Origin of the sequence: Acidovorax sp. SRB_14 (genome assembly GCF_012932145.1) — a bacterium.
GTDB lineage: Bacteria > Pseudomonadota > Gammaproteobacteria > Burkholderiales > Burkholderiaceae_C > Simplicispira.
In genome coordinates, this window is sequence record NZ_MWOK01000006.1 from 55,997 (window position 1) to 166,370 (window position 110,374).

108 protein-coding genes and 1 pseudogene (2 of these 109 cut by a window edge) are annotated in these 110,374 nt (G+C 68.3%); 57 read left to right on the top strand and 52 right to left on the bottom strand.

The features are described 5' to 3' along the window. On the top strand, positions 1–262 hold the final stretch of the coding sequence (egtB, locus tag B2J86_RS06580) for an ergothioneine biosynthesis protein EgtB (RefSeq protein ID WP_173025085.1). The gene continues 971 nt to the left of window position 1, outside the view; the window shows 262 of its 1,233 coding nt (coding positions 972–1,233); its start codon lies off the left edge, out of view; its stop codon occupies positions 260–262. A 70-nt stretch (positions 263–332) separates the two neighbouring features. Then, entirely contained in the window at positions 333–788 is a 456-nt protein-coding gene (locus B2J86_RS06585; protein ID WP_169168612.1) for a MaoC family dehydratase, read from the top strand. 24 nt (positions 789–812) lie between these two features. Here B2J86_RS06585 and B2J86_RS06590 read toward each other — a convergent pair whose 3' ends face one another. The 3 genes from B2J86_RS06590 to B2J86_RS06600 form a co-directional block, all read right to left on the bottom strand. Next, a complete protein-coding gene (locus B2J86_RS06590) occupies positions 813–1,136 on the bottom strand; it encodes a DUF4148 domain-containing protein (protein ID WP_169168611.1) in 324 nt (107 codons plus the stop codon). Positions 1,137–1,491: 355 nt separating this feature from the next. Continuing rightward, the gene (locus B2J86_RS06595) at positions 1,492–1,977 is read right to left on the bottom strand and encodes a tRNA (cytidine(34)-2'-O)-methyltransferase (RefSeq protein WP_169168610.1); all 486 of its coding nucleotides are present in this window, start codon (positions 1,975–1,977) and stop codon (positions 1,492–1,494) included. 55 nt (positions 1,978–2,032) lie between these two features. After that, a complete protein-coding gene (locus B2J86_RS06600; RefSeq protein ID WP_169168609.1) occupies positions 2,033–2,758 on the bottom strand; it encodes a phosphoribosyltransferase family protein in 726 nt (241 codons plus the stop codon). A 63-nt stretch (positions 2,759–2,821) separates the two neighbouring features. Between B2J86_RS06600 and B2J86_RS06605 the strand changes: the two genes are divergently transcribed. The 7 genes from B2J86_RS06605 (at position 2,822) to B2J86_RS06630 (ending at position 8,849) form a co-directional block, all read left to right on the top strand. Continuing rightward, entirely contained in the window at positions 2,822–3,721 is a 900-nt protein-coding gene (locus B2J86_RS06605) for a class I SAM-dependent methyltransferase (protein ID WP_169168608.1), read from the top strand. 391 nt (positions 3,722–4,112) lie between these two features. Further along, positions 4,113–5,282 carry a cytochrome c oxidase subunit II gene (gene coxB, locus B2J86_RS06610; RefSeq protein WP_169168607.1) on the top strand — a complete coding sequence of 390 codons (1,170 nt, stop codon included), beginning with the start codon at positions 4,113–4,115 and terminating at the stop codon, positions 5,280–5,282. A 30-nt stretch (positions 5,283–5,312) separates the two neighbouring features. Next, on the top strand, positions 5,313–6,944 hold the full coding sequence (ctaD, locus tag B2J86_RS06615; protein WP_173025014.1) for a cytochrome c oxidase subunit I: 1,632 nt from the start codon (positions 5,313–5,315) through the stop codon (positions 6,942–6,944). Between the two features lie 11 nt (positions 6,945–6,955). Next, positions 6,956–7,066, top strand: coding sequence for a cytochrome oxidase small assembly protein (locus B2J86_RS17990; RefSeq protein ID WP_216842313.1), 111 nt, complete (start codon positions 6,956–6,958; stop codon positions 7,064–7,066). A gap of 9 nt (positions 7,067–7,075) precedes the next feature. Continuing rightward, entirely contained in the window at positions 7,076–7,696 is a 621-nt protein-coding gene (locus B2J86_RS06620; protein ID WP_169168605.1) for a cytochrome c oxidase assembly protein, read from the top strand. Beyond that, positions 7,693–7,914, top strand: coding sequence for a DUF2970 domain-containing protein (locus B2J86_RS06625; protein WP_169168604.1), 222 nt, complete (start codon positions 7,693–7,695; stop codon positions 7,912–7,914). The genes B2J86_RS06620 and B2J86_RS06625 overlap by 4 nt, the downstream gene beginning before the upstream one ends. A 53-nt stretch (positions 7,915–7,967) precedes the next feature. Further along, a complete protein-coding gene (locus B2J86_RS06630) occupies positions 7,968–8,849 on the top strand; it encodes a cytochrome c oxidase subunit 3 (protein WP_169168603.1) in 882 nt (293 codons plus the stop codon). An 81-nt stretch (positions 8,850–8,930) separates the two neighbouring features. Here the strand turns inward: B2J86_RS06630 and B2J86_RS06635 are convergent, their stop codons facing one another. Continuing rightward, on the bottom strand, positions 8,931–9,155 hold the full coding sequence (locus tag B2J86_RS06635; protein WP_173025015.1) for a twin transmembrane helix small protein: 225 nt from the start codon (positions 9,153–9,155) through the stop codon (positions 8,931–8,933). 45 nt (positions 9,156–9,200) lie between these two features. Between B2J86_RS06635 and B2J86_RS06640 the strand changes: the two genes are divergently transcribed. Genes B2J86_RS06640 through B2J86_RS06660 form a run of 5 tightly spaced genes read left to right on the top strand, consistent with a single transcriptional unit; the run spans position 9,201 to position 13,378 of the window. Further along, positions 9,201–9,935, top strand: coding sequence for an SURF1 family protein (locus B2J86_RS06640; RefSeq protein ID WP_173025016.1), 735 nt, complete (start codon positions 9,201–9,203; stop codon positions 9,933–9,935). Then, a complete protein-coding gene (locus B2J86_RS06645) occupies positions 9,883–10,620 on the top strand; it encodes a hypothetical protein (protein ID WP_173025017.1) in 738 nt (245 codons plus the stop codon). The genes B2J86_RS06640 and B2J86_RS06645 overlap by 53 nt, the downstream gene beginning before the upstream one ends. Further along, positions 10,620–11,867, top strand: coding sequence for a heme A synthase (locus tag B2J86_RS06650; RefSeq protein WP_169168599.1), 1,248 nt, complete (start codon positions 10,620–10,622; stop codon positions 11,865–11,867). Before B2J86_RS06645 ends, B2J86_RS06650 begins: the two co-directional genes overlap by 1 nt. Further along, the gene (cyoE, locus tag B2J86_RS06655) at positions 11,864–12,760 is read left to right on the top strand and encodes a heme o synthase (RefSeq protein WP_169168598.1); all 897 of its coding nucleotides are present in this window, start codon (positions 11,864–11,866) and stop codon (positions 12,758–12,760) included. The genes B2J86_RS06650 and cyoE overlap by 4 nt, the downstream gene beginning before the upstream one ends. A 6-nt stretch (positions 12,761–12,766) precedes the next feature. After that, on the top strand, positions 12,767–13,378 hold the full coding sequence (locus B2J86_RS06660; RefSeq protein ID WP_169168597.1) for an SCO family protein: 612 nt from the start codon (positions 12,767–12,769) through the stop codon (positions 13,376–13,378). 57 nt (positions 13,379–13,435) lie between these two features. Here the strand turns inward: B2J86_RS06660 and B2J86_RS06665 are convergent, their stop codons facing one another. Next, positions 13,436–14,425: a tripartite tricarboxylate transporter substrate binding protein gene (locus B2J86_RS06665; RefSeq protein WP_173025018.1), complete on the bottom strand. Its 990-nt coding sequence runs from the start codon at positions 14,423–14,425 to the stop codon at positions 13,436–13,438. A gap of 123 nt (positions 14,426–14,548) precedes the next feature. After that, positions 14,549–15,484, bottom strand: coding sequence for an RNA polymerase sigma factor RpoH (gene rpoH, locus B2J86_RS06670; protein ID WP_169168595.1), 936 nt, complete (start codon positions 15,482–15,484; stop codon positions 14,549–14,551). 475 nt (positions 15,485–15,959) lie between these two features. On the opposite strand from rpoH, the gene B2J86_RS06680 reads away from it, so the two are divergent. After that, complete coding sequence (locus B2J86_RS06680; RefSeq protein WP_173024995.1) at positions 15,960–16,223, top strand: hypothetical protein; 264 nt, start codon at positions 15,960–15,962, stop codon at positions 16,221–16,223. A gap of 331 nt (positions 16,224–16,554) precedes the next feature. On the opposite strand, the gene B2J86_RS06685 is transcribed toward B2J86_RS06680, so the two are convergent. Genes B2J86_RS06685 through B2J86_RS06730 form a run of 10 tightly spaced genes read right to left on the bottom strand, consistent with a single transcriptional unit; the run spans position 16,555 to position 25,666 of the window. Continuing rightward, positions 16,555–18,030: a deoxyribodipyrimidine photo-lyase gene (locus tag B2J86_RS06685; RefSeq protein WP_173025020.1), complete on the bottom strand. Its 1,476-nt coding sequence runs from the start codon at positions 18,028–18,030 to the stop codon at positions 16,555–16,557. Between the two features lie 38 nt (positions 18,031–18,068). Next, positions 18,069–18,536 carry a nuclear transport factor 2 family protein gene (locus B2J86_RS06690; RefSeq protein ID WP_173025021.1) on the bottom strand — a complete coding sequence of 156 codons (468 nt, stop codon included), beginning with the start codon at positions 18,534–18,536 and terminating at the stop codon, positions 18,069–18,071. A gap of 2 nt (positions 18,537–18,538) precedes the next feature. Beyond that, positions 18,539–19,321 carry an SDR family oxidoreductase gene (locus B2J86_RS06695; protein ID WP_169168592.1) on the bottom strand — a complete coding sequence of 261 codons (783 nt, stop codon included), beginning with the start codon at positions 19,319–19,321 and terminating at the stop codon, positions 18,539–18,541. 2 nt (positions 19,322–19,323) lie between these two features. Further along, on the bottom strand, positions 19,324–19,872 hold the full coding sequence (locus B2J86_RS06700; RefSeq protein WP_169168591.1) for a DUF3833 domain-containing protein: 549 nt from the start codon (positions 19,870–19,872) through the stop codon (positions 19,324–19,326). Positions 19,873–19,880: 8 nt separating this feature from the next. Next, positions 19,881–21,170 carry an MFS transporter gene (locus B2J86_RS06705; RefSeq protein ID WP_173025022.1) on the bottom strand — a complete coding sequence of 430 codons (1,290 nt, stop codon included), beginning with the start codon at positions 21,168–21,170 and terminating at the stop codon, positions 19,881–19,883. Next, the gene (locus tag B2J86_RS06710) at positions 21,167–21,715 is read right to left on the bottom strand and encodes a chalcone isomerase family protein (RefSeq protein ID WP_169635977.1); all 549 of its coding nucleotides are present in this window, start codon (positions 21,713–21,715) and stop codon (positions 21,167–21,169) included. Before B2J86_RS06710 ends, B2J86_RS06705 begins: the two co-directional genes overlap by 4 nt. A gap of 20 nt (positions 21,716–21,735) precedes the next feature. Further along, positions 21,736–22,968 (bottom strand): cyclopropane-fatty-acyl-phospholipid synthase family protein, encoded by a 1,233-nt coding sequence (locus B2J86_RS06715; RefSeq protein ID WP_173025023.1) that lies wholly within the window; start codon positions 22,966–22,968, stop codon positions 21,736–21,738. Positions 22,969–22,992: 24 nt separating this feature from the next. After that, positions 22,993–23,787, bottom strand: a complete 795-nt coding sequence (locus tag B2J86_RS06720; RefSeq protein WP_173025024.1) for a DUF1365 domain-containing protein — start codon at positions 23,785–23,787, stop codon at positions 22,993–22,995. Beyond that, the gene (locus B2J86_RS06725; protein WP_173025025.1) at positions 23,784–25,088 is read right to left on the bottom strand and encodes an NAD(P)/FAD-dependent oxidoreductase; all 1,305 of its coding nucleotides are present in this window, start codon (positions 25,086–25,088) and stop codon (positions 23,784–23,786) included. The genes B2J86_RS06720 and B2J86_RS06725 overlap by 4 nt, the downstream gene beginning before the upstream one ends. After that, positions 25,085–25,666, bottom strand: coding sequence for a glutathione peroxidase (locus tag B2J86_RS06730; RefSeq protein ID WP_254067988.1), 582 nt, complete (start codon positions 25,664–25,666; stop codon positions 25,085–25,087). The genes B2J86_RS06725 and B2J86_RS06730 overlap by 4 nt, the downstream gene beginning before the upstream one ends. 173 nt (positions 25,667–25,839) lie before the next feature. On the opposite strand from B2J86_RS06730, the gene B2J86_RS06735 reads away from it, so the two are divergent. Both B2J86_RS06735 and cutA read left to right on the top strand, forming a co-directional pair. Then, positions 25,840–26,778, top strand: coding sequence for a MerR family transcriptional regulator (locus B2J86_RS06735; protein ID WP_173025027.1), 939 nt, complete (start codon positions 25,840–25,842; stop codon positions 26,776–26,778). A gap of 153 nt (positions 26,779–26,931) precedes the next feature. After that, positions 26,932–27,273, top strand: coding sequence for a divalent-cation tolerance protein CutA (gene cutA, locus B2J86_RS06740; RefSeq protein WP_169168583.1), 342 nt, complete (start codon positions 26,932–26,934; stop codon positions 27,271–27,273). 27 nt (positions 27,274–27,300) lie between these two features. Here cutA and B2J86_RS06745 read toward each other — a convergent pair whose 3' ends face one another. Next, positions 27,301–29,967, bottom strand: a complete 2,667-nt coding sequence (locus B2J86_RS06745) for an EAL domain-containing protein (RefSeq protein ID WP_173025086.1) — start codon at positions 29,965–29,967, stop codon at positions 27,301–27,303. Between the two features lie 119 nt (positions 29,968–30,086). After that, positions 30,087–31,292 (bottom strand): signal recognition particle-docking protein FtsY, encoded by a 1,206-nt coding sequence (gene ftsY / locus B2J86_RS06750; protein WP_173025028.1) that lies wholly within the window; start codon positions 31,290–31,292, stop codon positions 30,087–30,089. A gap of 28 nt (positions 31,293–31,320) precedes the next feature. Here ftsY and B2J86_RS06755 point away from each other — a divergent pair, with 28 nt between their 5' ends. The 4 genes from B2J86_RS06755 to coaD all read left to right on the top strand — a co-directional run bounded on the left by B2J86_RS06755 (position 31,321) and on the right by coaD (position 35,457). Further along, positions 31,321–32,757: a pitrilysin family protein gene (locus B2J86_RS06755; RefSeq protein WP_169169649.1), complete on the top strand. Its 1,437-nt coding sequence runs from the start codon at positions 31,321–31,323 to the stop codon at positions 32,755–32,757. An 18-nt stretch (positions 32,758–32,775) separates the two neighbouring features. Then, the gene (locus B2J86_RS06760) at positions 32,776–34,125 is read left to right on the top strand and encodes a pitrilysin family protein (protein WP_169169650.1); all 1,350 of its coding nucleotides are present in this window, start codon (positions 32,776–32,778) and stop codon (positions 34,123–34,125) included. Continuing rightward, positions 34,122–34,793: a 16S rRNA (guanine(966)-N(2))-methyltransferase RsmD gene (gene rsmD, locus B2J86_RS06765; protein WP_173025029.1), complete on the top strand. Its 672-nt coding sequence runs from the start codon at positions 34,122–34,124 to the stop codon at positions 34,791–34,793. Before B2J86_RS06760 ends, rsmD begins: the two co-directional genes overlap by 4 nt. Before the next feature lie 169 nt (positions 34,794–34,962). After that, complete coding sequence (gene coaD / locus B2J86_RS06770; protein WP_169169652.1) at positions 34,963–35,457, top strand: pantetheine-phosphate adenylyltransferase; 495 nt, start codon at positions 34,963–34,965, stop codon at positions 35,455–35,457. A 141-nt stretch (positions 35,458–35,598) separates the two neighbouring features. Here the strand turns inward: coaD and B2J86_RS06775 are convergent, their stop codons facing one another. The 5 genes from B2J86_RS06775 to B2J86_RS06795 form a co-directional block, all read right to left on the bottom strand. Next, positions 35,599–35,913 carry a BON domain-containing protein gene (locus B2J86_RS06775; protein ID WP_169169653.1) on the bottom strand — a complete coding sequence of 105 codons (315 nt, stop codon included), beginning with the start codon at positions 35,911–35,913 and terminating at the stop codon, positions 35,599–35,601. Between the two features lie 107 nt (positions 35,914–36,020). Next, positions 36,021–36,572 carry a bacterioferritin gene (locus B2J86_RS06780; protein ID WP_169169654.1) on the bottom strand — a complete coding sequence of 184 codons (552 nt, stop codon included), beginning with the start codon at positions 36,570–36,572 and terminating at the stop codon, positions 36,021–36,023. A 55-nt stretch (positions 36,573–36,627) separates the two neighbouring features. Next, on the bottom strand, positions 36,628–37,062 hold the full coding sequence (locus B2J86_RS06785; protein WP_206041913.1) for a hypothetical protein: 435 nt from the start codon (positions 37,060–37,062) through the stop codon (positions 36,628–36,630). A gap of 52 nt (positions 37,063–37,114) precedes the next feature. Continuing rightward, on the bottom strand, positions 37,115–37,279 hold the full coding sequence (locus B2J86_RS06790; RefSeq protein WP_169169655.1) for a DUF1328 domain-containing protein: 165 nt from the start codon (positions 37,277–37,279) through the stop codon (positions 37,115–37,117). 193 nt (positions 37,280–37,472) lie between these two features. Then, on the bottom strand, positions 37,473–38,834 hold the full coding sequence (locus B2J86_RS06795; RefSeq protein WP_169169656.1) for a CHASE3 domain-containing protein: 1,362 nt from the start codon (positions 38,832–38,834) through the stop codon (positions 37,473–37,475). Between the two features lie 138 nt (positions 38,835–38,972). Between B2J86_RS06795 and B2J86_RS06800 the strand changes: the two genes are divergently transcribed. Continuing rightward, positions 38,973–39,605, top strand: a complete 633-nt coding sequence (locus B2J86_RS06800) for a response regulator transcription factor (RefSeq protein ID WP_169169657.1) — start codon at positions 38,973–38,975, stop codon at positions 39,603–39,605. Between the two features lie 85 nt (positions 39,606–39,690). Here B2J86_RS06800 and B2J86_RS06805 read toward each other — a convergent pair whose 3' ends face one another. From B2J86_RS06805 to gpmA, 4 genes are all read right to left on the bottom strand, one after another. Continuing rightward, entirely contained in the window at positions 39,691–40,077 is a 387-nt protein-coding gene (locus B2J86_RS06805) for a response regulator (RefSeq protein WP_173025030.1), read from the bottom strand. Between the two features lie 111 nt (positions 40,078–40,188). Next, on the bottom strand, positions 40,189–40,941 hold the full coding sequence (locus B2J86_RS06810; protein WP_169169659.1) for a HesA/MoeB/ThiF family protein: 753 nt from the start codon (positions 40,939–40,941) through the stop codon (positions 40,189–40,191). 123 nt (positions 40,942–41,064) lie between these two features. Next, positions 41,065–42,504, bottom strand: coding sequence for a S41 family peptidase (locus B2J86_RS06815; RefSeq protein ID WP_169634722.1), 1,440 nt, complete (start codon positions 42,502–42,504; stop codon positions 41,065–41,067). Positions 42,505–42,631: 127 nt separating this feature from the next. Continuing rightward, entirely contained in the window at positions 42,632–43,375 is a 744-nt protein-coding gene (gene gpmA, locus B2J86_RS06820) for a 2,3-diphosphoglycerate-dependent phosphoglycerate mutase (RefSeq protein ID WP_173025031.1), read from the bottom strand. A 71-nt stretch (positions 43,376–43,446) separates the two neighbouring features. Here gpmA and B2J86_RS06825 point away from each other — a divergent pair, with 71 nt between their 5' ends. The 4 genes from B2J86_RS06825 to B2J86_RS06840 all read left to right on the top strand — a co-directional run bounded on the left by B2J86_RS06825 (position 43,447) and on the right by B2J86_RS06840 (position 45,786). Beyond that, on the top strand, positions 43,447–43,854 hold the full coding sequence (locus tag B2J86_RS06825; protein WP_169169662.1) for a rhodanese-like domain-containing protein: 408 nt from the start codon (positions 43,447–43,449) through the stop codon (positions 43,852–43,854). A 36-nt stretch (positions 43,855–43,890) separates the two neighbouring features. Then, complete coding sequence (gene grxC / locus B2J86_RS06830; RefSeq protein WP_169634724.1) at positions 43,891–44,151, top strand: glutaredoxin 3; 261 nt, start codon at positions 43,891–43,893, stop codon at positions 44,149–44,151. Between the two features lie 116 nt (positions 44,152–44,267). Next, positions 44,268–44,726, top strand: coding sequence for a protein-export chaperone SecB (gene secB, locus B2J86_RS06835; RefSeq protein ID WP_169169664.1), 459 nt, complete (start codon positions 44,268–44,270; stop codon positions 44,724–44,726). A gap of 52 nt (positions 44,727–44,778) precedes the next feature. Continuing rightward, positions 44,779–45,786, top strand: a complete 1,008-nt coding sequence (locus B2J86_RS06840; protein WP_173025032.1) for an NAD(P)H-dependent glycerol-3-phosphate dehydrogenase — start codon at positions 44,779–44,781, stop codon at positions 45,784–45,786. Positions 45,787–45,819: 33 nt separating this feature from the next. Here the strand turns inward: B2J86_RS06840 and B2J86_RS06845 are convergent, their stop codons facing one another. Continuing rightward, positions 45,820–47,151, bottom strand: coding sequence for an MFS transporter (locus tag B2J86_RS06845; RefSeq protein ID WP_169169666.1), 1,332 nt, complete (start codon positions 47,149–47,151; stop codon positions 45,820–45,822). A gap of 156 nt (positions 47,152–47,307) precedes the next feature. Between B2J86_RS06845 and cyoA the strand changes: the two genes are divergently transcribed. From cyoA to B2J86_RS06890, 9 genes are all read left to right on the top strand, one after another. Next, positions 47,308–48,378 (top strand): ubiquinol oxidase subunit II, encoded by a 1,071-nt coding sequence (gene cyoA / locus B2J86_RS06850; protein WP_169169681.1) that lies wholly within the window; start codon positions 47,308–47,310, stop codon positions 48,376–48,378. A 72-nt stretch (positions 48,379–48,450) separates the two neighbouring features. Continuing rightward, positions 48,451–50,454 (top strand): cytochrome o ubiquinol oxidase subunit I, encoded by a 2,004-nt coding sequence (gene cyoB, locus B2J86_RS06855; RefSeq protein WP_173025033.1) that lies wholly within the window; start codon positions 48,451–48,453, stop codon positions 50,452–50,454. Beyond that, positions 50,447–51,088: a cytochrome o ubiquinol oxidase subunit III gene (gene cyoC, locus B2J86_RS06860; RefSeq protein WP_173025034.1), complete on the top strand. Its 642-nt coding sequence runs from the start codon at positions 50,447–50,449 to the stop codon at positions 51,086–51,088. The genes cyoB and cyoC overlap by 8 nt, the downstream gene beginning before the upstream one ends. Then, a complete protein-coding gene (cyoD, locus tag B2J86_RS06865) occupies positions 51,085–51,483 on the top strand; it encodes a cytochrome o ubiquinol oxidase subunit IV (protein ID WP_169169669.1) in 399 nt (132 codons plus the stop codon). Before cyoC ends, cyoD begins: the two co-directional genes overlap by 4 nt. A 2-nt stretch (positions 51,484–51,485) precedes the next feature. After that, positions 51,486–52,295, top strand: a complete 810-nt coding sequence (locus tag B2J86_RS06870) for an SURF1 family protein (RefSeq protein WP_371736234.1) — start codon at positions 51,486–51,488, stop codon at positions 52,293–52,295. 10 nt (positions 52,296–52,305) lie between these two features. Further along, positions 52,306–53,652 (top strand): ATP-binding protein, encoded by a 1,347-nt coding sequence (locus tag B2J86_RS06875; protein WP_173025035.1) that lies wholly within the window; start codon positions 52,306–52,308, stop codon positions 53,650–53,652. Next, positions 53,642–54,178 carry a response regulator transcription factor gene (locus tag B2J86_RS06880; protein ID WP_169169672.1) on the top strand — a complete coding sequence of 179 codons (537 nt, stop codon included), beginning with the start codon at positions 53,642–53,644 and terminating at the stop codon, positions 54,176–54,178. Before B2J86_RS06875 ends, B2J86_RS06880 begins: the two co-directional genes overlap by 11 nt. A gap of 287 nt (positions 54,179–54,465) precedes the next feature. Next, positions 54,466–54,909, top strand: coding sequence for a KGG domain-containing protein (locus tag B2J86_RS06885; RefSeq protein WP_169169682.1), 444 nt, complete (start codon positions 54,466–54,468; stop codon positions 54,907–54,909). 120 nt (positions 54,910–55,029) lie between these two features. Next, positions 55,030–55,476: a cysteine hydrolase family protein gene (locus tag B2J86_RS06890; protein WP_173025036.1), complete on the top strand. Its 447-nt coding sequence runs from the start codon at positions 55,030–55,032 to the stop codon at positions 55,474–55,476. 146 nt (positions 55,477–55,622) lie between these two features. Here B2J86_RS06890 and B2J86_RS18095 read toward each other — a convergent pair. Further along, a pseudogene (locus tag B2J86_RS18095) lies at positions 55,623–55,946 on the bottom strand (plasmid stabilization protein); the annotation flags it as partial. A 178-nt stretch (positions 55,947–56,124) separates the two neighbouring features. Between B2J86_RS18095 and B2J86_RS06895 the strand changes: the two are divergent. Beyond that, entirely contained in the window at positions 56,125–57,243 is a 1,119-nt protein-coding gene (locus tag B2J86_RS06895; protein WP_169169674.1) for a hypothetical protein, read from the top strand. Positions 57,244–57,581: 338 nt separating this feature from the next. Here B2J86_RS06895 and rpoN read toward each other — a convergent pair whose 3' ends face one another. Next, positions 57,582–59,099: an RNA polymerase factor sigma-54 gene (gene rpoN / locus B2J86_RS06900; protein ID WP_169169675.1), complete on the bottom strand. Its 1,518-nt coding sequence runs from the start codon at positions 59,097–59,099 to the stop codon at positions 57,582–57,584. A 681-nt stretch (positions 59,100–59,780) separates the two neighbouring features. On the opposite strand from rpoN, the gene B2J86_RS06905 reads away from it, so the two are divergent. From B2J86_RS06905 to B2J86_RS06915, 3 genes are all read left to right on the top strand, one after another. After that, positions 59,781–62,846: an ATP-binding protein gene (locus B2J86_RS06905; RefSeq protein WP_254067989.1), complete on the top strand. Its 3,066-nt coding sequence runs from the start codon at positions 59,781–59,783 to the stop codon at positions 62,844–62,846. A 349-nt stretch (positions 62,847–63,195) separates the two neighbouring features. After that, positions 63,196–63,714, top strand: a complete 519-nt coding sequence (locus tag B2J86_RS06910; protein WP_173025037.1) for a DUF892 family protein — start codon at positions 63,196–63,198, stop codon at positions 63,712–63,714. 305 nt (positions 63,715–64,019) lie between these two features. Then, the gene (locus B2J86_RS06915) at positions 64,020–65,417 is read left to right on the top strand and encodes a sigma-54 dependent transcriptional regulator (RefSeq protein ID WP_173025038.1); all 1,398 of its coding nucleotides are present in this window, start codon (positions 64,020–64,022) and stop codon (positions 65,415–65,417) included. Positions 65,418–65,446: 29 nt separating this feature from the next. Here B2J86_RS06915 and B2J86_RS06920 read toward each other — a convergent pair whose 3' ends face one another. Further along, positions 65,447–66,175, bottom strand: coding sequence for a DUF4142 domain-containing protein (locus B2J86_RS06920; protein WP_169634730.1), 729 nt, complete (start codon positions 66,173–66,175; stop codon positions 65,447–65,449). 151 nt (positions 66,176–66,326) lie between these two features. Here B2J86_RS06920 and B2J86_RS06925 point away from each other — a divergent pair, with 151 nt between their 5' ends. Then, positions 66,327–67,370: an SDR family oxidoreductase gene (locus B2J86_RS06925; protein ID WP_173025039.1), complete on the top strand. Its 1,044-nt coding sequence runs from the start codon at positions 66,327–66,329 to the stop codon at positions 67,368–67,370. Positions 67,371–67,421: 51 nt separating this feature from the next. On the opposite strand, the gene B2J86_RS06930 is transcribed toward B2J86_RS06925, so the two are convergent. The 3 genes from B2J86_RS06930 to panB all read right to left on the bottom strand — a co-directional run bounded on the left by B2J86_RS06930 (position 67,422) and on the right by panB (position 69,924). Then, on the bottom strand, positions 67,422–68,051 hold the full coding sequence (locus B2J86_RS06930) for a pseudouridine synthase (protein WP_173025040.1): 630 nt from the start codon (positions 68,049–68,051) through the stop codon (positions 67,422–67,424). Positions 68,052–68,072: 21 nt separating this feature from the next. Then, positions 68,073–68,930 carry a pantoate--beta-alanine ligase gene (panC, locus tag B2J86_RS06935; protein ID WP_173025041.1) on the bottom strand — a complete coding sequence of 286 codons (858 nt, stop codon included), beginning with the start codon at positions 68,928–68,930 and terminating at the stop codon, positions 68,073–68,075. Positions 68,931–69,027: 97 nt separating this feature from the next. After that, a complete protein-coding gene (panB, locus tag B2J86_RS06940; protein WP_173025042.1) occupies positions 69,028–69,924 on the bottom strand; it encodes a 3-methyl-2-oxobutanoate hydroxymethyltransferase in 897 nt (298 codons plus the stop codon). 96 nt (positions 69,925–70,020) lie between these two features. On the opposite strand from panB, the gene nadC reads away from it, so the two are divergent. The 3 genes from nadC (at position 70,021) to B2J86_RS06955 (ending at position 73,833) form a co-directional block, all read left to right on the top strand. After that, positions 70,021–70,854 (top strand): carboxylating nicotinate-nucleotide diphosphorylase, encoded by an 834-nt coding sequence (gene nadC / locus B2J86_RS06945; protein ID WP_254067990.1) that lies wholly within the window; start codon positions 70,021–70,023, stop codon positions 70,852–70,854. Beyond that, positions 70,851–71,966, top strand: coding sequence for a quinolinate synthase NadA (nadA, locus tag B2J86_RS06950; RefSeq protein ID WP_173025044.1), 1,116 nt, complete (start codon positions 70,851–70,853; stop codon positions 71,964–71,966). The genes nadC and nadA overlap by 4 nt, the downstream gene beginning before the upstream one ends. A gap of 82 nt (positions 71,967–72,048) precedes the next feature. Continuing rightward, positions 72,049–73,833, top strand: coding sequence for a chorismate-binding protein (locus tag B2J86_RS06955; protein ID WP_173025045.1), 1,785 nt, complete (start codon positions 72,049–72,051; stop codon positions 73,831–73,833). A 232-nt stretch (positions 73,834–74,065) separates the two neighbouring features. On the opposite strand, the gene B2J86_RS06960 is transcribed toward B2J86_RS06955, so the two are convergent. Both B2J86_RS06960 and B2J86_RS06965 read right to left on the bottom strand, forming a co-directional pair. Continuing rightward, entirely contained in the window at positions 74,066–75,556 is a 1,491-nt protein-coding gene (locus B2J86_RS06960) for an ATP-binding protein (RefSeq protein ID WP_371736239.1), read from the bottom strand. Beyond that, entirely contained in the window at positions 75,553–76,278 is a 726-nt protein-coding gene (locus tag B2J86_RS06965; RefSeq protein ID WP_169168860.1) for a response regulator transcription factor, read from the bottom strand. The genes B2J86_RS06960 and B2J86_RS06965 overlap by 4 nt, the downstream gene beginning before the upstream one ends. A gap of 98 nt (positions 76,279–76,376) precedes the next feature. Between B2J86_RS06965 and B2J86_RS06970 the strand changes: the two genes are divergently transcribed. From B2J86_RS06970 to B2J86_RS06990, 5 genes are all read left to right on the top strand, one after another. Then, positions 76,377–77,024: a cytochrome b/b6 domain-containing protein gene (locus tag B2J86_RS06970; protein WP_169168861.1), complete on the top strand. Its 648-nt coding sequence runs from the start codon at positions 76,377–76,379 to the stop codon at positions 77,022–77,024. Next, positions 77,024–77,815 (top strand): molybdopterin-dependent oxidoreductase, encoded by a 792-nt coding sequence (locus B2J86_RS06975; RefSeq protein WP_169168862.1) that lies wholly within the window; start codon positions 77,024–77,026, stop codon positions 77,813–77,815. Before B2J86_RS06970 ends, B2J86_RS06975 begins: the two co-directional genes overlap by 1 nt. 101 nt (positions 77,816–77,916) lie before the next feature. After that, on the top strand, positions 77,917–78,183 hold the full coding sequence (locus tag B2J86_RS06980) for a pentapeptide MXKDX repeat protein (RefSeq protein WP_173025046.1): 267 nt from the start codon (positions 77,917–77,919) through the stop codon (positions 78,181–78,183). A gap of 94 nt (positions 78,184–78,277) precedes the next feature. Continuing rightward, entirely contained in the window at positions 78,278–78,979 is a 702-nt protein-coding gene (msrA, locus tag B2J86_RS06985) for a peptide-methionine (S)-S-oxide reductase MsrA (protein ID WP_173025047.1), read from the top strand. 413 nt (positions 78,980–79,392) lie between these two features. Continuing rightward, positions 79,393–80,445 (top strand): porin, encoded by a 1,053-nt coding sequence (locus tag B2J86_RS06990; RefSeq protein WP_173025048.1) that lies wholly within the window; start codon positions 79,393–79,395, stop codon positions 80,443–80,445. A gap of 284 nt (positions 80,446–80,729) precedes the next feature. Here B2J86_RS06990 and B2J86_RS06995 read toward each other — a convergent pair whose 3' ends face one another. Continuing rightward, on the bottom strand, positions 80,730–81,044 hold the full coding sequence (locus B2J86_RS06995; protein ID WP_173025049.1) for a hypothetical protein: 315 nt from the start codon (positions 81,042–81,044) through the stop codon (positions 80,730–80,732). 32 nt (positions 81,045–81,076) lie between these two features. Here B2J86_RS06995 and B2J86_RS18100 point away from each other — a divergent pair, with 32 nt between their 5' ends. From B2J86_RS18100 to B2J86_RS07005, 3 genes are all read left to right on the top strand, one after another. Beyond that, positions 81,077–81,394 (top strand): DUF1016 N-terminal domain-containing protein, encoded by a 318-nt coding sequence (locus B2J86_RS18100; protein WP_206041920.1) that lies wholly within the window; start codon positions 81,077–81,079, stop codon positions 81,392–81,394. Between the two features lie 61 nt (positions 81,395–81,455). Then, entirely contained in the window at positions 81,456–82,187 is a 732-nt protein-coding gene (locus B2J86_RS07000) for a YhcG family protein (protein ID WP_371736241.1), read from the top strand. After that, positions 82,184–83,698 (top strand): class I SAM-dependent DNA methyltransferase, encoded by a 1,515-nt coding sequence (locus B2J86_RS07005; protein ID WP_173025050.1) that lies wholly within the window; start codon positions 82,184–82,186, stop codon positions 83,696–83,698. Before B2J86_RS07000 ends, B2J86_RS07005 begins: the two co-directional genes overlap by 4 nt. 13 nt (positions 83,699–83,711) lie before the next feature. Here B2J86_RS07005 and B2J86_RS07010 read toward each other — a convergent pair whose 3' ends face one another. The 5 genes from B2J86_RS07010 to B2J86_RS07030 all read right to left on the bottom strand — a co-directional run bounded on the left by B2J86_RS07010 (position 83,712) and on the right by B2J86_RS07030 (position 87,629). Next, complete coding sequence (locus tag B2J86_RS07010) at positions 83,712–84,356, bottom strand: tRNA-uridine aminocarboxypropyltransferase (protein WP_371736248.1); 645 nt, start codon at positions 84,354–84,356, stop codon at positions 83,712–83,714. Between the two features lie 84 nt (positions 84,357–84,440). After that, the gene (locus B2J86_RS07015; RefSeq protein WP_173025052.1) at positions 84,441–84,800 is read right to left on the bottom strand and encodes a 5-carboxymethyl-2-hydroxymuconate Delta-isomerase; all 360 of its coding nucleotides are present in this window, start codon (positions 84,798–84,800) and stop codon (positions 84,441–84,443) included. A gap of 36 nt (positions 84,801–84,836) precedes the next feature. Further along, positions 84,837–86,414, bottom strand: a complete 1,578-nt coding sequence (gene nadB / locus B2J86_RS07020; RefSeq protein WP_173025053.1) for an L-aspartate oxidase — start codon at positions 86,412–86,414, stop codon at positions 84,837–84,839. A gap of 80 nt (positions 86,415–86,494) precedes the next feature. Then, positions 86,495–87,352: a ScpA family protein gene (locus B2J86_RS07025; protein WP_206041923.1), complete on the bottom strand. Its 858-nt coding sequence runs from the start codon at positions 87,350–87,352 to the stop codon at positions 86,495–86,497. Between the two features lie 61 nt (positions 87,353–87,413). Continuing rightward, positions 87,414–87,629: a DUF3460 family protein gene (locus B2J86_RS07030; RefSeq protein ID WP_169168871.1), complete on the bottom strand. Its 216-nt coding sequence runs from the start codon at positions 87,627–87,629 to the stop codon at positions 87,414–87,416. Positions 87,630–87,672: 43 nt separating this feature from the next. Here B2J86_RS07030 and B2J86_RS07035 point away from each other — a divergent pair, with 43 nt between their 5' ends. Continuing rightward, a complete protein-coding gene (locus tag B2J86_RS07035) occupies positions 87,673–88,185 on the top strand; it encodes an outer membrane protein assembly factor BamE (RefSeq protein WP_173025054.1) in 513 nt (170 codons plus the stop codon). A 3-nt stretch (positions 88,186–88,188) separates the two neighbouring features. Here the strand turns inward: B2J86_RS07035 and B2J86_RS07040 are convergent, their stop codons facing one another. From B2J86_RS07040 to B2J86_RS07055, 4 genes are all read right to left on the bottom strand, one after another. Further along, positions 88,189–89,922 carry a thiamine pyrophosphate-binding protein gene (locus tag B2J86_RS07040; RefSeq protein WP_173025055.1) on the bottom strand — a complete coding sequence of 578 codons (1,734 nt, stop codon included), beginning with the start codon at positions 89,920–89,922 and terminating at the stop codon, positions 88,189–88,191. A 14-nt stretch (positions 89,923–89,936) separates the two neighbouring features. Beyond that, positions 89,937–91,562 carry an FAD-binding dehydrogenase gene (locus tag B2J86_RS07045; RefSeq protein WP_173025056.1) on the bottom strand — a complete coding sequence of 542 codons (1,626 nt, stop codon included), beginning with the start codon at positions 91,560–91,562 and terminating at the stop codon, positions 89,937–89,939. 279 nt (positions 91,563–91,841) lie between these two features. Next, positions 91,842–93,926 carry a methionine--tRNA ligase gene (metG, locus tag B2J86_RS07050; protein ID WP_173025057.1) on the bottom strand — a complete coding sequence of 695 codons (2,085 nt, stop codon included), beginning with the start codon at positions 93,924–93,926 and terminating at the stop codon, positions 91,842–91,844. 129 nt (positions 93,927–94,055) lie between these two features. Next, positions 94,056–94,622: a restriction endonuclease gene (locus B2J86_RS07055; protein ID WP_173025090.1), complete on the bottom strand. Its 567-nt coding sequence runs from the start codon at positions 94,620–94,622 to the stop codon at positions 94,056–94,058. Positions 94,623–94,755: 133 nt separating this feature from the next. Between B2J86_RS07055 and apbC the strand changes: the two genes are divergently transcribed. The 5 genes from apbC to B2J86_RS07080 all read left to right on the top strand — a co-directional run bounded on the left by apbC (position 94,756) and on the right by B2J86_RS07080 (position 102,953). Further along, positions 94,756–95,847, top strand: a complete 1,092-nt coding sequence (apbC, locus tag B2J86_RS07060; protein ID WP_169634750.1) for an iron-sulfur cluster carrier protein ApbC — start codon at positions 94,756–94,758, stop codon at positions 95,845–95,847. A gap of 28 nt (positions 95,848–95,875) precedes the next feature. Next, positions 95,876–96,826 (top strand): LysR family transcriptional regulator, encoded by a 951-nt coding sequence (locus B2J86_RS07065; RefSeq protein WP_173025058.1) that lies wholly within the window; start codon positions 95,876–95,878, stop codon positions 96,824–96,826. A gap of 92 nt (positions 96,827–96,918) precedes the next feature. Then, complete coding sequence (locus B2J86_RS07070) at positions 96,919–98,709, top strand: NADH-ubiquinone oxidoreductase-F iron-sulfur binding region domain-containing protein (protein ID WP_173025059.1); 1,791 nt, start codon at positions 96,919–96,921, stop codon at positions 98,707–98,709. After that, on the top strand, positions 98,710–101,592 hold the full coding sequence (gene fdhF / locus B2J86_RS07075; protein WP_173025060.1) for a formate dehydrogenase subunit alpha: 2,883 nt from the start codon (positions 98,710–98,712) through the stop codon (positions 101,590–101,592). Positions 101,593–102,080: 488 nt separating this feature from the next. Then, a complete protein-coding gene (locus tag B2J86_RS07080; protein WP_169634754.1) occupies positions 102,081–102,953 on the top strand; it encodes a hypothetical protein in 873 nt (290 codons plus the stop codon). A gap of 74 nt (positions 102,954–103,027) precedes the next feature. On the opposite strand, the gene hutG is transcribed toward B2J86_RS07080, so the two are convergent. The 6 genes from hutG to hutH all read right to left on the bottom strand — a co-directional run. Continuing rightward, a complete protein-coding gene (gene hutG, locus B2J86_RS07085; RefSeq protein ID WP_173025061.1) occupies positions 103,028–103,864 on the bottom strand; it encodes an N-formylglutamate deformylase in 837 nt (278 codons plus the stop codon). Positions 103,865–103,896: 32 nt separating this feature from the next. Continuing rightward, positions 103,897–105,294 carry a formimidoylglutamate deiminase gene (locus tag B2J86_RS07090; protein WP_173025062.1) on the bottom strand — a complete coding sequence of 466 codons (1,398 nt, stop codon included), beginning with the start codon at positions 105,292–105,294 and terminating at the stop codon, positions 103,897–103,899. 97 nt (positions 105,295–105,391) lie between these two features. Beyond that, positions 105,392–106,621: an imidazolonepropionase gene (hutI, locus tag B2J86_RS07095; RefSeq protein ID WP_173025063.1), complete on the bottom strand. Its 1,230-nt coding sequence runs from the start codon at positions 106,619–106,621 to the stop codon at positions 105,392–105,394. 117 nt (positions 106,622–106,738) lie between these two features. Continuing rightward, a complete protein-coding gene (locus tag B2J86_RS07100) occupies positions 106,739–107,326 on the bottom strand; it encodes a HutD family protein (RefSeq protein ID WP_173025064.1) in 588 nt (195 codons plus the stop codon). A 24-nt stretch (positions 107,327–107,350) separates the two neighbouring features. Beyond that, positions 107,351–109,072: a urocanate hydratase gene (hutU, locus tag B2J86_RS07105; RefSeq protein WP_173025065.1), complete on the bottom strand. Its 1,722-nt coding sequence runs from the start codon at positions 109,070–109,072 to the stop codon at positions 107,351–107,353. A 39-nt stretch (positions 109,073–109,111) separates the two neighbouring features. Next, on the bottom strand, positions 109,112–110,374 hold the 3' portion of the coding sequence (hutH, locus tag B2J86_RS07110; RefSeq protein ID WP_173025066.1) for a histidine ammonia-lyase. It continues 306 nt past the right edge of the window; only the last 1,263 of its 1,569 coding nucleotides appear in the window; the start codon falls outside the window, past its right edge; its stop codon occupies positions 109,112–109,114.

Sequence of the window (110,374 nt, forward strand, 5' to 3'; positions counted from 1 at the left end):
GGGCGGCGCCGGCGCAGGCCTCTCGCAGATATGGGGTGAGGCCTGGCAATGGACGGCGACCAGCTATGGCCCCTACCCCGGCTTCCAGGCGGGGCCGGGCGCGATTGGCGAATACAACGGCAAATTCATGGTCAACCAGTACGTGCTGCGCGGGGGCTCGTGCGCCACGCCGGCCGGCCATGTGCGTGCCAGCTACCGCAATTTCTTTCCGACCACGGCGTTCTGGCAGTTCTCGGGCATCCGGCTGGCGCGCAGCGTGTGAGTGCGGGCGGTTCATACGGCCTGTCCCGTGCTCGACAGCGGGCCGCGCGCGGCGGGTTAGAGTGGCGGGCATGAGAATCTTTCCCACTTTGCAAGACTTGGCCGCCTGTGTTGGCCAGAACGTCGCGGTCAGCGACTGGACCACCATCACGCAGGAGCAGGTCAACCTGTTTGCGCAGGCCACAGGTGACCACCAGTGGATCCATGTCGATGTGGAGCGTGCGCGCAACGGACCCTTCAAGGCGCCGATCGCCCACGGCTACCTGACGCTGTCGCTGCTGCCGCAGTTCTTCGCCTCGGCCTTGCGCGTCGAGCAGACCGGCATGGGTGTGAACTACGGGCTCAACAAGGTGCGCTTCACGGCGCCCGTGCCCGTGGGCAGTCGCCTGCGCGCGCACCTGCGTTTAGTGGAGTGCCAGCCCGTCGAGGGCAACGGCATGCAGATGGCCTGGGATGTGAGCGTCGAGCGCGAGGGCACCGACAAGCCCGTCTGTGTGGCGCAGTCGCTGGCGCGCTACTACCCCTGACCCTGCTGTAGCCTTCTGCCCTCTTTATTGATCGCCGTTGACGATGGTGCCTGCCCGTTCGGCGGCCATGCCTTCGCTGCGCACGGCGTCGCGCGTCAGGGTGTTGGGTGGGCCAGCCAGCGGGGCACGGTCCTGATCCCACTCGCCGTAGCGCGGCAGGGTGCCGGCCCTGCGCGCTTCCATGAGGTCGGCGACGACGGCTTCGCGCGTCAAGCTACTGCCAGCCATGGTCTGGGTGTAGTCGGGGTACTGTTCGCCGTAGGTGCCAGAAGTGTCGTGCGGCGCGGCATGGGCGCCGGCTGCGGCCAGTGAAAGGGCGGCGGCAGCGAAAATCAGGTGCGTTTTCATGGTGTTGTTCCTTCTAGTGTGTTGAACATCCATGCGCCCAAGAAATGTGGATCGCCTGTGCCTTGAGCGCTTTTCGGTGAAGCTTCTGTTTCCGAAGTCCGTCATCGACCAAGCCACTGTAGGCAGGGAAAACCCGAGTAAATACCCCAAATTACGCAACAAGTAATTCCACAATGTCAGTAAATGACGGATTGGGTATCATTTTTGTTGCGAAAATGTGATTCAGAGGCCCATCGCGCAGGTGCCCTGGCCTGAGGTGGCTCGCACCGCAGAGGCAGCCTGCAGGACTGTGCCACCCGGCGAAATGGATCGTTCGAGGCTGCACTTTGCGGCATTGCAGCCAGCCGCAGGCCGCTCAGGCTTGCGAACGCGCGGGCACGGTGCCAAAGCCGTTCTGGCGCCAGGCCTCGAACACGGCCACCGCCACGGCATTGGACAGGTTCAGGCTGCGTTGGCCCTCCCGCATGGGCAGGCGCAGGCGTTGCGCAGGTGCAAAGGTTTCGCGCAGCTCCGGCGGGACGCCACGGGTTTCCGCGCCAAACACCAGCCAGTCGCCGGGTTCGAAGCGGCTTTCGTAGGCGGTCTGGGTGCCGTGCGTGGTGAAGACATACATGCGCAGCGGATCGGGCTGCATGGTGCGCAAAAAGGAAGTCCAGCCCGGGTGGCGCCGCACGTTTGCGTATTCGTGGTAATCGAGCCCGGCGCGCCGCATCAGCCGGTCTTCCATGGAAAACCCCAGCGGCTCGATCAAGTGCAGCGCGCAGCCGGTGTTGGCCGCCAGCCGGATCACGTTGCCCGTATTGGGAGGGATTTCAGGCTCGACCAGAACAATATTGAACATGTGCGTATTGTCGTGCCGGCCGGGCGCGGCCTGGCGCTGCGGGTGTCGGTGCGCGTCAATCGCGCCGCTCAGTGCGTGCCACCACCAAACCCGTGATGTGCGCCGCACCTGCCTGGCGCAGCGCCAGCGCCGCCGCGTGCAGTGTGGCGCCCGTGGTCATCACGTCGTCGACCAGCAGCACCCGTGTGCCTTGCAGCTGGCGCGCACGCAGGGGTTCAACGGCAAAGGCGCCGCGCAGGTTGCGCAGGCGCTGGGCGCGCGTCAAATGGCTCTGGGCCTCGGTATCGTGGGTGCGCAGCAGCAGCGCGGCGTCGGTCTTGGCGGGCGCCAGCAGGCGCGCCAGCAAAAGCGCCTGGTTGAATCCGCGGGTGCGCAGGCGCGCGTGCGACAGCGGTATGGGCAGCACCAGGTCGGCGGCTTCCAAGGCGGGCTCTGCCCATGGCGTGCTGCGCACCAGCGTGGCGAGGGCCCCCGCCCAGCCGGGATCGCCCCGGAACTTGAATTCGCCCAGTGCCCCGGTCCAGGGGTAGGCGTATTCGACCGCAGCAATGCACGCGTCCAGCGGTGGCGGCTCGCGCAGGCAGGCGCCGCAACGCTGCACGGGGGCTGCCAGCAAGCCGGCGCAGCGGTCGCAGCGCCGCCGGGGTGGCGCAAAGCGCGCGGCGCAGGCGTCGCACACGCGCTGCGCCGGCCACGCGCGGCACACCGCGCACTGGCTGGGGAGGTGCTCGCCCAGCTTGCGCCACTGCGTGGATATCCTTGATGCCATCCGGCTGAACATGATGGTGTCCAATATAAGCGCGCCCCGCGTCGTTTCCCTTTACCGATATTCCATCTTCCATCCATGCAGCCAGAGCGTCCTCCTACGATCGATCCCATTGCCGCTGCGCGCTGGCATGCTGCCGCGCCAGCGGCGTCGCCTTGGTTGCACGAAGAGGTGGCCCGGCGCATGGAAGGCCGCTTGCAGTGGATCCGCGAGGCGCCCTCGGCCTGGTGCCACTGGGATGCCGTGCGCGGCGGCTTGCAGGCCCATGCGCTGGTGCGCCAGCGCTACCCGCAGGCGCAGTGCTTCGTGGCCGAGACCGCGCCTTCTCGCCAACCGCAGGCGGCGAAGGCACTGGCGGCACCCTGGTGGAGTGCCGCGCGCTGGAAGGACGGGGCCACGCGCTTTGAACTGCCGCCCGAGGGGGGCGTGCAGATGCTTTGGGCCAACATGGCGCTGCACATGGCGCCGGACCCGCAGGCGCTGATGGCGCAGTGGCACCGCGCGCTCGCAGTGAACGGCTACCTGATGTTTTCCTGCCTGGGCCCGGACACCGTGCGCGAACTGCATGCGATGTATGCGCAGCTGGGCTGGCCGGTGCCTGGCCATGCATTCACCGACATGCACGATTGGGGCGACATGCTGGTGCAGGCGGGGTTCGCCGAGCCGGTCATGGACATGGAGCGCATCACCCTGACCTTTGCCAGCGCGCCGCGCCTGCTCGAGGAGTTGCGTGGACTCGGCGCCAACCTGCATCCACAGCGTTTCGGGGGGCTGCGCGGGCGAGACTGGCATGCGCGCCTGCAGCAAGAACTGGCGCAGCATCTGGCCGACCCGCGCCAGGACGGGCAACTGGCGCTGACGTTCGAAATCGTCTATGGCCACGCCTTCAAGCCGGCACGGCGCGTGCCGGTGAACCCCCACACTGCCGTGTCCTTGCAAGACATGCGGGCCATGCTGCGCGGTGCGGGGCAGAAATAGCCGATTTTCTGCCGAATTCACGGTGCTGTGTCAATGACTTGGCGCAAGCATTGCGCCCTTGCTGCGAACGCACTTTCAATGTCAATGACCTGGGACAAGCCGCGCTACAATCGCCGGCGTTGCAAGCCAGGGTCACGCACTGTTACGCAATGCATGTGCCCTGCACTGTATGAGACGCCATTCCTCCAGCGCACTGATGGTTTTCAGGGGTGTTCATGGCGACAGGTCCGGTTTAAGGTCCTGTCGTTTTGGGCATGCGCGTCCGTAACTGCAAAGATTTTTGAGTGAAGTGTGTGCCAGCGGCTGGTCCGCCGGTGGTGGGGCGGCATTGCGATCTGTTTCCCAGGCAGGCGTGGCAAGGTTATTTGAGGCTTAGAAGTAAGTGAGAACTATGAAGAGCATTTTCAACAAGCTGGCTTCTGCGCTGTGGATGGCAGGGGCCCTGGTAGGTACCGCCGCCCACGCTGTCAGTGACCTGCCCGGCGGTCCCGCGGTCAACCAATTGAACCTGCATCCGCCGGTCACCAAGATCGCAGAGGAGCAGCATTTCCTGCACTGGATGCTGCTGATCATCTGCACGGTGATCTTCGTGGCGGTCTTCGCCGTGATGTTCTATTCCATCTGGAAGCACCGCCAGTCCAAGGGTGCCAAGCCCGCCAATTTCCACGAGTCCGTGACTGTGGAAGTGGTCTGGACCGTGATTCCGTTCATCATCGTGGTCCTCATGGCCTTGCCTGCGACCAAGGTGCTGGTGGCGCAAAAGGACACGACCAATGCCGACCTCACCATCAAAGCCACGGGTTACCAATGGAAGTGGGGCTACGACTACATCAACGGGGAAGGCGAGGGTCTGGCCTTCATCTCGACCCTGGACAGCAGCCATCGCCAGATGTCCAACAGCGGCAACGTCGCCGATGCGCCCAACGACTACCTGCTCAAGGTGGACAACCCGCTGGTGGTGCCTGTGGGCAAGAAGGTGCGCGTCATCACCACGGCCAACGACGTGATCCACTCCTTCATGGTGCCGGCATTCGGCATCAAGCAGGACGCCATCCCCGGCTTTGTGCGCGACACCTGGTTCCGTGCCGACAAGGTGGGTGACTACTATGGCCAATGCGCCGAGCTGTGTGGCAAGGAGCACGCCTACATGCCCATCCATGTCAAGGTGCTGTCGGCGCAAGATTACAGCCAGTGGGTGCAAGCCGAGGGCAAGAAGGCCGCCGCCAAGCTCGACGACCCGAGCAAGGTCTGGACGCTGGAAGACATGATGAAACGCGGTGAAAAGGTCTACGCAGCAAACTGCGCAGCCTGCCACCAGGCCAACGGCAAGGGTGCCGGTCCGATCAAGCCCCTGGATGGCTCGGCCATCGTGGTGGATGCCGACCATGGCAAACAGCTGCAAGTGGTTCTCCATGGCGCTGCCAATGGGGCCATGCCTGCGTGGAAGCAGCTCAGCGACACCGATCTGGCGGCTGTGGTGACTTTTACCAAGAACTCGTGGTCCAACAAAACTGGCCAGCTGGTGCAGCCGGCCGAGGTCGTGGCACAGCGCAGCAAGTAATCAGCGTCGAAAAGCATTGAGGAATCCAATATGAGCGCAGTTCTCGACAACCCCGGGCACGCTGGTGACCACGCACACGACGGCGGCCACCACCATGGTCCCACCGGCTGGCGCCGCTGGCTTTTTGCCACCAACCACAAGGACATTGGTACGTTGTACCTGTTGTTCTCGTTCACCATGCTGATGGTCGGCGGCGTGCTGGCACTGATGATCCGTGCCGAGCTGTTCCAGCCCGGCCTGCAGCTGGTGAATCCCGAGTTGTTCAATCAACTCACCACCATGCACGGCCTGATCATGGTGTTTGGCGCCATCATGCCGGCCTTCGTAGGCTTCGCGAACTGGATGATCCCGCTGCAGATCGGCGCCAGCGACATGGCGTTCGCGCGCATGAACAACTTCAGCTTCTGGCTGCTGGTCCCGGCCGCCCTGATGCTGGTGGGCTCGTTCTTCATGCCCGGCGGTGCCCCCGCCGCGGGCTGGACGCTGTACGCACCGTTGACGCTGCAGATGGGCCCATCGATGGATTCGAGCATTTTCGCGATGCACATCATGGGTGCCAGCTCGATCATGGGATCGATCAACATCATCGTGACCATTTTGAACATGCGCGCCCCGGGCATGACGCTGATGAAGATGCCGATGTTCGCCTGGACCTGGCTGATCACGGCCTACCTGCTGATTGCCGTGATGCCGGTGCTGGCCGGCGCCATCACCATGACGCTGACGGACCGCCACTTCGGCACCAGCTTCTTCAACCCCGCGGGCGGCGGTGATCCGGTGATGTACCAACACATTTTCTGGTTCTTCGGTCACCCCGAGGTCTACATCATGATATTGCCGGCCTTCGGCATCGTCAGCCAGATCGTGCCTGCGTTCTCGCGCAAGAAACTGTTCGGTTATGCCTCCATGGTGTATGCGACCTCGTCGATCGCGATCCTCTCGTTCATCGTCTGGGCGCACCACATGTTCACCACCGGCATGCCGGTGACGGGCCAGCTGTTCTTCATGTACGCCACCATGCTGATCTCGGTACCGACGGCCGTGAAGATCTTCAACTGGGTCGCGACGATGTGGAAGGGCTCGATGACGTTCGAGACACCGATGCTGTTCGCTATCGGCTTCATCTTCGTGTTCACGATCGGCGGCTTCACGGGTCTGATCCTGGCGATGGCGCCCATCGACATCCAGCTGCAGGACACCTACTATGTGGTGGCCCACTTCCACTACGTGCTGGTGGCAGGCTCGCTGTTTGCCATGTTTGCCGGCACCTACTATTGGCTGCCCAAGTGGACCGGGCGGATGTACAGCGAGCGCCACGGGCAGATCCACTTCTGGTGGTCGCTGATTTCGTTCAACATCACTTTCTTCCCGATGCACTTCCTGGGATTGGCCGGCATGCCCCGCCGCTATGCCGATTACCCCATGCAGTTTGCCGACTTCAACGCCATCGTCAGTGTCGGTGCCTTTGGCTTTGGTATTGCCCAGGTCTACTTCTTCCTGTTCGTCGTTTTGCCGGCCATGCGCGGCAAGGGCGTGCAAGCACCGTCCAAGCCATGGGATGGCGCAGAGGGGCTGGAGTGGGAAGTGCCTTCGCCAGCGCCGTTCCACACCTTCGAGACACCTCCCAAGCTCGATGCCACGGCCACCCGCGTGATTGGTTGAAGACCATGCCCATGACACCCGAGCAAAAAAAACGCAATCTGCGCATGGCGCTCGTATTGGCATCCATTGCGGTGGCGTTTTTCGTCGGGTTTCTGGTGAAAATTGCCTTGCTGACCCGTTGAGCACCAGACATGAACATTCGCCGTGAAAACGCCAAAATGGTCGGTAAGCTGGCCGTGATTGCGTTTGGCATGTTTGCCTTTGGCTATGCGCTGATTCCGATCTACCAGCGCATTTGCGAGATGACCGGTATCAACATACTGACGCTGTCCGAACGCCAGGTGCCGGGCAATGGGGCGGCGGGACGCAATGTGCGACTGCCGGCCAACACGCAGGTCGATACGAGCCGCACCATCACGGTCGAATTCGATGCGAATGCGCGCGGGCCCTGGGAGTTCAAGCCAGCCGTGCGTTCCATGAAGGTGCATCCGGGCGAGCTGTCCACCGTGATGTACGAATTCCAGAACGTGCAGAACCGCCGCATGGCCGCCCAGGCCATCCCCAGCTATGCACCGGCGCGCGCCGCTGCGCACTTCACCAAGCTCGAGTGCTTTTGCTTCAACCAGTACACGCTGGAGCCGGGCGAGAAAAAGGAATGGCCGGTGGCCTTCGTGATCGATCCGCGGCTGTCCAAGGATGTCACGACCATCACGCTCTCCTACACCTTCTTTGAGGTCGGAGGCAAGACGCCGCCTGCGCCGCCATCGACCGCGGCCGTGAGCGGCCTGGGGTTGCAAGGGGCGGGGTCGTGAGCGAAGAGCACGGAAACGACCAGCAGGCGCTGCGCCGCAAAGGTTCATTGCTGCGCACCATCCGGGCGGTGGCGTGGGCCTTCATCGGCCTGCGCAAGGGCAGCGAGTACCAGAAGGACCTGGAAAGAATCAACCCGCTGCACATCATTGCCGTCGGGCTGGTGGCGTTTTTCCTGCTGGTGTTCGCGCTGATCGCCGTGGTCAACTGGGTCGTTTGAAGTGCCAAGGCACGCAAAACCAAATACAAAGATATAGAGAGTCAGGAGCTGAAATGAGTGCATCAACCCAAGGCGCAACGCCGTACTATTTTGTGCCCGCCGAGTCGCGCCATCCCGTCATGGCGGCGGCAGGGCTGTTCTTCGTCATCCTGGGTGCCAGCCAGTGGATCAATGGCCACGACTGGGGCAAGTATTCGCTGGCTTTGGGGCTGGCGTGGTGGCTGTTCGTGCTGTACCAGTGGTTCCGCGATGCGGCCCAGGAAAGCGAAGGGGGGCTCTACGGTCACAAGGTCGACCTGTCCTACCGCTGGAGCATGAGCTGGTTCATCTTCTCGGAGGTCATGTTTTTCGGGGCCTTCTTCACCGCCCTGTGGTGGGCGCGTGCGCACTCGGTGCCGGCCCTGGGCAGTCTTGACAATGCTTTGCTGTGGCCGGACTTCAAGGCGGTGTGGCCCAGCATGGCCGTTGGCGTGACCGCTTCGCCCGCTGGCATCGTCGAGCCGTTCCAGACCGTCGGACCATTCTGGCTGCCCACCATCAACACGGCTTTGCTGCTGAGCTCCGGCGTCACGCTGACCATCGCCCACCACGCGCTGCGTGAAAGTCAGCGCGCCAAAACCATCGCGTTCATGTGGATCACGGTGCTGCTGGGCTTCACCTTCCTGTGCGTGCAAGGCTACGAGTACTACCACCTGTACACCGACCTGAACCTGAAGCTGAACTCGGGCATCTTTGGCTCCACATTTTTCATGCTGACCGGCTTCCATGGCTTCCATGTGTTCCTGGGCATGTTGATGCTGCTGACCATCACGCTGCGCCTGCAAAAAGGCCATTTCACCGCCGACAAACACTTTGGGTTTGAAGGTGCCGCCTGGTACTGGCACTTCGTGGACGTGGTTTGGCTGGGGCTGTACCTCGTTGTCTACTGGATGTAAACACGCCATGCCAACCCCCAAGGCGCCGCAAGGCGCCTTTTTGCTGGCCCTTGCGCGGACCGCCGATGGGAGTGTCCCCGGTTACCGTGGGCCGGCCGGCAAGCCGGTAGGCTGGATGTACCCAAGCTTCCAGGCCAGCAAAATGCAGACGAACAGCACAATGGACAGTCCCACGCGCCAAGCCAGTGCCTTGGCCATGCGGCCGCTCTGGGCCTTGTTGTCGCGGCCATTGCGCATCATGAAGAAGAGCGCAGAGCCCAGGCTGGCCAGAATGGCCAGGAAGGCGATCACCACGAAATATTTCATGGAGCGCATTATCCCGTGACCTCTGCCACCCGTTTGCGACCGAATGTGCGTTTTTGGATTGTGGCATTGGCCGCTGGCGTGGGCGTTGCAGCCACCGCATCGCTGGGCCGCTGGCAGCTAGCCCGGGCAGCGCAAAAAGAGGCGCTGCAAACCGCGATCGAGCAGCGTGCGCAACTGCCGCCGCTGGGCGCTGCGGCGCTGGACGGGGTGGATGGTGGCGCGGCGCTGGCGCGCGTGCTGCACCGCCGCGTGGCGCTGCAGGGGCGCTGGCTCTCGCGCTACACGCTGTACCTGGACAACCGCCAGATGCACGGCCGGCCGGGTTTCTTTGTCGTGACGCCACTGCAGTTGGCCCACAGCCCCACCGTCGTGCTGGTTCAGCGCGGCTGGGTGCCGCGCAACTTCCAGGACCGCACGGCCCTGCCTGCCGTGGACAGCCCGCAGGAAGAAGTGCTGGTAGAGGGTCGCATTGCGCCGCCGCCGTCGAGGCTGTACGAATTCAGCGGCGACCCCGAGGCACAGGGGTCTTCGCGTATCCGGCAAAATCTCGATCTGGCCGCGTTCCGCGCCGAAACGGACCTGCCTTTGGCAGATGTCTCCGTGCTGCAAACGGGCGCTTCGGGCGATGGTTTGCAGCGCGACTGGCCCGCCGTCAACTCCGGCGTCGAAAAACACTACGGCTATGCCTTTCAATGGTTCGGGCTCAGCGGCCTGATTGCAATTCTCTATGTCTGGTTCCAACTTGTCCGACGTTTCCGCCGCAGCCGCCCCGCCGCCTGAGGCGGGCAGCGCCCAGCCCCTGGGCCTGACCGTGCACAGCCTGCCGCCCGCGGGTGCTGCGGTGGCGGCGGCACAAAAAAGCCGCCACGCGCGCTGGAAGATGCTGGGCCTGCTGCTGGTGTGCGCTGCCCCGGTCATTGCCTCCTATTTGACCTATTACGTCGTGCGTCCCGAAGGCCGGCGCAACTACGGTGAACTGGTCCAGCCGCAGCGCCCCATGCCCGACCTGGTCACCACCAGCCTCGATGGCCAGACGGCCAGCCTGCGCGCGCTCAAGGACCAATGGCTGCTGGTGAGCGTGGCCCCCGGTGCCTGCGATGCGGCCTGCCAGAACCACCTGTACCTGCAGCGCCAATTGCGCGAAAGCCTGGGCAAGGAAAAGGACCGCCTCGATTGGATCTGGTTGGTCACGGACGACGCCCCGCCGCCCGCCGCCATGGCGCCGGGCCTGCGCCAGGCGACGGTGCTGCGCGTGGATGCCGCACCGCTTGCGCAGTGGCTGCAGCCTGCCAGCGGCCATGCGCTGTCCGAGCACCTGTACGTGGTCGACCCCATGGGCAACTGGATGATGCGCTTTCCTGCCGGCATGGACGCGCCCGCAGCCGCCAAGGCCAAGCGCGACCTCGACCGCCTGCTGCGCGCATCGGCCTCGTGGGACACCGCAGGGCGTGCGGAGAAGCCCTGATGGCGGACGCGCAGCCTCTGTACGACCTGGCTCCGCTGCTGGAGCTGATGCTGCTCGGCGTGGTGATCGCGCTGGGTCCATTGGTGTGGGTGTGGCGTCGCCATGCGGGCGGCGCGCGCGGCCGCCGGCTGCAGGCGCTCACGGTGCTGACGCTGTTTCTCACCTTCGACCTGGTGCTCTTTGGCGCGTTCACGCGGCTGACCGACTCGGGCCTGGGCTGCCCCGATTGGCCGGGCTGCTACGGCAACGCCAGTCCGGTGGGCGCGCACGCAGAAATCTCGGCCGCCCAAACGGCCATGCCCACGGGGCCGGTGACCCATGGCAAGGCCTGGGTGGAGATGGTGCACCGTTATCTGGCCACCAGCGTGGGCGTGCTCATCATGGTGCTCACGGCGCTGGCCTGGCGCCAGTGGCTGCGGCTGCGCCCGCAGCGCGTTCCATCGGACGGCGGCGCGCAGAACGCAGTGCCACTGCCCAGTCCCTGGTGGCCCACTGCCACCCTGGTGTGGGTGTGCCTGCAGGGTGCTTTTGGTGCGCTCACCGTGACCATGAAGCTGTTTCCGGCGATTGTGACGCTGCACCTCGCCGGTGGCCTGGTGCTGCTGGCCCTGCTGTGCGTGCAGGCCGTGCAGCACACGCAGTGGGCCCAGGGCCTGGCGCCTGCCGTGTTGGCGCCGGGCTTGCGCGCTCTGATGGCGCTGACGGCCGCCGCCGTGGCCCTGCAGGTGCTGCTCGGCGGCTGGGTCAGCACCAACTACGCCGTGCTGGCGTGCAGCACGTTCCCGTTGTGCCAGGGCAGCTGGTGGCCCGCCATGGATTTCGCGCAGGGCTTCGAGGTCTGGCGCGCCCTGGGGGTGCTCCAGGACGGCAGCCACGTCAGCTTTGCGGCCCTCACGGCCATCCACTATGCGCACCGCCTCGTGGCCTATGCGGTCCTGCCGATGCTGGGCCTGTTGGCCTGGCGCCTGCGCCTGGCGGCGCGCCGCGCTCCAGCCGGTGCGCCGGGCGCCCTGTGGGGGGCGCAGGCGCGCTGGATCGCCGGCCTGGCAGGGCTGCAATTTGCCACGGGCCTGAGCAACGTGGTGCTCGACTGGCCGCTGATCGCGGCCGTGCTGCACACCGGGGGCGCCGCCGCGCTGGTGGTGGTGCTGACCTGGGCCCTGAGTTCCAGCCGCATGGCCCGCCGAGCCAGCGACCCCCTGACCGATGACCGTGCGCACGCTGGCGCACCGAGAGTTTCCGCATGAGCACCGCCACCGCCTTTTCCGAACCCTCGCGCCTGGCGCAGTACTACGCGCTGACCAAGCCGCGCGTGGTGCAACTCATCGTGTTTTGCGCACTCATTGGCATGGTGCTGGCCGTGCCCGGCCTGCCCACGGCGGCCGAGTTGCTGAAGATGGCCGTGGCCTGTGCGGGCATCTGGCTCGTCGCCGGTGCGGCGGCCGCCTTCAACTGCCTGGTCGAGAAAACCATCGACGCCAAGATGAAGCGCACCGCGTGGCGCCCCACCGCCAAGGGCCAGCTGTCGGACACCCAGGCGCTGGTGTTCTCTGCCGCGCTGTGCGCCGCGGGCTCGGCCGTGCTCTATGCCTGGATCAACCCACTGACCATGTGGCTCACCTTTGCCACCTTCGTGGGCTACGCCGTCATCTACACCCTGGTGCTCAAGCCGCTCACGCCCCAGAACATCGTGATCGGCGGCGCCTCGGGCGCCATGCCGCCCGTGCTCGGCTGGGCCGCGCTGCGCGGCGACGTGGGGCCCGAGGCGCTGATCCTGTTCCTCATCATCTTCCTGTGGACGCCGCCGCACTTCTGGGCGCTGGCGCTGTACCGCGTCGAGGACTACCGCAAGTCGGGCCTGCCGATGCTGCCCGTGACGCACGGCAACGAGTTCACGCGGCTGCAGGTGTTCCTGTACACGCTGATCCTGTTCGCCGGCTGCCTGATGCCCTTCGTCTACGGCATGAGCTCATGGATCTACCTGGCGGCCGCCGTGGTGCTCAGTGCCGGCTTCTGCGCCTATGGATTCCTGTTGTGGCGCGACTATTCCGACGCCCTGGCGCGCAAGACCTTTCGCTTTTCGCTGATCCACCTGAGCGTGCTGTTTGCCGCGCTGCTGGTGGACCACTACGCTTTGTGAGACACCATGTTGAAACGAAATGCTCTTAAATTAATAGCTGCTTGCGCAATACCAGCAAGCGTTACAGTGCTTTTAGGTGCTTGTTCCAAGGCCAAGCCCGAATTCCGCGGCGTGGACATCACGGGCGCCGACTATGCGCGCGACCTGCCGCTGACCGACCACAACGGCCAGGCGCGCCATCTGCAGGACTTTCGCGGCAAGGTGGTGGTGGTGTTCTTTGGCTTCACCCAGTGCCCCGATGTCTGCCCGACCTCAATGCAGGAGCTGGCCGAAGTCAAGCAGCAGCTGGGCGCCGACGGCGAGCGGCTGCAGGGCATCTTCGTGACCGTGGACCCCGAGCGCGACACGCCCGAGATGCTCAAGGCCTACATGGCCAACTTCGACCCGAGCTTTCTGGCGCTCAGCGGCAGCCCTGCAGAGATTGCTGCCGTCGCCAAGGACTTCAAGATCTATTACAAGAAGGTCGACGGCAAGACCCCGACCAGTTACACCATGGACCATTCGGCGGGCAGCTACGTGTACGACCCGCAAGGCCGCCTGCGGGTCTACCACCGCTATGGCAGCGGCACGCAGGCCCTCGCGGCCGATGTGCGCGCGCTGCTGCACGAAGCCGGCTGACTGCGCTGCACCGCCGCCCGGGCAGCGCAGGCGCTGGGGCCGGCCGGGGCGGCAGGCTTATTCGGCCGTGATGCCGCGCGCCTTGATCACGCCTCCGAGCAGCTGTGCGTCGCTTTGGATGCGGCGCGCCAGGCCCTCGGCCGTGGTGCCGGTCACCTGCCAGCCCTGCTGGAACAGCTTGGCGCGCACGTCCGGGCTGCGCGCGATCTCGCTGAACAACGCCGACAGGCGCGCCACCACGGGCGCGGGCAACACGCGCGGGCCGGCCACGGCGTTCCAGATTTCCAGGTTGAAGTCTTTCACGCCGGCCTCGGCCAGGCTCGGGTACTCAGGCACCAGCGTGCTGCGGCTGCTGGATGTGACGCCGATCACGCGCAGCTTGCCGGCACGCGCCTGCGCCGCCGCCATGGCCGGGGGCAGCAGGGCCAGCTGGATCTGCCCGCCAATGATGGCGTTGATGACCTGCGGGTTGCTGGGGTAGGGCACATGCACGGGCTGCATGCCGGTCTGGCCCTTGAGCAGTTCCATGCCGATGTGCGCCACCGTGCCCACGCCGGGCGTGCCGTAGCTCCACTGGTCGCCTGCACTGCGCGCGGCGGCCAGAAACTCTTGCGCCGTGGCGCCCGGGGCATTGGCCGGCGCCGCCAGTGCCAGTGGGGCGGTGCCCACCAGGCTGATGGGCGCCAGGTCCTTGAGCGGGTCGTAGCTCACCTTGGGGTTGATGAGTTTGGCGATCGTCATGTTGCCGTTGATCATCACGCCGATGGTGTGGTCGTCGGTGGCGCGGGCCACGGCGTCGGCGGCAATGTTGCCTCCAGCGCCCACCTTGTTTTCCACGATCACGGGCTGACCCAGGGCCTTGGCCAGCGGCTCTGCCAGCGTGCGCGCCACCAGGTCGGGCGACGAGCCGCCCGGAAAGCCCACCACGATCTTCAGCGGCTTGCTGGGCCAGCCGGGCGTGGCAGGCGCGGTCTGGGCCGAGGCGGCGCCGCACGCAGCGGCAAGTGCCAGCACCAGCGTGGCGCGGCGAACGGGGCAGGGGGGCATGGGGACTCCTTGGAAGCAGGGCGCGGGGCAGGGTGCGCCGCAAGAAAAAAAGCGCGCAACCCATGGATTGCGCGCTCGGATTATCGCCACTGCGCCCGCGTACCGCAGGCCGGTGGCGCGGGTTCAGGCGTACTCGGCCAGCGTCTTTTTCATTTTCTTCATGGCGGCGGACTCGATCTGGCGGATGCGCTCGGCGCTCACGCCATAGACCGCGGCGAGTTCGTGCAGCGTCATACCGCCCGAGCCGTCGTCGTTGACCTTGAGCCAACGCTCCTCGACGATGCGCCGGCTGCGTTCGTCCAAGCCCGACAGTGCCGTGGCAATGCCTTCGGTCGAGAGCACGTCGCGCTGGCGCGATTCGATCATGGCCGTGGGCTCGTGGGCGGCATCGGCCAGGTAGGCGATCGGGCCAAAGGCCTGCTCGCCATCGTCGGACGGGGCCGGGTCGAGCAGCACATCGCCGCCCGACATGCGGGTTTCCATCTCCATCACCTCTTCGCGCTTGACGTTGAGCCGGTCGGCCACGAGGTCGATCTCGTTCTCGGACAGCGTGTTGCGGTGCGTGTCGGCGTCGAGTGCGCCGGCCTTGAAGCCCTGCTTCATGGAGCGCAGATTGAAGAACAGCTTGCGCTGCGCCTTGGTGGTGGCCACCTTCACCATGCGCCAGTTCTTCAGGATGTATTCGTGGATTTCGGCCTTGATCCAGTGCATCGCATAGCTCACCAGGCGCACACCCTGGTCGGGGTCGAAGCGCTTGACGGCTTTCATCAGACCCACGTTGCCTTCCTGGATCAGGTCGCCGTGCGGCAGGCCGTAGCCCAGGTACTGGCGCGAAATGGACACCACCAGGCGCAGGTGCGACATCACCAGCCGGCCAGCGGCATCGAGGTCGTTGTGGGTGCGCAGCGCGCGCGCTGCAGCCTGCTCTTCTTCGAGCGTCAGCAGCGGAATGCGGTTGGCTGCAGAAATGTATGCATCAAGATTGCCCAGCGGCGGCACCAAAGCCCAAGGATTGGCAGGGGCCAAGGCAGTGGCAGCGGATCCAGTGGGAGTCACCATTCAGGGGTCCTTTACGTTATCGATGGTTCATGTTAGCACTCTGTTAGAGAGACTGCTAAAGGCAGAGTTCCTGTCCGCTTGTCAGAAAAATCCTGCCTCCAACCCAGGGTGCGGAAGGGGAGGGTTGTGCACTGGGCAAGGTCACCGACCAGATCATCCAACGCCGATAAAGACCCCACCCTGCAGCATTGTGGAACCGGGCATCAGAAGCGTACCAAAAACGTTGGATTGAGCAGTAGCATTTTGGTTGCATGGATAATGCCTGCAGACCGATGTTTCAACCCGAGCAAGGATATTGGCGTATTTTCCCAATATTTCTTCTTGGTTCAGGAAATTACTTTTTGTATCGTGGCATCGGCCAAGGCCTACACAAAAGTAGGAGCGCGCTGGCATAAACCATGGATTGATTATAAAACAATGCCGGCGCAGCAAGAATTTCCCTGCTGTGCATTGTTTTTCATTCAGGAGAATGTTTATGTCAACCAATAACCCCCAGGGCCATAATCAGCACACCGCCAGCGGCGGTCAGCATGGTGGCAAGGGCCAAGGCAGCCACAGCTCCGACAAATCCTCTGCCAAGCCTGGGACGTCCGACATGTCGGGCAAGTCCGGGACAGGCAAATCCAGTTCAGGGGGCAGTGGCGGAAGCGCGGCGGCAGGCTCGGCTGGCAAGACACAAGGCGGCAGCCACGAACAGCATGTGGAAGCGGGACGCCAGAGCCACAAAAACGACCGTTGAGGCCAAGCGCCCCCAACCACTGTGATGGAAGGGTGCCCCAGCGGGGGCACCTCGCTGCGTTGCCCGCGCTGGCCCATGGCTTGCAACACCGCGGCCGGTGCCTTTGCACTTTTCCTTAATGCAGGACTCCAGTTTTTATGGGGGCGAGTGCCACCCGCCATGGAAGCAGTTCTGCGGTGTGGGGAATTTCAGGGTTCAGCGCGTATATTCCCGCGCATGCGGCATGCGTTCCATTTGCGGGCGGGAAAAGAGATATTGTTTCAAGGCATTTTGCCTTTTGGCGCTAAGCCCGGCAGCGGTGCGTGCTATCAAAATAAAAGCCACCCGGCGCTTAATGTTGGGAGGTTCCGGCTGTAGCCATCCGGGCCTCGGCCGCTGCAAAGCCAAAGCGCATCAGCGTGCGCTGGCGCGCCCAGGCGTGGTCCACGATGGGTTTCGGGTAGTCGTGCCCCAGGCGCACACCCGCTTGCGCCAGCACGGCGGCGCTGGCGCTGGCAGGCGCATGGATGAACTGGTCGGGCAGGCGCGCCAGTTCGGGCAGATAGCGGCGGATGAAACGGCCCTCGGGGTCGAATTTTTGCGACTGCGTGGTCGGGTTGAAGATCCGAAACCAGGGCTGGGCGTCGCAGCCCGTGGAAGCCGCCCACTGCCAGCCGCCGTTGTTGGCGGCCAGGTCGTAGTCGTTCAGGTGCTGCGCAAAATGGCGCTCGCCCAGGCGCCAGTCGATGCCCAGGTCCTTGGTCAGGAACGACGCCACCACCATGCGCAGGCGGTTGTGCATGTAGCCGGTCTGGTGCAGCTGGCGCAGGGCGGCGTCGACGAGCGGGTAGCCGGTGACCGCCCCGCACCAGGCAGCGAACAGTTCGGGGGCGTCGTCCCAGGCAATGTGATCGTAGGTCGGCTTGAAAGCCCGCTCCACCACCTGCGGGTGGTGCCACAGAATCATCTGATAGAAGTCGCGCCACACCAGTTCGGACAGCCAGGTGGCGGCGCCGTCGCCGCCGTGCTGCTGTGCCAAGGCCGCCAGCTCACGCACCGACACGGTGCCAAAGCGCAGGTGCACCGACAGGTAGGACACGCCCTTGCGCGCCGGGTAGTCGCGCGCTGCGCGGTAGCTGTCGATGCGTGCCGCAAAGTCGGCCAGCAGCTGGCGGCCGCCGCGCGTGCCCGGGGGCAGCGGCAGGCTGGCGAGGTTGCTGGGCGCAAAGCCGAGCGCGGCCAGCGGCGGCAGGGCTTCGCCCGCCGGTTTCGCGGCCAGGCGCGCCGCGTGCCTTTCGATCGGGTAGGGCCGCAGCTGCGAGCCGTCCAGCTGTTTGAGCCAGGCCTTGCGGTAGGGCGTGAACACGCCAAACGGCGTGCCGGCCTGGGTCAGCACCTCGTTCTGCTCGAACACCACCTGGTCTTTGCAGTCGGCCCAGGCAATGCCGTGCGCGGCCAGCTGCTGCGCCACGGCACGGTCGCGCGCGATCGCGGCGGGCTCGTAGTCGCGGTTGGCCCACACCCGGTCCACGCCCAGCGCCACCGCCAGCTGCACGATGCAGTCGGTGGCCGGCCCGTGGCGCAACCGCAGGCCGCTGCCCTGGCCGCCCGCCGCGCGCGACAGGGCGTCGAGCGCGCCGTCGAGTTCCTGCAGGCTGGCGTGGATGAAGTCGACGCGCCGGTCGCAGCGTGAGGGCAGGGCGTCCAGGATGTCGGTGTCGAAAACAAAAGCGCAGTGCACGCGTTCGGCGCTGCGCAGCGCGTGGTGCAGCGCGGCATGGTCGTGGCAGCGCAGGTCGCGGCGGAACCAGACGAGTGCGGTGGACATGGCGGGTGAGCGGGCGATTGGGTGAATGGGGTGGTCGATCAGCTGCTGGCCCGTTTCCTCAGCCAGCGCATCAGGCCGCCGAGCACAGGGATTTTTTCGTACAGCTCCTCGGCCGCATCCCAGTAGTCGCGGTGCACCGCGATGCGGCCGTGGGCGTCGAGCACCAAGTGCGAGCAGCCGCGCACGGTCTGCGCGGTCGCCGGCTGGATGCCTTTGAAGCGAAAGCAGAAGTTCCAGGTCAGAAAGCACTCGCGGCCCTGCAGCACGCGGCCGGTGACGACAAAACGGGGCCCGTGCAGCGTCTCGAACATGTGTGCATAGATGCGCATGATTGCCGCGAGGCCTTGCACTTCATTGAACGGGTCCTTGAAGCGGGCGTCGGCGGCATAGACGCGGTCCAGCGCCCCGATGGTGTCGGGTGTGAGCGTTTCAAAGAACGCTGCGATGGCGGCCACGGAGGCCGCCGCGTCGGCGGCATCGGCGCTGGTGGTCGGGGTGGAGGGCATGGTCACAGTCCGGTCAGCCGGCGCACGGCCGGGAAGTAGAGCCCATACGGCAGCAGGCGCAGCAGCTTCATCACGCGCGTGAAGCGCTTGGGGAAATGGATCTCGAACGCGCCGCGCTCCCAGCCGCGCACCATCGCGGCGGCGGCATCCTCGGGCGAGATCAGCGCCGGCATGGCGAAGTCGTTGGTCGCCGTGAGCGGTGTCGCGACGAAGCCGGGGTTGACCACGCTCACGCCGATGCCGAGGTCGTGCAGGTCCAGGTACAGCGCTTCCGCCAGGTGGATCAGCGCGGCCTTGGTCGGGCCGTAGGCCAGGCTTTGCGGCAGCGCGCGAAAGCCGGCCACGCTGGCCACCAGGCTGAGGTGGCCCGGGCGCCCGCCCGCTGCCGCCTGCACCATGGCGGGCAGCACGGCGCCCAGCACCTGCAGGGCGCCCGTGACGTTGACCTGCTGGTGGCGCAGCATCGCATCGAGGTCGAAGGCGGTGGCGCGCATCGGCTGGTAGGTGCCGGCGCAGTAGCAGACGAGGTCGAGCGGGCCGCGTGCCAGCAGGTCGGCCGCTGCGGTCTGCACGGCAGCGCGCTCGGTGCTGTCGAGCACCAGCGCCTGGCTGCCGCTGTGCTGCGCCGTGAATGCATCGAGCGCGGCGGCGCTGCGCGCCGACACCACCACCTGCGCGCCGCGCGCATGCAGCGCCGAGGCGGTGGCGCGGCCGATGCCGCTCGAGGCGCCCACCAGCCAGACGCGGCGGCCCTGCCAGTCGGGGATGCGCGGGTTGAGCGCCATGCTCAGGGCTTGGTGAACGCCAGCGTGACCTCGCCCAGGCGCACGCCAAACTTGCGCATGGTGGCGCGGTTGAGCATCACGCGCTCGTCGACCAGCACCATCCAGTCGTCCATCTGCACCTCGTAGACCTTGTCGCCCACCGGCTGGCGCAGGGTGTAGTTCCAGTGGAAGGCGTTGCCGGCGGTGTACCCCACGGCTTCGCCGACCACATCGTCGGCCGTGCCGGTCACGCGCCCGCCCGCGTGCTGCGTCAGGCGCCAGACGCGCTGGCCGGTGCTGCCGTCGGAGTAGATGAAGGACTCGTCGAGCACGCCCTGGTTGCCGGTCCACTGGCCGTTGATCGTCACCGTGAAGCGCTTGGCGACCTTGCCAAAGCGGTCCTGGAACATGCCGTGCGCCAGCACGCGGCCGTTGAAGTAGCGCGCCAGGTCGAGCGCCGGTTTTTCGCCCGCGTAGTCCGAGGCCTGGGGCGCGGCGCAGCCCGACAGGGCGGCGACGGAGACGCCGGCAGCCACAGCGGCCGCGAGCAGAAGAAAGCGTTTTCGGGCCATGGGACACCTCACACCAAAAGTGGCGCACGCGGGCTGCGGCGCACAAAAAAGAAGGCCAGCGCCGCCGCTGCCAGCAGCTTGAGCGCGCAGGGCAGCACGGCGTAGGCCAGGCCCAGCGTGCGCAGCGCCTCGGGGTCGCGCGTCCCGGGGCTGTAGCCGAGGGCGCCCAGCAGCGGCAGGGCCAGGCCCGCGGCCAGCGCCAGGTTGAGCTTGGTGGCGAAGTTCCACCAGCCGAAATAGGCGCCCTCGTGGCGGCCGCTGTCGCCGTGGGCCGCGATCACCCCTGCCAGCAGCGCGCTGGGCAGGGCCAGGTCGGCGCCCAGCGCCGCGCCCGAGAGCGCGCACACGGCCACGAAGGCGGCGCTGTCGCCCGCGCCGAGCCCGGCCACGCTGGCGAACACGGTCACCGACAGCAGCATGCCCGCCAGCCAGGTGCGTGCAAGGCCCCAGTGCGCCACGGCGCGCAGCCACAGCGGCATCGCCAGCGCCGCGCAGACGAAGTAGCTGCCGAGAAACAGCGGCTCCAGGGTCGGCGGGGCGCGCAGCCGGTCCCGCACAAAGAACAGCACCAGCGTGGCCGGCACGGCGCTGGCGATGCCGCTGAGCATGAACACCGCCAGCAGGCGGCGGAACGGCGCGCAGCGCCAGGGGTGCCACGGGCTGGCGGCTGCCGCGCCCGGGTGTGGGGCGTGGGGTGCGGCTGCCGGCGGGCGCGGCGCGCGCGTCCAGGCCAGCCAGCCCAGCGCCAGCGCGGCGGCAAACACGCCCAGCATGGCGGGCAGCCCGAACAGCCCCGGCAGCACCGAGGCCAGCACCACGCCGGCCAGGCCGCAGCCTTCGCGCCACGCGACGATGTGCCCGCGCTGCAGGTCGTCGCCGCCCAGACGCGCGCCCCAGGCCTGGTGGGCAATGCTCAGCTGGCTGAACGCGGTATACGTAACCAGCAGGCAGCCCAGCGCCCAGACCACCAGTGCCTGCGGCCCGGTGCGCGCCGGATAAAACAGCCCCGTCAAGCCCAACGCCAGCACCAGCGCCGCCACCGCGCCCACTGCCCACACGGCGCGCAGCGAGCGCGCAAACAGCCGGTCGCTCCAACGGCCCAGCAGCGGGTCGATCGCGGCATCGAACAGTCGCGCGCCCAGCAGCAGCGCGCCCAGCGTGGCCAGCGGCATGCCGAAGGCGCTGGCGTAGTGGTGCGGCAGCAGCACATACAGCGGCAGCGCCACGAACGCCAGCGGCAGGCCGAGGAGGCCATACGTCAGGCCCTGGCGGGCGGACAGCGTGGCGGCCGACGTCATGGCGGGGCCTCGGTGCCCAGCAGCTCGGCGCGCAGACCCGGCTCGGAGGTCTGGGGCGCAAGCCAGATGCCGAAGAACAGGCGTGCGAACTCGGGATCGGCGACCGTGCCCACGGTACGCCCGCGCATCCGGAACGTCGCGCCGCGCCCCGGCTGGTACAGGCCGGTGATGCGGTCGCCGGGCTGCACGTCGGGCAGCGCGGCCTGCAGCGCCTGCTGCCAGCGCGTGGCCTGCGCGGCGCTGAAGGGCCCGGCGCGGCGCATCTCGGCGATCGAGCGCTCGGCAATGGCCGCGGCGCTGAAGCTGCGCGCGTAGCTCAACTCCAGCGCGAGCGGCAGCGCGGCGTAGTCGGCGGGGGCGAAGCCCGGACTGACCCAGAGGCGGGCGCGGTAGATCTCCAGCCCCCACACGCGCAGCGTGCCCTCGCCGGCGCGCTGCAGTCCGGCCAGCGGCGCCGCGGTGTCGGCACCCTGGGCCTGCGCCGTTTCTGCATGAAAAACGGCTGTAGCCCATACCAGTAAAGCGCAAGCAGCTCTGTTTTTCATAGTAATGGCCCGGCCGTGCCTCAGTCGCGCACCAGCGTGTACTGCACGACGTCGATGTTGTGCATGGCAAAGGCGGCCTCGCTGTAGGCCAGGTAGAACTCCCACAGGTGCAGGAAGCGCTCGTCAAAGCCCTGCTGCAGGATGAGCGCGCGCTGCGCGACGAAGCGCTCGCGCCAGCGCCGCAGGGTCTCGGCGTAGTCGGGGCCGAAGGCGAATTCCTGCTGCACGCGCAGGCCCGCGGCCTCGGCCGCGCGCCGGAATTCGCTCGGGCAGGGCAGGCAGCCGCCGGGGAAGATGTACTGCTGGATGAAATCGGTCGAGCCGATGTAGCGCCGGAACAGCGCGTCGTCGATCACGATGCTCTGGATGCAGGCCTTGCCGCCCGGCTTGAGCAGGCGGTGCACGGCCTGGAAGTAGGTCGGCCAGTATTCGCGCCCGACGGCTTCGACCATTTCAATCGAACAGACCGCGTCGTAGGGCCCGTCGCCGATGTCGCGGTAGTCCTGCAGGCGCAGGTCGGCGCGCCCGGACATGCCCAGCGTCTCCAGGCGCTGCCGGGCAAACGTGAGCTGTTCGGTCGACAGCGTCACGCCCGTGAGCGTGGCGCCGAACTCGGTCGCTGCCATCTCGGCCAGCGCGCCCCAGCCGCAGCCGATCTCGAGCACGCGGTCGCCCGGCCGCACGCCGGTCTGGCGCAGCGCGCGGCGCACCTTGGCGCGCTGGGCACTGGGCAGGTCGGTGCCGGCGCCGCCCAGCCCGCCTTCAAACCAAGCGGACGAATAGTTCATGGTCTCGTCCAGCCACAGCGCATAGAAGGCGTTGCCCAGGTCGTAGTGGGCGTGGATGTTTTTCTGGCTGTTGGCGCGCGTGTTGCGGTGCAGCAGGTGCTTGAGGCGAAACAGCAGCCGCCCGGCCCAGCTGCCGTAGACCATGCCCTCGATCTGCTGGCGGTTGGCGATGAACAGCTTGAGCAGTTCGGTCAGGTGCGGCGTGGTCCAGTCGCCGGCGATGTAGCTCTCGGCAAAGCCGATGTCGCCCGACTTGAGCGCGGCGCTGAACACGTTCCAGTTCTTCAGCGCGATGGCGGCCACGGGGCTGCCGTGGCCGTAGTGGCGCAGCGTGCCGTCGGGCAATTGCAGCGTGAGCGTGCCGTGCTGCAGGCGCTGCAGCAGCTGCAGTGCGGTGCGCGCGGCGGCCGGGACGCCGGGCGGCAGGGCCGCGGCGCTGGAGGGGGAGGCGGTGGTGCTGTTCATGGCTTTTGGGGGCATAAGAAGGGGTCAGCGTGTGACGCCGGCGGCGGGCGGCGCGGGCTTGCGCTGGAAGCCCACGCGCTTGGCCCACAGCCGCAGCGCCTGCCAGTGGATGCGCGCGGTCACGGCCAGCGTCATGGCAGGGTAGCCCCACAGGGCGCGGCGCACGGTGCGCGCGCACAGCGGCAGCAGCTCGCCGCTGACGCTGGTCTGCAGCAGCGCACCAGCCTCATCGTCGTGGTCGATGCGCACCACGGTGCGATCGCGCCCGCCCTGGTTGGAGCGCACAAAGCGGAAGCGGTAGCGGCCTGTGACACGGCAGAACGGCGAGACATGGAACACCTTGTGCGCCTGCAGTTCGGCGCCGAGGCGCGGGTGGTCGAGCAGGTAGCAGTGGCGCTCACCGAAGGTGTTGTGAACCTCGACGACGATGGCGCGCAGCGAGTTGTCAGCGCGGTGGCAGTACCAGAAGCTCACGGGCTTGAAGGTGTAGCCCCACACGCGCGGATAGCAGTGCAGCCAGACCTCGCCGCTGGCGTCGTCAATGCCCTCGGCCTGCAGCAGCGCGTCGAGCCAGCCGAGCGCGCCGCCGTCCTGCAGGCTGCGGCCATCGCCGTGGTCGCATTCGTGGAAACTCAGCGCGCCGCGCCGGTTGAAGGCCAGCGCGCCGGCGCTCTCCGGGTGGGCACGCAGGCTGCGCAGCGGCAGCATCAGGAAAAAGGTGCGGTAGCTGAACGCGTGCCGCGTCGGGCGCAGCCGCGTGTGCCGCACCTGGCCGAAGCCGATCAGCGGCGTGGCGACGGGCAGCGCCGCGGCGGTCATGCGGCCTCCGCGCGCGGCGTGCGCAGCTCGGCCTGCAAGGCCTCGGCCACGGCCAGTCCCGATGCCAGGCCGTCCTCGTGGAAGCCATAGCCCGTCCAGGCGCCGCAGAACCAGCTGTGCTGGACGCCCTGCAGCTGTGCCACCTGGGCCTGCGCGCGGATCGCGGCCTGGTCGAACACCGGGTGGTCATAGTCGTATTCGCCCAGGATGTGCTGCGGTGCAATGGCGCGCACCGGGTTCAACGACGCCAGCACCGGCTGCGCAAACGGCAGCGGCTGGAGCCGGTTGAGCCAGTAGTGCAGGCACACGCGCGCCGATTCGCCGGCCTGCGTGGGCGCGCGCTCGTAGTTCCAGGCCGCCCAGGCGGCGCGGCGCATGGGCAGCACCGAGGCGTCGGTGTGCAGCACGGCGCGGTTGGGCTGGTAGCGGATGGCGCCCAGCACCGCGCATTCCTGCGCCGTGGGCGCGGCCAGCAGCGCCAGCGACCGGTCGGAGTGCGTGGCCAGCACCACGCGGTCAAAGCGCTCGGCGCCGTGGTCGGTGAGCACGCGCACGCCCGCGGCGTCGCGCTCGATGCGGCGCACTGGCGTGTTGAGGCGCTTGTCGGCCACGCGCGCGACGATCTTGTCGACATAGTGGCGCGCGCCGCCGACCACGGTGTGCCACTGCGGGCGGCCGCTGATCTGCAGCAGGCCGTGGTTGTGGCAGAAGCGGACCATCGTGGCGACCGGAAAGCGCAGCATCTGGTCCGTCGGGCAGCTCCAGATGGAGCCGAGCATGGGCAAAAAGTACCAGTCGCGGAACGCGTCGCCAAAGCGGTGCGCCTGCAGGAACTCGCCGAGCGGCTGCGCCAGCGCGGCCTCTTCGTTGGCCTCTGCGATGCGTGTGGCCAGCCGGTTGAAGCGCAGCAGGTCGGCGAGCATGCCCCAGAAGCGCGGGCTCAGCAGGTTGCTGCGCTGGGCAAACACGGTCGAGAGGTGGGAGCCGCTCCACTCCAGCGCCCGGGCGCCCGCCTTGCCGGGCACCTGCACCGAGAACGACATGTCGGACGGCGCAGTGGCCACGCCCAGCTCGGCCAGCAGCGCGATCAGCTGCGGGTAGGTGCGCTCGTTGAACACCAGAAAGCCGGAGTCCACGCCGTGCGTGACCGGCCCCGCGGGCGTGGGCAGCGTCACATCGACGGTGTGCGTGTGGCCGCCGTAGTAGCTGCCGGCCTCGAACAGCGTGAGCTGCGCCTGGCCCTGCAGCCGGTGCGCGGCCGCCAGGCCGGCAATGCCCGCGCCGACGATGGCGATCTTCATGGCGTGCTCCGGGACGGTGCCAGGGGCGCTGGCTGGGCCAGCGCCTTTTCAATGGCGCGCACCAGGCCGGCGTTGTCGGGCGCCGTGAGGCTCGAATAGCTGCCTGCCACGCGGCCGTCGCGCCCCACCAGGTACTTGTAGAAATTCCAGCGCGGCACCTTGCCGGTCTGCTGCGCCAACTGGCGGTACAGCGGCGACGCCCCGGTCCCCGTGACGCTGCTCTTGGCAAACATCGGGAATTTGACGCCGTAGGTGTTTTCGCAGAACGCGGCGATCTGCGCGTTGTCGCCCCCCTCCTGGGCAAAGTCGTTGGACGGAAAGCCCAGCACCACCAGGCCCTTGCCCTGGTAGCGCTTGTGCAGCGCTTCGAGCCCCTCGTACTGGCCCGTGAAGCCGCAGTAGCTGGCCGTGTTGACCACGAGCAGCACCTTGCCGCTGTACTGGCACAGCGACTGCGGCTCCTCGTCCTGCAGGCGCAGCACCGTGTGCTGCAGGAGCGCGGGACAGGCGGCGGGCGCCGCAGCCGGCGCCGGTGCACCAGTGGCCTGCGCGATGGCCGGCGCCCAGGGCAAGAGCATGGCGGCAAGGAAAAGAGTGGACAGGGTTCGCATTAGACGCTCCATTGATTTGTCCAAGACAATGAAGCTATTTCAGCACATTTTGTCCACTTGCGCTTTAATCGCTCCTGTGTTCTTTACGCAGCCGAGCGGTTTTTGCATGCCACTTTTTCGCCCTGAGGGCGCCGATCCCCATGAATGAGCGCGAACGCGTGCTCGCGCAGCACCTGTCCATTGCCGCCGTCGAGCGCGACACAGGCCTGTCGAAGGACACGCTGCGTGTGTGGGAGCGCCGCTATGGCTTCCCCCGCCCCGAGCGCGACGGTGCGGGCGACCGGCTCTACCCACCCGAGCAGGTCGAGCGCCTGTGCGCCATCCGCCGCCTGATGGATGCCGGGCACCGGCCCGGGCGCATCGTGGCGCTGGCACCCGAGGCGCTGCAGGCGCTGGCCGATGCGGCGCCGGCTGCGCCCGTGGCCGCCGCCAGTGCGCCGGCGCTGGAGAGCTACCTGGCGCTGATTGCCCAGCACGACATGCACCGTCTGCGCCACGCGCTCGGCCAGGACGCACTGCGCCTGGGCCTGGTGGCCTTCGTCACGCAGCTGGTGGCGCCGCTGAACACGGCCGTGGGCGAGGCCTGGATGCAGGGGCGCTTCCAGGTCTTCGAGGAACACCTCTATACCGAATGCCTGACCGGCGTGCTGCGCCAGGCCATCGCCAGCATCGCGCCGCCGCCGGGCCGCGGCACGCCGCGCGTGCTGCTGACCACCGTGCCGCAAGAGGCCCATGGCCTGGGCCTGCTGATGGTCGAGGCGCTGCTGGCGCTGGAGGGTTGCCACTGCCTCTCCCTGGGAACTCAGACACCGCTCGGGGACATTGCGCGCGCTGCCCAGGTGCACGACGCCGACATCGTCGCCCTGAGCTTCACTGCGGTGCAGGGCGCGCCCGCGGTGGTCGCGGCGCTGCGTGCGCTGCGCCGACAGCTGCCGCCGCGCACTGCCATCTGGGTCGGCGGCGGGTGCCCGGTGCTCTACCAGCGCCCGCTGCCCGGCGTGCTGCCGGTGCAGGCCATCGGGTCGCTTCCGGCCGAGGTCGCACGCTGGCGACGCGCCGCGGCGTTGGCGGGGGGATAGGCCCGCCGCAGTGCTGAAGATTTGTGGTCAAAAGCGCCGCAAACGCTGAATGGTAAAGCGCTGCAAGCTATAAAATGGATAGTGAACGCACCTGCCTTGCGCGCAGCCTGCGGGCCGTGGCAGACTGTGCGCCCCACGGCCCTCCCCCCACCCATGCCCGCCATCCCCGACCTCTCCCTGGTGACCACCACGGTGGCCACGCCGGCCGACGCGCGCCGCCTGGCCCAGGCCGCTCTGCAGGCGCGGCTGGCGGCCTGCGTGCAGGTGCAGGCCATCACCTCGCACTACCGCTGGCAGGGCGCGCTGCACGAAGAGGCCGAGCAGCGCCTGGACTGCAAGACCACGGCGCAGGCCGTGCCCGCGCTGCTGGCACTGCTGCGCGCCCAGCACCCCTACACCGTGCCCGAGCTGGTGGTGCAGCCGCTGCAGGCCAGCGCCGACTATGCCCAGTGGGTGGCGCAGGAGGTTGCGCCCGGGGCGTCCGGCGCTGCTTGAGCGCGGTGACCCGCGGCCAGTGGTCGTTCAAGCCGGAACCGGTGCGGCGCCTGCGCTGCGCACGCGCTGCTCAAAGTCCGCCAGCGGCTCGGGGCGGCCAAACAGGTAGCCCTGGAAGCCCCGGCAGCCATGGGCCTGCAGGAACGCATGGTGCTCGGCGGTTTCGACGCCTTCGGCGATGATCCCCAGCCCCAGCGTGTCGGCCAGCGCGATGATGGCGTGCGCAATGGCGGCGTCGCTGGCGTTGTGCAGCACGCCGCGCACGAAGCCCTGGTCGATCTTGAGCTGGTCCAGTGGCAGGCGCTTGAGGTAGTTCAGCGACGAGTAGCCGGTGCCGAAGTCGTCGAGCGAGAAGCGCAGGCCATGCGCCTTGAGCGCGCGCATGGTGGCAATGACGCCGTCCACGTCGCTCAGCAGCAGGCTTTCGGTGAGCTCGAGCGTGATGCGCTCGGGGTCGGCGCCGCTGTGCTCCAGCAGGCCCAGCACCTGCGCGACAAAATCGTCCTGGCGGAACTGCCGCGCGCTGACGTTGATGGCCATGCGCAGCGGCGCCAATGCCGGGTCGCTGCGCCAGCGCGCCTGCTCGCGCAGGGCGGTCTCGAGCACCCACTGGCCCAGCGGCAGGATGAGGCCCGTCTCCTCGGCCAGCGCGATGAACACCGCGGGCTCGACCAGGCCCTTGGTCGGGTGCTGCCAGCGCAGCAGGGCCTCGGCGCCGGTCACGCGGCCTGCGCTGTCCACCTGCGGCTGGTAGACCAGAACAAACTGCGCCAGCCGCAGGCCGGCGTGCAGCGCCGCCTCCAGCCGCGCACGCAGGTTGACGGCGTCCTGCATGTCGGGGTCGAAGAAGCACAGCGTGTTGCGGCCCGCGTCCTTGGCGCGGTACATCGCCATGTCGGCCTGCTTGAGCACTTCGTCGATGGTCACGGACTGCTCGCCCAGCACCGTGGCGCCCATGGTGGCGGTGACGTGCTGGCGTTGCCCGGCCAGCGCGTAGGGCTGGCGCAGCCGCGCGAGCATGGCCTCGCCGAGGTGGCGCACCTGGTCGGCGGCCTCGATCGCGTCGGCGCTGAGGTTTTGCAGCACCACCACGAATTCGTCGCCGCCCAGCCGGGCCACGGTGTCCTGTCCGCGCACGCAGTCCTGCAGGCGCTGGGCGACTTCGAGCAGCAGCAGGTCGCCGACCGCGTGGCCGCGGCTGTCGTTGAGGGTCTTGAAGTTGTCCAGGTCGACGAACAGCACGGCCGCGTGGAGCCCCGAGCGCGCGCTGCCGGCCAGCACCTGTTGCAGCCGGTCCATCAGCAGGCGCCGGTTGGGCAGCCCGGTCAGCGCGTCATAGAAGGCCAGGTAGCGCGCCTCGCTCTCGGCGGCCTTGCGCCCCGAGATGTCGATGTCGATGCAGAACATCTCGGGCGGCTGGCCCGGCACCGCGATGTAGGTGTGGCTGGAGAACACGTCCACCGGCGTGCCGTCCTTGCGCCGCAGCTGCACTTCCGCGCCGGGGATCGACGCGCCCGTGGCGAACATCTGCCGCATCTGGTGGCGCACCTCGGCATGCAAGGCCGGCGGCACGATCAGGTCCAGCAGGTTCTGGCCCAGCGCCTCCTGCGCGCTGTAGCCGTAGAGCTGTTCGGACGCCTGGTTCCAGTAGCTCACGGTGCCGTCGGCCAGGTAGCCCTGCACCGAGATCGATGGAATGTCGCCCAGCAGCGAGCGAAAGCGCAGCTCGGATTCGCGCAGGGCGGTCTCGCTGCGCAGCCGTTCGGTGATGTCGCGTGCGAGGAACACCACGGCCGCCCGTCCGTTGACCGCCGTGCCCAGCGGCTGCGCGCGGCCCTCGAAGTGGCGCGGCCCCGACAGCGTCTCCATCTCGTATTCAAAGCTCTCGGTCTGGCCGCTGTGCAGCGTCCGCGTGATCAGCTCCATGAAGCGATCGGCCTGCTGCGTAGGCAGCACGTCGTGCACGCGTTTGCCCAGCAGCGCCGGCGCCTGCGCCACGAGCTGGGATTCGTCGGGCGACAGCACCTCGACATAGCGGCCTTGCGCATCCAGCACCAGCAGCACGTCGGGGATGGCGTGGGCGATGGCGCTGAGCCGCGCAGCGCTGTCGGCCAGGGCCTGTTCGGTGTTCAGGCGTGCTTCGACGTCGCCCAGCAGCAGGCCTATCAGCACCGTGGCTGGCGTGAAGATGAGCAAAAAGGCCCAGGCCCGCATGCCGTTGAAGTGCCGGGCCACGTCGGCGGGCAGCAGCTGCAGGCAGGCCAGCACCATGGCATGCAGCAGCAGGCCGAACAGCAGCAGCGCCCCTGGCCCCACGCCCACGCTGCCACGCCGGCGCGCCTGGCGGTAGCCCAGGCCCAGCAGAGCGCACAGCACGATGACCAGCACCCCCACCGGCGCGCCCGCGCCGCCGATCCACAGGCGCCATGCCGCCGCCATGGCGGCGGCCATGCCGGCGACCACCGGGCCGCCGAACAGGCCCGCCATGCCCAGCACTACCGATCGCGCGTCGATGATGACCCCGGGCATCAGCGCCACCGGGCTGAGCATGCCGACCACGCAGATGCCGCCGAACAGCAGGCCCGACATGGCCTGGCCCACCCGTGGCCGGCGGCGCCACAGGCGCATGTTGGCGCCGTGCAGAAAGCACAGCGCCAGCAGCAGGGCGGCACCTTTGAACAGTTCAAGGAGCATGAAAGCCACGGGAGTGGAGGGCCTCCCATGATCGGGGAATTGGTGCCGGCCGTAAATGTGCCCGTGCAGCGCCGCCGGACTGCACGGGCATTCCCGCAGAAGGGGCGCTGCTGCGGGCCTCAGGCCAGCAGGGCCTGGGCGAATTCGCGCGCGCTGAAGGTTTCGAGGTCTTCGAGTTTCTCGCCGACGCCGATAAAATACACCGGCAGCGGCCGCTCCTGCGCAATCGCCGCCAGCACGCCGCCCTTGGCCGTGCCGTCGAGCTTGGTGACGATCAGGCCAGTGAGCTGCAGCGCGTCGTCGAACGAGCGCACCTGGGCCAGCGCGTTCTGGCCGGTGTTGCCGTCGATCACCAGCAGCACCTCGTGCGGCGCTGTGGCATCGGCCTTGGTGACAACGCGGCGGATTTTTTTCAGCTCTTCCATCAAGTGCAGCTGCGTGGGCAGGCGCCCGGCGGTGTCGACCAGCACCACGTCCTTGCCGCGCGCCTTGCCGGCGGTGACGGCATCGAAGCTCACGGCGGCCGGGTCGCCGCCTTCCTGGCTGACGATCTCGACCAGGTTGCGGTCGGCCCACACACCGAGTTGCTCGCGCGCCGCCGCGCGGAAGGTGTCGGCCGCGGCCAGCAGCACGTGCGCGCCTTCGTTGGCCAGGTGCTTGGTGAGTTTGCCGATCGATGTGGTCTTGCCCGCGCCATTGACGCCCGCGACCATGATCACCGTGGGCGTGTGCCGGCCGATGACGAGGGGCTTTTCGAGCGGGCGCAGCAGGTCTGCCAGCGCATCGGCCAGCAAATCCTTGACCGCCGCGGGATCGGTGGTTTTGCTGTCCTTGACGCGGCGCTTGAGGTCGGTGAGCAGCCACTGCGTGGCCTTGACGCCGGTGTCCGCCATCAGCAGGGCTTCTTCGAGCTGCTCGTACAGCGCATCGTCGATGCGCGTGCCGGTGAACACCGTGGTGATGCTGGAGCCGGTCTTGCGCAGCCCGCTCTTGAGCCGGTCGATCCAGCCGCTGCGCTGCGCCTCCGCGGCGGCGGCCTGCGGCGCGGCCCCGGCAGGTGCCGGCGTTGCGCCGGGCTCTGGCAGCCCTGGTGCGGCGGGCTGTGCCGCCACAGCGTCTGCCGCGGGCGCCACCGGCGCGCCGCCGCCAAAGGGCTTGCGCAGCCAGCCAAATGCGCCGCTGGCGGGCGGGGCCGCATCGCTGGGGGCCGCGGCCGGCGGCGCGGCCACAGCGGCGGACGCAGGAGCGGGCGCTGTCGGCGCGGCTGCGGGGGCCGTCTCGGGAACGGGCAGTGCGGAGGGTTTCTTTTTGAAAAAGCTGAACATTGCGGGGTTCTTAGAATCACTGCATTCTATGAAACGCGCTATCACCTTATTGGGCCTGCTGGCCTGCCTCGCTGCCGGGGCGCAAACCCCTGGTGTCCCTCCCTCCAGCCGTGCGGCGCCGCCCGCGCCCGGCGCGGCCTCGGGTGCGCAGCAGTTCACGCTCTCCAACGGCATGGCGCTCGTCGTCAAACCGGACCGGCGCGCGCCCACCGCGATCCACATGGTGTGGGTGCGCGTGGGCTCCATGGACGAGGTCGATGGAACCTCGGGCGTGGCCCATGTGCTCGAGCACATGATGTTCAAGGGCACGGCCAAGCTGCCGCCGGGCGAATTCTCGCGCCGCGTCGCGGCGCTGGGCGGGCAGGAGAACGCCTTCACCGCGCGCGACTACACGGGCTATTACCAGCAGATCCCGGCCGAGCGGCTCGAAGAGGTGATGCGCCTCGAATCCGACCGCTTTGCGCACAACCAGTGGCCCGACGCCGAGTTCAAGCGCGAGATCGAGGTCGTCAAGGAAGAGCGCCGCATGCGCACCGAAGACCAGCCGCGCGCGCTGCTGATCGAACAGCTCAACGCCATCGCGTTCATCGCCTCGCCCTACCGCCGCCCGGTGGTGGGCTGGATGAGCGACCTCGATGCCATGACGCCCCAGGACGTGCGCCAGTTCCACCGGCAGTGGTATGTGCCGGCCAATGCCGTGGTGGTGGTGGCGGGCGACGTGGACGCGCAGCGCGTGCATGCACTGGCCGAGAGGACCTATGGCCGCATTCCGGCGCGCGCCGTGCCGGCGCGCAAGCCGCGCACCGAGCCGGCGCAGCTCGGCGTGCGCCGCATCGTCGTCAAGGCGCCGGCCGAGCAGGCCTATGTCGCGCTGTCGTTCCGCGCGCCCACGCTGCAAAACCTGGCGGCGCTGTCCGACAGCGACCGCGATGCGCTGTCGCTGATGGTGCTGTCTGCGGTGCTCAGCGGCTACGACGGCGCGCGGCTGGAGCGTGCGCTCAGCCAGGGCCCCGAGCGCGTGGCCGACAGCGCCGGCAGCTATGCCTCGGTGGTGGGGCGCGGCCCCAGCAGCTTCGTGCTCAGCGGCGTGCCCGCGCAGGGCAAGACGGCGCAGCAGGTCGAAGACGCGCTGCGCGCCGAGGTGGCCCGCGTGGCCGCCGAGGGCGTGAACGTGGCCGAACTCGAACGCGTGAAGACGCAGTGGGTGGCCAGCACCGTCTACCAGCGCGACTCGCTCTACAGCCAGGCCAGCGATCTGGGCAGCAACTGGGTGCAGGGCCTGCCGCTCGATGCCGACGACCGGCTGCTGGCGCTGCTGCGCACCGTCACGCCCGAGCAGGTGCAGTCGGTGGCCCGGCGCTACTTTGGCGACGACCAGCTCAGCGTGGCCACGCTGGCGCCCCAGCCGCTCGATCCCCAGCGCAAACGCTCGGCCCCTGCGGCCAATGGCGCGCTGCTCCACTGACCCGCGCCGAAAGCCCCAATGATGACTCTGAAAAATATAGCTGCTCGCGCTTTGTTCATCGGCGCTGGAGTGGTTTTTTATGCCCAATCTGCCTGGGCGCTGCTACCGATACAGCACTGGACCGAACCCAGCGGCGCGCAGGTCTGGCTGGTCGAGAGCCCGGCCATTCCGATGGTCGACGTGCAGATCGACTTCGATGCCGGCGACCGGCGCGACCCCGCCGCCCAGGCCGGCCTGGCCAGCGCCGCGGCCACGATGGCGACCAAGGGCGTGCGCGCCGTGGGCGATGCGCCTGCGCTCGATGAAAACGCGCTCGGCGAAGCCTGGGCCGACCTCGGCGCGAGCCTGGACGTCAGCGCCGGCAAGGATGCACTGAGCTTTTCGCTGCGCTCGCTCACCGAGCCCGACCTGCTGGACAAGGCGGCGCGCCTGACCGCGCGCGTGCTGGCCGATCCGGCCTGGCCCGAGCCGATCTGGCAGCGCGAGCGCGCGCGCTGGAGCGCGGCGATCCGCGAGTCACGCACGCGCCCGGGCACCGTGGCGGGCGATGCGTTTGCCGCCGCCGTGTATGGCGGCCACCCCTATGGCCAGCGCGTGACCGAGGACAGCCTGGCGCAGATCGGCGTGGCCGACCTGGCGCAGTTCCATGCGCGCACGCTGCAGGCCTGCCGCGCACGCGTGGCCATCGTCGGCGCCGTGGACCGCGCCCAGGCGCAGGCGCTGGTGGCGACGCTGCTGGCGCGCCTGCCCGCGCCGGCGCCGTGCGCGCCTCTGCCCACCGTGCCCGAGGTGCAGCCGCTGGCCGCGCCCGTGCAAGAGAACATCGCCTTCGACTCGGCCCAGGCGCATGTGCTTATTGGCCAGCCGGGCTTCAAGCGCAGCGACCCCGACTTCCTCACGCTGCTGGTGGGCAACCACATCCTGGGCGGCGGCGGCTTCACCTCGCGCCTGACGCACGAGGTGCGCGAAAGGCGCGGCCTCAGCTACAGCGTCTACAGCGGCTTCTCGCCGGGCCTGAACGCGGGGGCCTTCGCGATCGGCCTGCAAACCCGCCCCGATCAGGCCGCCGAAGCCGTGCGCGTGGCGCGCGAGGTGCTGGCCCGCTTCGTCGCCGAGGGCCCCACGGCCGCCGAGCTGCGCGCCGCCAAGGACAACCTGATCGGCGGCTTCGCGCTGCGCATCGACAGCAACAAGAAGCTGCTGGGCAACGTCGTCAACATCGCCACCAACGGCCTGCCGCTGGACTACCTGGAGCACTGGACGCAGCGCGTCGAGGCCATCACGGCGGCCGACATCCGCGCCGCCCTGCAGCGCAAGCTGCAGCCCGAGCGCATGGTGACCGTGGTCGTGGGCGGGGTGCAGCCATGACGCGCCTGTCTCCCGCCCAGGCTGCCGCCGCGCTGCGCGCGCCGGCCACAGCCAAAGCGCTTGCCCCGGCCAAGGCCGCTGCGGCCGCCCCCAAGCCCTTGCCCGCCGGCGCCGGCGAGGTGCGCATCATCGGCGGCCAGTGGAGGCGCACGCGCCTGCCCGTGGTCCAGCGCCCGGGCCTGCGCCCCACGCCCGACCGCGTGCGCGAGACGCTGTTCAACTGGCTCGGCCAGGACCTGACCGGCTGGCAGTGCTTCGACGCCTTTGCCGGCACGGGCGCGCTCGGCCTCGAAGCTGCCTCGCGCGGCGCCGCGGCGGTGCACTTGGTCGAGCAGGACGCGGCCCTGGTTGCGCAGCTGCACCGGCTGTGCCAGCGCCTGCAGGCGGCCACCGTGCAGGTGCGCCGCGGCGACGGCGTGGCTGCGCTGCGCGCGTGCGCGCCCGCCAGCCTGGACCTGGTGTTGATCGATCCGCCGTTCGACGGCGACCTGTTCGCGCCCGCGCTGCAGGCCGCCGCCCGGGCCGTGCGGCCACAGGGCTTTGTCTACCTCGAAGCACCCAGCGCCTGGGACGCGGCGGCGCTGGCGCCGCACGGGCTGGCGCTGCACCGCCACCTGCGCGCGGGCGCGGTGCATGCGCACCTGCTGCGGCCGCTGGCTGCGCCATAGCACTCCTGATTCAGGAGCTGTTGGCGCAATACCCATCAGCGCTGGAGCCGTTTTTCATGCCGATTTGCGGCAGGCCGGTGCTGCACCGCACGGCATAATGCGCGCACGTGGCCGGGGCGTTTTTTTGTCCCGGCCTCTGTCCATCCACGCCCTGCAGGAGACCCCCGCCATGGACCAAGACGTGCTCGCCGTCTACCCCGGAACCTTTGACCCCATCACGCTGGGCCATGAAGACGTCGTGCGCCGGGCCACGCAGCTGTTCGGGCGCGTCATCGTCGCCGTGGCCGCCGGTCACCACAAGAAGACGCTGTTCAGCCTGGACGAGCGCATGGACATGGTGCGCGAGTCCGTCAAGGGCTACCCGCAGGTGCAGGTGGAGAGCTTTGCCGGCCTGCTGCGCGACTTCGTCGTTTCGCGCGGCGGCAAGGCCATGGTGCGCGGCCTGCGCGCGGTGACCGACTTCGACTACGAGTTCCAGCTCGCCGGCATGAACCGCAGCCTCATGCCCGACGTGGAGACGGTGTTCCTCACGCCCAGCGACAAGTACCAGTTCATCAGCAGCACCTTTGTGCGCGAGATCGCCACGCTCGGCGGCGAGGTCGACAAGTTCGTCTCGCCGCTGGTGCAGGAGCGGCTGGCGCGCAAGGTGCGCGCTCCCGGTTAGGGCCGCAACGCGGTCCTGCACCGCCCTGTTTCTGGGTGCGAGCCCCCACGGAAAAAGGCTGTGGCCCTCCGCAGAGGGCCACAGCCTTGAACGAGGCAGGGCCGCGACGGCGCACGGGCCCTGCCGGGTCAGCAGGCACGTTCAGGGGCGAACGACGATGCTGTTGCGCACATCGCGCACATTCTTGGTGTTGCGCGCAATCGCCTCGGCCTGGTTCTTCTCGGCCTGCGACTTGGCAAAGCCCGAGAGCTGGACCGTGCCGTTGAGCGTCTCCACGCTGATCGCGGCGGCGGAAACGGTCTTGTCTTCGGCCATTTTCGCCTTCACGGCAGTGGTGATGCCCGCGTCGTCCACGTATGAGCCCACGGTTTGCTGGTGGCGCGCCACCGAGCAGCCGGTGGTGACGACGGTGATGCCGGCGAGAGCGGCGAAAGCAAGGGCACGGGCGTATTTCATGGTTATTTCCTCTTTATGTGTTGGAACACGGGTGCTGTGGCAATGGCAGCCGGCCGATCTGTTGCACCCCCCGGATCCGGCCTGCTGTGGGTGGGGCGAGCGCTCCCTCAGAGGGCCAGCCAATCCTTGATTTCGTCGGCATGCTCTTCTTCTTCCGCGAGGATGCCCTCGAGCATGCGTTTGGTGGTGGGGTCTTTGTCCCCAATCAGGGCAATCATCTGGCGGTAGGCTTCCACCGCAACGCGCTCGGCCGCGAGGTTGGAGCGCAGCATGGCCTGGAGGTCGGCGGAGGTGTCGTAGGGCGCATGGCTGCGCTCAAGCAGGCTGGTGGGATTGAAGTCCGGCTCGCCGCCCAGCTGCACGATGCGCCGCGCAATCAGGTCGGCGTGGGCCGCTTCATCGTTGGCATGCACCAGCAGTTCGCTCGCAATGGCCGGTGAGGCCAGCCCGTGCGCGGTGAAGTGGTGCCGCTTGTAGCGCAGCACGCACACCAGTTCGGTGGCCAGGGCGTCGTTGAGCAACTTCACGATGGCATCGCGGTAGGGGCTGGAGGCCGGCGTTACCGCCCCTTCTTCCTGTTCGCAGGTGCCAGCGAAGGTGAGTGCATCTTGGTCCAGTTCGAGCGTGAAGCCCGCCGTGGCGTTGGGATCGTGGGTCATGTCAGGCCTTGTACGGTGGCGAAGAAGCGGGGCGGTGCTTTGAGGGCAAATCGCCTCAGCGGCGGCGCGACATCGACATGGCGACCATGGCCAAGGCGGCGCCGGCGGCGGCGGCCATGAGCACCGATTTGCCCGGCTGCTGGCGTACGTAGCGGGTGGTGATTTCACCGTACTCGTCCATCTGCTGGCGCAGCTGGGCCGTGGTGTGCGCGCAGTAATTGATGCCACGCTCAGCCAGGTCCTGCGCCTTGGCGGCCAGGTCGGAAATGGCGGGATCCACGCCTTCGCGGAGCTTGCGCACGCCGGCTTCCGCCTTGTCGAGCGACGCGTTGGCCACATTGCGCGTGGCATCGACCGCTTGCTGGGCGCCCTGCATGGCGCCTTCGCCCATGTGGCGCGCGGTGTCGGCCACTTTTTGCACCGTATCGGCCGCTTTCTGGGTGGAGTCGGGGAAGCTGGTGGTGGTCTTGGGGTCGTTGATGGAGTTCATGGAAATTTCCTCGGCTGGGGGTGGGAAGGTGGGCGTTGGGTCCGCAAGCGCGTCATCCGCGCTTGATGAGGCCGATGACAAAAGTCACGATGGCCATGATCACGAAGACGAAAAACAGGATCTTGGCAATGCCAACGGCGCCCGCTGCAATGCCGCCAAAGCCGAAGACGGCTGCGATCAATGCAATGACCAGAAAAACGACTGCGTAATGCAACATGTCCAGCTCCTTGGTTGCTGCGGCCGGGGCCGACAGGTGGAGCGCACTCGCAGAGGGTGTTGTGCGCTTGAAGTCCACTGTAGGTGGCAGCGCGTGCGCGCAGTGCCGGCGCCCGGCGTTTGCGCTTGTCAGTGCGGTAGCGGCCACTGTGTAGGCCGCGTCTTACAGTGTCCCGTGGTGGGCGGCAGGCTGCTCAGGCCGTTTGGGCGGGCAGTGCGGGCTTGGTGGGCAGGATGGCGGACACGAGCGTGCCCTGGCCCGGCTGCGAGCTCACCGTGAGGCGCCCGCCGGCGGCCTCGACCCGCTGGCGCATGCCCACGAGCCCGTGTGAGTTGCGGCGGATGCCGGAGGGGTCGAAGCCGTCCCCGTCGTCGCGTATCTGCACTGCCACATGGGTGGGGTAGTTGTGCACGGTGACCAGCACCTTCTTGGCATTGGCGTATTTGCCGATGTTGGTCAGGGACTCCTGCACCATGCGGTACACCGTCAGCTGCGTGGCTTCGGGCAACTCCACCGTCTCCAGGCTGGTCTGCACGTCGATGCCGGCGCGGTCGGCATATTCGCGCGTCAGGATTTCCAGGGCCGCAGTCAGTCCGAGGTTGGCCAGCGACGAGGGGCGCAGGTCTTCGATGATGCGGCGCTTGAGCGCGATGCCGCTGTTGAGTGTCTCGATCAGGTGGTGCAGGCGCTCGGACACCTCGGGGGCCTGCACATCGATCTTGGATTTGAGCCGCGCCACATCGAGCTTGGCCGCGGTGAGCAGGGCGCCCAGCTCGTCGTGCAGCTCGCGCGCCAGATGGCCGCGCTCGTCCTCGCGCACCTGCTGCAGGTGGTCGGCGAGTTCGGACAGCGAGGCGGTGCGGTCGCGCACCAGCCCCTCCAGCCGCGCGCGCTCGACCCGCAGGATTTCCTGCTCGCGCTCGGTGGCGCGCTGCAGCACGGTGGCCTGGCGCAGGTACATGTAGAACGCCAGCAGGCCGATGGCCGTCACGGCCGCGATGCCCAGGCGCGCCAGCAGCAGCGAGCGCTCCACCTGGCGCTCGCTCTGGGCAATGCGATCGGTCTTGCGCTCGATCAGGTCGCGGGCCAGGGTGCGGATGGCGTCCATGTTTTCCTTGCCTACATCGGTCGACATGACGAATTTCCAAGCGTCCTCATTGCCCTGGCGGCGCAGGCGCAGGCTCAGCTCCATCTCGGAGAGCTTGCGCGAGACCTGGCGCGAGAGCTGCGCAAACTGCGCAATGTCCGCGGGCGAATCGTGGAACAGGCTGCGCAACTCGTCCAGGTTGGCATTGACCGTGGAGACAGAGCGCTCGTAGGGCTCCAGGTACCGCTCATCGCCGGTGAGCAGGTAGCCGCGGTGCCCGCTCTCCGCGTCCAGCATGCTCTGCAGCAATTTGTTGAGCGAGGCGCGGGTGCTCTGGCTGTGCGCCATGTCTTCCAGCGCGTAGCGCGAGCGCTGGTACCCGGCTTCATTGATGCTCACGAGGGTGATCGCGGCAAGGACCGCCAGCGGCAGGCTGACGGCGATCTTGCGTAACTGGGACCAGCGCATGGGCTTCTCCTGGGCGGGGTGGTGATTTCGGGATAATGGCACTGCTGCTGTGCAGCGAAGTCTGGTCGTCCGCATTGCCGTGGGCGCCATGTCCATCGAATGTGTGCGGGCGGCGTGGCTGCCCCGGAAAGTAGCTCAATGATCAAAGTCGGTATTGTGGATGACCACGCCATCGTCCGCTCCGGACTGCGGCAGTTTCTGGCAGAGCACGTGGACCTGCGCGTTGCGGGCGAAGCCTCGAACGGTCGCGAAGCCATCGATCTGGTGCGCAACACGGAAATCGATGTGCTGATCATGGACCTGTCCATGCCGGGCCAGACCGGTCTCGACGCCCTGGCCATGCTGCGGGCCAAGGCGCCCGACATGGGCATCCTCATCCTGAGCGGCTACCCCGAAGAGCATTACGCGATGAACCTGATCCGCCAGGGCGCCAGCGGCTACCTGAACAAGGAGTGCGAGCCCAAGGAGATCGTCGAGGCTATCCGCACCATTGCACTGGGGCGCCGCTACATCACGCCCGCTGTGGCGCAGTTGCTGGCCCAGCAACTCAACCGCAAGGACGACGCGCCACCGCACGAACAGCTCTCCGAGCGCGAATTCCAGGTGTTTCTGAAACTCGCCAAAGGCGAAACCGCGGGCGACATCGCCAAGACGCTGTCGCTGAGCGTGAAGACCGTGAGCACCTACCGCACGCGCCTGATGGAAAAAATGGGCCTGGCCTCGAACAGCGACCTGACCTATTACGCGCTCAAGAATCGCCTGATCGACTGACGGGACCTGCCTAGCGGCGGCCACACCGCAAGGCGTGGCCGGCCCGCCACGCAAAGGTGGCGCGGAACTGGCGCCCAGGCGGCGTTCACACGCGCTGCGATACGCTGCCTTGCTCGATGCAATAGTCGACCAAAGCGTCGATTTCATTGGACTTGTCGAACACCGCATCCACACCCAGTTGCGCGCAGCGCATGCGCACGTCGGGTGTCGCGTAGTTGCTCAGCACCACGACGCGCTGGTGGGGCTGCCGTGCCCGGCACGCGGCCAGCACGCCCAGGCCGCTGCCCTGGCGCAGGAACAGGTCCACGATGGCCAAGTCCCACTGTGCGGCATGCTGGGTGAGCCACGAGGTGCCTTCGTGCTCGGTCTCAGCGACCCCGACAGACTCCACGGCGGCCAGTTCTTCCAGCGTCCCGATCAGGTTCTCGCGGATGGTGGCGTTGTCTTCAACGATGTATGTCTTGAGTTTCACTGTCGGGTCCGTTGCTGGGTCGAGGCAGGAAGCGATGACCATGCAGTCAATGTAGGTGCGTTTGGGCCCGGATTGTGCCAGCGATGGCACGCCTCTCTTGTAGGCTGGTTCTTACCCCGCGTGCGCACAGACGGGACAGGCCCGGTTGCGGCGTGCCTGCAGTGCGCTCCACTCCATGGTGCGGGCATCCAGCATCAACAGGCGGCCCGCCAGCGACGGCCCGGCGCCCGCCAGCAGCTTGAGCGCTTCGGCCGCCTGCATGGCACCGATGATGCCCACCAGCGGCGCCAGCACGCCCATGGTGGAGCACTGCACTTCCTCGAACTCGGCATCGGGCGCGAAGATGCAGGCGTAGCAGGGCGCATCGGCCACGCGCGGGTCGACCACGGTGATTTGCCCGTCAAAGCGGATCGCGGCGCCCACCACCAGCGGCTTGCCCTGGCGCACGCAGGCGGCGTTGATGGCATGGCGCGTGGCGTAGTTGTCGGTGCAATCCAGCACCACGGTGGCCTGCGCCGCCAGGCGGTCGAGCAGCGCGGCATCGGCGCGTTGCTGGATGCAGGTGACGCGCACTTCGGGATTGATCGCCTGCACGGCCTGTGACAGGGACGCCACCTTGGGTTCGCCGACGCGCGCCGTGGTGTGCGCGATCTGGCGCTGCAGGTTGGTCAGGTCGACCGTGTCGTCGTCCACCACCGTGATCTGGCCCACACCGGCCGAGCCCAGGTAGAGCGCCGCCGGCGACCCCAGACCGCCAGCGCCAATGATCAGCGCGTGCGCGCCGAGGATGCGCTCCTGCCCTTCGATGCCGATCTCGTCGAGCAGGATATGGCGCGAATAGCGCAGCAGCTGGTGGTCGTTCATGGCGTTGCGGGCACGCGGGTGCCGGGAGCATCTGAGAGGGACATCAAAACGAAAGGCCGGGCCCCTGCTGGAGTCCGGCCCTTGGGCGCACGAGCCTGGGCGGGTGGCCGCGGCCGACAGGTCTTACTGGATTTCCTTGGGCTCTTCCTTGCGCTCGGTCTGCGTCTTGCTGACCAGGACCGGACGGCCCTTGAGTTGGTTCAGCGCCTGGGCGAGCTGGAAGTCCTTGTCGGTGCCGAATTCGGGCATCTTGCGCTCGGCCACCGGCTTCTTGGACTCTTCTTCGAGCCGCTTGCGGGCTTCCTCGCGGGCCTTCTCGCGCACGGCGTCTTTCTGTTCCTCGCCCTGGCCGCTGACCAGGTGCTTTTCGAGGTCGGCCTCGCGCATGCGCAGGATGGCAAACGGGCTGCCTTCCTCGGTCTCGTCGATCATCACGTCGGGCACGATGCCCTTGGCCTGGATCGACTTGCCGCTGGGCGTGTAGTAGCGCGCCGTCGTCAGCTTGATGCCGGTGTCGGGCCCGAGCGGGCGCACGGTCTGCACCGAGCCCTTGCCAAAGGTCTGGCTGCCCAGGATGGTCGCGCGCTTGTGGTCTTGCAGCGCGCCGGCCACGATCTCGCTGGCCGAGGCCGAGCCTTCGTTGACCAGCACCACCAGCGGCACCTTCTTGAGCGCGGCGGGCAGGCGCTTGAGCGGGTCTCCGCTGCCGCGGCGCGCATAGAACTCGGGCGCGGCCTTGTAGGTGGCCTTGCTTTCGGCGAGCTGGCCATTGGTGGAGACCACGGTGACGTCTTCGGGCAGGAAGGCGGCAGACACGGCCACGGCCGCATCGAGCAGGCCGCCCGGGTCGTTGCGCAGGTCCAGCACCAGCCCCTTGAGGTGCGGGTCGGCCTTGTAGAGCTCCTCCACCTTGCGCACGAAGTCGTCCACGGTGCGCTCCTGGAACTGCGACAGGCGGATCCAGCCGTAACCGGGCTCGATGATCTTGCCCTTGACCGATTGCGTCTTGATCTCTTCGCGCGTGATGGTCACGGGGAAGCTGCGGCTTTCCTCCTTGCGCAGGATGGTCAGCATGACCTTGGTGTTCGGTTCGCCGCGCATCTTCTTGACGGCGTCGCTCAGCGACAGGCCCTTGACCGCGGTGTCGTCGATCTTGGTGATCAGGTCGTTGGTCTTGAGCCCGGCGCGGAACGCGGGCGAGCCCTCGATGGGCGAGACGATCTTGATGAGGCCGTCCTCCTGGGTGATCTCGATGCCGACGCCGACGAAGCGGCCGCTCGTTCCCTCGCGGAATTCGGAAAACGACTTCTTGTCGAAATACTGCGAATGCGGGTCCAGGCTGGCCACCATGCCGGTGATGGCATCGGTGATCAGCTTCTTGTCGTCCACGGGCTCGACATAGTCGGTCTTGACCAGGCCGAACACGGCCGACAACTGCTGGATCTCTTCCAGCGGCAGCGGCGCCATCGCTCCGCGCGCCACGGTCTGCAAGGACACGGTGGTCATGGCGCCGGCCAGTACCCCGGCGGAGACCCAGCCTGCGATTTTCAGTTTGTGGCCCATACAACACCTTTCACCGATTCATTGGATACACCTTGGAAAGGTGCGGCCCACTGCAGTTCCGCACGGGCCTCCGTTTTTGTGCCGCCGGCCGGGGCTTCACGCCGCCGGCCAGCTGCTTCTCGCCACTTTACGCCTTTGCTTGCGACGCCACTGCGGCGGCGGCGCGCTCGGCCGCTTCGGCATCCCCCAGATAGTAGTGGCGCAGCGGCTTCAGTTCGTCGTCGAGTTCGTAAACCAGTGGAATTCCGTTGGGAATGTTCACGCCGACGATGGCGTCGTCCGAGATGTTGTCGAGGTACTTGACCAGCGCGCGGATCGAGTTGCCGTGCGCGGCCACGACCACGCGCTGGCCCGAGCGGATGGCGGGGGCCATGGTGTGGTTCCAGAACGGCAGCACGCGCGCCACCGTGTCCTGCAGGCACTCGCTCAGGGGCACGTCCTCGGACGAGAGGCCGGCGTAGCGCGGGTCGCTGCGTTCGCTGCGCGGGTCGGCGGCGTCCAGGGGCGGCGGCGGCGTGTCGTAGCTGCGGCGCCAGACCAGCACCTGCTCATTGCCGTATTTCTGCGCGGTCTCCGCCTTGTTCAGGCCTTGCAGCGCGCCGTAGTGGCGCTCGTTGAGGCGCCAGCTCTTGTGCACCGGCAGCCAGGTGCGGTCCATTTCGTCGAGGCAGTACCACAGCGTGTGGATGGCGCGCTTGAGCACGCTGGTGTAGGCCAGGTCGAACTCGTAGCCCTCGGCCTTGAGCAGCTTGCCGGCCGACATGGCCTGCGACACGCCGGTAGGGGTCAGGTCGACATCGGTCCAGCCGGTGAAGCGGTTTTCAAGGTTCCAGGTGGATTCGCCGTGGCGGATCAGAACGAGTTTGTGCATGGTTTCCCTTGGGCAAGCGGGTCAAAACCACCCATTCTAAAATTGTCTGGTTTGCCAACCCAAGGAATAACGTGAACTTCATCGTCGACAACTGGTATTTGATTCTTCTTGCGCTCGTCTCGGGTGCCCTGCTGGTGGTGCCGGTGCTCAAGGGCGCGGCCAGCGGCGGGCTCTCGGCCGCCATGGCCGTGCAGCTCATCAACCGCGAAAGGGCCGTGGTGATCGACGTGTGCGGCGCCGACGAATACGCCGCCGGCCATGTGGTGGGCGCGAAGAACGTGCCCCTGGCCGACCTCGAGCAGCGCCTGCCGGCCGTCGCCAAGAACAAGGCGATTCCGCTGGTGCTGGTGTGCGCCAGCGGCGTGCGCGCCCAGCGCGCCGTGGCCGTGGCGCAAAAGCTCGGCTACGCCAACGCCCAGGCACTGGCCGGCGGCATCAAGGCCTGGCAGGCTGCGGGGATGCCGGTTGAAAAGGCCTGAAACGCCCCCACCCCCAGAGAAAGCAAAGGAGATCCCATGCAAGCCGTGAAGATGTACACCACCGGTGTCTGCCCCTACTGCATCCGTGCCAAGCAGTTTCTCAAGTCCAAGGGGGTCGAGCAGATCGAAGAGATCCGCATCGACACCGACGCGGGCGCGCGCAACCACATGATGGAAGTCACCGGCCGGCGCACGGTGCCGCAGATCTTCATTGGCGCCACCCATGTGGGCGGCCACGACGACCTGGTCGCGCTCGACGCGCGCGGCGGTCTGCAGCCCCTGCTGGGCGCGGCCTGATCGCCGCGGCGGCCCGGGCCTGCGCTGCATAATGCTGCCCCATGTGCCCGCTGCGGGGTCGCCTCCGTAGCGGGCTTTGTTTTGCAACACCCTGTTTGGGCTGAAAGACTTTCACCATGGCCACCGAAGAAACCCCCGTGTTCCAGATCCAGCGCGTCTACCTCAAGGACATGTCGCTCGAACAGCCCAATTCGCCCGGCATCCTGCTCGAGCAAGAGCAGCCCAGCGTGGACATCCAGCTCGGCGTGGAAGCCACGCCCGTGGCCGAAGGCATCTATGAAGTGGCCGTGACGGCCACCGTGCAGACCAAGATCAAGGACAAGACCGTGTTCCTGGTCGAAGCCAAGCAGGCCGGCATCTTCGAGATCCGCAACATCCCCGAAGACCAGATGGGCCCCATCATGGGCATCGCCTGCCCGCAGATCGTCTACCCGTACCTGCGCGGCAACGTGGCCGACATCGTCAACCGCGCCGGCTTCCCGCCCGTGCACCTGGCCGAAATCAACTTCCAGGCCATGTACGAGCAGCAACAGGCGCAGGCCGCCGGCGAAGCGCCCGCGACCCTGGCGCAATAAGCATTTCCAGTCTTTTTGGCCTCCAGCGCTTGCTGGTCAAGCGCGAGCAGCTATGAAAATAGTAGTGATTGGGGCCGGTGCCTGGGGCACGGCCATGGCCATCAGCGCCACGGTCCATCCGGCGGGCCATGCGGTCACGCTGTGGGCGCGCGACGCGCAGCAGCTGGCGGACATGCGCGCCGCACGCTGCAATGCGCGCTACCTGCCGGACATCGCATTGCCGTCCCCACTGGTGCTGGCCGGTGGCGACGTGGCGGCGCTGGCCGCCGCGGCCGACCTGGTGATCGTTGCCACGCCGATGGCCGCGCTGCGCGCCATGCTGGTGCAGTTGCGCGGCTGCCCCGTGCCCGTGGCCTGGCTGTGCAAGGGCTTCGAGGCCGCTGCCGACCCCGGGTCTTTTGGGCTGATGGCCCATGAGGTGCGCGCGCGGGCAGCGCCTGATCTGATCGCTGGCGTGCTCAGCGGCCCGAGCTTCGCGCTCGAGGTCGCGCGCGGCCAGCCGACCGCGCTCGTCGCCGCCAGTGCGCATCAACGCGTGCGCGACGCCCTGGTGCACGCCTTTCACAGCCCCAGCGTGCGCGTCTACGCCAACGACGACATCGTGGGCGTGGAAGTGGGCGGCGCCGTCAAGAATGTGCTCTCGATCGCCACCGGTCTGTGCGACGGCCTGCACCTGGGCCTGAATGCGCGCGCCGCGCTGATCACGCGCGGCCTGGCCGAGATGACGCGCCTGGGCCTGGCCCTGGGCGCGCGCGCCGACACCTTCATGGGCCTGTCGGGCCTGGGCGACTTGGTGCTGACGGCCACGGGCGACCTCTCGCGCAACCGCCGCGTGGGCCTGCTGCTGGCGCAGGGCCAGACGCTGCCGCAGGCGGTGGCATCGCTGGGCCATGTGGCCGAAGGGGTGTACAGCGCCCGCACCGTGGTGCAGCGTGCGCGCCACCTGGGCGTGGACATGCCGATCAGCGAGGCCGTGGTGGCCCTGCTCGATGGCCGCATGCAGCCGGCCGACGCGGTGGCGGCGCTGATGGAGCGCGGACCCAAGGGCGAGGGCGCTTAAGTGTGCACGCGGGCCCGCGTGCGGGCCCGGGGTTCAGCCGCGCAATTCGCGCGTGCGGTTGATGTGCAGCGCTGCCAGCGTGCAGGCCACGCCCGAGAGCAGGTAGCCGCTGACCGCCGCGAGCCCGAGCCACGACGACAGGCCCAGCACCACCAGCGGCGCGAACGCGGCGCCGAGCAGCCAGGCCAGGTCCGAGGTCAGGGCTGCGCCCGTATAGCGAAAGCGTGCCTCGAAGTTGGCCGACACGGCGCCCGCCGCCTGCCCATAGGACAGGCCGAGCAGCGCAAAACCGACCAGGATGAATGCATCCTGTCCCCAGCGCCCGCCCTGCAGCAGCGTGGGCGCGAACAGCGCAAACACGCCGATCAGGCCCGCCAGCAGCCCCAGCGTGCTGCGCCGGCCGATGCGGTCGGCCAGCAGCCCGGAGGCGACGATGCAGGGGATGGCAATGGCCGCGCCGGCGATCTGCACGGCCAGCACCTCGGTGACCGGCTGGCCCGCATGCAAGCTGATCCATGACAGTGGGAACACCGTCACCAGGTGGAACAGCGCATAGCTGGCCAGCGCCGCAAACGCGCCGATGAGCAGGTTGCCGGCGCGCGCGCGCACCAGCTCCGCCACGGGCGCGGGCACCAGATGGCGCTCCTCGATCAGGCGCTGGTAGCCCGCGGTCAGCACCAGCCGCAGCCGCGCGAACAGCGCCACCACATTGATCGCAAACGCCACGTAAAACGGATAGCGCCAGCCCCAGGCCAGAAAGTCGGCCTGCGAGAGGCTGGCGTGGAGGTACAGGAACAGGCCGCTGGCCACGATGAAGCCGACCGGCGCGCCCAGCTGCGGCACCATGGCGTACCAGCCGCGCCGGTGCGCCGGCGCATTGAGTGCGAGCAGCGAGGGCAGGCCGTCCCACGAGCCGCCCAATGCCAGGCCCTGGCCGATCCGCAGCAGCGCCAGCAGCACGATGGCGGCAGGCCCCAGGCTGGCGTAGCCGGGCAGGAAGGCCATGCCGGCGGTGGACACGCCCAGCAGGAACAGCGCGCCCGAGAGCTTGGCGCCGCGCCCAAAGCGGCGCTGGATGGCCATGAAGGCCACGGTGCCCACGGGGCGCGCGATGAAGGCCAGCGCAAACACGGCGAAGGCCCAGAGCGCGCCGGCCAGCGGCGCCTGCATGGGGAAGAACACCGCGGGAAACACCAGCACCGAGGCGATGCCGAAGACGAAAAAGTCGAAGTACTCCGAGGCCCGGCCAATGATGACGCCGACGGCGATCTCGCTGGGCGCGATGGCGCTGTGGCCCGTCTGCGCGCCGCGGCGGCGCGGCGCGGGCGGAATGCCGGCAGTGGACGGGTGACTGAGGGCTGTCATGGCGCTTACTCCCTTTTGAAATGCTGCGTCAAGCGGGCATGTACCGGTTGCAGGTCGTTGAAAAAAGCCCCCTGGGACAAAACGTCCAATGGGCAAAGGGCCTGGATGCACGTAGATTCTGCGCCTTCCCTGATCTCGATCAACACATTTCCCGGCATGCCTTCCTTCAAGACCCTCCGCGGGCTGCTTCTGCTGCCCGCCATCGCCCTGCTGGCAGGCTGCAATGCCGTGCTGCTCAGCCCTTCGGGCGACATCGCGGTCCAGCAACGCAACCTCATCTACATCGCCACGGGGCTGATGCTGCTGGTCATCGTCCCGGTGATCGTGCTCACGTTCGTGTTTGCCTGGCGCTACCGCCAGGCCACGCCGCGCGACGACTACGACCCCGACTGGCACCATTCCACCCAGCTGGAGCTGGTGATCTGGACCGTGCCGCTGCTCATCATCATCGTACTGGGCGCCATCACCTGGACCAGCACCCACAAGCTCGACCCCTACCGCCCGATCGAGCGCCTGGACGCGCAGCGCGCCGTGCCCGCCGACGCCAAGCCGCTGGTGGTCGAGGTGGTCGCGCTCGATTGGAAGTGGCTGTTCCTCTACCCCGAGCAGGGCATTGCGCTGGTCAACGAGGTCGCGGCGCCCGTGGACCGGCCGATCCAGTTCAAGATCACCGCGTCCAGCGTGATGAACTCGTTCTTCATCCCCGCGCTGGCCGGCCAGATCTATGCCATGCCGGGAATGCAGACCCAGCTGCACGCGGTGATCAACAAGCCCGGCGAATTCAGTGGCATGTCGGCCAACTACAGCGGCGCGGGCTTCTCGGGCATGCACTTCAAGTTCCATGGCCTCGACGAAGACGGTTTTGCGCAGTGGGTGCAGCGCGTCAAGGCGGGCGGTGGCGAACTCAGCCGCGCCACCTACCTGCAGCTGGAAAAACCCAGCGAGCGCCACCCCGTGCAGCGCTATGCCACGGTCGCGCCCGGCCTCTACGAGGCCATCCTCAACCGCTGCGTCGAGCCCAACAAGATGTGCATGAACGACATGATGGCGATCGATGCGCAGGGCGGCCTGGGCCTGCCCGGCACGGACAACGTGGCTTCGCTGGACGCGGCCACGCGCGAGCGCCTGGGCCTGGACGGCCAGCCCGAGCGCCAGTATGTGGGCGCCATGTGCACCGTGCAGGACCCGCTGGGCGCGCTGGGTACGGCACCCGCCCAGACGCTCTGACACCGGCACCCCGGACTTTTCCTACACCGCAAACCCTCACGGCAGCGCCCCTTCCGGCCTGCCGGTCCCCTGATGCTCGACAACCTTCACTTCACGCAGCTCCTCTTTGGCCGCCTCACCTGGGAGGCGATACCGCTCCACGACCCCATCCTGCTGGCGACGTTTGTGGCCACCGTCCTGGGCGGCCTGGCGCTGGTCGGCGCCCTGACCTATTTCAAGGTCTGGGGCACGCTCTGGCGCGACTGGTTCACCAGTATCGACCACAAGAAGATCGGCATCATGTACTGCGTGCTGGGCCTGGTGATGCTGCTGCGCGGCTTTGCCGACGCGCTCATGATGCGGCTGCAGCAGGCCATGGCCTTTGGCGACCAGCTGGGCTACCTGCCGCCGCACCACTACGACCAGATCTTCACCGCGCACGGCGTGATCATGATCTTCTTCGTCGCGATGCCACTGGTCACCGGGCTCATGAACTACCTCGTGCCGTTGCAGATCGGCGCACGCGACGTGGCCTTCCCCTTCCTCAACAACTTCAGTTTCTGGATGACCGCCAGCGGTGCCGTTCTGGTGATGGCCTCGCTGTTCGTGGGCGAGTTCGCGCGCACCGGCTGGCTGGCCTATCCGCCGCTCTCGGGGCTCGCGCAGAGCCCGGACGTGGGGGTGGACTACTACATCTGGTCACTGCAGCTGGCGGGGGTGGGCACGCTGCTCTCGGGCATCAACCTGCTGGCCACCATCGTCAAGATGCGCGCGCCCGGCATGAAGATGATGCAAATGCCCGTCTTTACCTGGACCGCGCTGTGCACCAACGTGCTGATCGTCGCCGCCTTCCCGGTGCTCACCGCCGTGCTCGGCCTGCTGTCGATGGACCGCTACGTCGGCACCAACTTCTTCACCACCGAGTTTGGCGGCAACGCCATGATGTACGTGAACCTGATCTGGATCTGGGGCCACCCCGAGGTCTACATCCTGATCCTGCCGCTGTTCGGCGTGTTCTCCGAAATCGTCGCCACCTACAGCAAGAAGCGCCTGTTCGGCTACGCGTCGATGGTCTACGCCACGGTGGCCATCACGGTGCTGTCGTACCTGGTGTGGCTGCACCATTTCTTCACCATGGGATCGGGGGCGAGCGTCAACTCGTTCTTCGGCATCACCACCATGATCATCTCGATCCCCACGGGGGCGAAGATCTTCAACTGGCTGTTCACCATGTACCGCGGCCGCATCACCTTTGACCTGCCCATGATGTGGACCATCGGCTTCATGGTCACCTTCGTGATCGGCGGCATGACCGGCGTGCTGCTGGCCGTGCCACCGGCCGACTTCGTGCTGCACAACAGCCTGTTCCTGATCGCGCACTTCCACAACGTCATCATCGGCGGCGTGCTGTTCGGCCTGTTCGCCGGCATCACCTACTGGTTTCCCAAGGCCTTCGGCTACAAGCTCGACCCGTTCTGGGGCAAGTGCTCGTTCTGGTTCTGGCTGGTGGGCTTCTACCTGGCCTTCATGCCGCTGTACTTGCTCGGCTTCATGGGCGTGACGCGCCGCCTGAGCCACTTCGAAGACCCGTCGCTGCAGATCTGGTTTCAGATCGCCGCCTTCGGCGCCGTGCTGATCGCGCTGGGCATCGCCTCGATGATCATCCAGTTCATCGTCAGCTACCTGCGCCGCGACACGCTGCGCGACGAGACAGGCGACCCCTGGGGTGGGCGCACGCTCGAATGGTCGACGGCCTCGCCGCCGCCGGACTACAACTTCGCCTTCACCCCCGTGGTGCACGACAGCGACGCCTGGTGGGACATGAAAAAGCGCGGTTATGTGCGCCCCGTGGACGGCTTCATCCCCATCCACATGCCCAAGAACACGGCCGCCGGCGTGGTGATTGCCGCCCTCTGCACGGTCTGCGGCTTTGCGCTGATCTGGCACATGTGGGCGCTGGCGGCGGTGTCGTTCGCCGCCGTCATCGGCGCCGCCATCTTCCATTCGTTCAACTACCAGCGCGACTACCACATCCCCGCCGACGAAGTGCGCCGCACCGAAGACGCACGCACCCGCCTCCTGGCCCGCCATGCATAACCACACCGCTTCCCTGACCGCCGGCGCCCCGGGGGCGTCCGCCACGCCGCGTTTCTACGAAACGACCGAGCACCACCCGCAAAACGGCACGCTGCTCGGGTTCTGGCTCTATCTGATGAGCGACTGCCTCATCTTCGCCTGCCTGTTCGCGGTGCATGGCGTGCTGGGCCGCAGCTATGCGGCCGGCCCTTCGGGCGCCGACCTGTTCGATCTGCCGCTGGTCGCGCTCAACACCGCGATGCTGCTGCTGTCCTCCATCACCTATGGCTTTGCCATGCTGGAGATGCAGAAGCGGAACCAGCGTGCCGTGCTGGTCTGGCTCGGCATCACCGGGCTGCTGGGCGCGGCCTTCATCGGCCTGGAACTGTACGAGTTCGCCCACCTGCTGCACCTGGGCGCGACGCCGCAGCGCAGCGCTTTCCTGTCGTCGTTCTTCACGCTCGTGGGCACGCACGGCCTGCACGTGACCTTCGGGATCGTCTGGCTCATCACGCTGATGTTCCAGGTGTCGCGCCACGGCCTGGGCCTGGAGAACCGGCGCCGCCTGATGTGCCTGTCGATGTTCTGGCACTTTCTGGACGTGGTCTGGATTGGCGTTTTCACCTTCGTTTACCTGATGGGAGTGCTGCCATGAGCGCGAATGCCAATCCTTACGCCGTGCAGCACCCGCACGATGACCATGATGACCATGATGGCGCGAGCCAGAGCACGTTCAAGGGCTACGCCACGGGCTTCGTGCTGGCCGTCCTCCTCACGGCCATCCCGTTCTGGCTCGTGATGGGCAAGGTGTTCCAGAACTCCAACGTGACCGCCCTCGTGGTGCTGGGCTTTGCGGCCGTGCAGATCGTTGTGCACATGGTGTACTTCTTGCACATGAACACGCGCTCCGAAGGCGGCTGGACCATGCTGGCCTTGGTCTTCACGCTGATGCTCGTGGTCATCACGCTGAGCGGCTCGCTCTGGGTCATGTACCACCTCAACACCAACATGATGCCAATGGGCGTGCACGACATGGGCAGCATGCCCTGACCGTGACACGCCAGCCCGCCGCCACGCCGTCCCCGGCCCTGCCGGGCGACGCGCTGCCACGCCCGCCCTGGGTGCGGGCGCTGGTGGCGCTGTGTGCCTTGGCGCTGTTCCTTGGCTTCGTGGCGCTGGGCAGTTGGCAGGTGCAGCGGCGCGGCTGGAAGCATGAACTCGTCGCGCGCGTCGAAGAGCGCGTGCATGCGCCCGCGGTGGCCGCCCCCGGCCCGGACCAATGGCCGCAGGTGAACGCGGCCGACGACGCCTACCGCCATGTGCGCCTGAGCGGCATGTTCCTGCATGCGCACGAGGTGCTGGTGCAGGCGGTCACGGTGCACGGCCCGGGCTTCTGGGTGCTGACCCCGCTGCGCGCCACCGACGGCACCGTGCTGGTCAACCGCGGCTTCGTGCCACCCGCGCTGCGCGACCCCGCCACGCGCCCCGTGGCCGACCCGCAGGCCCCTGTCAGCGTGACCGGGCTGCTGCGCCTGAGCGAGCCCGGCGGCGGCTTTCTGCGCCGCAACGATCCGCAGAACGGGCGCTGGTATTCGCGCGATGTGCAGGCCATCGCCGCCGCGCGCGGCCTGGGGCCGGTGGCGCCGTTTTTCGTCGATGCCGATGCGGCCCCGCCGCAGGCCGGCGCTGCAGCGCCGATTGGGGGACTCACCGTGGTGCAGTTCACCGACCACCACTTGGCGTACGCGCTCACCTGGTATGCGCTGGCGCTGATGGTCGCCGCCGGCACCTGGCACGCGCTGCGCGGCGGGCACGGGCGCGCGAGAGGCCACAGCGCGCGCAGGGCGCCGCCCGCCGGCTGAAAATGTGCCGATGCCCGCCCGCCTGACGCCCGCCGCCGCTGCGCTCCCGCCGCCCAGTGCCGCCGCGCGCAGCGCCGAGCGCGGCGATGCCACGGGCTTTAAGAACATGCAGCAGCTGATCCAGCTGCGCTGGTTCGCCGTGGTCGGGCAGATCCTCACCATCGAGGTAGCGCGCTACACCTTTGGCGTGCCGCTGCCGCTGCCGCAGATCGGGACCGTGATCGCCTGCCTGGTGCTGTTCAATGCGGCCAGCATGCTGCGCTGGCGCCGGGGCCGCCGCGTCGCCAATGGCGAGCTGTTCTTTGCGCTGCTGGTCGATGTGCTCATGCTCACCGCGCTGCTGCACCTCAGCGGCGGCGCCACCAACCCGTTTTCTTTCCTGTATCTGTTGCAGGTGACGCTGGGCGCGGTGCTGCTCAGCGGCTGGACGGTGTGGGCGATGGTGGCCATCACCACGGCCTGTTTTGTCGCGCTGGCCGCGGTCAGCCCGCCGCTGGTGTTCGCCCAGGGGCTGGAGGCGGGGCTGGCGAGCCCGCAGATGCAGGGCTTTCTGGTCTGTTTCGTGCTCAATGCGGCGCTGGTCGGGGTCTTCATCACCCGCATCAGCCGCAACCTGCGCCTGCGCGACGCACGCCTGGCCAGCCTGCGCCAGCGCGCCGCCGAGCACGAGCACATCGTGCGCATGGGCCTGCTGGCCTCGGGCGCCGCGCACGAGCTGGGCACGCCGCTGGCCACGCTGGCGGTGATCCTGGGCGACTGGCGGCGCATGCCGGCCTTTGCCCAGCAGCCCGAGCTGCTGCAGGAAATCGCCGAGATGGAGCACGAGCTGCAGCGCTGCAAGACCATCCTCAGCGGCATCCTGCTGTCGGCCGGCGAGGCGCGCGGCGAATCGTCTGCGGGGACCACGCTGCACGCGTTTCTCGACGGCCTGGTGCAGATGTGGCGCGCCACACGCTCGTCGGCGGCGCTGGCCTATACCAACCGCATCGGCCCCGATCTGCCCATGGTCTCGGACTCGGCGGTGCAGCAGATGATCTGCAACGTGCTCGACAACGCCCTGGAGGCCTCGCCCGCCGGCATGCACCTGGACGCCACGCGCGAGGACGGCATGCTCGTGCTCACCGTGACCGACACGGGACCGGGCTTCGCCCCCGGCATGCTGGCGAACTTCGGCACGCCCTACCAGTCCACCAAGGGCCGCCCCGGCGCGGGCCTGGGCCTGTTCCTGGCGGTGAACGTGGCGCGCACGCTGGGCGGCACGGTGAGCGCCTGCAATCGCCCCGGCGGCGGTGCCAGCGTGACCCTTCGGCTGCCGCTGTCGGCCGTGACCCTGGAGGACGCTGCCCATGCCGACTGAACGATTGCTGCTGGTGGTCGAGGACGACGCGGCCTTTGCGCGCACGCTCGGCCGCTCGTTCGAGCGGCGCGGCTACCGCGTGCTGCTGGCCAGCAGCCAGGGCGAGGCGCTGGCGCTGCTGCGCACGCATTCGCCGGGCTACGCGGTGGTCGATCTCAAGCTCCACGGCGACGCCTCGGGCCTGGCCTGCGTGCAGGCGCTGCACGCGCACAGCGCCGACATGCTGATCGTCGTGCTCACCGGCTTCGCCAGCATCGCCACCGCGGTCGAGGCCATCAAGCTGGGGGCCTGCCATTACCTGGCCAAGCCCTCGAACACCGACGACATCGAGGCGGCCTTCGGCCGCGCCGAGGGCCGCACCGAGGTCGAGCTGACCAACCGCTCCTCCTCCATCAAGACGCTGGAGTGGGAGCGCATCCACGAGGTGCTGGCCGAGACAGGCTTCAACATCTCCGAGACCGCGCGGCGCCTGGGCATGCACCGGCGCACGCTGGCGCGCAAGCTCGAAAAGCAGCAGGTCAAGTAGCGCGCGCACAGGGTTTTGTGCTCCTGAAACAGGAGCTTCATGCGCTTGTCCCATAAGCGCCAAAGCCCCAAAACGCCCGAAATTTTTGGAGGGCCGGTGCAGCCCGGCATGGCCGCCGGTAAGCCTTGTTGCAAGCCTTGCCCGCGGGCGTGCCGGCGCCGCCTTTTCCGGCCCGGACGGAGGCGCCCCGGCCGTTTGCGGGCACGCTGTTTGCCGCCCTGCTGTGCGAACTGAAATCCTTTCAGCGCATCACTACGTTATGTATTCACTTTGCACAGGAGATCACCATGGCTTCGACCAACCAAGGCGGAAATCAAGGCAACCAGGGCGGCAACCAAGGCGGCAGTGGCGGTCGCAGCAGCGGCAGCGGCAGTCAAGGGGGCAGCGATTCTTCCCATCGCGGTTTTGCTGCAATGGACCCTCAACAGCAGCGTGAGATTGCTGCAGAAGGAGGCCGTGCCGCCCACCAGAGCGGCAACGCCCATGAATTCACCTCTCAAGAGGCCCGCGAAGCGGGCAAAAAGAGCCATGGCGGCTCCGGCTCTTCCAGCGAAGGAGGCTCGTCGGGCAGCCGGTCCTCCGGCAGCGGCAGCGACTCCGGCAGTGGCAACCGCTCCGGCAGCGGCGGCGGGCAGACCGCGGGGTCGGGGGGATCGGGTTCGAGCACCCGGGGCGGCACCAGCGAACAGCATGCCGCAGCCGGGCGCCAGAGCCACAAGAATGACCGCTGACCCCCGCGCCGATCGGCCGATGGTGCGATAGAAGCGCACGCATCGCCTTTGCGCCCTGCTTCGGTTCCGAAGGCAGGGCGCAGTTCTTTCTGCCTTTTTTGCGCATGCGCGCCGACCGCCATGCCCGAAAGCAAGCGGCCTTCCTTGCCGTCCTCGCGCGCCGTGCCCTGCCCCGCCTTCGAGCCGCGTGGCGCTGCTGCTGCTCGATTTCATCCCCCGCTGGACTTCGAGGGGGCCGAGGGTTGGCTGGCGCCGGGCACGGGCGATCTGACGGTGCTCAAGCCCCGCCATTCGGCCTTTTTTGCCACGCCGCTGGACATGCTGCTGCGCGAGATCGGCGGGGAAAAGATCGTCCTCGTGGGCCTGGCGGCCGACATGTGCGTGCATTTCATGGCGGTCGATGCGTTCATGCGCGGTGATGCCGTGGGGGTGCCGGCGACTGCGTGGCCGCCGCAACCGCACAGGCGCATCGGGCGCTGCAGCACATGGCGCACACGCTCAAATGCGGCCCGCTCGCGCGGGCGCCATCCATTCGACAGCGTGCGGCGCAAAAAAGCCGGGGGCTGATCGGGAGGCGCAGCCCACGGGAAGCCTTGCGGCCATGCCACCCACCGCAGGGGAGGCGTTGCATGGGCCTGGCATCTTTTGCGGCAAATAGTGCGACCGTGCCCCCCGGAGCAGGCCAACGGGGCCGGCCGCACAGGCGCGCTTAAGCGCTTGAGCGCGGCCTCCAGCTGGCTTTTGGTCATGTTCGAGCGCCCGGCAATGCCGCGCTGGCGTGCCTCTTCGTACAGCTGTGCGCGCGTGCGGCCGCGCGCGCCGCTGTGCGAGCGCAGGCCACCGCGCCGGCTGGGCGAGAGATCGTCGGTCGAGGTGCGGCTGCTCGCGCGCGCTTCCCCCTTTTGCGCGCGCACTTTGTTGACGGTGCGGGCGGCAATCTCCTCGGCCACCGGGGCAGACTTGCCTTCCTTGAGCTCGCTGCCTTTGATGTGTTCGTACTGGCGTTCGCGCTTGGCGCTCCATTGGCTTTTAGGCATGAAAGCTCCCGGGTTGGTGGAGACACCATGGACGGGAGCAAAAGCTGTGCCTGCTTGGCCGGGCACACCGATTGCCGAAGAGACACCGTGCACACCGGCGGCTGCCCCCAACGGCAGCCGCTGGCTATGCCACTTGCGGCAGATGGCTGCCGAACTCGTTTTACTGAAAGGATCTTCCATGCAATCGCGTAACTATCAGGATCAGAGCCGGGGCAACGACGATCGCGGTTCCCAGCAGGGCAACCCGGGACAGGGCAATACGGGCGAGTACGCCAATTACGGCATGCGCGATGACAGCCGCCAGGGCGGCGGCTCGCAGGGCTACCAGGGTGGCCAAAGCCAGCAAGGCAGCTACGGCGGCCAGAGCCAGCAAGGCGGCTACGGCGGTCAAGGGCACCAAGGCGGCTACGGCGGTGGCCAGAGCCAACAGGGTGGCTATGGCGGCCAGGGCCAGCAAGGTGGATACGGCGGTGGCGCGTCGTATGGACAGGGTTCGAGCGGTGGCTATGGCGGCTACGGCGGCAGCTCCTACGGCCAGGGCGGCCAGCAGTCGGGCCAGGGCTCGCAGGGCATGCGCCATGACCTGACCGGTGAGATGGACTACGGCATCGAGGGCGGCCAAAGCCGCAACTACGGCGGTAACTCGACCCAGGGCTACGGCGGCTCGCAAGGCGGCCACTGGGGTTCCCAGCAGGGCGGCGGCTCCTCGTACCAGGGCCAGGGGGGATACGGCGGCGCGCAGGGCGGCTACGGTTCGCACCAGGGCGGCTATGGCGGTGCCTCGCACCAGGGCGGCTACGGCGGTTCGCAAGGCGGCTACGGTGGAGGCTCGCAGGGCAGCTATGGCCCGCAGCAAGGCGGTGGCCAGGGCGGCATGCACCACGACCACGACTACCACCAGTGGCGCAACGACCAGCTGCGCCAGCTCGACGAGGACTACGACGCCTGGCGCCAAGAGCGTTACAGCAAGTTCTCCGATGAGTTCGGCAAATGGCGCAGCGGCCGCCGCAGCGGCCAGGGGCAGGACCAGGGGAGCAGCGGCTCGCAAAGCGGCGGCAGCACCTCGACTTCCTCGGGCGGCCACACCAGCGCTTCCGGGGCAGGCTCACCCGGCCAGCATGGCACGGCTTCGGGCAGCGGCAGTTCGGGCTCCCAGGGCACGGCGGGTTCCGCCAGCAGCACGGGCAGCAGCGGAGCTACGGGAAGCAGCGGTTCGGGCAGCAGCGGCAGCAGCGGCTCTTCCGGCACGGGCAGCGACAGCTCCTCCTCCGGCTCGAGCAGCAGCCGCCATAAATAACGGGAATGCCCCCGCGTGCGCCGGCGGGCCGGCGTGCGGTCGGGCGACAGGGCCGTGCCTTGGGGTGCGGCCTTTTTTTGGCTGAAAACGGCTCTGTCGCTGAACTGGCAAGCGCATGAAGCTATGGAAAAGAGAGCGAATCGCGGCAGAGGAAGGGGGTTTGGATCGCCTTGCGGTTTTTTGCGGCCGCTGGGGTGATCGCGCCGATGTTGCCCTGGGCGCCATCTCGGCCAGACTGGTAGACAGGCCAAACGGTCCCTCGCTCGAACCCGGTGGATCGGATCTCGCGACAGACGCGGATAGCAGGCGGGGGCTGAAGGGGCAGCCCGCGGGGGCCTTCAGTGCGGAGGGCCCGCAGCGCGCTGCTCGGCCGGCGGCAGGCCCAGCTGCTGGCGGTATTTGGTCACGGTGCGGCGCGCCACGTCGATGCCCTGGCGCTGCAGCTGCTGCGCGATGGCCACGTCCGAGAGGCGCTGCAGCGCGGATTCGCTGGCGATCATCTCCTGCACCAGACCGCGGATGGCAGTGGGCGAGTACCCGGCGCCTGTTTCGGAGGACAGCGCACGCGAGAAGAAGTGCTTGAGCTCGAACGTGCCCGAGGGCGTGGCCATGTATTTCTGGTGCGTGACGCGCGAGACGGTGGAGATGTGCACGCCCAGTTCATCGGCCACCTCGCGCAGGCCCAGCGGCCGCATCGCCATGGGTCCATGGTCGAAAAACGGCTGCTGGCGCCGCAGGATCGACTGCGCCACCTGCAGGATGGTGGAGAAGCGCTGCGCCACGTGCCGCACCGTCCAGCGCGCCTCATTGAGCTGCGCGGTCAATTCGCTGCAGGCACCGCGCGGGCTCTTCTGCAGCAGGGTGGCATAGGTGGTGTTGACATGGACCTTCGGCACCACCGCGTCGTTGAGCATCGCCGTCCAGCCGCTGCGCGTGCGCCGCACGATCACATCGGGCGTGATGTAGCGCGTCGGGGGACCGCCCACCTGCCAGCCCGGGTGCGGGTCGAGCCGGCGCAGGCCCTGCAGCGCGTCGTGCGCGGCCTCGGCGGTGCAGCGCAGGGTGCGCGCCACCTGGCGCGCATCGCCCAGCGTACCGGTGCGGTGCACGTGCTCCAGCAGCCGAGCACACAGGGCGCGCGCGCGCGCGCAGGGCACGGCTCCGAGCTGCAGCGCCAGGCATTCGGCCAGATCGCGCGCGCCCACGCCCGCGGGCTCCAGGCTTTGCACGCACGCCAGCGCCGTTTCGAGTTCCTCTGCGGTGGCGCACGGCGCCAGGTCGGCGGTCGCGGCCAGTTCGCGCAGGTCGCAGCGCAGGTAACCGTCGTCCTGCAGTTCCTGCGCCACCAGGCAGGCCAGCACGAAGCTGCGGTCGGGCAGCCGCATCAGGCGCAGCTGGGCCTGCAGGTGCTCGTGCAGCGTGGTGCCCATGGCCACAGCGTCCATCGGGTCGAAAGGCGCTGCGCTCTGGCGCTCGCCGCCGGCATCGGACAGGGTGGCGGCCTCCCACGGTGCGGTGTCGGGCGCGCCGGCCCAGGCTTCGTCCGCGGTGTCACCGGGGGACTCGGACGGGCCGCGTGCATCGGCGGAACCGGGGTCGGCATCCGTGGGCCCGCCGGCGCCGAGGGCCGCCTCCGCGGCCGCAGCGTCTGCCGCGCTGGCAGCTCCTGCGGTGCTCGGCGCAGGCGGCGGCGCGCCGTGCTCCTCGGCTTCCAGGAACGGGTTGTCTGCGAGGGTCGATGAAATGGCTTGGTTGAACTCGGCCGTGGACATTTGCAGCAGGGCCACCGCTCTTTGCAGCCGTGGCGACATGGTGTGCTGCTGGGCATGCTGGAACTGAAGGGCAAGCACAGGCATGGGACAGGAACTCCAGGCATAAGACAAACAGGACGGCACCGCTCTCTGCCACGCCATGGGCGCTTCGCCGGGGCCGGTCCACTGCGCCGGCCCCGCGTTTGCCGAAGCATCTGCCCCGGCCCCCGGTCCTTGGTCCGCGCGGAGAGGAAGGTCTGCCCCCCCACCGAGAGGGCCCGAAGGCGGGGAGGCGGTGCGGCACCACCTGTTCGCACTGCAAGGTGCATGCCACGCGGTGGCTTGGCGGGCCCACCCCGGACGCAGGGGGAGCCGGCCGCCCACCTGGGCTTGACTGGGCCGGTGCCCGGTGGCCACCGGCGGCCCATGCCATCGGGTGCTCTCAGGTAACTATTGCGGCAAACTCTGCGCCAGCGGATGCGCAGGGCGTGGCCCATCGGCGTTGAATCCCAGGCCTGGATCTGCCGACCCCAGGCACCGGTGCCGCCGGCGGTTTCGCACCGATGCGCGTGGCGCCGCACCCAAGCGCACGACCCGCCCGTGGGGGCACGGCGCAACGTCCCCGCAGAAAGCAGGCGCGTTGTTTGCTTTACCGCAGTGAGGCGGAGGTGTCTACGTATGCATTCATGGAGCAAGCGGCGTGCCGTGATGGGAAAAAAAATGCGTTTTGCCCGGCTGTGGTGCCGGCGCCGGATGCGCCGTGCCACTGCGCGGCTGGATCGGCGCATGCCGGCCGCCTCGCTCAAGACCTATTTGGTCGCGGTGATTCTGCTGGCCACGGTGCCCGTGGCGCTGTTGCTGACCTACAAGGTCGCCAGCGACGTGCGCAGCGGGCGCCACAGCGCGGTCGCCATGCTCCAGCAGGCCGCGGCGGGCCTGGCGCAGATGGCCGAACAGGACCTGACCGCGTCGTTCGACGCGCTGACCTCGCTGAGCATGGCCCAGGCGCTGCAGGACGGCGACATGCCCGCCTTCGAGAAATACCTGCGCCAGATGCCGCTGCGCCGCTCGCAGTGGCGCAGCGTCTTCGTCACCGATGCCATGGGGCGCATGCTGCTCGACACGGCCGCACCGCCCCATGGGCTGCTGCCGGTGCACGAGGAAACGCGCGCCCTGGTGTTCAAGGTGCTGGCGCGGGGGCGCGGCGCCGTCTCCGACCTGTCATGGCACACGGCGGAGGGCACGCAGGTCGTGGTGTTGGCCGTGCCGGTCTACCAGAACGGAGTGGTCCAGCACGTGCTGGGCACCCGCATGTCGGCCGCTTCGTGGCTGCGGCTGCTCGACAGCGCGGCGGTGCCCGAGGGCGGATACGCCGCACTGTTCGACACGAACGAGCGCGCGATTGCGATCAAGGAGGCGCCGCTGGCCCCCGCTCCGCCCGGCCCGGACCAGGCCACGCCCGAGACGCCGGCGCAACTGGCCTCCGAGGCCGCGCGCGGGTTCCAGCGCCGCAACGACAGCGCCCGGCAGACCGTGGTGCTGCAAACCGACGCGGTGCTCTCCACCTGGCACCGGGTCGGGGACACCAGCTGGAGCGCCAGCGTCGGCCTGCCGGCCGGGCCCATCCGCGCCGCAGAGCACATCATCGTGCTGTCGGCCCTGACGACCATGGGCGCATCGCTGCTGCTCGGGGTGACGCTGGCGCTGCTGCTGGCCTGGCGCCTGGCCGAGCCGCTGCGCCGCCTGGCCGCGGGCGGCCTGGTGCCGCCCGGCCAGCATCTGCCGGTGCTCGAGATCGCGCAGCTGGGCCGTTCGCTGCAGCGGGCGCGCCAGCGCGACAACGCCGCACGCGAGGCGCTGCAGAACAAGGCCGCGGAGTTCGAGACGCTGTTCAACAGCAGCCCGATCGGGCTGGCGTTTGCCGAGGACAGCATGGGGCGCAGCATCCTCTACAACCCGGCCATGAAGCAACTGCTGGGGCTGGATGCCCAGCGCCGTCCTGGCGGCGTGCAGGTGTTCTACCGCGGCCGGCGCCTGGAGCCCGGCGAGCAGCCGCTGCTGCGCGCCTGCATGCACGCCGAAACCGTGGGCGCGATGGAGATGGAGATGCGCGTCGAAGGCCGCTCGCCCGCGTTCGTCGTGGCCAGCGCGGTGCCGCTGCTCGACGCGCAGGGGCGTGCACGCGGCGCCGTGAGCGCCGTCATGGACATCACCGAACTCAAGCAGGTGGTGGCGCTGTGGCTGGCGGCCGACGAGGGCCAGCATGCGCGCCAGCGCCTCATCGACCTGGCGCAGGAGGCGGGCCATGTCGGCTTCTTCGAATACAGCTACGGCAGCGACGCGCTGGTGTGCACGCCCGGCATGCGGCAGCTGCTGCGCGCGCCCGAGCCAGCGCCGCTGGCGCACCTGCAGGACTGGCTGGAGCTGGTCGACGCACGCGATCGGCCGGTGCTGCGCCGTGTGCTGGCCGAGGCGGTGGCGCAGCGGGCCGAGCGCGCGAGCCTCGAATACCGCGTGAAGGCGGCGCCCGGCGAAGGCATCGAGGACGCCGAAGGCACGGTGGTGCGCTGGCTGTCGTGCCGCGTGCTGCTGCGCTACGGCCCCGATGGCCAGCCCGAGCACGCCTCGGGCACGATGGTGGACGCGACCGAACAGAAAGAGGCGCAGCTGCGCGGCCAGCGGCAGACCGAGCAGGAGCAGGCCGCGCGCCGGCAGGCCGAGGCCGCCAACCGCGCCAAAGACGAATTCCTGACCATGCTCAGCCACGAACTGCGCAACCCGCTCGGCGCCATCACGGCCGCGCTGGAAGTGCTCGACAGCGGCGCGGGCGGGCCGGCCACGGCCCAGCGCGCGCTGGCGGTCGTCACGCGCCAGACGCGCCACCTCACCCACATGGTGGGCGACCTGCTCGACGCCGGGCGCGTCGCGACTGGCAAGGTGCGCATGGTGCGCGCGCCCCTGGACCTGGCGCAGGTGGTCGAGCGCGTGCGCGACGCGCTGGAGCTGTCCGGGGAACTGAACGCGCACGCGTGGTCGTTCTCGCTCGAGACCGTGCTGGTGTGCGGCGACAGCGTGCGCCTGGAGCAGGTGGTCGTCAACCTGCTGGCCAATGCCATGCAGTATTCGCCCGCCGGCGCACCGATCCGCGTGGAAGTGCGCCCCGAGGGCGGCAGTGCACTCTTGCGCGTGAGCGACGAGGGCAGCGGCATTGCGCCGGCGCTGCTGCCGCAGGTTTTCGAGCTGTTCGTGCAGGGCGAGCGGCCGCTGCACCGGCGCGGCGGCGGGCTGGGCGTGGGCCTGACGATGGTGCGCCGCCTGGTCGAACTGCACGGCGGCACCGTCGAGGTGCACAGCGTGCCCGGCGAAGGCGCGGTCTTCACGGTGCGCCTGCCGACCTGGGCGGCCGACCAGCCCGGTGCCGCGCTGGCGCACAGCGCCGCGCCGGGCCCGCCACCGGCCGTGCCATCCGCGGCGCAGCGCGGCGGCCGGCGCAGCAGGCCGCTGGCCGTGGTGCTGATGGAAGACAACGACGACGTGCGCCAGTCGATGCAGGCCATGCTCGAACTCGACGGGCACGGCGTGGCCACGGCGGCCGACGGGCGCACGGGCCTGGCGCAACTGCTCACCCAGCGCCCCGATGCCGCCATCGTCGACATCGGCTTGCCCGGCCTGGATGGCTTCGAGGTGGCACGGCGCGCGCGCGCCGGTGGCTATGCCGGGCGCATGGTGGCCGTCACGGGCTACGGCCAGGCGCACAGCCGGCGCGACGCGCTCAAGGCAGGGTTTGACGCCTACCTGGTCAAGCCGGTCGATGCCGCGCAGTGGCGCGCAGCGCTCTACAGCGAGGCCTGAGGCCCGCGCAGGCGCCGCTGCGTTCGGGTGCCAAGCGGTGGCTGCCGCATGGCGCTATATTTTGTATAGCAGTATACGATTGGCAGGTAAGGGCTGAGGGCCGATTTGGCTTGAATCCGCGGCGGCGCGGACGCCCTGGTGCCCTGCGCCCGGAGGGTCGCGCGGCCGGGCCGGCTGCGCCGCCCGCGCACACGGTTCGTGGCACAGAAACCGGTCCCCCGCGGCAGCGCCGCGGCGCCCGGGCATGCGGCTTGCCGGTTTTGCATGGAGCTGGCCGCCCGCACGGCGGAAGGGGTGCGGCGCCGTGGTCGGATGGGCAGCATCTTTTTCCAGGGCTGAAAGGACAGGCATGAAAGCTTCCGAACAAAACCTGACGGACTGGCTGCGCGAGGCGCATGCGATGGAAGAGCATGCCGAACGCATGCTCACGGGTGCCGCGGCGCGCCTGGGCCACTGCCCCCGGCTGCAGGAGCGCCTGCAGCTGCATGCCTGCGAGAGCCGCCAGCAAGGCCGCCTGCTGCGCGAGTGCATTGAGCGCCGTGGCGGTTCCGTCCCCTGGGCCATGCCGGCGGTCGCCCTGGCAGAGCCCGTGGCGCAGTGCGCCAGTGGCCTGCGCGTGTCCGACGCAGGTGCCGAGGCGGTGCTGAGCGTCTATGCCTTCAAGCACCTCGAGATCGGCTCGTACCGGATGCTGCAGAGCGGCGCCCACCAGGTGGGCGACACGCAAACCCAGCAGGTGTGCGAGCGCATCCTGGCGCAAGAAAGGGCCATGGCCGATTGGCTTTTCGGCCAGATTCCCGCGATCACCCAGGAATTTCTTCAGCACGCCGACGGCCCGGCCGAGACCGCCCATCAGGCTGCGCCCTGAGCCGCACGCTCGGCGCGGCCCCCCCGTTCCCCTCGTGGCGCCGCGCGGCGGGGGCGCAGCCTTTTGGGGCCTTTTCTTTTTTGTTTCCCACCCCCCCAGCGTGCAAGGATTTTTGCGGGCCTGAACCGGGGTGACCGCGGGGCGGGGGTCCGCGGACGCCCGTGTTTGCGCCAGCCCTGGACCCGCAAAGCGGCCAGCACCGCAGCGGCACGGACAGGCCTTGTGGGTACAGGGCGTTACAGGCGCGCGCGGGCCGGCCGAGATAATTGCGCTTCACGTGGCAGAACAACAAGTGGAGCGTTTGCATGGGACTTGCGCTGATCGTTGACGACGATGCCGACGCGGCAGAAATGCTCGCAGCACTGATCGAGTCCGAAGGCTACAACGTTGCCACCGCCCATTCGCTGGCAGAAGCGCGCAAGTGCATGGCGCTGCAGCCGCCCGATCTGGTGCTGCTCGATCTGCACCTGCCCGACGGCAGCGGCCTGTCGCTGTTCGGCGAGCAGTCGCTGCTGTGCAACGCGCAGGTGGTGCTGGTCACCGGCCACGCCACGCTCGAGACCTCGATCGAGGCGCTGCGCCTGGGCGCGGCCGACTACCTGGTCAAACCCGTCAACCTCACGCACCTGCGCGGCGTGCTCTCGCGCGTCATGCGCCCCTCGGTCATCGCGGCCGAGCTGCAGTCGTGGCGGCAAAGCCTGCACGACACCGGGCGCTTCGGCCACCTGGTCGGCCGCTCCGAACCGATGCAGCGCGTGTACGAACAGATCGCCCGCGTGGCGGGCACGTCGGTGACGGTCTTCATCGTCGGCGAAAGCGGCACCGGCAAGGAACTGGTGGCGCAGACGGTGCACGACCTCAGCCGCCGGCGCAAGCAGCCTTTTCTGGCGGTGAACTGCGGGGCCATCTCGCCGCACCTGATGGAGAGCGAGATCTTCGGCCACGAAAAGGGCAGCTTCACCGGCGCCGACCGCCAGCACCAGGGGTTCTTCGAACGCGCCCACGGCGGCACGCTGTTCCTCGACGAGGTGACGGAGATGCCGCTGGAGCTGCAGGTCAAGCTGCTGCGCGTGCTCGAGACCGGCACCTTCATGCGCGTGGGCTCGGGCGTCGAGCGCAGCACCGACGTGCGCATCGTCGCCGCCACCAACCGCGACCCGATGGGCGCGGTGGAGGCCGGCGCGCTGCGCGAAGACCTGCTCTACCGGCTCAACGTGTTTCCCATCGTGCTGCCGCCGCTGCGTGCGCGCCTCGAAGACATCGAGCTGCTCGGCCAGCACTTCCTGCGCGACATCGGCCAGCGCGAGGGCGCGCCCAAGCAGCTCACGGCCGCGGCGCTGCAGCGGCTGCAGGCCTACCAGTGGCCGGGCAATGTGCGCGAGCTGCGCAATGTGCTGCAACGCGCCTATGTAATGGCCGAAGGCGCCGCCATCACCGACGAATGGCTGCCGACCAATGGCTCGGGCCCCGCGATCGCGCCGCGCGGCGTGGGCGCCGGTGCCCCGGCGGGCAGCGATGCGCTGAGCTTTCCGGTCGGCAGTTCGCTGGCGGACGTGGAGCAGCAGCTCATCCTGCGCACCCTGCGGCATTTCGACAACCACAAGGAGCGCACGGCCGCCGCGCTCGGGGTGAGCCTCAAGACGCTCTACAACAAGCTCAAGGGCTACGAAGCCAACGACGCCGCGGCCACGCACGGCAAGTAAAAATTGCCGTGCGCGGCCCGGTGCGGCGCCTAGGCGCCGGTGGCGCTGCGGGCCTTGCCGGGCTTGATGTTCTGCGCATGTTCCAGGTGTTCGCGCAGGGTGGGGAGTTTTTGTGCGACCCAGGCTTTCAAGTCCGCGTCCTTGGCCGAGGTGCTGGCTTTTTCAAACAGCGCCACGGCCGCCTTGTGCTCTTTCACGCCGGTGTTGCGCATGTATTCGGCATCGAAATCCTTGGCCTTGGAGAGCCGGTCCAACTCCTTGCGCTTGTCCGCAGGCATGTCCTGGGGCAGGGTCACGCCGCGGGCGCTGGCCAGCGCCATCAGTTCCTGGTTGGCCTTTTCATGGTCGGAGACCATCATCTGCGCGAAGTCCCGCACCTCGCCGCTGCTGGCGCGCTGCGCGGCCAGGCGCGAGGCCTCGACCTCGTACAGGCCCGAGCCGGCGGCCTTGGTCATAAAGGTGCGGTCCGCCGCCGCCATGGCACCGGCCGTCGCCTGCCCACTGGCGCTGCTGGGCGTGCTGGCGCCGGCTGCGGCGGGGGCAGCGGTGCTGCGGGGCGTGCTGGCGGCCGGGCCGCTGCCCATGGGGCTGCTGCTTCCACTTGGTCCGGTGCCGCCGCCGGGCCCGCCGGAACTGCTGGTGCCCGTGCTGCCGGTGCCGCCGGTACCACCGGCAGAGCCGCCCATTTGCGCTGCGGCAGGCAAGGCCAGCGCCATGGCGACCGCCAGGGCGACAGGGGTCAGGGAAAACGATTTCATAGCGGGGCTCCTGTGGGGGTGGCAAATGAACACACCCCGACCCCAGCAAACGGCGTGCCGCACCGGGCTGCTGGCGGTCATGCCCAACGGGCACGGCGCTTGCTTCGTATGGGATCGGTTTGATGCATTCCGCTTATCAGGAGGTATTTCCATGCACGCCAAGAAGAACGGCAGCGGCAGCGCTGCTTCTGGCCCACACACCGCGCCAGGCGCCCAGGCCACCGCAGAACCACAGGCCCGCCTGCAGCAAGGGCAAGACCAGCACGACGCCGCCACACCAAAAGCCCCCAAGGGAAAGGAAGACGACCAGAAAGCGGCGGCCCCCGGCCCCGGCCTTGCCGAACCCGCACCGCCCCTGCCCCGGCAGCACCTGCGCAAGCCCGGCCGCGAAGCGGACATGGAACTCCCACCCCGCTTCGAAGCCCCGCACTACCGGGGCAGCGGCAAGCTCCAAGGCTTTTCCACGCTGATCACCGGCGGCGACTCGGGCATTGGCCGCGCGGTCGCGGTGCTGTTTGCGCGCGAAGGCGCCAACGTGGCCATCGTCTACCTCAACGAACACGAAGACGCCGAGGCCACACGCGCCCAGGTCGAGAAGGAGGGCGGGCGCTGCCTGCTGATCCCAGGCGACGTCAAGGACGCGGCGTTCTGCAAGGCAGCGGTCGAGCAGACCGTCAAGGCGTTTGGCGGCCTGCAGGTGCTGGTCAACAACGCGGCCTTCCAGGAGCACGCGGCGTCGCTCGAGGAGCTGAGCGAAGAGCGCTTTGACGAGACGCTGCGCACCAACGTCTACGGCTACTTCCACATGGCCAAGGCGGCTCTCGCCCACCTCGAGCGCGGCTCGTGCATCATCAACACCGGCTCGGTGACCGGCCTGCGCGGCAGCAAGGGGCTGCTCGACTATTCGACCACCAAGGGGGCCATCCACGCCTTCACCAAGGCGCTGGCGGCCAACGTGGCCGACAGGGGCATCCGGGTCAATGCCATCGCGCCCGGCCCGGTGTGGACGCCGCTCAACCCGGCCGACCAGTCGCCCGACGACATTGCGCAGTTTGGCCAGGACACCGACCTGGGCCGCCCCGCGCAGCCCGAGGAGCTCTCGCCCGCATACGTGTTCCTCGCGGCGCCGTGCTGCTCGAGCTACATCACCGGCATCGTGCTGCCCGTGACCGGCAACGTCGGCGATGGTGCCTGACGCGGCGCGCTCGCTAAGGCCAGCGGCGCCCGCTGGAGGGCCGCATGGCCTTCAGCCGCCCGGCCACGGCGCTGGCACTTCGCGCCACTGGCCCGGCTGCAGACCGTCCAGCGCCCAGGGGCCGATGGCCACGCGCACCAGGCGCAGCGTGGGCAGGCCGACGGCGGCCGTCATGCGCCGCACCTGGCGGTTGCGGCCTTCGCGGATCACCAGTTCGAGCCAGTGCGTGGGAATGCTCTGGCGAAAGCGCACGGGCGGGTCGCGCGGCCACAGGTCGGGTGAGACCAGCAGGCGGGCCTGTGCGGGCAGGGTCATGCCGTCGTTGAGCCGCACGCCCGCGCACAGCTGCTGCAGCTGCGCCACGCTGGGCGTGCCTTCGACCTGCACCCAGTAGGTCTTGGCGAGCTTGTGGCGCGGGTCGGCAATGCGCGCCTGCAGCTGGCCGTCGTTGGTCAGGAGCAGCAGGCCCTCGCTGTCGCGGTCCAGACGCCCGGCCGGGTAGACGCCGGGCACGTCGACAAAGTCCTTGAGCGTGGCGCGGCCCGCCCCGTCGCTGAACTGCGTCAGCACGTCGAACGGCTTGTTGAGCAGCAGCAGGCGCGGCGCGGCGGGTGCGGCCTGGGCCACGCGGCGCTGCGGCGGCCGCGCCGGCCCGCGGCGGGAAGGAAAAGGTGCGGGCATGGCGGGTTCGCTCACACCTTCTCAGACCTCGAAGTTGTCGATCAGCCGCGTGCGGCCCAGGCGCGCCGCGCCCAGCACCACCAGGCTGCGGGCGGCGTCGCCGGCCTGCGGCGGCTGCAGGTCGCTGCGCCGGCGCACGGCCAGGTAGTCGGGCTGCCAACCGCGCGCGGCCAGCGCGGCCATGGCGCGCTCTTCCAGCGCCGGCAACTGCGCGGGCAGGGCATGCGCGGCAGCGGCAGCCTCGCGCGCGAGGGAGCGCAGCGCCAGTGGCAGCGCAATGGCTTCGGTGCGCTCGGCCTCGGCCAGGTAGCCGTTGCGCGAGCTCAGCGCCAGGCCGTCGGCGGCGCGCTGCGTCGCGCCCGCCACGATGTCGATGGGCAGCGCGAACTGCTGCGCCATGCGCCGCAGCACCATCAGCTGCTGGTAGTCCTTCTGACCGAACACCGCCGCGCCCTGCGCCTTACCGGCAAACACGGCGCTGAACAGCTTCATGACCACCGTGCACACGCCCGTGAAGAAGCCGGGGCGGAACTGCCCCTCCAGGATGTCGGCCAGCAGCGGGTCGGGCTGCACCTTGAAAGTCTGCGGCTCGGGGTAGAGGTCGTGCTCGCGCGGGGCGAACAGCACGTCGCAGCCGGCGGCCTGCAGCTGTGCGCAGTCTGCCTCCCAGGTGCGCGGGTAGCTGTCAAAGTCTTCGTGCGGCAAAAATTGCAGCCGGTTGACGAAGATGCTGGCCACCAGCGCGTCGCCCAGCGGCCGGGCCTGCTGCACCAGCGCCAGGTGGCCGGCGTGCAGGTTGCCCATGGTGGGCACGAAGGCCGGGTGGCCGCTGGCGGCCAGGGCCGCGCGCAGTTCGGGAATGGTGTGGACGATGCGCATGAAAGAAAAAGAAAATGATCAAAAAAGGAGCATCCGGCGCATGCTCATCAAGGGCTAGAGCCCTCAAACACCTGAAATTCAGGTGCGCGCAGACGGGCTACCAGGCGTGTTGCGCGTTGTCGGGAAAGCGCCCTTGCTTGACGGCCTGCACATAGGCCTCGATGGCGCCGCGCACGCTGCCCGCGCCCTGCATGAAGTTGTGCACGAAGCGCGGCATCTTCCCGAGGTTCATGCCGAGCATGTCGTGCAGCACCAGCACCTGGCCGGCCGTGCCCTGGCCTGCGCCGATGCCGATAGTGGGGCAGTGCGCCAGCTCGGCGGTCAGCTCGGCAGCGAGCTGCGCCGGCACCATCTCCAGCACCAGCAACGCGGCGCCCGCGTCCTGCAGCTCGCGCGCGTGGCGGCGCAGGGTCTGCGCGGCCTGGTCGGTCTTGCCCTGCACGCGGTAACCGCCGAGCGCGTGCACGGTCTGCGGCGTCAGGCCCAGGTGGGCGCAAACCGGAATGCCGCGCTCGACCAGGAAGCGCACGGTCTCGGTGGTCCAGCCGCCGCCTTCGAGCTTGACCATGTGGGCGCCGGCCTGCATCAGCGCGCAGGCGCTGTGCAGGGCCTGCTCCTTCGAGGCGTGGTAGCTGCCAAACGGCAGATCGGCCACCAGCCAGGCCGTGCCCTGCACGCGGTGCAGGCCGCGCGCCACGCTTTCGGTGTGGTAGACCATGGTGTCCAGCTGCACGCCCACCGTGCTGGGCAGGCCCTGGCAGACCATGCCGAGCGAGTCGCCGACCAGCAGGCACTCGACGCCGGCGGCATCGGCCACGGCCGCGAAGGTCGCGTCGTAGGCCGTGAGCATGGTGATCTTCTCGCCGCGCGCGCGCATCTCCTGCAGGCGCGGCAAGCTCACGGGGCGGCGCTGGGGCAGGGGCGAGGCCGGAGGCAGGGTGCCGTAGGGCGTGGCGCTGGCCGGCGCGGAGGGCTGCGCGGGGGTATCTGGCATGGCGGCGTTCTTCCAAAGTCCTCGGGAGCGGCGAGTCTAGTCGAAGCCGCTATGCTTCACGGCATGACATATTTCGCAGAAGAAACGGACAATTCCATGCTCTCCCAGGTGCTGCTTGATGTGGCGCGCGCCCTGCAGGAAGACCTGGGCAGCGGCGACCTCACCGCCGGCCTGATCGACCCCGCGCGCACCGTGCGCGCCCGGGTGCTCGCGCGCGAGAGCGCCGTCGTGTGCGGCGCGCTCTGGGCCGAGGCCGCCTTGCGTGCGCTCGACCCCGGCGTGCAGCTGACCTGGCACGTCGCCGAGGGCCAGCGCTGCGCCGCCGACCAGGTGGTGCTCGAGATCGCCGGCAACGCGCGCGCGCTGCTGAGCGCCGAGCGCACTGCGCTCAACTTCCTGCAGCTTTTGAGCGCCGTCGCCACCAAGACCGCCACCTACGTCGAGGCCGTGCGCGGCACGCGCGCGCAGATCGTGGACACGCGCAAGACCCTTCCCGGCCTGCGCCTGGCGCAGAAGTATGCCGTGCGCCAGGGCGGCGGCACCAACCACCGCATCGGCCTGCACGACGCCGTGCTGATCAAGGAAAACCACATTGCCGCCGCGGGCGGCGTCACCGCCGTGCTGCGTGCGGCCCAGCAGGTGGCCGCGCGCGCGCAGTTCATCGAGATCGAGGTCGAAACCCTGGCCCAGCTCGACGAGGCCCTGGGCGCCGGTGCCAAGATGGTGCTGCTCGACAACATGCCGCTGGCCCTGCTGCACGAGGCCGTGCGCCTGAACGCGGGCCGCGCGATCCTCGAAATTTCGGGCGGCGTCACGCTCGAGGGCCTGCGCGCCCTTGCAGAAACCGGCGTGGACCGCATCTCCATTGGCACCCTCACCAAGGACATCAAGGCGACCGACTTCTCGATGCGCCTGGAGGAATTCGCATGACCACCATCGCCATCAAGGAAGTCGAATACGAGCAGCCCGCGGACGGCACGGTCTGCAGCACCAAGCACGCCTGGGCGCGCGTGCCCGCCGAGCCCACGCCCACCGAGCGCGCGGCGCTCAAGGACAGGATCCGCGGGCTGTTGAAAGAAAAGAACGCGGTCATGGTCTCGCACTACTACGTGCACCCCGACCTGCAGGACCTGGCCGAAGAGACCGGCGGCATCGTCAGCGACTCGCTGGAGATGGCGCGCTTTGGCCGCGACCATGCCGCGCAGACGCTGGTCGTCTCGGGCGTGCGCTTCATGGGCGAGACGGCCAAGATCCTCTCGCCCGAGAAAACCGTGCTCATGCCGGACCTGGACGCGACCTGCTCGCTCGACCTGGGCTGCCCGATCGATGAATTCAGCGCGTTTTGCGACGCGCACCCCGACCGCACCGTGGTCGTCTACGCCAACACCAGCGCGGCCGTGAAGGCGCGCGCCGACTGGCTCGTCACGTCGAGCTGCGCGCTCGACATCGTGCGCGCCCTCAAGGACCAGGGCCACAAGATCCTGTGGGCGCCCGACCGCCACCTGGGCGACTACATCCGCCGCGAGACCGGCGCCGACATGGTGATGTGGAACGGCGCCTGCATCGTGCACGACGAGTTCAAGGCCTTCGAGCTGGAGGCCCTCAAGCAGGAGCACCCGCTCGCCAAGGTGCTGGTCCACCCCGAGTCGCCCGCCGACGTGATCGCCCTGGCCGACGCCGTGGGTTCCACCTCGGGCATCCTCAGGGCCGCCCAGGAGATGGACGCGCGCGAGTTCATCGTCGCCACCGACAACGGCATGATGCACAAGCTGCGCACGCTGAACCCCGGCAAGGTCTTCATCGAGGCGCCCACCGCCGGCAACAGCGCCACCTGCAAGAGCTGTGCCCACTGCCCGTGGATGGCGATGAACGGCCTCGCCGGCGTGGCGCAGGTGCTTGAGACAGGCAGCAATGCCATCCACGTCGATCCGGCCGTCATCCCGCGCGCGCGCCTGCCGATCGACCGCATGCTGGCCTTCACCGCCGCGCTGAAAAGCGGCCAGCCCACGGCCGGCCTGGTACCGCACCTGGGCGCCGCGTAAGCGACCGGGCGAGGGTGGCGCACACCCACAACTCTCTTTTCAATAGCTGTCAGCGCTTGCCCCATAAGCGTTAGAGGCCGATTTGACCATTACCGCACTGATTGACTTCTCGGACCCTCTGGACCGCACTGCGCCGCGCCTGCGCCACGCCTTTGGCACGCCGCGCGCGCTGCTGCTGGCGCACGCGCCGCGCGAGGTGCGCGCCGTGCTCGACGCCGTGCAGGCCGCTGCCGCGCAAGGCGCCTGGTGCGTGGGCGCGCTGCGCTACGAGGCCGCGCCGGCCTTCGACCCTGCATTCCAGACCCACGCCGCAGACGGCCCGCTGGCCTGGTTTGCCGTCTACGATGCAGCGCTGCCCTGGCCCGAGGCGGCGCTGACCGAGGACGCGCCCGAACTGCGCTGGCAGCCCGGCCCCGAGCGCGCGCACTTCGATGCAGCGCTCGGCGCCATCCACCAGGCCATCGCCCGCGGCGAGTACTACCAGGTCAACTACACGGCGCCCCTGCTGGCCGCGCTGCACGGCGGCGGCGCCGCACCCGCGCGCGCGCTGTTCGGCGCGCTGCAGCGCGCGCAGCCCGGCGGCTACGCGGCGTACCTCGACATGGGCGACGAGCAGGTGCTGTCGGTCTCGCCCGAGCTGTTCTTCGACTGGCGCAGCGGCGCCGGGGACGGCAACATCCTCACCCGCCCCATGAAGGGCACGGCCCCGCGCGGCGCCACGCCCGAGCAGGACGCCGCCAACGCCGCCGCACTGCGCGCCAGCCCCAAAGAGCGCGCTGAAAACGTCATGATCGTGGACCTGCTGCGCAACGACCTCTCGCGCATCGCCCAGCCCTTCAGCGTACAGGTGCCTCGGCTGTTCCACACCGAGGCCCTGCCCGCGGTGTGGCAGATGACCTCCGACGTGCAGGCGCGCACGCGGCCAGGCACGCAGCTGGCCGATGTGTTTGGCGCGCTGTTCCCCTGCGGCTCCATCACCGGCGCGCCCAAGGTGCGCGCCATGCAGGCCATCCACGCGCTGGAGGCCGGGCCGCGCGGCATCTACTGCGGCGCCGTGGGCGTGGTGCGGCCCGATGGTCAGGTTGGCCAGGGCGGCATCCGCGCCACCTTCAACGTGCCGATCCGCACCGTGGTGCTCAAGGACGGTCAGGCACGCTGCGGCATCGGCAGCGGCATCACCTCCAGCGCCGAGCCGGATGCCGAATGGAACGAATGGCGCCACAAGCGCGCGTTTGTGGAGCGCGCCAGCCAGCCGTTTGACCTGCTCGAAACCCTGGCGCTGGACGGCGGCCAGCTGCGCAACCTGGCAGATCACCTGGCGCGCCTGCAGGACGCCGCCGCGCATTTTGGCTATGCGTGGGCGGCTGTGCGGGTAGAGCAGTGCCTGCAGGCACTGGCGCAAGCCCACCCGCAGGGTCTGTGGCGTGTGCGCCTCTTGCTCGGCGCCGCAGGCACGCCGCGCGCCGAAGCCTTTGCCATGCAAGCCACGCTGGAGCCCGTGCGCCTGCAACTGGCCGATCGCCCGTTGGACGAGGCGCACAGCGAATTCGTGCGCTACAAGACCACGCGCCGCGCCCATTACGCGGCGTTCGAGCCCTTGCAGAGCGGCGTGTTCGATACCCTGCTGTGGAACGCCGAAGGCGAGATCACCGAATGCACGCGCGGCAACGTGGCGATGCGGATCGGCGGCCGCTGGGTCACGCCGCCGCTCTCCTGCGGCCTGCTGCCAGGCGTGGGCCGCGCCGTCGCACTGCGCGAAGGGCGCTTGAGCGAGGCCGTGGTGCGGGTGGAAGTTGCGGCCCGTGTGCAGGAGTGGGCGTTTTTGAACAGCTTGCGCGGGTGGATGGGGGCGGAACTGCTGGTGTGAGCAGGCTGGGGCCGTGGACGCTTGGGAGCGTTGGCTGTGTCGCCACCTTTCGGAATTTCGAATGTGACCGGGAGCTGTGCCCAGCCGTCCAACACAAAAGCAAGCCCTGGACACCACTGGCTTCAGCCGCCGTGACACCCACCGCCACGCCATGGCAGTGACTGCGCCTGGTCGCCACGGCGCCGCCATCACCGGAAGCGGCATGGCTGGCCGCCATCAGAGCACAGGCCCCTCAAGAGCCCTCGGCGCTGGCGAGCTGAAAGCGGAACACCGCACCCTTGTCGGGCTGCTGCACCAGCTGGATGTCGCTGCCGTGCAATTGCAGAATGCGCTTGACGATCACCAGGCCCAGCCCACCGCTACCGGTGCTGTCGGTGCGCGAGCCGCTCATGAACACCGGGCGCATGAAAAGTGACTTCTGCAGCTCGCCCGGAATGCCTGCACCCGTGTCGCTCACCTGCACCGTGACGCCCGCATTCTGGGCCCGCAACTGCACCACGATTTCACCCCCCACCGGGGTGTGGCGGATGGCGTTGTCGAGCAGGTTGGTCAGCACGCGCTCGATCATGCCGAGGTCGGCCGACACCACCGGCAGGCCCGGCGCAATGTCGGGATGGAGCCGTTGATGGCGCGCCTCGGCCGCCAACTCAAACTTCTGGAACACGTCTTGCACCAGGTCGGCCAGCGCGAAGCTCTCCTTCTCCGGCTTGACCACACCGTATTCGAGCCGTGCCAACTCGAACACCTCCTGCGCCAGGCGACCCACCTTGCGGCTCTGGTCCAGCGCGATTTCCAGGTAGCGCCGCCGTTCCGCCTCGTCGAGCGTGCCGGCCTTGAGCAGCAAGGTTTCGAGATAGCCGTGCAGCGACGTGAGGGGCGTGCGCAGGTCATGCGAGATATTGGCGAACAGCTCGCGGCGCTGCTGGTCCTGCAACGTGAGCTCGCGCCATTGCTCGGCGAGGTGCTGCGTCATCTGCGCGAAGGCCTGGCCCAGTTGAGCGATCTCGTCGCCGCCCCGCGACAGGCGCTCCAGCCGCGGCGTCTCGCTTTGCAGCGAGGCAATGCCCTCGGTCTCGAAACGCTGGACCACCGCCGTCAGCTCGCGCAGCGGCCGGGTGATCAGGCGAAAAGCCGCAAGGCCCGCCAGCAGCCCCAGCAGCGCCACCAGGCCCATCGACCTGAGCGTGGTGCGCAGCACGTTATCGGCTGTCATGTTGGCGACCAGCGCATCGTGGTCTTCGCCCTGCAGCACCACATAGACATAGCCCGCGTCACGCCCCGCCATGCGCAGCGGCGCGGCGCTGAACACCTTGGAGGTGTCGAGGCCGCGCGGGTCGTCGCCGACGATGGGCAGCGGCCCGCCCGCCAGCAGCGCACGGATCGGCCCCAGTTGGACCCTGTCGCGCTTCAGGTGCCCGGGCGGCGCGGCCTGGGCCTCGATGCGGCCGTCCAGCCCCAGGAGGTAGACCTCCACGCTCGGGTTGACGGCCATGAGCTTGTCGAACAGATCTTTCACCGCTGCCTGGTTGAGGCCGTCCGGCTGCATCAGCTCGGGATTCTCGGCAATGTGCGCTGCCAAGCCGCTCGACAGGCGTTGAATGACTTCCTGCTCGTGCTTGCCGCTGGAGCGCACCTGCAACCAGACCGACGCGCCGCAGCACACCAGCAACAGCACCGCGAACACGGCCGACAGCCGCCGCGACAAGGTGGCCCAGGCCATCATGGCGCGTCCTCCCCGTTGGCAGAGGTTGACAGCTTGTAGCCGTGGCCCCACACCGTGAGAATGCGCCGCGGCTGCGCCGGGTCGGTTTCGACCTTGGCGCGCAGCCGGTTGATGTGTGTGTTGACGGTGTGCTCGTAGCCGTCGTGTTGGTAGCCCCAGACATGGTTGAGCAGGTCGAGCCGCGAGAACACCTTTCCGGGGTGGCGGGCGAAGAAGTACAGCAGGTCGAACTCGCGCGGGGTGAGCTCAATGAGCTTGCCATCGACGCGCACTTCACGTGCCAGGGGCTCGATGTCGAGCTCGCCGAGCGTCAGACTGCCCGATTCCATGCGCGCATTGCGGGCCAGTGCGTCGGTACGCCGCAGCAGCGCCTTGACACGGGCCACCAGCTCCAGCACCGAGAAAGGCTTGGCCAGATAGTCGTCTGCGCCCAGCTCCAAGCCGAGGATGCGGTGCACCTCGCTTGAGCGTGCGCTGATGATGATGATCGGCGTGTATCGCGCCATGGCGCGGGCCCGGCGGCAGATTTCGAGACCGTCGATCCCCGGCAGCATCAAGTCGAGCACCAACGCATCCCAGTGGCTGCGCTCGAGTTCGCGCAGGCCGGCGTGGCCGTCGGCGGCGTGCTCCACCGCATAACCCTCATCGCGCAGATGCATGTGCAGAAGCTCCGCAATGTGGGGGTCGTCCTCGACGATCAATACGCGCTTGACGGTGGCCATAGGCCGCCATTTTCATGCGATATGCGGTTTCGAGTTATCACGATTAATTGAACTTTGCGTGATACATCGGCCAGGGGGTGCGCCCAACAATCCGCCCCATGAACCACACCGTCGCCGCCCCTGTTGCCGCTGCGGCCGCCCCGGCCGATGGCCGGCCCATCCATCCGCGCTGGATGCGCATCACGCACTGGCTCAATGCCTTGGCCGTGGTGATCCTGGTGATGAGCGGCTGGCGCATCTACGACGCGTCGCCGTTCTTTCCATTCTCCATCCCGGCCGTCATCACACTCGGCGGCTGGCTGGGCGGCGCGCTGCTGTGGCACTTTGCGGCGATGTGGCTGCTGGTGTGCAACGGCCTGGTGTATCTGGCGCTCAACACCGTCAGCGGCCGGTGGACCCGCAAATTCTTCCCGGTGACGCCGCGCGGCCTGCTGCACGACGTGTCAGCCGCCCTCCAGGGCAAGCTCTCGCATGCCGACCCGCGCCACTACAACAACGTGCAGAAACTGGCCTACCTGTTCGTGGTGCTCGACCTGATCGTGATCGTGCTGTCGGGCCTGGTGCTGTGGAAGTCGGTGCAATTTCCCATGCTGCGCGATTTGCTGGGCGGCTACGAGTTTGCGCGTCGGATCCACTTCTGCGCCATGGCCGCCATCGTTGCTTTTCTTGTCGTCCACCTCGTGATGGTGGCCCTGGTGCCCCGCACCCTGCTCACGATGTTCGGCGGCCGCACGCCCAGAGCATGATGAAAATCCTCAAAGCCCACACATTGCTCGACATCGACGGCGAAGCCGTGGTGCGCGAGGCCCGCTCGCTGATTGCAGGCAAGCTCGACCAGCCCGCACGCCGCGCCTTCCTGCAGCGCTCGCTCACGCTCGGCGGCCTGTCGCTGCTCACAGGCTGCAGCATCAGCGACAACGCCAGTGTGGAAGCCGCGCTCATGAAGATCTCGCGCTTCAACGACAAGGTGCAGGGGCTGATCTTCAGCCCGACGCAGCTCGCGCCGACCTATACCGAGGCCGAGATCACCCGCCCGTTCCCGTTCAATGCCTTCTACAGCGAAGACCAAGTGCCCCAGGTCGACGAGGCCAGCTACCGGCTCGAAGTGGCCGGCAGGGTGGCTGACAGGCACGCCTGGACGCTGGCCGAACTGCGCGCCATGCCGCAAACCGACCAGATCACACGCCATATCTGCGTGGAAGGTTGGAGTGCCATCGGCAGATGGGGGGGCGTGCGTTTTGCCGACTTCCTGCACCGCATCGGTGCCGATACCAGTGCCAAGTACGTCGGCTTCAAATGCGCAGACGACTACTACAACAGCATCGACATGCCCACCGCACTGCACCCGCAGACGCTGTTGACGCTGACCTATGACGGACAGCCCCTGCCGCCCAAGTACGGCTTTCCGATGAAGCTGCGCATGCCGACCAAGCTGGGCTACAAAAACCCCAAGCACATCACGGCCCTGTTCGTCACCAACACCTATCCCGGTGGCTACTGGGAAGACCAGGGCTACAACTGGTTCGGAGGCAGCTGAGAGGCGCTCACGGCCCCTCGGCTGCCGAAGAAAGCGCGAGGCCAAGTTCCATGGAACCAAGCCAACTGTGTGCAAACCGCAACCTCAACTGGAGGCTTCAAATGAACAAGCTCACTACCACCCTGCTCGCCACCTGCATCGCTTTCGCCAGCGCCTCGGCTTTTGCTGCAGAGGACATGGCCAAGGATGGGATGGCCAAGGATTCAATGGCCAAGGACTCAATGGGCAAGGAGGGCATGAAGAAAGACCCCATGGCCAAGGATTCGATGTCCAAGGACTGCATGAAGAAAGACCCCATGGCCAAGGGGTCCATGTCGAAAGACGGCATGAAAAAAGACTCCATGGGCAAGGACCCCATGAAGTATTAAGCCCCCAGGCAACGACATGGGCGCCTGGCAGATGCGGCGTCCATGTTCGTTGGCCGCTTTCTCCGCCATGCGCATCCTTCACCCGGAAGCATTTATGAAACACCTCGCATTCACTGCCAGCATGCTGGCTGCCGCCGCACTGGTGTGGCACGGATTGCCTTCGTTCGCCGAAACCGCCCACCGCGTGCCAGCACCCGCCGCTGACCTGGTGGCCCCCACCACCGCCCAGACCGAGACCGCCATATTCGCAGGCGGTTGTTTCTGGGGTGTGCAAGGCGTGTTCCAGCATGTCAAAGGCGTGAGCGACGCCGTGTCGGGCTATGCCGGCGGCGAAGCCAAGACCGCGCGTTACAACGAAGTCGGCTCGGGCCGCACCGGCCATGCCGAGTCGGTGCGCATCACCTACGACCCGCAGAAGATCAGCTACGGCAAGCTGCTGCAAATCTACTTTTCCGTGGCACATGACCCGACCGAACTGAATCGCCAGGGCCCTGACAGCGGTACGCAGTACCGATCGACCGTGTTCGCCGAAAACGCCGACCAGGCACGCATCGCCAAGGGCTACATCGCGCAGTTGAACCAGGCCAAAACCTTCAGCCGCCCCCTGGCGACCACGGTCGAGTTGTCCAAGCCCTTCTATGTGGCCGAGGACTACCACCAGAACTATCTGACGCGCCACCCGAGCCAGCCCTATATAGCGATCAACGACCTGCCGAAGATCGACGAACTGCAAAAGCTTTTCCCCGAGGTTTACCAGGCCACGCCGTCGCTGGTTCGCTCGGGAAGGAGCAGCTGAAGGCCTGCGGGTGCGCACAGCGCCACGGTCTTCAAGTCGCCATCCGAGGGAGTCCACCCCAGTCGCTGTGGTGCCGAAGGCCTGGACCTTTGTGAACAGCTCGGGCGGCTGGCTGGCGGCCACTGTGGGACTTCCATGGGTTGAGGTTGTTTGGGCTCCAGCGCTTGTGAATACTGCGCAGATTGCTATTTTTTCTGTGTTTTTTGGCGCGCGCGTGCATACCCGCATGCCGGCGCCTCTGCGCTTGAAGAGGTGCGAACCCGGGTGCCAACCTGGGGTTTACACCGATATGTCACACAAAGTTCTTCTAATGGCCGGAGCCTCTCGCCGCGAGGGGCCGACCGGATGGCAGCGAGGGCGGTCTTGCCCCAGCCTGCTGCCGATGCTTTCACTCCATCGAAGAAATGAACACCATGAAAAAATCACTCGTTGCCATCGCAGCGCTCACGGCCGCAACGGGCGCTTTCGCCCAGTCCTCCAGCGTGACCCTGTTTGGCGTGCTGGATGCCTCGGTGGCACGCATGTCCAGCAGCACCAACAGCATCACCGGCCTGTCCAGCGGCGGCCAGTCCAGCAGCCGCCTGGGCTTTCGCGGCACGGAAGACCTGGGCGGCGGCCTGAAGGCGGGTTTCTGGCTCGAAGGCGGCCTCGCGGTGGACAACGGAACGTCCAGCGCGTTCAAGTTCGATCGCCGCTCCACGGTGAGCCTGTCGGGCAACTTCGGTGAAGTGCGCCTGGGCCGCGACAAATCGCCCGCCTACCTGAACATCGAAGCCTTCGACCCGTTCGGCGACGCCGGCGTCGGCGGCAACGGCGGCTCGAACCTCGTGGACAGCAAAGCAGACGGCACCCCCGAAGGCAGCGCGCCCAAGCGCGCCAGCAACGGCGTGAACTACCTGCTGCCCAAGATGGGCGGCTTCTACGGCCAGGCGCAGTACGCCTTCGGCGAAAAGCCCTCCAACCAGGCCAACGACACGCAGGGCAACTCGATGGCGCTGCGCCTGGGCTACGCCGCCGGCGCGCTGAATGTGGCCCTGGGCCTGGGCACGGTGCGCGGTGGCCCGGCCACCGACGGCGTGAATTACAAGTCCACCAACATCGGCGCCTCGTACAACCTGGGCATGGTCAAGCCGATGGTCCTGTTCGCCACCGAGCGTGGCAACGACCGCCGCGTCGATCTGTTCGGCCTGGGCGCCACCGTGCCCCTGGGCCAGGGTGAGCTGCGCGTGGCCTACAACAACTTCAAGCGCAAGGACGTGGCCGATGCCGACTCGCAAAAGTTCGCGATCGGCTACGGCTACAACCTGTCCAAGCGCAGCCAGGTCTATGGCACCGTCGCGCGCGTCAGCAACGACGGCGCAGCCAAGCGCGGTCTGGCCGTGTCGTCGTCGTCCCTGGCCAGCCCCACGATCGCCAATGGCGACAACGTGACCGGCTACGAAGTCGGTTTCCGCCACACCTTCTGAGCGCCCACCGGGCCGCAGGCGGGGGCATGGCGCGCAGTCTCTGGGGTCGTGGACCGCGGGGACCTCTTGGTAGGGAAGGGCCGTGCCATGCCCGCGCCTGCGCCCGAAGGGCACTTGGAGCTTGAACACCCCCTGGGTGCCCTCAGTTGAAAATTCGGTGGGGAAAATCTCCCCACGCTCGGCGCCATGCCACGCTGCACTTCTCCGCAACGCCATCCGGCAGCTCTGAGGGTTGCACCGTGGCTGGCGCCGATTCGGTTGACTGGCTTGTCAACCCGCTTCATTCAGTACCCTGGGTCGGATCGTCCACACAACGTGCCGCCCCGCGCCCACCCGCCGCCGAACAAACCCGCATCGTCACCAAGCTTGAAGAACTCCTGTCCGACCTCGACGCCGGCGTGTCCGAGCTGAAGGCGGCTCAAAAGAAGCTCACGCAATACCGCCAGTCGCTGCTCAAGGCGGCTGCCGAGGGCGCGCTGACGGCGGACTGGCGCGCCCGCCACGTCCCGGCCGAGTCGGGCGCGCAACTGCTGGAGCGCATCCTCACCGAGCGCCGCGCCCGCTGGCAGGCCCGGCAACTGGCCAAATTCGAAGCCCAAGGCAAAACACCGCCCAAAGACGGGCAAGCCAAATGCCCCGAACCCGTGGCGCCGGACACCACGGGCCTACCGGAGTTGCCGCAGGGGTGCAGGCCGTGCTGGCGGTCAATGCCGAGCTGGTGCACTTGTACTGGCAGGTGGGCTGCCTGCTCGCTCAGCGCCAGCAGCAAGCGGGCTGGGGCGCGGCGGTGATCCCGCGGCTGGCGCAGGACCTGGCCAACGCACTGCCCGAGCTCAAGGGCTTTTCTACCCGCAACCTCGACCGCATGGTGGCGTTCGCCCGGGCCTACCCCCGGCCTCTGGAATTTGCGCCACAGGCTGTGGCGCAAATTGCCTGGCGCGGCCCGTGAGGCCGCTTTGTCGCCACAGGCTGTGGCAAATTTGGGCGGCGATGGGAGTGTGCTGTGGCAGGTGCCCTGGGGTCACCACGCGGTGCTGCTGCAGGCGGTGAAAGACGCACCCACCCGGCACTGGTATATGGCGCAGACGGTGGCCCAGGGCTGGAGCCGGAGCGTGCTACAGGCGCAGATCCAGGGCGGCGCCCATCTGCGCCAGGGCGCCCTGGTCAACAACTTTGCCGACCGCCTGCCCGCGCCGCAGTCTGACCTGGTGCAGCAGGCGCTGAAAGACCCCTACATCTTCGACTTCCTCACGCTGGAAGCCAGCTTCCGCGAGCGCGAGCTGGAAACCAGCCTGGTGGCCCATCTTGAAAAGTTCTTGCTGGAACTGGGCCAGGGCTTTGCCTTCGTGGGCCGTCAATACCCATTGACGGTGGGCGAAAACGATTTCTACATCGACCTGCTTTTCTACCACCTCAAGCTGCGCGCCTTTGTGGTGATTGAGCTCAAGCGTGGCGACTTCAAACCCGAGTTTGCGGGCAAGCTGAACTTCTATTGCAATGTGGTGGACGACACGCTGCGCCACGACAGCGACGCCCCCACCATCGGGCTGATGCTGTGCCAGAACAAGGACAGCGTGCTGGCCGAATACGCGCTGCGCGGCATCCACAAACCCATTGGCATAGCCAGCTACGAACTGACCCGCGCCTTGCCAGCCAGTCTGCAAAGCGTGCTGCCCAGCATTGAAACCATTGAGGCGGAGCTCAGCTCGCCCAACGCGGCGCCCTCCCCGGATCCAACATGAACACATCCTCCCTGATCCAGAAAGTCTGGAACTTCTGCCACACGCTGCGCGACGACGGCGTGGGTTATGGCGACTATCTTGAGCAGCTGACCTATCTGCTGTTCCTGAAGATGGCGCATGAATATGCGCAGCCGCCCTACAACCGCGATGCGCGCATTCCGCCCAGCTACGACTGGGATGCGCTGCGCCGCCAAACCGGCGAACCGCTGGAGGCGCAGTACCTGGCTACGCTGCACCGGCTGGGGCAGGAGGGCCGCATGCTGGGTGCGATTTTCTTCAAGGCGCAAAACAAGATCCAGGACCCGGCCAAGCTCAGCCGCCTGGTGCAGCTGATTGACGCCGAGAGCTGGGTCGGCATGGACGCCGACACCAAGGGCGACCTATACGAGGGCCTGCTGCAAAAGAACGCCGAGGACACCAAGAGCGGCGCGGGCCAGTACTTCACGCCGCGCGCGCTCATCCAGGCCATGGTGGCCTGCATGCGGCCCGAGCCGCTCAAGACCATTGCCGACCCGGCCTGCGGCACGGGCGGATTTTTTCTGGCGGCCAACGAGTGGCTAAGCGGCACGGGCGACTGGGTCCGGCAAAACGCCGAATGGCTGGGCTACGAGGCGCCCCGCCTCAACGCCCGGCAAAAAGCGTTTTTGAGCGACGAGACTTTTCAGGGCAACGAGATCGTGCCTGGCACGCGCCGCCTGTGCCTGATGAATTTGTTCTTGCACAACATTGGCGAACTGGTGGGTGAGCCGGCGGTGGAGCGCGCCGATGCGCTGATTGCTGAGCCCAGCGTGCGGGTCGATTACGTGCTGGCGAACCCGCCGTTTGGCAAGAAAAGCAGCATGACCATCACCAACGCCGAAGGTGAGGAAGACCGCGACGCGCTGACCTATCAACGCCAGGACTTCTGGGAGACCACCAGCAACAAGCAGCTGAACTTTTTGCAGCACATCGTGAGCCTGCTCAAGGTGACGGGCAAGGCGGCGGTGGTGCTGCCCGACAACGTGCTGTTCGAGGGCGGTGCGGGCGAACGGATTCGCAGGAAGCTGCTGGAAACCTGCGACGTGCACACCGTGCTGCGGCTGCCTACGGGCATCTTTGCCCAGGGCGTGAAGGCCAACGTGGTGTTTTTTGATGCCAAGCCCAAGGGTGGCCGCACGCAGACCCAGGGCGTGTGGTTTTACGATCTGCGCACGAATCAGCATTTCACGCTCAAGACGCGGCTGCTCAAGTTCGAAGACCTGCGCGACTTCATTGCCTGCTACCGCCCGCACAACCGCCACGAGCGGGTGGAAACGGAGCGTTTCAAGTTCTACAGCCATGCCGATCTGGTGGCGCGGGACAAGGCGAGCCTGGACATTTTCTGGCTCAAGGACGACAGCCTGGACAACCTGCAGGACCTGCCGCCGCCCGAGGTGCTGCAGCAGGAAATCATCGAGCACCTGGAGGCTGCACTGGCGGCGTTCCGCGACGTGGCGGCAGGGCTGCCAGGACAAGGCGCCGCAACGGTGTGATGCCGCCCAGCGGCTACCGGCTCTGCCAAGTTGCTTGCTGCGCTACAAATCCGTCGAACGCCCGGAGCAGGGGGGTGAACGTTTCCCGGTGGCCCTCCAGTTGCGCCAACGCCGCACAGGTGGCTTCCAGCGTCGAGAGCTGGTGGAGCTGGTGGGCTTTGCGGAGGGCGGCGTAGCGCGAGGCCGGGGGATGCACCAACGGCAGGCGCGGCAGCCGCTGCAGCGCCGGGTTGAGGTGCAGCATCTTGCGGCTTTTGCGCCAGGTGCCGTCGAGCACGACCAGGCGCAGCCGCTCGGGCGCCTGCAGCCAGGCGGGGTCGAGCGCGGGCGGCGCGGGAAGGCCCAGGGCCGCATCGTGCGGCGAGGCAGGGTAGAGCAGTACGGCGCGGGGCGCGGCGGACCGGGTGTCGAACGGCGCGGTCAGCAGGGCGTGCAGGGCCTCTGCGCCAAACGTTTCGCCCACCGCCATGCGGCTGCGCGGCAGGCTCAGGTGCAGCAGGCGCGCCGTGCCCTTGGCCTCGTGCACCTCCAGCGGGTGCTGCAGGATCAGCACTTCGACCGGGTGCGCCACGGGCGTGGCCCAGCGGCAGAGGCAGGCGCTGTGCGCGCGCAGGCAGCGGGGGCAGCGCGGGCGGACGGCGCGGAGCGGTTGCACTATTGAAAAAGGAGCTGCTGGCGCTTGATGGGCAAGCGTTTGAGCCATTTTTTGTTCAAATCCGCAGGCGATTCTGTGGCGCGTGGCTCAGAGCCGCTCTTTGACGTACGAGCCGCGGTCCATGTCGACGACCTCCACGCTCAGCTGCACCATCACGCCCGCCGGTTTGGGCGCGAGGCGGCGCAGCACCCCGGCCACGCGCTCGGACAGGTCTTTCTTGGCCTCGGGCGAGCGGCCCGAGAGCAGGCGCAGCTGGGCGTGCATGAAGGCGCGCTGGGCGGGGGCGGTGCCGACCTCGAAGCTGTCGGCCAGCACGAAGCGGCTCTTGAGGTCGGCCTCGTCCGCGATTTCGGGGCTGGCGGTGACGGCGGCGTTGAGCTCGCTCAGCGCCTCGGCTTCGGGGAATGGCGCGAGGTTTTGCGAGTATTCGACGATGAGGTGGGGCATGGCGGTCTCCTGTGGGGCGGTAAAAGGGGGTGTGGCTCAGCCCACGGGCGGCACCAGGATGGTGGGCGCGGCCGGGGCGGCCATGTCGGGGTAGTCGCGACTGTAGTGCAGGCCGCGGCTTTCGCGGCGCAGCTGGGCCGAGCGCACGATGAGCGCGGCCACCTGCACCAGGTTGCGCAGCTCCAGCAGGTCGCGCGTGACGTGGAAGTGGGCGTAGAACTCCTGGATCTCGGCCTGCAGCAGCGTGATGCGGTGCGCGGCGCGCTCCAGGCGCTTGTTGGTGCGCACGATGCCGACGTAGTCCCACATGAAGCGGCGCAGCTCGTCCCAGTTGTGCGAGATGACGACCGACTCGTCGGCGTCGGTGACGCGGCTGTCGTCCCAGCGCGGCAGCGCCGGAATCGGCACGCGCGGCGCAGCCGCGATGGCTTGGGCCGCGGCGCGCGCAAACACCATGCATTCGAGCAGCGAGTTGCTGGCCAGACGGTTGGCGCCGTGCAGGCCGGTGCAGGCGACCTCGCCGACGGCGAACAGGCCGGGCAGGTCGGTGCGGCCGGCCAGGTCGGTCAGCACGCCGCCGCAGGTGAAGTGCGCGGTCGGCACGACCGGGATGGGCTGGCGCGTGATGTCGATGCCCAGCTCGGCGCAGCGCGCCAGGATGTTGGGGAAGTGCTCCTGCAGGAACGCCGGGCTCTGGTGCGAGATGTCGAGCAGCACGCAGTCGAGGCCGTGGCGCTTCATCTCGTAGTCGATGGCGCGCGCCACCACGTCGCGCGGCGCGAGTTCGGCGCGCGCGTCGTGCTCGGGCATGAAGCGCGTGCCGTCGGGCAGCAACAGGCGCCCGCCTTCGCCGCGCACCGCCTCGCTGATCAGGAAGGACTTGGCGTGCGGGTGGTACAGGCCCGTCGGATGGAACTGGATGAATTCGAGGTTGCCCACGCGGCAGCCCGCGCGCCAGGCGGCGGCGATGCCGTCGCCGGTCGCGGTGTCGGGGTTGGTGGTGTAGAGGTAGACCTTGCCCGCACCGCCCGTGGCCAGAATGGTTTGCGGCGCGCGGAAGGTGACGACCTCGTCGGTCTGCGCGTCGAGTGCGTACAGGCCCAGGCAGCGCTGGCCCGAGAGGCCCAGCTTGGCGCTGGTGATCAGGTCGACCAGCGTGTGGTGCTCGAACACGGTGATGCCGGGCGTGGCGCGCACCACGTCGATCAGCGTGCGCTGCACGGCGGCGCCGGTGGCGTCGGTGACATGGGCGATGCGCCGCGCGCTGTGGCCGCCCTCGCGCGTGAGGTGCAGCTGCTCGCCCTCCTGCGTGAACGGCACGCCCAGGCCGCGCAGCCAGGTGATGGCTTCAGGGGCGTTCTCGACCACGAAGCGCGTGGTCGCCAGGTCGCACAGGCCGGCGCCGGCGACCAGCGTGTCGTCGATGTGGGCGGCGAAGCTGTCGTCGCCCGCCAGCACGGCGGCAATGCCGCCCTGCGCCCAGCCGCTGGAGCCGTCCTGCAGTTCGCGCTTGGTGATGACGGCCACGCGGTGCGTGGGGGCCAGGTGCAGGGCGGCGGACAGGCCGGCCAGGCCGCTGCCCACAATCAGAACGTCAAAGTCGTGCGAAGCCATGGGGGTGAAGGGGAGGGGGATGCGAACCGCGGCAACCGGCCGTGGCGGTGGCCCGCACGCGGCGGGCGCGGGGGCAGGGCTCAGACGGGCGTATAGGCCAGCCTGACATAAATGGGGGCAAAGGCCTCGGCCTGCGTGATCTCGATCAGGGTTTCCTTGGCGAGCTCGAGCAGCGCGATGAAGGTGACGACGAGCACGGTCGAGCCCTTGGACGGCTCGAACAGCGCCTCGAATTCGACGAAGCGCCGGCCCTGCAGCGCCTTGAGCACCTGGCTCATGTACTCGCGCACGGAGAGTTCTTCGCGCGTGATCTTGTGGTGCTGCACCAGCTTGGCGCGCTTCAAAATGTCGCGCCAGGCCTCCTGCAGGTCGGGCAGGTGCACGTCGGGAAAGCGCGGGTGCAGGCCCTGCTCGATGGTCACCTGCGCCTTGAGGAAGTCGCGCCCGTACTGCGGCGCCTGGCCCAGGCGCATGGCGGCGAGCTTCATTTGCTCGTATTCGAGCAGGCGGCGCACCAGTTCGGCGCGCGGGTCCTCGGGCTCCTCGCCGCCCTCGGCCTTCTTGGGCGGCAGCAGCATGCGCGACTTGATCTCGATGAGCATGGCCGCCATCAGCAGGTACTCGGCCGCGAGTTCGAGGTTGCGGCTGCGGATCTCGTCGACGTACACCAGGTACTGCCGCGTCACGCCCACCATGGGGATGTCGAGGATGTTGAAGTTCTGCTTGCGGATCAGGTACAGCAGCAGATCGAGCGGGCCTTCAAAGGCTTCGAGGAAGACTTCGAGCGCGTCGGGCGGGATGTAGAGGTCGGTGGGCAGGGCGAACAGCGGCTCGCCGTACAGGCGGGCGAGTGCCACCTGGTCCACCACCTCGGGCTGGGCGCCATGGGCCAGGTCGGGGAGCGGTGCAAGGGTTGGCACGTCGCGGGTGCTGCCCATGGGGTGCTTCAAAAAAGCTAGCTGCTAGCGCAGTGTGGATAAGCGCTGGCGGCTGTTTTTGTCACAAATTCTTGATCGGAGCGGTCTGGTAGACGTAGGGCTGTTGTTCCACTTCGCCGGCGTTGAAGTCTTGCCACAGCGTGCGGTCCACCGGCTTGTCCCACAGCAGGGCACGGCCGGCGACCTGCTGCGCGTCCAGCTCGGGGTGCTCTTTCTTGAGCTGGTTGAGGAACAGTGTCGCGTCGGACATGTAGTGGGGGCGGGCAAAGATGGACATGGACTGGGTTAACCTCTCTGGCTTGATTTTACCGGGGACCGCCATGCGACTGAGCAAACACCTTGCGCGCGCCGGTGCCATGGCCGCGGCGCTGCTGGCATTGCTGGGCTGCGACCCGCAGCGCATCAGCGAACTCGAAGAGGGTTTGTCGACCGAAGCCGACGTGCGCGACCGCTTCGGCGTGCCCGACAAGGTCTGGGACGACGGCGGCGGCGCGCGCACGCTCGAATACAACCGCCAGCCCGCCGGCCAGCGCAACTACATGATCACCATCGGCCCCGACGGCAAGATGAGCGCGCTGCGCCAGGTGCTCACGCCCGAGAACTTTGCCCGCATCACGCCCGGCATGGACATGCAGGAAGTGCGCCGGCGCCTGGGCAAGCCGGCCAAGGTCACCCCCTATGCGCTCAGCGGCGAGACGCACCACGACTGGCGCTTTCTCGAGCCGCCGACCACTCCCCTGGTTTTCACCGTGGTGACGACCGACGGCCGCACGGTCGCGCGCACGATGGTCGGCCCCGACATGGATGCGCCCGAGAACAAGGGCGGGCGATAGGCATCAGCCCGTCACCCGGCGCAGCAGCGCACGCGTGAGTGCGCGGGCCTTCTGCGCCAGCGTGAAGCGCTCGAAGTTTGTCTTCACCACGCCCTCGGTGAAGGCGGTGCGCTTGCTGTAGTCGATGGCCACTTCGACGATGACCGGCTGGCCCGTTTCGGCAGCGGCGTTGGCGGCGGCGATCTGGCCGACCAGGTCGGCGTCGTTGGCAATCTTGAAGTACTCCGCGCCCACGGCCAGCGCCACGCCTTCCAGGCGCACATGGGAAAGCACGGTGCAGGGCTTGCGGTTGTACGGGATCTCCTGCGCCTGCGAGATCTGCGACAGCTCGCCGTCGCAGAACACGTAGTAGACGATGCCCAGCTGGCGCTGCGTGGCGGTGATGATTTCCATGCAGGTCATGCGAAAGCACCCGTCGCCGACGATGCAGTTCACGGCCACGCCGGGGCGCGCCAGCTTCGCGCCGATGGCGGCCGGCACCGAATAGCCCATGGCGTTGAAGTCGGTCGGCACGATGGCCGATTTGGCGCTGAGGATGGGAAACAGCTCGGCCGTCAGGTAGGTGTGGTTGCCGTCGTCCACGACCGTCACGGCTTCGGGCGGGTGGGCGGCGCGCAGCGCGTCGAAGAAGCGCGCCGGGTTCACGCGGCCGTGGCTGTCGTGCGCGTACCAGGCGTCGCGGTAGGCCTGCTTGTCGGCCGCGATCTGGCGGTGCAGCGTGGCGCGCTCTGGTGCCGGCGGCGTGGCGTGGCGCAGCGCCTGCAGCAGCTGGGGCAGCAGCACGCGTGCGTCGCCGGCCAGGGCGACCTGCGCGGGGTAGTTGGCGCTGAACACCTTCGGGTTGATGTCGAGGTGGACCAGTTGGGAGGGCACCGTGACGCCGAAGCTTCCGGTGGCGATCTCGGCAAAGCGCGTGCCGATCGCCAGCATCGCGTCGCAGCCGGCAAAGGCGTTGCGCGCCGCCGGCACGGCCGACGGCCCGAAACCAAAGCCGGCGTGCAGCGGGTGCGACGCCGGAAACACCGAGAAGCCCTGCAGCGTGGTCGCCACGGGCGCCTGCAGGTGCTCGGCCAGGGCGGTGACCTCGGCCAGGCAGTCGCGCGCGCCCCAACCGACGAACAGCGCGGGCTTCTGCGCGCCGCGCAGCAGGGCCACGGCGGCGGCGATGTCGGCCTCGGGCGCGGGCGGCGGCAGGGCGGGCGGCTGCCAGCGCGGCAGCGCGCCCACCGCGGCGGGGAACAGCTGCAGGTTGGCCGGCAGCTCGATGAACACCGGGCCGGGCTCGCCGGTGGTGGCCGTGCGGTAGGCCTCGAAGATCATCGGCACGATGTCTTCGTGGCGCTCGATCCGCCAGGTCGCCTTGGTGATGCCGCGCATGAACTGGTGCAGGTCCATCTGGTGCAGCTGGTACTGCCACTTCACGTCGGTGCGCACGCCGCCGCAGATCACCAGCATGGGCACGCCATCGAGGAAGGCCTCGCCGATGCCGCTGGCCGCGTGCGTCAGGCCCGCGGCCGGCACCACCACCAGCGTGCCCACGGTGTCCGACAGGCGCGAGAGCGCGTCGGCCATGAAGGCGCCGCCCCCCTCGTGGCTGACCAGCACGGGCCGGACGTGCGCAGAGCTGTTGAGCTCGTCGTACAGCTCGGTGTTCTGCACGCCGGGGATGCCGAAGGTGTAGCGGATGCCCAGTTGCTCCAGGGCATAGCGTGCCAGCCAGGCGCCGGTTTTGGTCATGGTGGTCTCCCTCTTTAAATGGTGAGCAGGGTGCGCCCCGCCAGCGACGCGGCCGCGGCGCGCGCGCTGAGCACGCAGCCGCCAAGGAACGTGCCTTCGAGCGCGCGCAGCCCGTGCACGCCGCCGCCGCCAAAACCGGCGGCCTCGCCGATGGCGTAGAGGCCGGCAATGGGCGCACCATCGGCGCCGAGCGCGCGGCTTTCCAGGTCGGTCTGGATGCCGCCCAGGCTCTTGCGGCTGATGATGAATTCGCGGATCGCGATCAGCGGCAGCGCCTTCGCGTCCACGATGGGCTGGCGCTTGCACAGGCGCAGCCGGTCGCCGCGGTACTGGCGCAGGTGCTGGAGGCGGCGCAGCTGTTCGTCGTTCTGGAATTTGTCGGGCCGCAGGATCTGCGCGTCATAGCCGCGCACCGCCTGCTCCACCGTGGCCAGATCCACAGCCTGGTCGCCCTGCAGCGCGTTCATCTTCTCGACCAGCTCGGGCAGGCTCTGCGCCACCACAAAGTCGGGGCAGCGCGCGAGCAGCGTGTCGACCAGCCAGCGGTTGCCGCGCAGCAGGTCGCGCACGAAGGCCGGCGCGTTCCTGTCGCGCAGGCTCGGATTGTGCTCGGCGCCCGAGACGGCCAGCTCCTTGAGCGCAATCCTGTGGTTGAGCAGCTGCCATGAATAGGCGCGCTCCTGGCGGCAGATCTGCGTGACCAGTTCGCGCGTGTCGTAGCCCGAGACCAGCGGCTGCGGGCCGATGCGCTCGCCGCGCCAGTTCAGCCACAGCGCCGTCTTGGGCGGCACCAGGCTCAGGCCGGCGTGCGGTTTGGTGGAGTGGTAATGGTGCACACCGGCGGCATAGTTCCACATCTTGTCGAGGTGGGTGATCTGCGCGCCCACGGCGGCCGCGGCGTCGTGCACGCGGCCGTCGGCATAGCGGTGCGAGCCGTTGAGCAGCACCTCGGGCGCCCGGCCCCAGTCGGCATGCCAGTGCTGGCGCACGCGCTCCATGCTGCCGTTGATGCCCCCGGCGGCCAGCACCACGGCGCCCGCGCGCAGCTCGAACGCTGCGCCGGTGTCTTCCACCACGCCCTGGCAGCCGACCACGGCGCCGTTCTGCATGGTTAGGCCCTCGACGCGGTGGTGAAAGCGCAGCGCGAGCTGCCCTGAATGCACGAAGGGCTGCAGCTGCGCGATCAGCGTGGTCGCCAGCGCGTGGCCCGTGCCCCAGACGATGTGGAAGCGCGGAAAGCTGTTGCCCGGCGTGAACTGGCCGCGCTCGACCCAGTTGGGCACCGGGAAGTATTTGATGCCCTTGCCGCGCAGCCACCAGTACATCTCGGGCGTGCAATGCGCCACATAGGCCTGGGCCCAGCGGCGCGGCCACAGGTCATCGGCGCCAAACTGCGCAAACGCCTGCCAGTCGGCCAGCGCCTGGTCGACGCTGTCGCGGATGCCGGCGCGGCGCTGCTCGGGCGTGTCGACGGCGAACATGCCGCCAAAGCTCTCGCGCGCCAGGCCGCCGAGTTGGTCGGGCGTGTCGCGGTCGAGCAGCAGCACGCGCTCGCCGTGGGCGAGCAGTTCGAGCGCGCAGACGATGCCGGCGATGCCGGCGCCGACGATGGCCACGCTATGCCCTGGGGATGCCTCCATGCTGTGCCTCCTGCGGCCCGCTGGAGCGGGCTCTGCCGCGCAAGATAGCCCATCCGGGCGCTGGCGGGGCGATGCTGTGGCGCCAAGGTGACGCACGGGTGCAGCTGCGGCCGCGGGCCTGCGCGGCGCAGGGTCCAGGTTTGCTCTTGGTTTTATAGCTGCAAGCGCTGATTGGATAAGGGTTTAAGGCCGGTTTGGCTTGAAAACAAAAAAGGGCTGGAAGGCGCAGCTTCCAGCCCTGGCGGGCCGAGGCGTGGCGCCGCGGCCGCCGCGTGGCGCTCAGCGCACGCGCATGCCCGGCTGTGCACCGGGCAGGGGTTCGAGCACGTAGAGGCCGGGGTGGGCCTTGTCGTCGCCGTGGCTGGCCGCCAGCACCATGCCTTCGCTGATGCCGAACTTCATCTTGCGCGGCGCGAGGTTGGCTACCATCACCGTGTGCTTGCCCACCAGGTCTTCGGGCGTGTAGGCGCTGGCAATGCCGCTGAACACATTGCGCGTACGGCCTTCGCCGACGTCCAGCGTCAGGCGCAGCAGCTTGGTCGAGCCCTCGACTGGCTCGCAGTTGACGATCAGCGCGATGCGCAGGTCGATCTTGCTGAAGTCGTCAATGGTGATCGTGGGCGCCAGCGCCTCGCCGCCCGGTGCTGCTGCGGTTTCGGTAGCTGCTGGGGCAGTGTCAGCTTGCGCTGGAGGCTCAAAAAGGGCTTCGAGCTGCTCGGGCGCCACGCGCTGCATCAGGTGCTGGTAGGGCGCAATCGCCTGCACGTCGCCGGCCACACTCCAGCGCCGCATGTCCATGCCGACAAAGCCCTGCACGGCGCTGGCCAGGCCGGGCAGCACGGGCGCGAGGTAGCGCGTGAGCGTGGCAAAGCAGTTGATCAGCACCGAGCACACCTGATGCAGCGCCGTGTTGTTGTCGGGGTTCTTGGCCAGGTCCCAGGGCTTGTTCTGGTCCACATAGGCGTTGACCTTGTCGGCCAGCAGCATGATCTCGCGCGTCGCCTTGCTGTACTCGCGCGCGTCGTACAGATGGGCGATGGCGTCGCCCGCGCCGCGAACGTCGGCCAGCAGGGCCGCGCCCGGGGCGCCGAAATCGTGGGTGAGCTTGCCGTCGAAGCGCTTGGTCAGAAAGCCCGCCGCGCGGCTGGCAATGTTCACGTACTTGCCGATCAGGTCGCTGTTCACGCGCAGCATGAAGTCTTCGGCGTTGAAGTCGATGTCTTCGTTGCGCGCCGACAGCTTGGCCGCCAGGTAGTAGCGCAGCCACTCGGCGTTCATGCCCAGGCGCAGGTACTTGAGCGGGTCCAGGCCCGTGCCGCGGCTCTTGCTCATCTTCTCGCCGTTGTTCACGGTGAGGAAGCCGTGCACGAACACGTTGTCGGGCGTCTTGCGGCCGGAAAAATGCAGCATCGCGGGCCAGAACAGCGTGTGGAAGGTGACGATGTCCTTGCCGATGAAGTGGTACTGCTCCAGGGCGGGGTCGGCCATGTAGGCGTCGTAGCTCTCGCCGCGCTTGTCGAGCAGGTTTTTGAGCGAGGCCAGGTAGCCCACGGGCGCATCGAGCCAGACGTAGAAGTACTTGCCCGGCGCATCGGGGATCTCGATGCCGAAGTAGGGCGCATCGCGCGAGATGTCCCAGTCGCCCAGACCTTCGCTTTGCGTGCCGTCGGGGTTGGTGCGCACGCTGAACCATTCCTTGATCTTGTTGGCGACCTCGGGCTGGAGCTTGCCGTCCTGCGTCCACCGCTGCAGGAATTCCACGCAGCGCGGGTCGGACAGCTTGAAGAAGAAATGCTCGGAATGCTTGAGCTCGGGCCGGGCGCCCGACAGGGCCGAGAACGGGTTGATCAGGTCGGTGGGCGCATAGACCGAGCCGCAGACCTCGCAGTTGTCGCCGTACTGGTCCAGCGCGTGGCACTTCGGGCACTCGCCCTTGATGTAGCGGTCGGGCAGGAACATGTTCTTCTCGGGGTCGAAGAACTGCTCGATGGTCTTGGTTTCGATCAGCGAGCCGTCGGCGCGGTCGCGCAGGTCGCGGTAGATCTGGCGCGCCAGCTCGTGGTTTTCGGGGCCATCGGTGCTGTGCCAGTTGTCGAAGCTGATGTGAAAGCCGTCCAGGTACTGCTGGCGCCCGGCGGCAATGCCGGCCACGAACTGCTGGGGCGTCTGGCCCGCCTTCTCGGCGGCGATCATGATGGGCGCGCCGTGGGTGTCGTCGGCGCCGACGAAGTTCACCGCATGGCCCTGCATGCGCTGGAAGCGCACCCAGATGTCGGCCTGGATGTATTCCATGATGTGGCCGATGTGGAAATGGCCGTTGGCGTAGGGCAGGGCGGTGGTGACGAAGAGTTTGCGTTCTGACATGAAGGTGCGGCTTTCGTGGCGTGGGGCGCCGTCGGGCGGAACCGGCAATTTTAGGCGCTGCCGTTGCGCGGGCCCTGCGCAACCAGCGGCAGCGCAGGGCGGTGCGCTGCAGGATGGGATGGTTGGAGGTCAGGACCGCGCCGCGCGCAGAAGCTGCGCCAGCGCCGGGCCTTGCAGCACCAGCAGGCCGTGGTCGCGTGCGAAGAGGCGCGCGGTGTCGCTGAGCTCGCCCTGCACGGCCAGGTACGCGCCCGAGGCTGCGCCCTGTGCCTGCACCGCGGCCAGCAGCTGGCGCAGCGGCTCGACGCCGTGGGTCGCGGCCTTCCAGCGCCGCGCGCACACCAGCGTCACGCGGCCGCCCTGGGTCAGGCGAAAGTCGGCGCTCGGGCCGTCGAGCCGCTCGACCGTGGCGCCGCCGGCCTGCCAGGCCGCCGTGAGCGCATGCGCAAAGTCGCGCCAGGGCATGGCCAGGGCGGCGTCCAGCGTTTCGCTGACCTGCGCCGCGCTGGGCGCGCGCAGCTGCCGCCAGGCCGCGACGAAGCCCACCGCGAGGATGGGCAGGCCGCCGATGGCGCCAAACAGCGCGTACTGCGCCGGTAGCAGCGCCGCCGCGACCAGCGCAATGGCGCCGGCCACGACAAAGCTGATCCACCACGGCGAGCGCAGCAAGATCGCAAACAGCGAATTGGGGGCCATCTTGAATTTCACGCAAATCCTTTGCAAAAGTGGGGCCGGGGCAGTCGCGCGCCCGGCGCAGCGCAGCATTGTCGCGGCAGTCGTGGGGTCGGTGGCTTGCGAATAGACTAGGGCGAACCTAGGAGACTTTGAAATGGCTGTTTCAGAACAGGACCTGTTGCAGGCGCTCGGCGCTGTGAAGGACCCGCACACCGGCAAGGATTTTGTCTCGTCTCGCGCGCTGCGCAACCTGCAGATCAATGGGGGCGACGTCGCCTTTGACGTCGAGCTGGGCTACCCGGCCAAGAGCCTTGTCCCCGAACTGCGCCGCAGCCTGGTGGCCGCTGCCAAGGGCGTGGCCGGCGTGGACAACGTCTCGGTCCACATCGGCTTCAAGGTGGTGGCGCACGCGGTGCAGCGCGGCGTGCAACTGTTGCCCAAGGTCAAGAACATCATTGGCGTGGCCTCGGGCAAGGGCGGTGTGGGCAAGAGCACCACCGCCGTGAACCTGGCGCTGGCGCTGGCCGCCGAGGGCGCCAGCGTCGGCGTGCTCGACGCCGATATTTACGGCCCCAGCCTGCCGATGATGATGGGCGCCGAGGGCCGGCCGACGAGCGCCGATGGCCAGTCCATGGACCCGCTGGAAAACCACGGCGTGCAGCTGATGTCGATCGGTTTTCTGGTCGACGCGGATCAGGCCATGATCTGGCGCGGCCCCATGGCCACGCAGGCGCTCGAGCAGTTGCTGCGCCAGACCAATTGGCGCGAGCTCGATTACCTGATCGTCGACATGCCGCCCGGCACCGGCGACATCCAGCTCACGCTCTCCCAGCGCGTGCCCATGACCGGTGCGGTCATCGTGACCACGCCGCAGGACATCGCGCTGCTCGACGCCAAGAAAGGCATCCAGATGTTCGAGAAGGTGGGTGTGCCCATCCTCGGCATCGTCGAGAACATGGCCGTGCACGTGTGCACCCAGTGTGGCCATGTCGAGCACATCTTCGGGGCCGATGGCGGCAAGAAAATGGCCGCTGAATATGGCATGGACTACCTGGGCGCGCTGCCGCTCGATATGCAGATCCGCCTGCAGGCCGACAGCGGCAGGCCCACCGTGGTGGCCGACCCCGACGGCGAGGTCGCGCAGATCTACAAGCAGGTGGCGCGCAGCGTGGCCGTGAAGATCGCGCAGCAGGCCAAGGACTTCTCGTCCAAGTTCCCGACCATTGCCGTCTCGAAAGACACCTGACACCGCGCGCCGCCCGGCGGCAAGCCGCATGAACCTGCTGACCTCGCTGCGCTACCTGGTTGCCCTGAGCGAGCACCGCCACTTTGCCCGCGCGGCGCAGGCCTGCCACATCACGCAGCCGGCGCTGTCCAACGCCTTGCGCGCGCTAGAGAAAGAGTTCGGCACGCCCATCGTGCGGCGCGCCCGCAGCTACGCCGGCCTCACGCCCGAGGGCGAGCGCGTGCTCGCGAGCGCCCGGCGCATGCTGCATGAGCACGCCTTGCTGCAGCAGGAGCTGGCCAGCCGCGCAGGCCACCCCACAGGCCGGCTGCAGCTGGGCGTGGTGCCCACGGCGGTGCCGGTGGCGGCGCGCTTTGCGGCCCAGCTGCGGGCCGCGCACCCGGGCATTGCGCCGTTGGTGCGCGCCCTGAGCTCGCAGGACCTCGAGGAAGGCCTCGAAAATCTGTCGCTCGACCTCGCGCTCGGCTTTACCGACCGGCTGGTTCCAGGCGGCGCCCTGGCCGTGCTGCCGCAGTACGCCGAACACTACTTTCTGGTGCGCCGCCGCACGGGCGCAGGCCCGGCGGCCGGTGCGCCGCTGCACCTGGGCGCGCCGATGCACTGGGCCGACGCGGCGCAGCTGCCGCTGTGCCTGCTGACGCCTGAGATGCACAACCGCAGCATCGTCGACAGCGCCTTTGCCCAGGCCGGCAGCGCGGTTCAGCCGGCCATGGAGACCAGCTCGGTGCTGACGCTGACCCTGAGCGTGCTGGCCGGCGACCTGTGCAGCGTGCTGCCCGGCGCCCTGGTCGGCACCGTGCGCAGCGAGGGTGCGCTCGAAGCGCTGCCCCTGGTCGGGCCGGAAATCGTGACGCCGGTGGGGTTCATCCTCCTCGCCAAGGCCCAGCCTTCACGGGCACTGGAGGCCGCTCTGGCGCTGGCGCGCGCGCCAGCGTGGCTGGCGGATGTGCGGCAGCACAGCGGGGCGCTGGGCGAGTGAGCGGGGCCTGCGCCCACGGTCCATTCACAAACCGAATCCCCTCATACACCGATCCAATTTGACGCGGCGGCCAGTGCGGGCCACATTGCCGCATGAACCTCTCCAGCGATTCCTCCGGCCCCCCGGCCATACCCGTTGCGACGGTGGACCAGATGCGCGAGCGCATCCGGCGCAACAGCAAGCTCAAGGGCCGCCAGGCCGATGGCATCTCGCTGGACGAGGTGCAGGCGCTGATCGGCCCACGCCCGCCCGAAGGGCACCGCCGCGACCTGCTGATCGAGCACCTGCACCGGCTCAACGACGCCTACCGTTGCCTGCACGACCGGCACCTGGTGGCGCTGGCCAAAGAGATGAACATCCCCATGGCCGAGGTGTACGAGGTGGCGACCTTCTACCACCACTTCGAGGTCGTCCGCGGCGACGATGCCGCGCCCGGCCTCACGGTGCGGGTGTGCGATGGGCTGGCCTGCGCCATGGCCGGCGCGCAGGATCTGCTCTCGCGGCTGCCAGCCTTGCTGGGCGGGCAGGGTGTGCGGGTGGTGGCCGCGCCGTGCATCGGCCGCTGCGAGCAGGCGCCGGCGGCGCTGGTGCACCAGACAGCGGTGCCGCACGCCACGCCCGCATCGGTGGTTCAGGCATCAAAAGTGGCTCCAGCGATTGTCCAGCAATCGCAAGCCGCTATCCCTTTCGTAGCATCCGATTGGGCGGAGAAAAGCATTCCTGCACTCTCCGGCCACACGGGCTACGCGAGCTACCGCGCCCACGGCGGCTACGCGCTGGCGGCGGCGCTGGTGCAGGGCGAGATGGAGACCGAGAGCGTGCTCCAGGCCATGGAAGACTCGGGCCTGCGCGGCCTGGGCGGCGCAGGATTTCCGGCCGGGCGCAAGTGGCGCATCGTGCGCGAGCAAGCCGCGCCGCGCCTGATGGCGGTCAACATCGACGAGGGCGAGCCCGGCACGTTCAAGGACCGCGCGTACCTGGAGCGCGACCCGCACCGGTTCCTTGAAGGCGTGCTGGTGGCCGCGCAGGTCGTGGGCTGCGAGGCGGTCTACCTCTACCTGCGCGACGAGTACCACGATTGCCGCGCGCTGCTGCAGGACGAGATTGCCCAGCTGCAGGCCGACCCGCCGTGCGATCTGCCGCGGATCGAGCTGCGGCGCGGCGCCGGCGCCTACATCTGCGGCGAAGAGTCGGCCATGATCGAAAGCATCGAAGGCAAACGCGGCGAGCCGCGCATGCGTCCGCCCTATATCGCCCAGGTCGGGCTGTTTGGCCGGCCGACGCTGGAGCACAACTTCGAGACCCTGTATTGGGTGCGCGACATCGTCGAAAAAGGCCCGCAGTGGTTCAGCGGCTTCGGCCGCCACGGCCGCAAGGGGCTGCGCAGTTTCAGCGTCAGCGGGCGGGTGAAGCACCCCGGCGTCAAGCTGGCCCCGGCGGGCATCACGGTGCAGGAACTGGTCGATGAATACTGCGGGGGCATGGCGGAGGGCCACCAGCTCTACGCCTACCTGCCGGGCGGCGCCTCGGGCGGGATCTTTCCGGCCAGCCTGGCCAACGTGCCGCTGGACTTCGACACCCTGCAGCCGCACGGCGGCTTCATCGGTTCGGCCGCCGTCATCGTGCTCGGCCAGCACGACCGGGCGCGCGATGCGGCGCTCAACATGATGCGGTTCTTCGCCCACGAGAGCTGCGGCCAGTGCACGCCCTGCCGCGTCGGCACGGCCAAGGCCGCCACGCTGATGGCGGCACCAAGCTGGGACCACGCCACGCTGGAGGATTTGAACCAGGTGATGGCGGATGCGTCGATTTGCGGCCTGGGCCAGGCGGCGCCGAACCCGGTGCGCTGCGTGCAGAAGTATTTTCCCCATGAGGTGGCCTGAATGAACGCTCCCGCCCGACGTGCCGAAGTGGCCGTGCCCACCGTCGCCTTCACGCTCGACCGCCAGACCCTCCACGCCTTCGAGGGCGAAACCATCCTCCAGGCCGCACGGCGCCACGGTGTCGAGATTCCGCACCTGTGCTACCAGGACGGCCTGCGGCCCGACGGCAACTGCCGCGCCTGCGTGGTCGAGATTGCGGGCGAGCGCACCCTCGCGCCCAGCTGCTGCCGCAGCGCCATGCCCGGCATGGAGGTGCAGGCGCAGAGCGAGCGCGCCCTCAAGAGCCAGAAGATGGTGCTGGAGATGCTGCTGTCGGACCTGCCCGAGGCCGGCTACAAGTGGAACGAAGCCGACGAGTCGCTGCAGCACGGCGAACTCAGCGCGTGGGCAGCGCGCATGGAGGTCAGCGTGCGGCCCGAACTCCAGGCCCTGCGCCGCGAGCAGCCTCGGGCCGACCTGTCGCACCCGGCCATGGCGGTCCACCTCGATGCCTGCATCCAGTGCAACCGCTGCGTGCGCGCCTGCCGCGAGGAGCAGGTCAACGACGTGATCGGTTTTGCGCTGCGCGGCGCGCAGAGCGCCATCGTGTTCGATCTGGCCGACCCCATGGGCGAGAGCACCTGCGTCGCCTGCGGCGAATGCGTGCAGGCCTGCCCCACGGGCGCGCTGATGCCCAAGACGCAGATCGGCTCGCAGATCGTCGACAGGAAGGTCAATTCGGTCTGCCCCTTCTGCGGCGTCGGCTGCCTGCTGACCTACAACGTCAAGGACAACCAAATCGTCAGCGTCGACGGCCGCGACGGCCCGGCCAACCAGAGCCGGTTGTGCGTCAAGGGGCGCTTCGGCTTCGACTACGCGCACAGCCCGCAGCGCCTGACGGTGCCCCTGGTCCGCAAGGCCGGCGTGCCCAAGGACCCGGCAGCCTTGCAGTCGCTCAACCGCGACACCGCCGACTGGTCGGAGGTGTTCCGCGAAGCGAGCTGGGAGGAGGCGCTGGCGCTGTCCACCGGTGCGCTGAAAAACCTGCGCGACACCCACGGCAAGAAAGCGCTGGCCGGCTTTGGCTCGGCCAAGGGCAGCAACGAAGAGGCCTACCTGTTCCAGAAGCTGGTGCGCACCGGCTTTGGCTCCAACAACGTCGACCACTGCACGCGCCTGTGCCATGCGTCGAGCGTGGCGGCGCTGCTCGAAGGCGTGGGCTCGGCGGCCGTGAGCAACCAGGTCAACGACGTGGCCCATTCGGACCTGATCTTCATCATCGGCTCCAACCCGACGGCCAACCACCCGGTGGCCGCCACCTGGATGAAGAACGCGGCCCAAAAGGGCGCGAAGATCGTGCTGGCCGACCCGCGCGTCACCGACATCGGCCGGCACGCCTGGCGCACGCTGCAGTTCAAGCCCGACACCGACGTGGCCATGCTCAATGCGCTGATCTACACCGTGATCGAGGAGGGCCTGGCAGACCAGGATTTCATCGACCGGCGCGCCAGCAACTACGAAGCACTGAAGGAAAACGTCAAGGGCTACAGCCCCGAGGCCATGGCCCCGATTTGCGGCATCCCGGCGGCCACGCTGCGCGAAGTGGCACGCGCGTTCGCCCAAGCCAAGGGCGCGATGATTTTCTGGGGCATGGGCGTGAGCCAGCATGTGCACGGCACCGACAACGCCCGCTGCCTGATCGCGCTGAGCACGGTGACCGGCCAGATCGGCAAGCCGGGTTCCGGTCTGCACCCGCTGCGTGGCCAGAACAATGTGCAGGGCGCCAGCGACGCGGGCCTGATCCCCATGATGTACCCCAACTACCAGCGCGTGACGGACAAGTCGGCGCACGCCTGGTTCGAGAATTTCTGGGGCATGCCGCTGGATGACCAGCCCGGCTACACCGTGGTCGAGATCATGCACAAGTGCCTGGCGCCCGACAGCGACCCGCACAAGGTGCGCGGCATGTACATCATGGGCGAGAACCCGGCCATGAGCGACCCCGACCTGAACCATGCGCGCCATGCGCTCGCGAGCCTCTCGCACCTGGTGGTGCAGGACATCTTCATGACCGAAACCGCCTGGCTGGCCGACGTGGTGCTGCCCGCCACGGCCTGGCCCGAGAAAACCGGCACGGTCACCAACACCGACCGCATGGTGCAGCTGGGCCGGCAGGCCATAGCGCCGCCTGGCGACGCCCGGCCCGACCTGTGGATCGTCCAGCAGATGGCCGCCGGCATGGGGCTGGACTGGCGCTATGAGGGCGAACACAGCGGCGTCGCGGCGGTCTACGAGGAGATGCGCCAGGCCATGCATGCGGTGATCTCGGGCATCCGCTGGGAGCGCCTGCAGCGCGAGTCCAGCGTGACCTATCCCTGCCTGAGCGAAGACGACCCGGGTGCACCGACGGTGTTCATCGACCGCTTCGACACCGCCGACGGCCGCGCCAGGCTGGTGCCGGCCGACATCATTCCGGCCGCCGAGCGGCCCGATGCCGACTTTCCGTTCGTGCTGATCACCGGGCGCCAGCTGGAGCACTGGCACACCGGCAGCATGACGCGGCGCGCCGCCGTGCTCGATGCGATCGAGCCGATGGCGACGGCCTCGCTGTGCGGCGCCGATCTGCTGGCGCTAGGCGTGCAGCCCGGCGACGTCATCACGGTGCAATCGCGTCGGGGCGAGATCGCCATCCATGTGCGCCGCGACGACGGCACGCCGCCCGGCGCGGTCTTCATTCCCTTCGTCTACTACGAGGCGGCGGCGAATCTGATGACGAACGCCGCGCTCGACCCGTTCGGGAAGATCCCGGAGTTCAAGTACTGCGCGGTGGCGATACGGCGTGGCGGCGAAGCGGCGTTGGTGGCAGGCTACGGGGCGGGCGGGGTGAAGACCGCTTTACCCTGAGCTTGGTAGGCGCAGGCAGCACCCAGAAATAAGCTGGGTTTTTGCTGGACAGTGCCAAATGCTAAAATTATGGGCATTTCCCGGCACTGTTCTTTCCCCATGCATCCTATTTTCCCTCCCCTTGGAGCAGGCGCCATGGGCCGCCTGCCTGGGGTGAGGAACGTCGTCGCGTGCGAAATCTGGCCGTACAAGCCGGTCGCACATTCCTCCGCCCGGCGATAACTTTTTCCTCTTTTCTGCGCAAACCATCTATCGCCGGGCACCCGCTCAGCGCGATGGCGGCCGTCTGCTGACGTCAGACCTGGCCGCACCTGATGGAGATGCGTCATGTATCCACACAACGGCGGCGGGCATGGGCCTGCCGAACCCGCCCTTCGTCCGACCGTCCACGCCCGACGCGGCCCTGCTGCACGAGACGCTCGCGGCCAACCGGAACCCGGTCAGGATGGCCTGGCCGTGCGCCTCGTGATGGAACGGGATTGAAGGCGATGGAATTCACCAAAAGATTTCTGAGGGCCAAGAATCCCTGCGCCGATGGCTTTCGCTGGTTTGTGCGCAACGTGGAAGACGGCAGCGGCTACCAGGCAGCGCTGGACACGCTGGTCAGTGCCGGCCGCGTGGAGGATGCCCGCTGGCTGCTGGCGCAGTTTGGCCCCACCAACGAAGTGCTGAGCGTCGACTCCCTGGGCGCCGAGGCGATTGTCTTCGCAGGCAGCGTGGAGGTTCGGGGCAACATCGATGTCGATACAGTCATTCAGGCGGGGCGCTCCATCCGGGCCGGCGGCGGTTTGCGCGCCGGTCGCGCCATCGTGGTGGGCGAAGACATTCGGGTGGCAGGCAGCATCTACAGCGGCGGCTCGCTCGAGGCCGGCGGCGGCATCCGGGCCGACTGGGGCATTGAAGTTCAGGAGGCCCTTGTTTGCGGTGGTGATATGCGCGCCGCCTGGGATGTGATCTGCCACGGCAAGCTCTCACTGACGGGCAACGCATTCGTCGGGCAGGACCTGATCGTTCACGGATTGGTCGAGTGCGGCAAGGGCCTGAACGCGGGCGGCGCCATCGTAGGCGCTGACAGCATCCGCGTCGGCCAGGGCATGCTGGCGCGCGGGGCCATCCGCAGCGGCATGCATCTGGAGGCGGGCTGGGGCCTCAAGGCCGGCGAATCCATCCACGCCAAGGGTTCCATCAAGTCCGGTGAGAGCGTGTCTGCGGGCGGTGAAATCCGCGCAGGCGCTGGCTATGGGGTCTATGCCGGCCTGAACGTCCAGCTTGACTCCTGGGAGTCCAGCGCGCAGGTGAGGGCGCAGAAAAAGCCCGAAGGGCTGATGAGCGGCTGCTGGGCGGGGCCAAGCGTTGTGTGAGGCCCATTGGGCCGCAGCGTGATGCTTTCCCAAGCCCCGGGCGGACAGCACCAACGCGCGGCGCCTTGCGGGGTTCATTCAGCGCAGCGCTGAGGAACTGCCTGCTGCCGGGCGAAGGCCAGGGCGGCTTCGAGCATCCGCCGCAAATGCGGTTGCACGCCCGCTGCGTGTTCCGGCAGGTAGTCGAACGGCATGGCTTCCTGCATGTAGCTGGACTGGGTCATCTCGAGCTGCACGGCGTGGATGTGGTGCGCCGGCTGTCCGTACTGGCGCGTGATGTGGCCGCCCGTGAAGCGGCCGTTGAGCACGCCGGTGTAGCCCGGCGCGGACTGGGCAATGGCCAGCAGCTCGTTGGCCAGTGCCGGGTCGCAGCTGGCGCCGTTGGCCGTGCCCAGGTTCAGGTCGGGCAGCTTGCCCTCGAAAAAGCGCGGCAGCACCGAGCGGATCGAATGCGCGTCCCACAGCATGGCCACGCCGTGCTCGGCCCGGAGGCGGTCCAGCTCGGCGCGCAGCTGCTGGTGGTAGGGCACCCAGAGTGCGTCGCGGCGCGCGGCGACTTCGGCGTCGTCGGGACCGGTGCCGCTGGCATAGACGGGTGTATTGGCAAAGGTGTCCACCGGGCACAGGCCGGTCACGCTCTGGCCGGGGTAGAGGCTGGCGCCGTCGGGCGGGCGGTTCAGGTCGACCACGTAGCGCGAGTGCGTGGCCACCAGCACCGAGGCGCCGAGTTCGTCGGCAAAGCCGTAGAGGCGTTCCAGGTGCCAGTCGGTGTCGTGCACCTGCTGCGCCTCGGGCATGAAGTGCGCGGCCAGCGCGGGTGGCACATGGGTGCCGACGTGCGGCATCGAGATCAGCAGCGGCTGCGTGCCCTGGCGGAAGCGGAAGGCGGGTTCGGTGGTGTGAAAACGCATGGTGTCCATCGGTCTGTGGGTGGGTCTTGCGATTATTGGCTCAGCAGGGCGCTGCGGGCCTGCACCAGGCCGGCGATCGCGCCGGCGCTGTCGGCGTGGCGGCCGCCGTGGACGCGGTGCTGGCCGGCCACCCAGACGGCGTCGATGGCCGAGCTGCGGTGGCTGGCAAATACGTGGGCCGACAGCATGTCGGCTGCATTCAGGCCCTGCAGCGAGGGGTGCTGTGCGTCGAGCACGGCGAAATCGGCCTGCTGGCCGGTGGCCAGGCCGCCGACGGCGCGGCCCGCGGCCTGGGCGCCGCCCTGGACCGCGGCGAGCGCCATGGCGCTGGCGACCTGCGGCTGCGCGGCGCTGGCGCAGACGTTGCGCTGGCGCGTGGCCAGGCGCTGGCCGTATTCGAGCAGCATCAGCTCCTCGGCGGCATTGACGCAGGTGTGGCTGTCCGAGCCTATGCCCCAGCGGCCGGCGCCGGCCACCCAGGCCGGCAGGTCGAAAATGCCGTCGCCCAGGTTGCCCTCGGTGCTCGGGCACAGGCCGGCCACGGCGCCCGACGCGGCGGCGCGCGCGTACTCATGGGCGTCCATGTGGGTGGCATGCACCAGGCACCAGCGCGTGTTGACCTCGGCATGGTCGAGCAGCCAGGCCACGGGGCGCTGGCCGCTCCAGGCGACGCAGGCATCCACCTCCTGGGTCTGCTCCGCGATGTGGATGTGGATCGGTGCCGTGGGGTCGATGGCGTCCAGGCCGGCGAGTGCCTCGCGCAGGGCTTCGGGCGGCACGGCGCGCAGCGAATGCGGTGCCAGGCCCAGGCGTGCGCCTTGCGCGTCGCACGGCGGCTTGAGCGTTTCGAGCAGCCGCAGCATGGAGTCGGTCGAGCGGATGAAGCGGCGCTGGCCTTCGTGGGGCGGCAGGCCGCCAAAGCCGCTGGCTTGGTAGAGCACCGGCAGCAGTGTCATGCCGATGCCGGCGCGCCGCGCGGCGCGCAGCAGCGCCCGCGCCAGCGTGGCGTCATCGGCATAGGGCCGGCCGCTCGGGTCGTGGTGCACGTAGTGGAACTCGCAGACCGCCGTGTAGCCGGCTTCGAGCATTTCGACGTACAGGCCGTAGGCGATGGCTTCGAGCTGTTCGGGGCCGAGCTTGGCGGCAAAGCGGTACATCAGCGTGCGCCAGCTCCAGAAGCTGTCTTGGCTGCCATCGGCGTTTTGGCCCCGGTACTCGGTCAGGCCGGCGAGGGCGCGCTGGAAGGCGTGGGAATGCAGATTGGGCATGCCGGGGATGAGGGGGCCTGCTGCGGTGGCGGTTCCTTCGGGAGGCGTTGCCGTGTCGGGCTGGACTTGCGTGAGCTGGCCTTGGTCGTTCCAGGTCAGCAGGACGTCTTGAGCCCAGCCGGTGGGGAGCAGGGCTTGGGGTGCGAAGAGGGTATGGGTCATGGGCTTTTTTGATGTGCTTTGGGAATTGCGAGGTTCCGGGGCGGGGGGCACCCGGCCCCGGAACCCCGAGAAACCGACCAATTCCAAAATCTGGCCATCACCGAATCAACCCCTGCCGCACCACCGTCCGCACCGGCTTGCCGCCCAACCAGTACGCCAGTTCGGCCGCCTCGCGCACATTCCACAGCACAAAGTTGGCGGGCACGCCCACGGCGATCAAGCCATGCGTGTCCTGCAGCCCTAGCGCCCGCGCGGCATGCGTGGTGATGCCGGCCAGCGCCTCGGGCACGGTCAGGCGAAACAGGGTGCAGGCCATGTTCGCCATCAGCAGCAGGCTCAAGCAGGGCGAGGTGCCGGGGTTGTGGTCGGTCGACACGGCCATCGGCACGCCGGCGGCGCGCAGCGCTGCGATGGGCGGCAGGTGCGTGTCGCGCAGCGTGTAGTAGGCGCCGGGCAGCAGCACGGCCACGGTGCCTGAGGCGCGCATCGCGGCTATGCCGGCCTGCGACAGGTGCTCGATGTGGTCGCACGACAGCGCGCCGTAGCGCGCGGCGAGCTGCGCGCCGCCCATGTCCGACAGCTGCTCGGCGTGCAGCTTGACCGGCAGGCCCAGGGCCTGCGCGGCCCGGAAGACGCGCTCGGTTTCCTCCAGCGTGAAGGCGATGCGCTCGCAGAACACGTCGACCGCGTCGATCAGCCCTTCGGCGGCCAGCGCCGGCATCATTTCCTGGCACACCAGGTCGGTGTAGTCGCTGCTGCGGCCCGCGTACTCGGGCGGCAGGGCGTGGGCGCCGAGGAAGGTGGTGCGCACCGCGACGCCATAGGCCTCGCCCAGGCGGCGGGCCACGCGCAGCTGCTTGCGTTCGTGCTCCAGCGCCAGGCCGTAGCCCGACTTGATCTCGATGGCGCAGACGCCCTCGGCCAGCAGGGTTTCCAGGCGCGCGGCGGCGCTGGCAAACAGGTCGTCCTCGCTCGCCTCGCGCGTGGCGCGCACGCTCGAGACGATGCCGCCGCCGGCCTGGGCGACTTCCTCATAGCTGGCGCCGGCCAGCCGCAGGGCGAATTCGTGGGCGCGCTGGCCGCCATAGACCAGGTGGGTGTGGCAGTCGACGAGGCCGGGCGTGGCGAGCGCGCCGCCGCCATCGTGGCGCGGCAGGTGCGCGTGCTCGGCGGGCAGGTCGGCGGCCGCGCCCACCCACTCGATCAGGCCCTGGCCGACGACGATGGCGGCCTGGGCGCCCGCCTTGAGGGGCGCGGCGCCCGGCGCCAGCCGCAGGCCGGTCCAGACACCGTCGGCGCTGGGGGGAGGGGTCGGGGAAGGGGGCATGGCGCAGGCTCTCGGTGGGCGGTGAAGGACTATTGAATCGATAGCTGTCATCGCTTGCTGGGTAAGCGCTGGAGGGCGTTTTGATGCAAATTCATGCGGTTGTGTGGCTGTGCGGTTTCAGGGGCTGTGCAGGCGCACCGCCAGCAGCCGGGCGCCGGGTGATTCGGGCTGGACATCCACGGGCTGCATGGCGCCGCTCCAGCGCAGGCCCTCGCCGGTGTGCAGCACCGAGCGGTCGTGGCCCAGCCGCCAGGCACCGCCCAGCGCCAGCAGCAGGCCGTGCGGCGCGGGCGCGATGGCGCCGGCCTGCTCCAGCACATGCAGCTCGGCCTGCCACTGGCCGCGGCGCGCCATCACATTGAAGTCGGTCGATGCGCCGCCCAGCAGCGTGCAGTGGACCGCGGCGTCGCCGCTGAAGGCAAAGGGCTGGCCGGGCGTGTCCAGCCGGTGGTCGATGGCGCCGTCCGGCGACTGCAGCCGCACGCCGCCGCCGTCCAGCAGCAGGATGTGGCGGTCCACGCCGGCAAACACCGAAAAAAGCCCGGGCGCCGCGATGCTGGCGATGCTGATGCGCCAGCCGAAGTCGTCCAGCCCGGCGCCGGGCGGCCAGCAGGCGATCTCGCGGGTGCTGCCGCCGCCGTTCTTCCACGGCATCACAGGCAGTTGGTCGCGCGCAAAGCGCTGCAGCGGGGGGGAGGGGGTCATGGGTGCGGCCTCGCCTTGTGCGGCTTACTTCACCATCGGCAGCTTCAGTCCCTGCTTCTTCGCCGTGGCCACGGCCAGTTCGTAGCCGGCATCGGCATGGCGCATGACGCCCGAGCCGCAGTCGTTGACCAGCACGCGCGCCAGGCGCTCGGCGGCGGCGTCGGTGCCGTCGGCGACGATCACCATGCCCGCATGCTGCGAGTAGCCCATGCCCACGCCGCCGCCGTGGTGCAGGCTGACCCAGGTGGCGCCGCCGGCGGTGTTGAGCAGCGCGTTGAGCAGCGGCCAGTCGGAGACGGCGTCGGTGCCGTCGCGCATGGCCTCGGTCTCGCGGTTCGGGCTGGCGACCGAGCCGGTGTCGAGGTGGTCGCGGCCGATCACGATCGGGGCCTTGAGCTCGCCGTTCTTCACCATCTCGTTGAACGCCAGGCCCGCGATGTGGCGCTCGCCCAGGCCCAGCCAGCAGATGCGCGCGGGCAGGCCCTGGAAGGCGATGCGCTCGCGCGCCATGTCGAGCCAGCGGTGCGTGTGGTGGTTGTTCGGGAACAGTTCCTTGATCTTCGCATCGGTCTTGTAGATGTCTTCGGGGTCGCCCGACAGCGCCACCCAGCGGAACGGCCCCTTGCCTTCGCAGAACATGGGGCGGATGTAGGCGGGCACGAAGCCCGGGAAGTCGAAGGCGTTCTGCACGCCCTGGTCGAAGGCGACCTGGCGGATGTTGTTGCCGTAGTCCACCGTCGGGATGCCCATGGCCTGGAAGTCCAGCATGGCCTGCACGTGCACGGCGCACGACTGGGCCGCCGCGGTTGTCAGCGCGGCATGCTGCGCGGGGTCGCGCTGCGCGGCCTTCCACTGCGCCACGCTCCAGCCGGCGGGCAGGTAGCCGTTGATCAGGTCGTGCGCCGAGGTCTGGTCGGTCACCAGGTCGGGTCGAATTCCGTTGGGCCCGCCGGCCTGGGCGCGGCGCACCAGTTCGGGCAGGATTTCGGCGGCGTTGCCCAGCAGCGCGATGGAGACGGCTTCCTGGGCCGCCGTGTGCTGGCGGATCAGGCGAATGGCGTCGTCGATGTCCCTGGCCTGCTTGTCGACATAGCGGGTGCGCAGGCGGAAATCGATGCTCGACTGCTGGCATTCGATGTTCAGCGACACCGCGCCGGCCAGCGTGGCGGCCAGCGGCTGCGCGCCGCCCATGCCGCCCAGGCCCGCCGTGAGGATCCACTTGCCAGCCAGGCTGTTGTGGTAGTGCTGTCGGCCGGCCTCGACAAAGGTCTCGAACGTGCCCTGCACGATGCCCTGGCTGCCGATGTAGATCCAGCTGCCGGCCGTCATCTGGCCGTACATGAACAGGCCCTTGCGGTCGAGTTCATTGAAGTGCTCCCAGTCGGCCCACTTGGGCACCAGGTTGGAGTTGGCGATCAGCACGCGCGGCGCGTTCTCGTGCGTCTTGAACACGCCCACGGGCTTGCCCGACTGCACCAGCAAGGTCTCGTCGCTGTCCAGCTCTTTGAGCGACGCGAGGATCTGGTCGTAGCACTCCCAGTTGCGCGCGGCGCGGCCAATGCCGCCGTAGACCACGAGGTTCTTCGGGTCCTCGGCGACCTCGGCGTCCAGGTTGTTCTGGATCATGCGGTAGGCCGCTTCGGTGAGCCAGTTCTTGCAGTTCAGCTGCGTGCCGCGCGGCGCGCGGACCACGCGGCTGGCATCAAATCGGGGGTCGGTGGGGGTGAATGTCTCGGGGGCGTTCATGGCAAGGACTCCGGTGAAAAAGCAGGGCGGGAACACGGATCAGGCGTGGCTGGGCAGGATGCTGCGCAGCACATCGGGCAGGTCGGCCTGCAGTGCCCACAGGCGCACGGCCTCGATGTCGGGGGCCAGGTAGCGGTCGCTCTCCAGGAAGGCGACCTTCTCGCGCAGCTTGCTGAATTCGGCCTCGACCAGCGGAGAGCTTTTGAGCTTGCGCTTGAGCTCGATGCCCTGCGCGGCGGACATGGCTTCGATGCCGACCACGACGGCGGTGTTGTTGACCATGTCGCCCAGGCGGCGTGCCGCGTAGGTGGCCATGGAGACGTGGTCTTCCTGGTTGGCCGAGGTGGGCAGGCTGTCGACGCTGCCGGGGTGGGCCAGCGACTTGTTCTCGGAGGCCAGCGCGGCGGCCGTGACCTGCGCAATCATGAAGCCCGAGTTCAGGCCGCCGTCGCGCACCAGGAAGGGCGGCAGGCCCGACAGACCGGTGTCCAGCAGCAGCGCGATGCGGCGCTCGGCAATCGCGCCGATCTCGCTGATGGCCAGCGCGATGATGTCGGCGGCAAAGGCCACCGGCTCGGCGTGGAAGTTGCCGCCCGAGATCACCTCCCCGGTGTCGGTGAACACCAGCGGGTTGTCCGACGCGGCATTGGCCTCAATGCGCAGCACACGTGCGGCGTGCGTGAGGTTGTCCAGGCATGCGCCCATGACCTGCGGAATGCAGCGGATGGAATACGGGTCCTGCACCCGGCCGCAGTCGGCGTGCGAGGGCACGATGGCGCTGCCTTCGAGCAGGGCGCGCACGGCCGCCGCGACGGCGATCTGGCCGGGCTGGCCGCGCGCGGTGTGGATGCGCTCGTCAAAGGGCTTGATGGAGCCCTGGATGGCTTCGAGCGACAGCGCGCCCGACATCAGGGCCGAGGCAAACACGTCCTCGGCGCCAAACAGGCCGACCAGCGCCAGCGCGGTGGAGACCTGCGTGCCGTTGAGCAGCGCCAGGCCTTCCTTGGGGCCGAGCACAAAGGGTTCGAGGCCGATGCGGCGCATGGCGTCGGCGCCGCTGACCACGGTGCCGTCGGCCAGGGTGGCCTCGCCTTCGCCGATCAGCACGCAGGCCATGTGGGCCAGCGGCGCCAGGTCGCCCGAGGCTCCGACCGAGCCCTTGGCCGGAATGCGCGGCATCACGCCGGCGTTGAACAGCGCCAGCAGCGCATCGACCAGCTCCGGCCGCACGCCCGAGTGGCCGCGCGCCAGGCTCACCGCCTTGGTCGCCAACACCAGGCGCACCACGGGGGCCGCGAGCGG

What these genes read in the sequence shown, in the direction of transcription:
- B2J86_RS06585 (WP_169168612.1), top strand. Translation starts at nt 333, where the DNA reads ATGAGAATCTTTCCCACTTTGCAAGACTTGGCCGCCTGTGTTGGCCAG.
- B2J86_RS06590 (WP_169168611.1), bottom strand. Translation starts at nt 1,136, where the DNA reads ATGAAAACGCACCTGATTTTCGCTGCCGCCGCCCTTTCACTGGCCGCA.
- B2J86_RS06595 (WP_169168610.1), bottom strand. Translation starts at nt 1,977, where the DNA reads ATGTTCAATATTGTTCTGGTCGAGCCTGAAATCCCTCCCAATACGGGC.
- B2J86_RS06600 (WP_169168609.1), bottom strand. Translation starts at nt 2,758, where the DNA reads ATGTTCAGCCGGATGGCATCAAGGATATCCACGCAGTGGCGCAAGCTG.
- B2J86_RS06605 (WP_169168608.1), top strand. Translation starts at nt 2,822, where the DNA reads ATGCAGCCAGAGCGTCCTCCTACGATCGATCCCATTGCCGCTGCGCGC.
- coxB (WP_169168607.1), top strand. Translation starts at nt 4,113, where the DNA reads ATGAAGAGCATTTTCAACAAGCTGGCTTCTGCGCTGTGGATGGCAGGG.
- ctaD (WP_173025014.1), top strand. Translation starts at nt 5,313, where the DNA reads ATGAGCGCAGTTCTCGACAACCCCGGGCACGCTGGTGACCACGCACAC.
- B2J86_RS17990 (WP_216842313.1), top strand. Translation starts at nt 6,956, where the DNA reads ATGACACCCGAGCAAAAAAAACGCAATCTGCGCATGGCGCTCGTATTG.
- B2J86_RS06620 (WP_169168605.1), top strand. Translation starts at nt 7,076, where the DNA reads ATGAACATTCGCCGTGAAAACGCCAAAATGGTCGGTAAGCTGGCCGTG.
- B2J86_RS06630 (WP_169168603.1), top strand. Translation starts at nt 7,968, where the DNA reads ATGAGTGCATCAACCCAAGGCGCAACGCCGTACTATTTTGTGCCCGCC.
- B2J86_RS06635 (WP_173025015.1), bottom strand. Translation starts at nt 9,155, where the DNA reads ATGAAATATTTCGTGGTGATCGCCTTCCTGGCCATTCTGGCCAGCCTG.
- B2J86_RS06645 (WP_173025017.1), top strand. Translation starts at nt 9,883, where the DNA reads ATGTCTGGTTCCAACTTGTCCGACGTTTCCGCCGCAGCCGCCCCGCCG.
- B2J86_RS06650 (WP_169168599.1), top strand. Translation starts at nt 10,620, where the DNA reads ATGGCGGACGCGCAGCCTCTGTACGACCTGGCTCCGCTGCTGGAGCTG.
- cyoE (WP_169168598.1), top strand. Translation starts at nt 11,864, where the DNA reads ATGAGCACCGCCACCGCCTTTTCCGAACCCTCGCGCCTGGCGCAGTAC.
- B2J86_RS06660 (WP_169168597.1), top strand. Translation starts at nt 12,767, where the DNA reads ATGTTGAAACGAAATGCTCTTAAATTAATAGCTGCTTGCGCAATACCA.
- B2J86_RS06665 (WP_173025018.1), bottom strand. Translation starts at nt 14,425, where the DNA reads ATGCCCCCCTGCCCCGTTCGCCGCGCCACGCTGGTGCTGGCACTTGCC.
- rpoH (WP_169168595.1), bottom strand. Translation starts at nt 15,484, where the DNA reads ATGGTGACTCCCACTGGATCCGCTGCCACTGCCTTGGCCCCTGCCAAT.
- B2J86_RS06680 (WP_173024995.1), top strand. Translation starts at nt 15,960, where the DNA reads ATGTCAACCAATAACCCCCAGGGCCATAATCAGCACACCGCCAGCGGC.
- B2J86_RS06685 (WP_173025020.1), bottom strand. Translation starts at nt 18,030, where the DNA reads ATGTCCACCGCACTCGTCTGGTTCCGCCGCGACCTGCGCTGCCACGAC.
- B2J86_RS06690 (WP_173025021.1), bottom strand. Translation starts at nt 18,536, where the DNA reads ATGCCCTCCACCCCGACCACCAGCGCCGATGCCGCCGACGCGGCGGCC.
- B2J86_RS06695 (WP_169168592.1), bottom strand. Translation starts at nt 19,321, where the DNA reads ATGGCGCTCAACCCGCGCATCCCCGACTGGCAGGGCCGCCGCGTCTGG.
- B2J86_RS06700 (WP_169168591.1), bottom strand. Translation starts at nt 19,872, where the DNA reads ATGGCCCGAAAACGCTTTCTTCTGCTCGCGGCCGCTGTGGCTGCCGGC.
- B2J86_RS06705 (WP_173025022.1), bottom strand. Translation starts at nt 21,170, where the DNA reads ATGACGTCGGCCGCCACGCTGTCCGCCCGCCAGGGCCTGACGTATGGC.
- B2J86_RS06710 (WP_169635977.1), bottom strand. Translation starts at nt 21,715, where the DNA reads ATGAAAAACAGAGCTGCTTGCGCTTTACTGGTATGGGCTACAGCCGTT.
- B2J86_RS06715 (WP_173025023.1), bottom strand. Translation starts at nt 22,968, where the DNA reads ATGAACAGCACCACCGCCTCCCCCTCCAGCGCCGCGGCCCTGCCGCCC.
- B2J86_RS06720 (WP_173025024.1), bottom strand. Translation starts at nt 23,787, where the DNA reads ATGACCGCCGCGGCGCTGCCCGTCGCCACGCCGCTGATCGGCTTCGGC.
- B2J86_RS06725 (WP_173025025.1), bottom strand. Translation starts at nt 25,088, where the DNA reads ATGAAGATCGCCATCGTCGGCGCGGGCATTGCCGGCCTGGCGGCCGCG.
- B2J86_RS06730 (WP_254067988.1), bottom strand. Translation starts at nt 25,666, where the DNA reads ATGCTCTTGCCCTGGGCGCCGGCCATCGCGCAGGCCACTGGTGCACCG.
- B2J86_RS06735 (WP_173025027.1), top strand. Translation starts at nt 25,840, where the DNA reads ATGAATGAGCGCGAACGCGTGCTCGCGCAGCACCTGTCCATTGCCGCC.
- cutA (WP_169168583.1), top strand. Translation starts at nt 26,932, where the DNA reads ATGCCCGCCATCCCCGACCTCTCCCTGGTGACCACCACGGTGGCCACG.
- B2J86_RS06745 (WP_173025086.1), bottom strand. Translation starts at nt 29,967, where the DNA reads ATGCTCCTTGAACTGTTCAAAGGTGCCGCCCTGCTGCTGGCGCTGTGC.
- ftsY (WP_173025028.1), bottom strand. Translation starts at nt 31,292, where the DNA reads ATGTTCAGCTTTTTCAAAAAGAAACCCTCCGCACTGCCCGTTCCCGAG.
- B2J86_RS06755 (WP_169169649.1), top strand. Translation starts at nt 31,321, where the DNA reads ATGAAACGCGCTATCACCTTATTGGGCCTGCTGGCCTGCCTCGCTGCC.
- B2J86_RS06760 (WP_169169650.1), top strand. Translation starts at nt 32,776, where the DNA reads ATGATGACTCTGAAAAATATAGCTGCTCGCGCTTTGTTCATCGGCGCT.
- rsmD (WP_173025029.1), top strand. Translation starts at nt 34,122, where the DNA reads ATGACGCGCCTGTCTCCCGCCCAGGCTGCCGCCGCGCTGCGCGCGCCG.
- coaD (WP_169169652.1), top strand. Translation starts at nt 34,963, where the DNA reads ATGGACCAAGACGTGCTCGCCGTCTACCCCGGAACCTTTGACCCCATC.
- B2J86_RS06775 (WP_169169653.1), bottom strand. Translation starts at nt 35,913, where the DNA reads ATGAAATACGCCCGTGCCCTTGCTTTCGCCGCTCTCGCCGGCATCACC.
- B2J86_RS06780 (WP_169169654.1), bottom strand. Translation starts at nt 36,572, where the DNA reads ATGACCCACGATCCCAACGCCACGGCGGGCTTCACGCTCGAACTGGAC.
- B2J86_RS06785 (WP_206041913.1), bottom strand. Translation starts at nt 37,062, where the DNA reads ATGAACTCCATCAACGACCCCAAGACCACCACCAGCTTCCCCGACTCC.
- B2J86_RS06790 (WP_169169655.1), bottom strand. Translation starts at nt 37,279, where the DNA reads ATGTTGCATTACGCAGTCGTTTTTCTGGTCATTGCATTGATCGCAGCC.
- B2J86_RS06795 (WP_169169656.1), bottom strand. Translation starts at nt 38,834, where the DNA reads ATGCGCTGGTCCCAGTTACGCAAGATCGCCGTCAGCCTGCCGCTGGCG.
- B2J86_RS06800 (WP_169169657.1), top strand. Translation starts at nt 38,973, where the DNA reads ATGATCAAAGTCGGTATTGTGGATGACCACGCCATCGTCCGCTCCGGA.
- B2J86_RS06810 (WP_169169659.1), bottom strand. Translation starts at nt 40,941, where the DNA reads ATGAACGACCACCAGCTGCTGCGCTATTCGCGCCATATCCTGCTCGAC.
- B2J86_RS06815 (WP_169634722.1), bottom strand. Translation starts at nt 42,504, where the DNA reads ATGGGCCACAAACTGAAAATCGCAGGCTGGGTCTCCGCCGGGGTACTG.
- gpmA (WP_173025031.1), bottom strand. Translation starts at nt 43,375, where the DNA reads ATGCACAAACTCGTTCTGATCCGCCACGGCGAATCCACCTGGAACCTT.
- grxC (WP_169634724.1), top strand. Translation starts at nt 43,891, where the DNA reads ATGCAAGCCGTGAAGATGTACACCACCGGTGTCTGCCCCTACTGCATC.
- secB (WP_169169664.1), top strand. Translation starts at nt 44,268, where the DNA reads ATGGCCACCGAAGAAACCCCCGTGTTCCAGATCCAGCGCGTCTACCTC.
- B2J86_RS06840 (WP_173025032.1), top strand. Translation starts at nt 44,779, where the DNA reads ATGAAAATAGTAGTGATTGGGGCCGGTGCCTGGGGCACGGCCATGGCC.
- B2J86_RS06845 (WP_169169666.1), bottom strand. Translation starts at nt 47,151, where the DNA reads ATGACAGCCCTCAGTCACCCGTCCACTGCCGGCATTCCGCCCGCGCCG.
- cyoA (WP_169169681.1), top strand. Translation starts at nt 47,308, where the DNA reads ATGCCTTCCTTCAAGACCCTCCGCGGGCTGCTTCTGCTGCCCGCCATC.
- cyoB (WP_173025033.1), top strand. Translation starts at nt 48,451, where the DNA reads ATGCTCGACAACCTTCACTTCACGCAGCTCCTCTTTGGCCGCCTCACC.
- cyoC (WP_173025034.1), top strand. Translation starts at nt 50,447, where the DNA reads ATGCATAACCACACCGCTTCCCTGACCGCCGGCGCCCCGGGGGCGTCC.
- cyoD (WP_169169669.1), top strand. Translation starts at nt 51,085, where the DNA reads ATGAGCGCGAATGCCAATCCTTACGCCGTGCAGCACCCGCACGATGAC.
- B2J86_RS06875 (WP_173025035.1), top strand. Translation starts at nt 52,306, where the DNA reads ATGCCCGCCCGCCTGACGCCCGCCGCCGCTGCGCTCCCGCCGCCCAGT.
- B2J86_RS06880 (WP_169169672.1), top strand. Translation starts at nt 53,642, where the DNA reads ATGCCGACTGAACGATTGCTGCTGGTGGTCGAGGACGACGCGGCCTTT.
- B2J86_RS06885 (WP_169169682.1), top strand. Translation starts at nt 54,466, where the DNA reads ATGGCTTCGACCAACCAAGGCGGAAATCAAGGCAACCAGGGCGGCAAC.
- B2J86_RS06890 (WP_173025036.1), top strand. Translation starts at nt 55,030, where the DNA reads ATGCCCGAAAGCAAGCGGCCTTCCTTGCCGTCCTCGCGCGCCGTGCCC.
- B2J86_RS06895 (WP_169169674.1), top strand. Translation starts at nt 56,125, where the DNA reads ATGCAATCGCGTAACTATCAGGATCAGAGCCGGGGCAACGACGATCGC.
- rpoN (WP_169169675.1), bottom strand. Translation starts at nt 59,099, where the DNA reads ATGCCTGTGCTTGCCCTTCAGTTCCAGCATGCCCAGCAGCACACCATG.
- B2J86_RS06905 (WP_254067989.1), top strand. Translation starts at nt 59,781, where the DNA reads ATGCCGGCCGCCTCGCTCAAGACCTATTTGGTCGCGGTGATTCTGCTG.
- B2J86_RS06910 (WP_173025037.1), top strand. Translation starts at nt 63,196, where the DNA reads ATGAAAGCTTCCGAACAAAACCTGACGGACTGGCTGCGCGAGGCGCAT.
- B2J86_RS06915 (WP_173025038.1), top strand. Translation starts at nt 64,020, where the DNA reads ATGGGACTTGCGCTGATCGTTGACGACGATGCCGACGCGGCAGAAATG.
- B2J86_RS06920 (WP_169634730.1), bottom strand. Translation starts at nt 66,175, where the DNA reads ATGAAATCGTTTTCCCTGACCCCTGTCGCCCTGGCGGTCGCCATGGCG.
- B2J86_RS06925 (WP_173025039.1), top strand. Translation starts at nt 66,327, where the DNA reads ATGCACGCCAAGAAGAACGGCAGCGGCAGCGCTGCTTCTGGCCCACAC.
- B2J86_RS06930 (WP_173025040.1), bottom strand. Translation starts at nt 68,051, where the DNA reads ATGCCCGCACCTTTTCCTTCCCGCCGCGGGCCGGCGCGGCCGCCGCAG.
- panC (WP_173025041.1), bottom strand. Translation starts at nt 68,930, where the DNA reads ATGCGCATCGTCCACACCATTCCCGAACTGCGCGCGGCCCTGGCCGCC.
- panB (WP_173025042.1), bottom strand. Translation starts at nt 69,924, where the DNA reads ATGCCAGATACCCCCGCGCAGCCCTCCGCGCCGGCCAGCGCCACGCCC.
- nadC (WP_254067990.1), top strand. Translation starts at nt 70,021, where the DNA reads ATGCTCTCCCAGGTGCTGCTTGATGTGGCGCGCGCCCTGCAGGAAGAC.
- nadA (WP_173025044.1), top strand. Translation starts at nt 70,851, where the DNA reads ATGACCACCATCGCCATCAAGGAAGTCGAATACGAGCAGCCCGCGGAC.
- B2J86_RS06960 (WP_371736239.1), bottom strand. Translation starts at nt 75,556, where the DNA reads ATGATGGCCTGGGCCACCTTGTCGCGGCGGCTGTCGGCCGTGTTCGCG.
- B2J86_RS06965 (WP_169168860.1), bottom strand. Translation starts at nt 76,278, where the DNA reads ATGGCCACCGTCAAGCGCGTATTGATCGTCGAGGACGACCCCCACATT.
- B2J86_RS06970 (WP_169168861.1), top strand. Translation starts at nt 76,377, where the DNA reads ATGAACCACACCGTCGCCGCCCCTGTTGCCGCTGCGGCCGCCCCGGCC.
- B2J86_RS06975 (WP_169168862.1), top strand. Translation starts at nt 77,024, where the DNA reads ATGAAAATCCTCAAAGCCCACACATTGCTCGACATCGACGGCGAAGCC.
- B2J86_RS06980 (WP_173025046.1), top strand. Translation starts at nt 77,917, where the DNA reads ATGAACAAGCTCACTACCACCCTGCTCGCCACCTGCATCGCTTTCGCC.
- msrA (WP_173025047.1), top strand. Translation starts at nt 78,278, where the DNA reads ATGAAACACCTCGCATTCACTGCCAGCATGCTGGCTGCCGCCGCACTG.
- B2J86_RS06990 (WP_173025048.1), top strand. Translation starts at nt 79,393, where the DNA reads ATGAAAAAATCACTCGTTGCCATCGCAGCGCTCACGGCCGCAACGGGC.
- B2J86_RS18100 (WP_206041920.1), top strand. Translation starts at nt 81,077, where the DNA reads ATGCCCCGAACCCGTGGCGCCGGACACCACGGGCCTACCGGAGTTGCC.
- B2J86_RS07005 (WP_173025050.1), top strand. Translation starts at nt 82,184, where the DNA reads ATGAACACATCCTCCCTGATCCAGAAAGTCTGGAACTTCTGCCACACG.
- B2J86_RS07015 (WP_173025052.1), bottom strand. Translation starts at nt 84,800, where the DNA reads ATGCCCCACCTCATCGTCGAATACTCGCAAAACCTCGCGCCATTCCCC.
- nadB (WP_173025053.1), bottom strand. Translation starts at nt 86,414, where the DNA reads ATGGCTTCGCACGACTTTGACGTTCTGATTGTGGGCAGCGGCCTGGCC.
- B2J86_RS07025 (WP_206041923.1), bottom strand. Translation starts at nt 87,352, where the DNA reads ATGGGCAGCACCCGCGACGTGCCAACCCTTGCACCGCTCCCCGACCTG.
- B2J86_RS07030 (WP_169168871.1), bottom strand. Translation starts at nt 87,629, where the DNA reads ATGTCCATCTTTGCCCGCCCCCACTACATGTCCGACGCGACACTGTTC.
- B2J86_RS07035 (WP_173025054.1), top strand. Translation starts at nt 87,673, where the DNA reads ATGCGACTGAGCAAACACCTTGCGCGCGCCGGTGCCATGGCCGCGGCG.
- B2J86_RS07040 (WP_173025055.1), bottom strand. Translation starts at nt 89,922, where the DNA reads ATGACCAAAACCGGCGCCTGGCTGGCACGCTATGCCCTGGAGCAACTG.
- B2J86_RS07045 (WP_173025056.1), bottom strand. Translation starts at nt 91,562, where the DNA reads ATGGAGGCATCCCCAGGGCATAGCGTGGCCATCGTCGGCGCCGGCATC.
- metG (WP_173025057.1), bottom strand. Translation starts at nt 93,926, where the DNA reads ATGTCAGAACGCAAACTCTTCGTCACCACCGCCCTGCCCTACGCCAAC.
- B2J86_RS07055 (WP_173025090.1), bottom strand. Translation starts at nt 94,622, where the DNA reads ATGGCCCCCAATTCGCTGTTTGCGATCTTGCTGCGCTCGCCGTGGTGG.
- apbC (WP_169634750.1), top strand. Translation starts at nt 94,756, where the DNA reads ATGGCTGTTTCAGAACAGGACCTGTTGCAGGCGCTCGGCGCTGTGAAG.
- B2J86_RS07065 (WP_173025058.1), top strand. Translation starts at nt 95,876, where the DNA reads ATGAACCTGCTGACCTCGCTGCGCTACCTGGTTGCCCTGAGCGAGCAC.
- B2J86_RS07070 (WP_173025059.1), top strand. Translation starts at nt 96,919, where the DNA reads ATGAACCTCTCCAGCGATTCCTCCGGCCCCCCGGCCATACCCGTTGCG.
- fdhF (WP_173025060.1), top strand. Translation starts at nt 98,710, where the DNA reads ATGAACGCTCCCGCCCGACGTGCCGAAGTGGCCGTGCCCACCGTCGCC.
- B2J86_RS07080 (WP_169634754.1), top strand. Translation starts at nt 102,081, where the DNA reads ATGGAATTCACCAAAAGATTTCTGAGGGCCAAGAATCCCTGCGCCGAT.
- hutG (WP_173025061.1), bottom strand. Translation starts at nt 103,864, where the DNA reads ATGCGTTTTCACACCACCGAACCCGCCTTCCGCTTCCGCCAGGGCACG.
- B2J86_RS07090 (WP_173025062.1), bottom strand. Translation starts at nt 105,294, where the DNA reads ATGACCCATACCCTCTTCGCACCCCAAGCCCTGCTCCCCACCGGCTGG.
- hutI (WP_173025063.1), bottom strand. Translation starts at nt 106,621, where the DNA reads ATGCCCCCTTCCCCGACCCCTCCCCCCAGCGCCGACGGTGTCTGGACC.
- B2J86_RS07100 (WP_173025064.1), bottom strand. Translation starts at nt 107,326, where the DNA reads ATGACCCCCTCCCCCCCGCTGCAGCGCTTTGCGCGCGACCAACTGCCT.
- hutU (WP_173025065.1), bottom strand. Translation starts at nt 109,072, where the DNA reads ATGAACGCCCCCGAGACATTCACCCCCACCGACCCCCGATTTGATGCC.